At 62.8% G+C, this 99,787-nt stretch carries 95 protein-coding genes, 1 tRNA gene and 1 pseudogene (1 of these 97 running past the window's edge); 49 read left to right on the forward strand and 48 right to left on the reverse strand.

What is annotated here, in order from left to right; translation table 11 throughout:
* Positions 1 to 3, reverse strand: partial view of a DNA helicase RecQ gene (gene recQ, locus ACZ6YA_RS15300; RefSeq protein WP_465897953.1) — the 5' end (the start) only. Its footprint begins 2,142 nt before the window's first position; 3 of the gene's 2,145 nt are visible here — the first part of the coding sequence; its start codon is at positions 1 to 3; its stop codon lies beyond the left edge, outside the window.
* A gap of 246 nt (positions 4 to 249) precedes the next feature.
* On the opposite strand from recQ, the gene ACZ6YA_RS15305 reads away from it, so the two are divergent.
* Complete coding sequence (locus ACZ6YA_RS15305) at positions 250 to 837, forward strand: YecA/YgfB family protein (RefSeq protein ID WP_465897954.1); 588 nt, start codon at positions 250 to 252, stop codon at positions 835 to 837.
* 7 nt (positions 838 to 844) lie between these two features.
* Entirely contained in the window at positions 845 to 1,210 is a 366-nt protein-coding gene (locus ACZ6YA_RS15310) for a YbaN family protein (protein WP_465897955.1), read from the forward strand.
* 41 nt (positions 1,211 to 1,251) lie between these two features.
* On the opposite strand, the gene ACZ6YA_RS15315 is transcribed toward ACZ6YA_RS15310, so the two are convergent.
* Positions 1,252 to 8,202: a retention module-containing protein gene (locus ACZ6YA_RS15315; protein ID WP_465897956.1), complete on the reverse strand. Its 6,951-nt coding sequence runs from the start codon at positions 8,200 to 8,202 to the stop codon at positions 1,252 to 1,254.
* Positions 8,203 to 8,669: 467 nt separating this feature from the next.
* Between ACZ6YA_RS15315 and ACZ6YA_RS15320 the strand changes: the two genes are divergently transcribed.
* The 3 genes from ACZ6YA_RS15320 (at position 8,670) to ACZ6YA_RS15330 (ending at position 13,774) form a co-directional block, all read left to right on the forward strand.
* Positions 8,670 to 10,043 carry a TolC family outer membrane protein gene (locus ACZ6YA_RS15320; protein WP_465897957.1) on the forward strand — a complete coding sequence of 458 codons (1,374 nt, stop codon included), beginning with the start codon at positions 8,670 to 8,672 and terminating at the stop codon, positions 10,041 to 10,043.
* Positions 10,044 to 10,119: 76 nt separating this feature from the next.
* A complete protein-coding gene (locus ACZ6YA_RS15325; protein WP_465898045.1) occupies positions 10,120 to 12,255 on the forward strand; it encodes a type I secretion system permease/ATPase in 2,136 nt (711 codons plus the stop codon).
* 163 nt (positions 12,256 to 12,418) lie between these two features.
* On the forward strand, positions 12,419 to 13,774 hold the full coding sequence (locus tag ACZ6YA_RS15330) for an HlyD family type I secretion periplasmic adaptor subunit (protein ID WP_465897958.1): 1,356 nt from the start codon (positions 12,419 to 12,421) through the stop codon (positions 13,772 to 13,774).
* Positions 13,775 to 13,946: 172 nt separating this feature from the next.
* Here ACZ6YA_RS15330 and ACZ6YA_RS15335 read toward each other — a convergent pair whose 3' ends face one another.
* From ACZ6YA_RS15335 to ACZ6YA_RS15345, 3 genes are all read right to left on the reverse strand, one after another.
* On the reverse strand, positions 13,947 to 14,546 hold the full coding sequence (locus ACZ6YA_RS15335) for a tRNA-uridine aminocarboxypropyltransferase (protein WP_465897959.1): 600 nt from the start codon (positions 14,544 to 14,546) through the stop codon (positions 13,947 to 13,949).
* Between the two features lie 153 nt (positions 14,547 to 14,699).
* On the reverse strand, positions 14,700 to 16,265 hold the full coding sequence (locus ACZ6YA_RS15340; protein ID WP_465897960.1) for a methyl-accepting chemotaxis protein: 1,566 nt from the start codon (positions 16,263 to 16,265) through the stop codon (positions 14,700 to 14,702).
* Positions 16,266 to 16,404: 139 nt separating this feature from the next.
* Entirely contained in the window at positions 16,405 to 17,298 is an 894-nt protein-coding gene (locus ACZ6YA_RS15345) for a LysR family transcriptional regulator (protein ID WP_465897961.1), read from the reverse strand.
* A 222-nt stretch (positions 17,299 to 17,520) separates the two neighbouring features.
* On the opposite strand from ACZ6YA_RS15345, the gene speB reads away from it, so the two are divergent.
* A complete protein-coding gene (gene speB, locus ACZ6YA_RS15350; protein WP_403135908.1) occupies positions 17,521 to 18,471 on the forward strand; it encodes an agmatinase in 951 nt (316 codons plus the stop codon).
* Between the two features lie 132 nt (positions 18,472 to 18,603).
* Positions 18,604 to 19,983 carry a sodium:solute symporter family protein gene (locus ACZ6YA_RS15355; RefSeq protein WP_465897962.1) on the forward strand — a complete coding sequence of 460 codons (1,380 nt, stop codon included), beginning with the start codon at positions 18,604 to 18,606 and terminating at the stop codon, positions 19,981 to 19,983.
* Between the two features lie 67 nt (positions 19,984 to 20,050).
* Here ACZ6YA_RS15355 and ACZ6YA_RS15360 read toward each other — a convergent pair whose 3' ends face one another.
* Positions 20,051 to 20,179, reverse strand: a complete 129-nt coding sequence (locus ACZ6YA_RS15360; protein ID WP_400795319.1) for a PA1414 family protein — start codon at positions 20,177 to 20,179, stop codon at positions 20,051 to 20,053.
* A 124-nt stretch (positions 20,180 to 20,303) separates the two neighbouring features.
* On the reverse strand, positions 20,304 to 21,197 hold the full coding sequence (gene ptrR / locus ACZ6YA_RS15365; protein WP_465897963.1) for a putrescine utilization regulator PtrR: 894 nt from the start codon (positions 21,195 to 21,197) through the stop codon (positions 20,304 to 20,306).
* A gap of 106 nt (positions 21,198 to 21,303) precedes the next feature.
* Here ptrR and ACZ6YA_RS15370 point away from each other — a divergent pair, with 106 nt between their 5' ends.
* Positions 21,304 to 22,488, forward strand: coding sequence for an MFS transporter (locus ACZ6YA_RS15370; RefSeq protein WP_465897964.1), 1,185 nt, complete (start codon positions 21,304 to 21,306; stop codon positions 22,486 to 22,488).
* Here the strand turns inward: ACZ6YA_RS15370 and ACZ6YA_RS15375 are convergent.
* The 7 genes and pseudogenes from ACZ6YA_RS15375 to ACZ6YA_RS15405 all read right to left on the reverse strand — a co-directional run bounded on the left by ACZ6YA_RS15375 (position 22,439) and on the right by ACZ6YA_RS15405 (position 27,395).
* Positions 22,439 to 23,365 carry a DMT family transporter gene (locus ACZ6YA_RS15375; RefSeq protein ID WP_465897965.1) on the reverse strand — a complete coding sequence of 309 codons (927 nt, stop codon included), beginning with the start codon at positions 23,363 to 23,365 and terminating at the stop codon, positions 22,439 to 22,441. The genes ACZ6YA_RS15370 and ACZ6YA_RS15375 overlap by 50 nt on opposite strands.
* A gap of 105 nt (positions 23,366 to 23,470) precedes the next feature.
* Positions 23,471 to 23,866: a transcriptional regulator gene (locus ACZ6YA_RS15380; protein WP_465898046.1), complete on the reverse strand. Its 396-nt coding sequence runs from the start codon at positions 23,864 to 23,866 to the stop codon at positions 23,471 to 23,473.
* 76 nt (positions 23,867 to 23,942) lie between these two features.
* Entirely contained in the window at positions 23,943 to 24,197 is a 255-nt protein-coding gene (locus tag ACZ6YA_RS15385; protein ID WP_465897966.1) for a BrnA antitoxin family protein, read from the reverse strand.
* Positions 24,175 to 24,297 (reverse strand): annotated as a pseudogene (locus tag ACZ6YA_RS15390) (BrnT family toxin); the annotation flags it as partial. The pseudogene ACZ6YA_RS15390 and the gene ACZ6YA_RS15385, both read right to left, overlap by 23 nt.
* A gap of 148 nt (positions 24,298 to 24,445) precedes the next feature.
* Positions 24,446 to 25,249: a helix-turn-helix transcriptional regulator gene (locus ACZ6YA_RS15395; RefSeq protein ID WP_465897967.1), complete on the reverse strand. Its 804-nt coding sequence runs from the start codon at positions 25,247 to 25,249 to the stop codon at positions 24,446 to 24,448.
* Positions 25,250 to 25,325: 76 nt separating this feature from the next.
* A complete protein-coding gene (gene eutH / locus ACZ6YA_RS15400) occupies positions 25,326 to 26,558 on the reverse strand; it encodes an ethanolamine utilization protein EutH (RefSeq protein WP_465897968.1) in 1,233 nt (410 codons plus the stop codon).
* 72 nt (positions 26,559 to 26,630) lie between these two features.
* Positions 26,631 to 27,395: an SDR family NAD(P)-dependent oxidoreductase gene (locus ACZ6YA_RS15405; RefSeq protein ID WP_465897969.1), complete on the reverse strand. Its 765-nt coding sequence runs from the start codon at positions 27,393 to 27,395 to the stop codon at positions 26,631 to 26,633.
* Positions 27,396 to 27,551: 156 nt separating this feature from the next.
* Between ACZ6YA_RS15405 and ACZ6YA_RS15410 the strand changes: the two genes are divergently transcribed.
* Positions 27,552 to 27,824, forward strand: a complete 273-nt coding sequence (locus ACZ6YA_RS15410; RefSeq protein WP_465897970.1) for a hypothetical protein — start codon at positions 27,552 to 27,554, stop codon at positions 27,822 to 27,824.
* 54 nt (positions 27,825 to 27,878) lie between these two features.
* Here the strand turns inward: ACZ6YA_RS15410 and ACZ6YA_RS15415 are convergent, their stop codons facing one another.
* On the reverse strand, positions 27,879 to 29,201 hold the full coding sequence (locus tag ACZ6YA_RS15415; protein WP_465897971.1) for a DEAD/DEAH box helicase: 1,323 nt from the start codon (positions 29,199 to 29,201) through the stop codon (positions 27,879 to 27,881).
* Positions 29,202 to 29,346: 145 nt separating this feature from the next.
* On the opposite strand from ACZ6YA_RS15415, the gene ACZ6YA_RS15420 reads away from it, so the two are divergent.
* Complete coding sequence (locus ACZ6YA_RS15420) at positions 29,347 to 30,633, forward strand: mechanosensitive ion channel family protein (protein WP_465897973.1); 1,287 nt, start codon at positions 29,347 to 29,349, stop codon at positions 30,631 to 30,633.
* 106 nt (positions 30,634 to 30,739) lie between these two features.
* Here ACZ6YA_RS15420 and ACZ6YA_RS15425 read toward each other — a convergent pair whose 3' ends face one another.
* From ACZ6YA_RS15425 to ACZ6YA_RS15435, 3 genes are all read right to left on the reverse strand, one after another.
* Positions 30,740 to 31,675, reverse strand: coding sequence for an AEC family transporter (locus ACZ6YA_RS15425; protein WP_465897974.1), 936 nt, complete (start codon positions 31,673 to 31,675; stop codon positions 30,740 to 30,742).
* 1 nt (position 31,676) lies between these two features.
* On the reverse strand, positions 31,677 to 32,552 hold the full coding sequence (locus ACZ6YA_RS15430) for a carboxylate/amino acid/amine transporter (RefSeq protein WP_465897975.1): 876 nt from the start codon (positions 32,550 to 32,552) through the stop codon (positions 31,677 to 31,679).
* Positions 32,553 to 32,690: 138 nt separating this feature from the next.
* Positions 32,691 to 32,780 (reverse strand) — tRNA-Ser (locus ACZ6YA_RS15435).
* A 290-nt stretch (positions 32,781 to 33,070) separates the two neighbouring features.
* Between ACZ6YA_RS15435 and ACZ6YA_RS15440 the strand changes: the two genes are divergently transcribed.
* Positions 33,071 to 33,760, forward strand: a complete 690-nt coding sequence (locus ACZ6YA_RS15440) for a crotonase/enoyl-CoA hydratase family protein (protein WP_465897976.1) — start codon at positions 33,071 to 33,073, stop codon at positions 33,758 to 33,760.
* Positions 33,761 to 33,862: 102 nt separating this feature from the next.
* A complete protein-coding gene (locus ACZ6YA_RS15445; RefSeq protein ID WP_465897977.1) occupies positions 33,863 to 34,834 on the forward strand; it encodes a magnesium and cobalt transport protein CorA in 972 nt (323 codons plus the stop codon).
* A 31-nt stretch (positions 34,835 to 34,865) separates the two neighbouring features.
* On the opposite strand, the gene ACZ6YA_RS15450 is transcribed toward ACZ6YA_RS15445, so the two are convergent.
* Positions 34,866 to 35,585, reverse strand: a complete 720-nt coding sequence (locus ACZ6YA_RS15450) for an amidotransferase (RefSeq protein ID WP_403135932.1) — start codon at positions 35,583 to 35,585, stop codon at positions 34,866 to 34,868.
* 527 nt (positions 35,586 to 36,112) lie between these two features.
* On the opposite strand from ACZ6YA_RS15450, the gene ACZ6YA_RS15455 reads away from it, so the two are divergent.
* Positions 36,113 to 36,913: a cytochrome c gene (locus ACZ6YA_RS15455; protein ID WP_465897978.1), complete on the forward strand. Its 801-nt coding sequence runs from the start codon at positions 36,113 to 36,115 to the stop codon at positions 36,911 to 36,913.
* Positions 36,914 to 36,947: 34 nt separating this feature from the next.
* Here ACZ6YA_RS15455 and ACZ6YA_RS15460 read toward each other — a convergent pair whose 3' ends face one another.
* The 4 genes from ACZ6YA_RS15460 to ACZ6YA_RS15475 all read right to left on the reverse strand — a co-directional run bounded on the left by ACZ6YA_RS15460 (position 36,948) and on the right by ACZ6YA_RS15475 (position 40,197).
* Entirely contained in the window at positions 36,948 to 37,277 is a 330-nt protein-coding gene (locus ACZ6YA_RS15460) for a ribonuclease E inhibitor RraB (protein WP_465897979.1), read from the reverse strand.
* A gap of 175 nt (positions 37,278 to 37,452) precedes the next feature.
* Positions 37,453 to 37,689, reverse strand: a complete 237-nt coding sequence (locus ACZ6YA_RS15465; protein WP_465897980.1) for a hypothetical protein — start codon at positions 37,687 to 37,689, stop codon at positions 37,453 to 37,455.
* Between the two features lie 106 nt (positions 37,690 to 37,795).
* Positions 37,796 to 39,853: an LTA synthase family protein gene (locus ACZ6YA_RS15470; protein ID WP_465897982.1), complete on the reverse strand. Its 2,058-nt coding sequence runs from the start codon at positions 39,851 to 39,853 to the stop codon at positions 37,796 to 37,798.
* Positions 39,854 to 40,002: 149 nt separating this feature from the next.
* Positions 40,003 to 40,197, reverse strand: coding sequence for a PLDc N-terminal domain-containing protein (locus ACZ6YA_RS15475; RefSeq protein WP_465897983.1), 195 nt, complete (start codon positions 40,195 to 40,197; stop codon positions 40,003 to 40,005).
* A 127-nt stretch (positions 40,198 to 40,324) separates the two neighbouring features.
* Between ACZ6YA_RS15475 and ACZ6YA_RS15480 the strand changes: the two genes are divergently transcribed.
* A complete protein-coding gene (locus tag ACZ6YA_RS15480; RefSeq protein ID WP_465897984.1) occupies positions 40,325 to 41,263 on the forward strand; it encodes a ZIP family metal transporter in 939 nt (312 codons plus the stop codon).
* A 55-nt stretch (positions 41,264 to 41,318) separates the two neighbouring features.
* Here the strand turns inward: ACZ6YA_RS15480 and ACZ6YA_RS15485 are convergent, their stop codons facing one another.
* A complete protein-coding gene (locus tag ACZ6YA_RS15485; protein WP_465897986.1) occupies positions 41,319 to 41,849 on the reverse strand; it encodes a hypothetical protein in 531 nt (176 codons plus the stop codon).
* A 60-nt stretch (positions 41,850 to 41,909) separates the two neighbouring features.
* Positions 41,910 to 42,434 (reverse strand): ankyrin repeat domain-containing protein, encoded by a 525-nt coding sequence (locus ACZ6YA_RS15490; protein WP_465897987.1) that lies wholly within the window; start codon positions 42,432 to 42,434, stop codon positions 41,910 to 41,912.
* A 267-nt stretch (positions 42,435 to 42,701) separates the two neighbouring features.
* On the opposite strand from ACZ6YA_RS15490, the gene ACZ6YA_RS15495 reads away from it, so the two are divergent.
* Positions 42,702 to 42,974: a DUF3509 domain-containing protein gene (locus ACZ6YA_RS15495; protein WP_027596016.1), complete on the forward strand. Its 273-nt coding sequence runs from the start codon at positions 42,702 to 42,704 to the stop codon at positions 42,972 to 42,974.
* 89 nt (positions 42,975 to 43,063) lie between these two features.
* Here ACZ6YA_RS15495 and ACZ6YA_RS15500 read toward each other — a convergent pair whose 3' ends face one another.
* The 3 genes from ACZ6YA_RS15500 to aroC all read right to left on the reverse strand — a co-directional run bounded on the left by ACZ6YA_RS15500 (position 43,064) and on the right by aroC (position 45,996).
* Entirely contained in the window at positions 43,064 to 43,600 is a 537-nt protein-coding gene (locus ACZ6YA_RS15500) for an oxidase (protein ID WP_465897988.1), read from the reverse strand.
* Positions 43,600 to 44,754, reverse strand: coding sequence for an MFS transporter (locus tag ACZ6YA_RS15505; RefSeq protein WP_465897990.1), 1,155 nt, complete (start codon positions 44,752 to 44,754; stop codon positions 43,600 to 43,602). The genes ACZ6YA_RS15500 and ACZ6YA_RS15505 overlap by 1 nt, the downstream gene beginning before the upstream one ends.
* Before the next feature lie 150 nt (positions 44,755 to 44,904).
* The gene (aroC, locus tag ACZ6YA_RS15510; protein WP_465897991.1) at positions 44,905 to 45,996 is read right to left on the reverse strand and encodes a chorismate synthase; all 1,092 of its coding nucleotides are present in this window, start codon (positions 45,994 to 45,996) and stop codon (positions 44,905 to 44,907) included.
* Between the two features lie 145 nt (positions 45,997 to 46,141).
* Here aroC and ACZ6YA_RS15515 point away from each other — a divergent pair, with 145 nt between their 5' ends.
* Together ACZ6YA_RS15515 and ACZ6YA_RS15520 are read left to right on the forward strand one after the other, a co-directional pair.
* Positions 46,142 to 47,101 carry an alpha/beta hydrolase gene (locus ACZ6YA_RS15515; RefSeq protein WP_465897992.1) on the forward strand — a complete coding sequence of 320 codons (960 nt, stop codon included), beginning with the start codon at positions 46,142 to 46,144 and terminating at the stop codon, positions 47,099 to 47,101.
* 80 nt (positions 47,102 to 47,181) lie between these two features.
* Positions 47,182 to 47,970 carry a hypothetical protein gene (locus tag ACZ6YA_RS15520; RefSeq protein WP_465897993.1) on the forward strand — a complete coding sequence of 263 codons (789 nt, stop codon included), beginning with the start codon at positions 47,182 to 47,184 and terminating at the stop codon, positions 47,968 to 47,970.
* Positions 47,971 to 48,080: 110 nt separating this feature from the next.
* Here ACZ6YA_RS15520 and prmB read toward each other — a convergent pair whose 3' ends face one another.
* Positions 48,081 to 48,989, reverse strand: coding sequence for a 50S ribosomal protein L3 N(5)-glutamine methyltransferase (gene prmB / locus ACZ6YA_RS15525; RefSeq protein WP_465897994.1), 909 nt, complete (start codon positions 48,987 to 48,989; stop codon positions 48,081 to 48,083).
* A gap of 179 nt (positions 48,990 to 49,168) precedes the next feature.
* Here prmB and ACZ6YA_RS15530 point away from each other — a divergent pair, with 179 nt between their 5' ends.
* The 5 genes from ACZ6YA_RS15530 (at position 49,169) to ACZ6YA_RS15550 (ending at position 51,841) form a co-directional block, all read left to right on the forward strand.
* Positions 49,169 to 49,759 (forward strand): cysteine hydrolase family protein, encoded by a 591-nt coding sequence (locus ACZ6YA_RS15530; RefSeq protein ID WP_465897995.1) that lies wholly within the window; start codon positions 49,169 to 49,171, stop codon positions 49,757 to 49,759.
* 89 nt (positions 49,760 to 49,848) lie between these two features.
* Positions 49,849 to 50,169 carry a hypothetical protein gene (locus ACZ6YA_RS15535; protein WP_465897996.1) on the forward strand — a complete coding sequence of 107 codons (321 nt, stop codon included), beginning with the start codon at positions 49,849 to 49,851 and terminating at the stop codon, positions 50,167 to 50,169.
* 71 nt (positions 50,170 to 50,240) lie between these two features.
* Positions 50,241 to 50,801, forward strand: coding sequence for a Smr/MutS family protein (locus ACZ6YA_RS15540; protein WP_465897997.1), 561 nt, complete (start codon positions 50,241 to 50,243; stop codon positions 50,799 to 50,801).
* A gap of 70 nt (positions 50,802 to 50,871) precedes the next feature.
* Positions 50,872 to 51,417: a GTP cyclohydrolase I FolE gene (folE, locus tag ACZ6YA_RS15545; RefSeq protein WP_008093613.1), complete on the forward strand. Its 546-nt coding sequence runs from the start codon at positions 50,872 to 50,874 to the stop codon at positions 51,415 to 51,417.
* A 58-nt stretch (positions 51,418 to 51,475) separates the two neighbouring features.
* Positions 51,476 to 51,841, forward strand: a complete 366-nt coding sequence (locus ACZ6YA_RS15550) for a glutathione S-transferase N-terminal domain-containing protein (protein WP_465897998.1) — start codon at positions 51,476 to 51,478, stop codon at positions 51,839 to 51,841.
* A 114-nt stretch (positions 51,842 to 51,955) separates the two neighbouring features.
* On the opposite strand, the gene ACZ6YA_RS15555 is transcribed toward ACZ6YA_RS15550, so the two are convergent.
* Positions 51,956 to 52,558: a glutathione S-transferase family protein gene (locus tag ACZ6YA_RS15555; protein ID WP_465897999.1), complete on the reverse strand. Its 603-nt coding sequence runs from the start codon at positions 52,556 to 52,558 to the stop codon at positions 51,956 to 51,958.
* Positions 52,559 to 52,701: 143 nt separating this feature from the next.
* On the opposite strand from ACZ6YA_RS15555, the gene ACZ6YA_RS15560 reads away from it, so the two are divergent.
* Positions 52,702 to 53,892, forward strand: coding sequence for a benzoate/H(+) symporter BenE family transporter (locus ACZ6YA_RS15560; protein ID WP_465898000.1), 1,191 nt, complete (start codon positions 52,702 to 52,704; stop codon positions 53,890 to 53,892).
* Positions 53,893 to 53,900: 8 nt separating this feature from the next.
* Here ACZ6YA_RS15560 and ACZ6YA_RS15565 read toward each other — a convergent pair whose 3' ends face one another.
* Positions 53,901 to 55,028, reverse strand: a complete 1,128-nt coding sequence (locus tag ACZ6YA_RS15565) for a GNAT family N-acetyltransferase (protein ID WP_465898001.1) — start codon at positions 55,026 to 55,028, stop codon at positions 53,901 to 53,903.
* A gap of 261 nt (positions 55,029 to 55,289) precedes the next feature.
* Between ACZ6YA_RS15565 and ACZ6YA_RS15570 the strand changes: the two genes are divergently transcribed.
* Positions 55,290 to 56,534 (forward strand): putative porin, encoded by a 1,245-nt coding sequence (locus ACZ6YA_RS15570; RefSeq protein WP_400795578.1) that lies wholly within the window; start codon positions 55,290 to 55,292, stop codon positions 56,532 to 56,534.
* A 198-nt stretch (positions 56,535 to 56,732) separates the two neighbouring features.
* Here ACZ6YA_RS15570 and ACZ6YA_RS15575 read toward each other — a convergent pair whose 3' ends face one another.
* Both ACZ6YA_RS15575 and hrpA read right to left on the reverse strand, forming a co-directional pair.
* Positions 56,733 to 57,854, reverse strand: coding sequence for a beta-ketoacyl-ACP synthase III (locus tag ACZ6YA_RS15575; RefSeq protein WP_465898002.1), 1,122 nt, complete (start codon positions 57,852 to 57,854; stop codon positions 56,733 to 56,735).
* Between the two features lie 216 nt (positions 57,855 to 58,070).
* Positions 58,071 to 61,976, reverse strand: coding sequence for an ATP-dependent RNA helicase HrpA (gene hrpA, locus ACZ6YA_RS15580; RefSeq protein ID WP_465898003.1), 3,906 nt, complete (start codon positions 61,974 to 61,976; stop codon positions 58,071 to 58,073).
* A gap of 260 nt (positions 61,977 to 62,236) precedes the next feature.
* Here hrpA and ACZ6YA_RS15585 point away from each other — a divergent pair, with 260 nt between their 5' ends.
* From ACZ6YA_RS15585 to ACZ6YA_RS15595, 3 genes are all read left to right on the forward strand, one after another.
* Positions 62,237 to 62,416, forward strand: a complete 180-nt coding sequence (locus ACZ6YA_RS15585) for a hypothetical protein (RefSeq protein ID WP_465898049.1) — start codon at positions 62,237 to 62,239, stop codon at positions 62,414 to 62,416.
* A gap of 83 nt (positions 62,417 to 62,499) precedes the next feature.
* The gene (locus ACZ6YA_RS15590) at positions 62,500 to 63,864 is read left to right on the forward strand and encodes a glutamine synthetase family protein (protein WP_465898004.1); all 1,365 of its coding nucleotides are present in this window, start codon (positions 62,500 to 62,502) and stop codon (positions 63,862 to 63,864) included.
* Positions 63,865 to 63,893: 29 nt separating this feature from the next.
* Complete coding sequence (locus ACZ6YA_RS15595; RefSeq protein ID WP_465898005.1) at positions 63,894 to 65,201, forward strand: NAD(P)/FAD-dependent oxidoreductase; 1,308 nt, start codon at positions 63,894 to 63,896, stop codon at positions 65,199 to 65,201.
* Positions 65,202 to 65,358: 157 nt separating this feature from the next.
* Here the strand turns inward: ACZ6YA_RS15595 and fadD1 are convergent, their stop codons facing one another.
* Together fadD1 and fadD2 are read right to left on the reverse strand one after the other, a co-directional pair.
* Entirely contained in the window at positions 65,359 to 67,056 is a 1,698-nt protein-coding gene (gene fadD1 / locus ACZ6YA_RS15600) for a long-chain-fatty-acid--CoA ligase FadD1 (protein ID WP_465898006.1), read from the reverse strand.
* A gap of 343 nt (positions 67,057 to 67,399) precedes the next feature.
* The gene (gene fadD2, locus ACZ6YA_RS15605; RefSeq protein WP_465898007.1) at positions 67,400 to 69,088 is read right to left on the reverse strand and encodes a long-chain-fatty-acid--CoA ligase FadD2; all 1,689 of its coding nucleotides are present in this window, start codon (positions 69,086 to 69,088) and stop codon (positions 67,400 to 67,402) included.
* A 211-nt stretch (positions 69,089 to 69,299) separates the two neighbouring features.
* Here fadD2 and ACZ6YA_RS15610 point away from each other — a divergent pair, with 211 nt between their 5' ends.
* Both ACZ6YA_RS15610 and ACZ6YA_RS15615 read left to right on the forward strand, forming a co-directional pair.
* Positions 69,300 to 70,244 carry an alpha/beta hydrolase gene (locus ACZ6YA_RS15610; protein WP_465898008.1) on the forward strand — a complete coding sequence of 315 codons (945 nt, stop codon included), beginning with the start codon at positions 69,300 to 69,302 and terminating at the stop codon, positions 70,242 to 70,244.
* Between the two features lie 33 nt (positions 70,245 to 70,277).
* Positions 70,278 to 70,748 carry a MaoC family dehydratase gene (locus ACZ6YA_RS15615; protein WP_465898009.1) on the forward strand — a complete coding sequence of 157 codons (471 nt, stop codon included), beginning with the start codon at positions 70,278 to 70,280 and terminating at the stop codon, positions 70,746 to 70,748.
* A 97-nt stretch (positions 70,749 to 70,845) separates the two neighbouring features.
* Here the strand turns inward: ACZ6YA_RS15615 and ACZ6YA_RS15620 are convergent, their stop codons facing one another.
* The 8 genes from ACZ6YA_RS15620 to ACZ6YA_RS15655 all read right to left on the reverse strand — a co-directional run bounded on the left by ACZ6YA_RS15620 (position 70,846) and on the right by ACZ6YA_RS15655 (position 76,188).
* Positions 70,846 to 72,084 carry an RNA polymerase sigma factor gene (locus ACZ6YA_RS15620; protein WP_465898010.1) on the reverse strand — a complete coding sequence of 413 codons (1,239 nt, stop codon included), beginning with the start codon at positions 72,082 to 72,084 and terminating at the stop codon, positions 70,846 to 70,848.
* Complete coding sequence (locus ACZ6YA_RS15625) at positions 72,084 to 72,569, reverse strand: SRPBCC family protein (protein ID WP_465898011.1); 486 nt, start codon at positions 72,567 to 72,569, stop codon at positions 72,084 to 72,086. The genes ACZ6YA_RS15620 and ACZ6YA_RS15625 overlap by 1 nt, the downstream gene beginning before the upstream one ends.
* Positions 72,570 to 72,590: 21 nt before the next feature.
* The gene (locus ACZ6YA_RS15630; RefSeq protein ID WP_465898012.1) at positions 72,591 to 72,935 is read right to left on the reverse strand and encodes a YciI family protein; all 345 of its coding nucleotides are present in this window, start codon (positions 72,933 to 72,935) and stop codon (positions 72,591 to 72,593) included.
* A gap of 44 nt (positions 72,936 to 72,979) precedes the next feature.
* Positions 72,980 to 73,405 carry a YybH family protein gene (locus ACZ6YA_RS15635; protein WP_465898013.1) on the reverse strand — a complete coding sequence of 142 codons (426 nt, stop codon included), beginning with the start codon at positions 73,403 to 73,405 and terminating at the stop codon, positions 72,980 to 72,982.
* 101 nt (positions 73,406 to 73,506) lie between these two features.
* Positions 73,507 to 73,983 carry a GyrI-like domain-containing protein gene (locus ACZ6YA_RS15640; RefSeq protein ID WP_465898014.1) on the reverse strand — a complete coding sequence of 159 codons (477 nt, stop codon included), beginning with the start codon at positions 73,981 to 73,983 and terminating at the stop codon, positions 73,507 to 73,509.
* Between the two features lie 10 nt (positions 73,984 to 73,993).
* The gene (locus ACZ6YA_RS15645; RefSeq protein WP_465898015.1) at positions 73,994 to 74,641 is read right to left on the reverse strand and encodes a LysE family translocator; all 648 of its coding nucleotides are present in this window, start codon (positions 74,639 to 74,641) and stop codon (positions 73,994 to 73,996) included.
* 180 nt (positions 74,642 to 74,821) lie between these two features.
* Positions 74,822 to 75,781, reverse strand: coding sequence for a threonine dehydratase (locus ACZ6YA_RS15650; protein ID WP_465898017.1), 960 nt, complete (start codon positions 75,779 to 75,781; stop codon positions 74,822 to 74,824).
* A 149-nt stretch (positions 75,782 to 75,930) separates the two neighbouring features.
* Complete coding sequence (locus tag ACZ6YA_RS15655) at positions 75,931 to 76,188, reverse strand: DUF2790 domain-containing protein (RefSeq protein WP_465898018.1); 258 nt, start codon at positions 76,186 to 76,188, stop codon at positions 75,931 to 75,933.
* Positions 76,189 to 76,463: 275 nt separating this feature from the next.
* On the opposite strand from ACZ6YA_RS15655, the gene ACZ6YA_RS15660 reads away from it, so the two are divergent.
* Positions 76,464 to 76,913 carry a GNAT family N-acetyltransferase gene (locus ACZ6YA_RS15660; protein WP_465898019.1) on the forward strand — a complete coding sequence of 150 codons (450 nt, stop codon included), beginning with the start codon at positions 76,464 to 76,466 and terminating at the stop codon, positions 76,911 to 76,913.
* On the opposite strand, the gene def is transcribed toward ACZ6YA_RS15660, so the two are convergent.
* The 3 genes from def to ACZ6YA_RS15675 form a co-directional block, all read right to left on the reverse strand.
* Positions 76,868 to 77,404, reverse strand: a complete 537-nt coding sequence (gene def, locus ACZ6YA_RS15665) for a peptide deformylase (protein ID WP_465898020.1) — start codon at positions 77,402 to 77,404, stop codon at positions 76,868 to 76,870. The genes ACZ6YA_RS15660 and def overlap by 46 nt on opposite strands.
* Complete coding sequence (locus ACZ6YA_RS15670; protein WP_465898022.1) at positions 77,401 to 78,354, reverse strand: YihY/virulence factor BrkB family protein; 954 nt, start codon at positions 78,352 to 78,354, stop codon at positions 77,401 to 77,403. The genes def and ACZ6YA_RS15670 overlap by 4 nt, the downstream gene beginning before the upstream one ends.
* Before the next feature lie 137 nt (positions 78,355 to 78,491).
* On the reverse strand, positions 78,492 to 78,671 hold the full coding sequence (locus tag ACZ6YA_RS15675; RefSeq protein ID WP_016498416.1) for a CsbD family protein: 180 nt from the start codon (positions 78,669 to 78,671) through the stop codon (positions 78,492 to 78,494).
* A 243-nt stretch (positions 78,672 to 78,914) separates the two neighbouring features.
* Here ACZ6YA_RS15675 and ACZ6YA_RS15680 point away from each other — a divergent pair, with 243 nt between their 5' ends.
* Together ACZ6YA_RS15680 and ACZ6YA_RS15685 are read left to right on the forward strand one after the other, a co-directional pair.
* Positions 78,915 to 80,372 (forward strand): right-handed parallel beta-helix repeat-containing protein, encoded by a 1,458-nt coding sequence (locus ACZ6YA_RS15680; protein ID WP_465898023.1) that lies wholly within the window; start codon positions 78,915 to 78,917, stop codon positions 80,370 to 80,372.
* Positions 80,373 to 80,563: 191 nt separating this feature from the next.
* Positions 80,564 to 80,944: a hypothetical protein gene (locus ACZ6YA_RS15685; protein WP_465898024.1), complete on the forward strand. Its 381-nt coding sequence runs from the start codon at positions 80,564 to 80,566 to the stop codon at positions 80,942 to 80,944.
* A 2-nt stretch (positions 80,945 to 80,946) separates the two neighbouring features.
* On the opposite strand, the gene ACZ6YA_RS15690 is transcribed toward ACZ6YA_RS15685, so the two are convergent.
* A complete protein-coding gene (locus ACZ6YA_RS15690) occupies positions 80,947 to 81,783 on the reverse strand; it encodes a CvfB family protein (protein WP_465898025.1) in 837 nt (278 codons plus the stop codon).
* Positions 81,784 to 81,915: 132 nt separating this feature from the next.
* Here ACZ6YA_RS15690 and ACZ6YA_RS15695 point away from each other — a divergent pair, with 132 nt between their 5' ends.
* Positions 81,916 to 82,776: a DUF6279 family lipoprotein gene (locus ACZ6YA_RS15695; protein ID WP_465898026.1), complete on the forward strand. Its 861-nt coding sequence runs from the start codon at positions 81,916 to 81,918 to the stop codon at positions 82,774 to 82,776.
* A 103-nt stretch (positions 82,777 to 82,879) separates the two neighbouring features.
* On the opposite strand, the gene aceK is transcribed toward ACZ6YA_RS15695, so the two are convergent.
* On the reverse strand, positions 82,880 to 84,589 hold the full coding sequence (aceK, locus tag ACZ6YA_RS15700; RefSeq protein WP_465898027.1) for a bifunctional isocitrate dehydrogenase kinase/phosphatase: 1,710 nt from the start codon (positions 84,587 to 84,589) through the stop codon (positions 82,880 to 82,882).
* A 241-nt stretch (positions 84,590 to 84,830) separates the two neighbouring features.
* On the opposite strand from aceK, the gene ACZ6YA_RS15705 reads away from it, so the two are divergent.
* From ACZ6YA_RS15705 to ACZ6YA_RS15780, 16 genes are all read left to right on the forward strand, one after another.
* Positions 84,831 to 85,718: a DMT family transporter gene (locus tag ACZ6YA_RS15705; RefSeq protein WP_465898028.1), complete on the forward strand. Its 888-nt coding sequence runs from the start codon at positions 84,831 to 84,833 to the stop codon at positions 85,716 to 85,718.
* 317 nt (positions 85,719 to 86,035) lie between these two features.
* Positions 86,036 to 86,866, forward strand: coding sequence for an ABC transporter ATP-binding protein (locus ACZ6YA_RS15710; RefSeq protein ID WP_465898047.1), 831 nt, complete (start codon positions 86,036 to 86,038; stop codon positions 86,864 to 86,866).
* 31 nt (positions 86,867 to 86,897) lie between these two features.
* On the forward strand, positions 86,898 to 87,893 hold the full coding sequence (locus ACZ6YA_RS15715) for an ABC transporter substrate-binding protein (RefSeq protein WP_465898029.1): 996 nt from the start codon (positions 86,898 to 86,900) through the stop codon (positions 87,891 to 87,893).
* 15 nt (positions 87,894 to 87,908) lie between these two features.
* Positions 87,909 to 88,685, forward strand: a complete 777-nt coding sequence (locus ACZ6YA_RS15720; protein WP_465898030.1) for an ABC transporter permease — start codon at positions 87,909 to 87,911, stop codon at positions 88,683 to 88,685.
* Complete coding sequence (locus tag ACZ6YA_RS15725) at positions 88,685 to 89,449, forward strand: SDR family oxidoreductase (RefSeq protein WP_465898031.1); 765 nt, start codon at positions 88,685 to 88,687, stop codon at positions 89,447 to 89,449. The genes ACZ6YA_RS15720 and ACZ6YA_RS15725 overlap by 1 nt, the downstream gene beginning before the upstream one ends.
* A 15-nt stretch (positions 89,450 to 89,464) precedes the next feature.
* On the forward strand, positions 89,465 to 90,004 hold the full coding sequence (locus ACZ6YA_RS15730) for a cupin domain-containing protein (protein ID WP_465898032.1): 540 nt from the start codon (positions 89,465 to 89,467) through the stop codon (positions 90,002 to 90,004).
* Between the two features lie 4 nt (positions 90,005 to 90,008).
* Positions 90,009 to 90,851 carry an alpha/beta fold hydrolase gene (locus tag ACZ6YA_RS15735; protein ID WP_465898033.1) on the forward strand — a complete coding sequence of 281 codons (843 nt, stop codon included), beginning with the start codon at positions 90,009 to 90,011 and terminating at the stop codon, positions 90,849 to 90,851.
* A gap of 5 nt (positions 90,852 to 90,856) precedes the next feature.
* Positions 90,857 to 91,669 carry an IclR family transcriptional regulator gene (locus tag ACZ6YA_RS15740; protein ID WP_465898048.1) on the forward strand — a complete coding sequence of 271 codons (813 nt, stop codon included), beginning with the start codon at positions 90,857 to 90,859 and terminating at the stop codon, positions 91,667 to 91,669.
* A gap of 1 nt (position 91,670) precedes the next feature.
* Positions 91,671 to 92,468, forward strand: coding sequence for an SDR family oxidoreductase (locus tag ACZ6YA_RS15745; RefSeq protein ID WP_465898034.1), 798 nt, complete (start codon positions 91,671 to 91,673; stop codon positions 92,466 to 92,468).
* A complete protein-coding gene (locus tag ACZ6YA_RS15750; protein WP_465898036.1) occupies positions 92,461 to 94,143 on the forward strand; it encodes a thiamine pyrophosphate-binding protein in 1,683 nt (560 codons plus the stop codon). Before ACZ6YA_RS15745 ends, ACZ6YA_RS15750 begins: the two co-directional genes overlap by 8 nt.
* 10 nt (positions 94,144 to 94,153) lie before the next feature.
* On the forward strand, positions 94,154 to 94,957 hold the full coding sequence (locus tag ACZ6YA_RS15755) for an aspartate dehydrogenase (RefSeq protein WP_400795656.1): 804 nt from the start codon (positions 94,154 to 94,156) through the stop codon (positions 94,955 to 94,957).
* Positions 94,958 to 94,967: 10 nt separating this feature from the next.
* Positions 94,968 to 96,446: an aldehyde dehydrogenase gene (locus tag ACZ6YA_RS15760; RefSeq protein WP_465898037.1), complete on the forward strand. Its 1,479-nt coding sequence runs from the start codon at positions 94,968 to 94,970 to the stop codon at positions 96,444 to 96,446.
* Positions 96,443 to 97,411, forward strand: a complete 969-nt coding sequence (locus tag ACZ6YA_RS15765; RefSeq protein ID WP_465898038.1) for a VOC family protein — start codon at positions 96,443 to 96,445, stop codon at positions 97,409 to 97,411. The genes ACZ6YA_RS15760 and ACZ6YA_RS15765 overlap by 4 nt, the downstream gene beginning before the upstream one ends.
* Positions 97,412 to 97,421: 10 nt before the next feature.
* Positions 97,422 to 97,649, forward strand: a complete 228-nt coding sequence (locus tag ACZ6YA_RS15770; RefSeq protein ID WP_465898039.1) for a recombinase-like helix-turn-helix domain-containing protein — start codon at positions 97,422 to 97,424, stop codon at positions 97,647 to 97,649.
* A 20-nt stretch (positions 97,650 to 97,669) separates the two neighbouring features.
* Positions 97,670 to 98,704, forward strand: a complete 1,035-nt coding sequence (locus ACZ6YA_RS15775; protein WP_465898040.1) for a Rieske 2Fe-2S domain-containing protein — start codon at positions 97,670 to 97,672, stop codon at positions 98,702 to 98,704.
* A 14-nt stretch (positions 98,705 to 98,718) separates the two neighbouring features.
* Positions 98,719 to 99,678, forward strand: coding sequence for a PDR/VanB family oxidoreductase (locus tag ACZ6YA_RS15780; RefSeq protein ID WP_465898041.1), 960 nt, complete (start codon positions 98,719 to 98,721; stop codon positions 99,676 to 99,678).
* The last annotated feature ends 109 nt before the right edge of the window (positions 99,679 to 99,787 follow it).

Here is a 99,787-nt window from a genome sequence, read left to right on the forward strand (position 1 = left end):
CATGTGCAACTCCACAAATCGCCGTACCATCCTGGACACAGGCTGGACGAAAAACCCGCCCCGCACACGCCAAATGCGTAAGCGGCTTTTACCAGAGGGCCGGCAAACCTTGCCCCTGGGTGAAAAACCGCGAAGTATACCCCAGTGCCGACCCGCGCAGGATGCCCCGCTGACAGACGTTCCCTTTACCCCGGCATCGCTGCAAGGTGCTAGAATTCAGCATCGTATATTCCCCAAGGTAGCCCTGTAATGTCCTTCGCCGAGCAACTGACCCGCCTGCAAGCCTTCCTCGACGCCGACGAACTGCACGAAGAAGCGCTGGACTACGTCGCCGCCCACGGCTACCTGACCGCGCTGTCGATCTGCTCGGAGGACGTGCCCGATCGTGAATGGATCGACGCGCTGTTCGCCGAAGAGCCCCATTACGCCAGCGATGCCCAACGCGAGGAAATCGAAGCGACCCTGCTAGGACTCAAGGCCCATATTGCCCGCCTGCTGGCCAGCGACGAAGAATTCGAGCTGCCGTGCGAGCTGGACCTGACCGACGAGCCGGACGATTCCGACCTGCGCGGCTGGTGCATCGGTTTCATGGAAGGCGTGTTCCTGCGCGAAGAAGCCTGGTTCGAGAACGCCGAGGAAGAAGTCAGCGAGATGCTCCTGCCGATCATGGTCGGTTCGGGCCTGTTCGACGAACAACCGGAGTTCGCCGACATCGCCAGCAACGCCAACCTGCAGGACGACATGATCGTGCAGATCCCGGAAGCGTTGAGCGCACTGTTCCTGCTGCTGCACGCCCCTGAAGAGAAGCCGGCGCTGCTCAAGCCTCGCCACCACTGAGTTGGCGGTGCGCTACCTGCTGCTGGCCATCGGCTGGCTCAGCGTCGCGCTGGGGGTGCTGGGGATCTTCCTGCCGGTGTTGCCCACCACCCCGTTCCTGCTGCTGGCGGCGGCCTGCTTCGGCCGCAGCTCGCCACGCTTTCATCACTGGCTGATCAACCATCCCCAGCTAGGGCCGTGGATCCGTGACTACCTGAGCGGCGCGGGCATTCCGCTCAAGGGCAAGGTCTATGCGATCGGGCTGATGTGGGCGAGCATCGGCCTGTCCTGCTACCTGGTGCCGCTGTTCTGGGCGCGGGCGTTCATGCTCACCAGTGCGGTACTGGTGAGTGTGTATATTCTCCGGCAGAAGACGTTGCGCAAGCCGGGCTGAGCCCATTGCCTGCGAGCAGGCGATGGGCCATGCCGCTCAACTCACACCGTATCCACCTTCAATGAGTGATCATCCAGCATCCCATTGATGATGGTCGCCGTATCATGCCCCGCCGATATCACCCCGCCCGCCCCTGCCGTCACCCCGTAGTGCTGGGCCAGGTCGACCCCGGCCAGGTCGATGGTCTGAATCGGCGCGGCCCCCGCCACGCTGCTGACCTCGATGGTCGACACCACATGCTCCCCCGAGCCGCTGACCTTGAAGTGCAGGTAATCATCCAGTGACGACCCCGAGGCATGCTCGCCCTGCAGCAGTTGCGACAGGTCAAGCTTGTCGCTGCCTGGGATGAAGTCGGTGACGGTGTCGTGGCCACTGTCCCCCTTCTGCCAGACAAAGGTGTCGTTGCCATTGCCGCCCGTCATCGTGTCGTTGCCAGGCCCGCCAATCAGAATGTCATTGCCGTCCCCGCCTTTGAGCACATCGTTGCCTGCACCGCCGTTGAGCAGGTTGTCGGCGCTGTTGCCGATCAAGGTGTCGCCGTACTCGGAGCCGACCAGGTTATGGATACCGTTCAAGGTTTCCACGCCGGCACCACCGGTGTCCTGTGGTCCTTCATGACCCAGATCGATGGTCACCGCACCCTTGGCCAGGGCATAGTTGGCCGTGTGGCCGTTGTGCTCATCGCCAGCGGGGGCATGCGCTTGCACCGAAGCGATTTCGACCGGGCTGGAGAGGTCGGCAGCGCCGTGGCCACTGCCGCCGCCCAAGTGCGACGCTGGGTCCTGCGCGTTGGCATAGTCGAGCACCAGGCTCAGCTTGTAGCTTTCGCCTCCCTTGCTCGCACCCTGTGGGTCGCTGACGTGGATGCTGTACACACCGTCGTGGCTGGCCGTGAAGCTGTCGCCGGCAGCGATGGCGTGATAGCTGCCGCCGGCATCCTTCCATTCCAGCGCCAGGTTGCCGTCGTGTGCGTCGTGATTCAGTTGCAGGGTTTCGCCTTTGCGCAGGCTGACGTTGATCACCTCTTCGGCATTGCCCTGAGCCCCGGCAGTGCCGGTGGCGCCGAGGTAGCCGAGCACTACCAGCGCGGCGGTCATGCTGCTGGCATCGAGGGTGAACGCGCCGCGATCGACGACCCGCTGCTCCTGGCCCCGGCCATACCCGTCGGCACACCCAGACATGGAGTTGTCGTGCACGTTGATGGTGATGACTGCAGTGCTTTCGTCGCCGTCGCCATCGCGGATGGTGTAGACGAAGGTATCAGTGGCGTCGCGCGGCGCCGCGACGTTCGGGTCGGAGTGGTAGACCGCATTGCCCTGGGCATCCAGGGTGAGGTAACCGAACTGGCCCGCGACATGGCTGCCGAGTTGGCCAATGGCTGAGTTGGACGTATCGTGCCCGGCGCGCACACCAACGACGTAGCCGCAGTCGGCAGGCACATCGGCACCGATCGTGTCGTTGTACAGGACGTTGCCGCGCACCTCATCGCCCTTGCTGACGCTCACGAAGTCGCAATGCGCCTGCGGCACGTCATCGACAACGGTGATGCGGACGGTGCTGATGGACCAGTTGCCGACCGTGTCTTCGACTCTGTAAGTGAAAGACTCGCTGACGGTGTTGGCACCGTCGTTGGCGTGCGGCTGCGAATTTGCTGGCGAAGTCAGCGTGTAAGTGTAGGAGCCGTTCGCATTCAAGTGAATCTGGCCGTACTGGCCGACGGCGTTGCCGATCAGGGTGTAGGTCAATGCCCCTACCCCACCGCCGACCTGCCCGACCAGGCTGCCGGATGCAGTTTCTGCGGGCGAACCAGGTTCGCTGCCGTTGACGCTGCCAGCCGCCAAATCATGGCCGCCCTTGTTCAGGTCCAGGGCTTTTTCGAACGCCGTGACCCCGCCATCGCCACACGGGTGCAGCGACTGGTCGTGAACATTGATGGTCACGACAGCAGTACTTTCGTCGCCATCGCCATCGCGAAGGGTGTAGACGAAGGTGTCGATCGCATCCCGCGGTGCCACGGCATTAGGGTTGGAGTGGTACTCCGCGTTGCCCTGGGCGTCGATGGTCAGGTAGCCGTACTGGCCATAGACATGGCTATCGAGTTGACCCATGGCGGAGCTCGAGGTGTCGTGACCGGCACGTACACCGACCACGTAGGCGCCGTCACCCAGCGTGTCGGCGCCAACCACATCGTTGTACATCACGTTGCCACGGACCACGTCGCCCTTGGCCACGCTGACGAAGTCGCAGTGGGCTTGGGGAACGTCATCGACAATGGTGATCCTCACGGTGCTGGTGGTCCAGTTGCCCACCGTGTCTTCCACCCGGTAGGTGAAGGATTCAGCGACGGTATTGGCGCCGTCGTTGGCATGGGTCGGCGAGTTCGCCGGCGAGGTCAGGGTGTAGCTGTAGGAGCCGTCAGCGTTGAGGTGCATTTGGCCGAACTGGCCGACGGCATTGCCGACCAGCGTGTAGGTCAATGCCCCTACGCCCCCGGCGACTTGCCCGACCAGGCTGCCCGACGCTGTCTCGCGGGCCGAGGTAGGGTCGCTGCCCGTGACAGTGCCCGCCGCCAGGTCATTGCCGTCTTTGTACAGGTCAAGTGCGTTCTCGTAGACCCAGACGCCACCGTCGCCACACGGCTGCAGCGCTGGGTTGTGTACGTTGATGGTGACCGTCGTGGTGCTCTCGTCACCGTCGGCGTCGCGAACGGTGTAGACGAAGCTGTCCAGGGCATCGCGCGGCGCCACGGCATTGGGGTTGGAGTGGTACACGGCATTGCCCTGGGCATCGAGGGTCAGGTAGCCGTACTGGCCATGCACCTGGGTGTCGAGCTGGCCGATGGCTGAAGCGGACGTGTCGCTACCCGCGCGCACGCCGACCACGTACTGCCCGTCACTGCGGGTATCGGCACCGACCACGTCGTTGTACATCACGTTGCCGCACACCACCTCGCCCTTGTACACACTGACGAAGTCGCTGTTGGCCGTAGGCACGTCGTCGACGATGGTGATGACGATGCTGCTGGTGGTCGAATGGCCAAGCGAATCCTGCACCTGGTAGGTGAAGGTTTCGGTCACGCTGTTCGCACCATCGTTGGCGTGGGTTGGCGAGTTGGCCGGGGACGTCAGGGTGTAGGTGTAGGAGCCATCGGCGTTCAGATGGATCTGGCCGTATTGGCCCACAGCATTGCCGATCAGCGTGTAGGTCAGTACACCCACGCCGCCGCTGGTCGAGCCGGCCAAGGTACCGGAAGCCGTCTCCTGGGTTGAGCCCGGATCGCTTCCAGTCACGCTGCCAGCGGCCAGGTCGTTGCCGTCCTTGTGCAGATCCAGGGCCTTCTCGTAGACCGTAACGTCGCGGTCTTCGCAGGTCATCAGCGCAGTGTGCACGTTGATGGTGAGGGTCGTGGTGCTCTCGTCGCCGTCGGCATCGCGAATGGTATAGACGAAGGTGTCGACGGCATCGCGTGGCGAGGCGACGTTGGGGTTGGAGTGATACTCGGCGTTGCCGTAGGCATCGATAGTCAGGTAACCGTACTGGCCGTTGACCTGGGTGTTGAGCTGGCCGATCGCCGAGGTGGACGTGTCGCTGCCGGCACGCACGCCGACCACATAGTGGCCGTCTGCGCGGGTGTCGGCGCCGACCACGTCGTTGTACATCACGTTGCCGCTCACTACCTCGCCTTTGGCCACGCTGACGAAATCGCTGTTGGCGGTCGGCACATCGTCGACGATGGTGATGACGATGGTGTTGGTGGCCGTATTGCCCAGCGAATCCTGCACCTGGTAGGTGAAGGTCTCGGTCACGGTATTCGCCCCATCGTTGGCGTGGGTCGGCGAATTGGCAGGGGAAGTCAGGGTGTAGGTGTAGGAGCCATCCGCATTCAGCTGGATTTGGCCGAACTGACCTACAGCACTGCCGACCAGGGTGAAGGTCACAGCACCTACGCCGCTAACCACCACCATCCCTGAGGCCGTTTCGTGGGATGAGCCAGGGTTGCTGCCGGTCACCGTGCCCGCTGCCAGGTCGTTACCGTCCTTGTGCAGGTCCAGCGCGTTTTCATAGACCGTGACATCGCGATCTGCGCATACGATCAAGCCGTTATGCACGTTGATGGTGAGGGTCGTCGTGCTTTCGTCGCCGTCGGCGTCGCGGATGGTGTAGACAAAGGTGTCGATGGCATCGCGTGGCGAGGCGACATTGGGGTTGGAGTGATACTCCGTATTACCGTAGGCATCGATGGTCAAGTAGCCGTACTGGCCGTTGACCTGAGTGTTGAGCTGGCCGATGGCGGAGCTGGAAGTGTCACTACCGGCGCGTATACCGACCACATACTGGCCATCGCCACGGGTATCGGCGCCGACCACGTCGTTGTACATCACATTGCCGCGCACCACATCGCCCTTGAACACGCTGACGAAGTCGCTATTGGCTGTGGGTACGTCGTCGACGATGCTGATGACGAGGGTGCTGGTAATCGAATTACCCAGCGAATCCTGCACCTGATAGGTGAACGATTCGGTCACGGTATTTGGGCCATCGTTGGCATGGGTCGGCGAGTTGGCCGGGGACGTCAGGGTGTAGGTGTAGGAGCCGTCCGCATTCAGCTGGATCTGGCCGTATTGGCCTACGGGGTTGCCGACCAAGGTGTACGTAAGCGTGCCGACACCGCCGCTGGCCGAGCCGACCAAGGTGCCGGTCGCGGTTTCCTGGTTCGAGCCTGGGTCGCTGCCGGTGACGCTGCCAGCCGCCAGGTCGTTGCCATCCTTGTGCAGGTCCAGCGCTTTCTCGTACACCGTGACGTCACGGTCTTCGCAGGCCATCAAGGAGTTGTGCACGTTGATGGTGATGGTCGTGGTGCTCTCGTCGCCATCGGCATCGCGGATGGTGTAGACGAAGGTGTCGACGGCATCCCGCGGGGAGGCGATGTTGGGGTTGGAGTGGTACTCGGCATTACCCTGGCCATCGATGGTCAGGTAGCCGTACTGGCCGTTGACCTGGGTGTTGAGCTGGCCGATGGCCGACGTGGACGTGTCGCTGCCGGCACGCACACCGACCACATACTGGCCATCGCCACGGGTATCGGCACCGACCACGTCGTTGTACATCACGTTGCCGCGCACCACGTCGCCCTTGGCCACGCTGGTGTAATCGTCATGCGCCTGCGGCAGATCATCGACGATGTTGACGTCCAGGCTGCCCGTGGCGGTGCTGCCGTCGGCATCCTTGGCGACCACCTGAAAGTGTTCGCTGATGCTGTTGCTGCCGTCGCCGTTGGGGTGGGTTTCGTTGTCCAGCAGGGTGTAGCTGTAGCTCACCACGCCGGTTGCAGGGTTGTAGCCGATGATGGTCAGGGTGTTGCCTTCGGGTGTGACGATCGACTGCGGGAAGCCCGCCGACACACCGCCACTGACCACGCTGATGCCGCCCACCGTCAGGCTCTGCAGGCCGTCTGGCGCGGTGACCTTGAAGGTGCCTTGCTGGGTCAGGGCGCCAGCATCCGGGGCGCTGCCATCGTGTAGGTTGCTCTCGTAGACCGTCACCTCACCGCCCTGCGCGTCGAGGCCGTCAAGTTTCACCGGGTCGTCGAGGTTATTGATGTTCAGGGTCAGCGTCGCGCTGCTGCTGTCGCCGTCGGCGTCCTTGATCGTGTAGGTGAAGCTCTCCACCCCATGGCCGCCACCGCCCAGGTTCTTGAAGTCCGGGTCGCTGGTGTTGAGCGTGTAGGTGTAAGAACCGTCTGCAGCCAGCACCAGCGTACCGTAGGTGCCGGTGAAGGTACCGGCGATTACCGGACCGCCCGGGACCCGGTCGGCGCCCTGCACATCGTTGCTCAGCACATTGCCGGTCAGCTCAGTGTGCTGCTCGGTGGCAGTGAGCGGATTGCTATCGTCGACGGCCTTGGGTACGTCGTCACGAATGATCACATCCAGCGACCCTTGGGCGACATCGCCGTCGCTGTCGCTGACCAGGACCGGCAGGTGCTCGCTCACTGCGTTGGTACCTGCGCCGTCGGCGTGCTGTTCGGCGCCGGTCAGCGTGTAGCTGTAACTGACCACGCCGGTGGTCGGGTTGTAGCCGGTGATGGTCAGGGTGTTACCGAGGCCGGTGGTGAGCGACTGGCCGACGCCGGTCACCACGCCAGCGGTGACCACGTTGATGCCGCCGACACTGAGGTTGTGCACGCCGTCCGGGGCCACGACGGTGAAGCTGCCGGTTTGGGTCAGGGCAGCTGGATTGCTGGACGAACCCAAGGGTAGGTTGGCTTCGTCGAGGACCAGCTCGCCAGGGTTCACATCCAAACCACGCAGTTCGACCGGGCGATCCGGGTTGTCAGGCGTCAGCGGTGGATTGGGCTGCTCGGGGGGGGTGGGTTGACCCGGCGGGTTAGGTTCGCCCGGCGGGTTAGGCTGGCCAGGTGGCAAGGCACCATTTCCGCCGTTATCTACGTTGCCTGAATCGAAGACATCGCGTCCACGACCGTTGTCCAGGCCCCCGACATAGCGATTTGCAAGCTCCGGAATGCCATTGAAGCCTGCGGTCGGGAAACCTATCTGCGGGTCGACCCGGTCAGCCACTTCGGTCAGCAGGACAAAACTGTGGCCGCCGCCCAATGCGCCAGGCGCACTGCTGCCATTAGGTCCGGCAGCAGGCGCTTCGGCGGTGGTAGTGGGGTCGTCACCTGCGGCAATCGCCTGCTGGATGCGCTCGACATCACTCAGTTGGGCATCGCTCGGCGCGCCGTCCTGCGTCTGCACATGGGCCGCCTGGTTGGCCAGCAAGTCCGGGGTCATGGTCAAGCTGCTGTCGCGCCCCAGTGTCAGCTCGGCGCCATTCTGCAATCGCACGGCCACGGCGCCAACGGCACCGGTTTCAAGCTGCTCGCCCGCGAACAGGCGGTCGCCCTCGATCAAGGGGCGCCGGCTGCCGTCGCTGCCAACGGCGAATACCTGACCCACCACTTTGCTGACCACACCGACCAATTTAGCCATGAGCGCACGCCTCCCCTTACCGATTGGCTACACAGCCAAGGACATGGCGGGTGGGGTCAACGGCTTCGCGCCCGAGTGTTTCAACGGTGAGAATCATGCTCTCAGGCCACTACTTTGGCGATAGTCATAATGTAAGTTTGCCATCGTTAGATGCCAAAATTTTGTCGCCAAATTCCGCTTTCACCTAACCGTCTTGCGTCCTTAGCTGGAAAAAATCTGGAACTCGCTCCGACGCCGGAAACCCGCATGCTTCGGCGGCATCCGAAATCGCTTGAATGAAACAATGTCTTGGTTTTTGATAGATCGCATAAGTTTTTTTTCGCATAGCCCTTATGAAAAAATCTTCTTAGCTCGCGCGATAAATGTTCTTAGCTCTGTTGTTACAAACGTGAAACTATTTAAATTATAAAAATCGTCATTTTATTGGCGACTAGCAAGGCCATTTTAGGACCAGGGAGAAGTACCCCATGCGCGTTTTCAACCCCATCACCAGTGCAATTCTGTTGGCCATGGCGTGCGCCAACGTTCAGGCGATGTCACTCAACGAGGCTGTCCAGAGCGCCGTGGACTATCACCCGGAAATCAGCTCCAACCGCAACAGCAAGTTGTCGGCTGACGAGGATGTGAAATTCGCCCGTGGTGGGTACTACCCAACCGTCGACCTGGTGGCCGGTTACGGCAGGCAGCGTTCGGACAACCTCAACACCCGCGGCGTGAATGCCGATGGCACCCGCAACCACAACAAGGAGACGCTCAACTACACCCAGTCGGAACTGCGGCTTCGGCAAATGATCTTCGATGGCTTCAACACCTCCAACGAAGTCGGCCGCACCCAGGCCGTGGCCACGTCGCGTGCCTACTACACCCAGGCGGTTGCCCAGGATGTAGCCCTGCGTGCGATCGAGGTCTATCTCGAAGTACTCAAACGTCGGGAACTGGTGACCCTGGCCAAGAACAACCTGCAGGCTCACCTGCGGGTCAACGACCAGATCGGCCTGCGCAGTGAGCGAGGCGTCGGCAGCACCGCTGACCTCGACCAGTCCCGCGCTCGTCGCGCCCTGGCGGAGAACAACCTGGACACCGCTGAAGTCGACCTGGCCGATGCCGAGGCCAATTTCTACAGCGTGGTCGGCCGCCTGCCTGACGAACTGGAAGGCCCGCAATCGGTGAAGGTGGAAATCCCCGGCACCCTCGACGAAGCCCGCGAAGGCATGCGCCAAAACAACCCATACCTGAAATCCGCCCAGGCCGATGTCAACGCCGCCGAACAGCAATACGAAGTGGCCAAGTCGCCGTTCTATCCACGCTTGGACGCAGTGCTGGCCACCGGTGCCAACAACAACCTGGGCGGTGAGAAAGGTCACAGCAACAACGACTGGCAGGCCGGCGTCGAGCTCAACTACAACCTGTTCCGCGGCGGCAGCGACAAGGCGCGCCTGCAGTCCGATGCGCATAAGATCAACCAGGCCCTGGACATCCGCAACAACGCCCTGCGCGAGCTGACCGAAAACCTCAGCCTGTCCTGGAACGCCATGAACAACGCGCGCAAGCAGACCCCGACCGCCCGCGAATATGCCGAGACCACCCAACGCGTGCGCGCCGCCTATCAGGACCAGTTCGGCCTCGGCCAACGCACCCTGCTCGACGTGCTCGACAGCGAAAACGAGCTGTACAACGCCAACCGTCGCTACACCGAAGTCCGTTACACCGAGGAATACTCGATGTACCGCGTGCTGGCGACCATGGGTGAGCTGCTGAGCAAACAGCGCATTTCCCTGCCGCCGGAAGCCATCGCCAACAACGAAGTGCGTACCGAAGCGCGGTTACCCGACATGCGTTGACGCCAGCGCTCAGCGGGCACGGATCGCCAGGCATCACCCCCATCCACCGAGGCGGGAGTAGTCCATCGTGACCAGTATGCAAAGCGCGCAACCGCGCCCCGATGTCGATGACCCGCTGCTCGATGGCCTGCTGATCCTCTGCCGCCTGCACGGCCGGCCGGCTAGCCGCGCCAGCCTGAGCAGCGGCCTGCCTCTGCTGCAGCAGCGCCTCGGGCCGGACTTGCTGCCAAGGGCGGCAGCGCGCGCCGGTTTGCAAGGGCGCGTGCTGCAGCGTGAGCTGGAGGCCATTTCGCCCCTCAACCTGCCGGTGCTGCTGTTGCTCAACGACGGCCGCAGCGCCGTGCTGCAGCGCTGGGGTGACGACGGCCGGGCGCTGATCCTGCCGTGCGAAGCCGAAGGCGGCGAACAATGGGTTGAACGCGAGGCGCTGCAGCAGGCCTACAGCGGCCACGCCCTGTTCGCCCGCCCACGGCACACGCTCGAAGAAGTACGTTCGCCGCTGTTGCCGCGGGTCGAAGCCTGGTTCCGCGACACTCTGCGCCATTCCCGTTGGCTGTACGGCGATGCGCTGCTGGCCAGCCTGCTGATCAACCTGCTGGGCCTGATGGTGCCGCTGTTCGTCATGCAGACCTACGACCGCGTGGTGCCGAATCAGGCGCTGTCGACCTTGTGGGTACTGGTCGCCGGCCTGTTCATCGGCACCGCCTTCGAACTGGTGTTGCGCATGGTCCGCGCTCACCTGCTGGACCAGGCCGGCAAGAAAACCGACCTGATCCTTTCCGCCACGCTATTCGAACGCATCACGGGTATGGCCATGAAGGCCAAACCCGCCAGCATCGGCGGTTTCGCCCAGAGCATCCACGACTTCCAGGGCCTGCGTGAATTTCTCACCGCCGTGACTCTGACCAGCATCATCGACCTGCCCTTCGTCGCGCTCATGCTGCTGGTGATCGGCCTGCTCGGCGGCTGGCTGGTCGTCATCCCACTGATTGCCTTCCCATTGGCGGTGGGCTTTGCCCTGTTCATCCAGGCGCGCCTGCGCGACACCGTGCAAAAAAGCCTCAGCCTCGGCGCCGTGCGCCAGGCCCTGCTGATCGAAACCCTCGGCGGCCTGGAAACCCTCAAGGCTTGCGGCGCCGAAAGCGAGCGCCAGTACCAGTGGGAACACACCAACGGCGCCATGGCCCGCCTTGACGCCCACGCCCGTAACCTGTCGTCGCTTGCCAGCAACGGCACGCTGTTCATTCAGCAATTCTGCGGCATGGCCACCATCGTCGCCGGGGTGTACAGCATCATCGCCGGTAATCTCAGCGTCGGCGCTCTGGTCGCCAGCTACATGCTCGGCAGCCGGGTGCTGGCGCCGCTCGGCCAGATCGCCGGGCTGATCACCCGCTACCAGCAGGCGCAATTGACCATGCGCAGCACCGATGCGCTGATGGCCCTGCCCCAGGAGCGCCAGGCCGAACAGCAAGCGCTGGAGCACACCCCCCTCAAAGGTGGACTGAGCCTCAGCCATGTCAGCTTCCGCTACCCGGCGCAGACCAGCCCGGCCCTGCAGGATGTGAGCGTGACCATCAAGCCCGGCGAGCGCATCGGCATCATTGGCCGCAGTGGCTCGGGCAAGAGCACCCTGGGCCGCTTGGTGATGGGCTTCCATCATCCGGACGAGGGCCAGGTGTTGCTGGACAACCTAGACCTGCGCCAGCTGGACATCGCCGACCTGCGCAGCCAGCTCGGCTACGTCGCCCACGACCTGCCGCTGCTGGCCGGCAGCCTGCGCGACAACCTGACCCTCGGCGCACGCCACATCAGTGATGCACGCATGCTCGAAGTGGCTGAGCTGACCGGCGTCAGCGAGCTGGCCCGGCAGCATCCGCACGGTTTCGACCGGCCGGTGGGCGAACGTGGCCTATTGCTGTCCGGCGGTCAGCGCCAGGCTGTGCTGCTCGCCCGCGCCCTGCTGCTGGAGCCGCCGATCCTGATCCTCGACGAACCCACCAGTCACATGGACAACAGTAGCGAAGAGCAGCTGCGTCAGCGTCTGCTGAGCTGGGTGCCGGGCAAGACCTTATTACTGGTTACCCACCGCACTTCGATGCTCAGCCTGGTGGACCGGCTACTGGTACTGGACAACGGCAAGATCGTCGCCGACGGGCCGAAGGATGCGGTCATCGACGCCCTGCGCAAAGGCCGCATCGGCGCTGCGTTGTAGAAACGACTTGAACCTGCAAGGGCAAGCTGTGGGAGCGGGCTTGCCCCGCGAACACGGGCGAAGCCCGTGCCAGCCAGCGCGGCGTCTGCTTCGCGGGACGAGCCCGCTCCCACAGGAATGAGTAAAACCAGCAAGCCATGTTGAGTTCTGCGGGAGTTAGGTCATGACCACAAGCCACAGCGTACGCAGTGCACATGCAGGCTCCAGCCCGCGCACCGAGCGCGACTACATGCCAGAGCTGGCCAGCGCCACCTTGCAGGATTCCCCGCGCCTGTCACGACTGACCGTGTGGTTGGCGGCCGCATTGCTGTTGGTTGCCGTGGTCTGGGCCAGCCTGGCGGTGCTCGATGAAGTCACTGTCGGCGAAGGCAAGGCGATCCCCTCCAGCAAGATACAGGTCATACAGAACCTCGAAGGCGGCATCGTCACCGAAATTTTCGTGCGCGAAGGCCAGATGGTGGAAAAAGGCGCCACCCTGCTGCGCCTGGACGACACGCGATTCAAATCCAATAAAGGCGAGAGCGAGGCTGACCGATATGCCCTGACAGCCCAGGTCGAACGGCTCTCAGCCGAGGCCGAAGGAAGGCCGTTCGTGCTCTCAGAAGAAGTACGTGCCAAGGCGCCGCAAGTGGCCGAGGACGAGCTATCGCTGTACGACTCACGTCAGCGCCGCCTGGCCAGCGAAAAACAGACCCTCAACGAACAGCTGCGGCAGAAGACCCAGGAGCTGGCCGAGTTCCGTTCCAAGGTCGAACAGTACCGCTCGGCGGTAAGCCTGTTGCAGCAGGAAACCGACATGTCGACGCCGCTGGTAAGCAAAGGAGCCATCTCGCCCGTAGAAATCCTGCGCCTCAAGCAGCGCACGGTCGAAGCCCGCGGCCAGCTCAACGCGACCAGCCTGGCGATCCCCCGCGCCGAGGCGGCCGTGGCCGAGATCCGCAGCAAGATCCAGGAATCCGACGCGAGCTTCCGCTCCGACGCGGCCAAAGAGCTCAACGACAAACGCACCGAGCTATCGAAGATCACCGCCACCAGTATCGCCATCGACGATCGGGTCAACCGCACCACCGTGGTGTCGCCGGTGCGCGGCATCGTCAAGCTGCTCAAGGTCAACACCATCGGCGGCGTGGTGCAGCCGGGCAGCGACCTGGTGGAGATTGTGCCGGTCGAGGACAACTTGCTGATCGAGGCCAAAGTACGGCCGCAGGATGTGGCGTTTCTGCACCCGGGACAGCCGGCGATGGTCAAGTTCAGTGCCTATGACTACACCATCTATGGTGGGTTGAAGGCCAAGCTTGAGTTGATCAGTGCCGATACCGTGACGGATGAGAAAGGCAATGCGTTTTACCTGATCCAGGTGCGGACCGAGAAGAATCACCTCGGGGGAGATAACAAGCCGCTGCTGATCATCCCGGGGATGGTGGCGACGGTGGATATCATCACCGGACAGAAGAGTGTGCTGGATTATTTGCTCAAGCCGGTGCTCAAGGCACGGACAGAGGCGTTGCGGGAGCGGTGAGTTGTCATGAGCGGCCTCTTCGCGGGGCAAGCCCGCTCCCACAGATATTTCACCAAACTTCAGATTAGTGCCGTCCTGTGGGAGCGGGCTTGCCCCGCGAAGAGGCCGGTACTGCCAATCAATCTGGCACAGATTGACCCTTCATCTGCGCCACCACGGGCAACCGTGAATTTCAGCCTTCACCGTGATTGCGCTCGAATGTCTCAGCACCCATCGCTCTGATCTGCCCCTCGATCAACGCCTCGAATGGCCGCAGCAACCCATTGAAACACGCCGGCTTTTCCAGAACATTCAATGCCTGCACCACCGCCTCGATGGTCGACACCGCCCCCGGCTCCGGCGCCTTGCGCAGGCGGTAGCGTGAAGTCGCAACCTGTGCCAGCGTCACCCGGGGCAGCGCCTCCAAAAGCGGGTTGAGGTACAGCAGCTTGCGCGCCTTGCGCCAGGTGCCGTCGGGGACGATCAGCAGCAGGGGTGTGTCGTGCGCTTCGCCATAGGCCATCAGCACCTGGGCTTCATCACCTGGGAACAGCAGGACGGGCCGGTAGCCTGGCGTCTGCAACAGTTCGCCAAGGTCTTCAAACACTTCGCCGATGCGTAACTCCGCATTGTCCAGGCCAAGTGCGGCCAGGCGGGCGGTATTCAGGGCGTGCGAGGTTTCACTGGGGTGCTGCAGCAGGACCACGCGGGTGCGGCTGTCGAGCGAGGGGATCAGTGGGCAAAGGCAGTGATCGAGCGGGCGCTGGCAACGCTCGCAGCGGGGTCTGGGCATGGGAGTCTCCGGTGGCGGAGGGATTTTGCCACAGGCTGGCATTTTGGGCCCGCTTTGCGGGCCATTCGCGGGTCAAGCCCGCTCCCACAGATAACGAGTCATCCCAACCTGTGGGAGCGGGCTTGACCCGCGAATGGCCCTGCAAACCCAGCCCTAACGGTTGAACCGCTCCGCCAGGCTATGCAGATACTCCGCCATACGCTCCAGGTCCTGGCTGATTTCCGCCCCTTGCTTGGCCTGCCCCGCCGTTTGATCGCACAGCTGAGCGATGCGCACGATCTGCTGGTTGATGTCTTCGGCCACGTGACTCTGCTGCTCGGACGCCGTCGCCATCTGCTGGCTCATGCCGGTAATACGGCTGACCGCCTGGGCAATCCCGGCCAACGCCGACTGCACCGCCTCGACACTGTGCACGCTGTCGCGCGAGATCTGCTCGCCACGGTTGGCAGTGCTCACCGCACGTTCAGCGCCTGCGCGCAGGGAGGCAATGATGTGGTGGATCTCGTCGGTCGAGGAACGCGTGCGCTGGGCCAGCGAGCGCACCTCATCAGCGACCACAGCAAAGCCCCTGCCCTGCTCGCCCGCGCGCGCGGCTTCGATCGCAGCGTTGAGCGCCAGCAGGTTGGTCTGCTCGGCAATCGAGGTGATGGTGTCGACCACGCTGCCGATCGACTGGGTCTGCTCGGCCAGGGCATTGACCGCCTGGCCGATGTCGCTGACCGCTTCGCTCATGCTGCCCATCGCCTTCAGGCTCTGCTGCGCCAGCTCGCTACCCTGCTGGGCCAGCTGGTCGGCATCGCCTGCGGCATGCGCGGTGCTTTGCACGTTATGCGTGACTTCCTGGATCGTCGCCGCCATCTGCGCGATGGCTGTGGCCGACTGGTCGGTCTCGCTGCGCTGGCGATCGAGCATCTGTGCCTGGGCATCGGACAGGTCGGCCGACTGCGCGGCCCGTGACTTGACCCCAACACCGGCATCCACCAGGCGGGTCAGTGCGGTTTGCAGGCGTGCTTCCTCACTGAGGATCGCCAGGTCGAGCTGGCCGTGAAGGCCTGGGTTGTCACTGTAGGTCAGCGCTACCAGCGGGCTGGTAAAGGCCTTGGGGTGCTCGGCCAGGGTACGGCGGATAGCCTGGTTCTGCCGCAGTTCGATCAAATACCAGGCCACCAGCAAGCTGGCCATCAACACGCCCAACGCAGCATACGGTGGCAACCACAGGTAACCGGCCGCCGCCATCAGCCCGGCGCCTAGCAGCGGCCATCCATTGCCCAGACCATGCCCCAGGCGCGCCGCCCAAGGCACTGCCGAGCGGCCGGCGCGCAAGCGCGCATACAACGCCTCGGCGCGGCGGATCTGTTCGCGTGTCGGCACCGAGCGCACCGACTCGTAACCGCTGACGCGGCCGTTCTCGTAGATCGCCGTGACGTAGGCGCTCACCCAATAGAAATCGCCGTTCTTGGCGCGGTTCTTCACCACGCCCATCCACGGTTTGCCTTGCTTGATGGTGTCCCACATATGGCCGAACACCGCTGGCGGCATGTCGGGGTGTCGGACCAGGTTGTGAGTCTGGCCGACCAGTTCGTCGTAGGTGAACCCGCTGATCGCCACGAAGGCGTCATTGCAGTAGGTGATGCGGCTATTGAGGTCCGTGGTGGAGATCAGGCGCTGGTCGCTGGAAAACGTTCTTTCGTGCTCAGTGACGGGCAAATTCATGCGCATCTTGGGCGATCCTTGCTTGTATAGATGAAAGGGAAAATCATCAAAGCAAGTAGAGGTTTAGCAGAGCGCAAAAGGCACAGTAGTCAGGTTTTGTAGGAAATACGCTTATCCCGACGGAATGACTGAAACAGCGTGTGTATCAGCCAACATTGAGCTGGCTTTTGAGCAGATCTCGGAAAGTCTGAATCAGGGGTTCACGGCTGCGCCCGCGACGGATTATCAACGAAAATGGCGCTTGATAGCCGAAAGTAGCCGGTGACAACACCCGTAAATCACCCTTGTCGACCCAAGCCTGGGCATAGTGCTCCGGCAAATAACCGATGTAGGCGCCTGACAAGATCAAGATCAACTGCGCCTCCATGCTTTCGACCGTCGCGGCACTGTGTTTGAAACCGTGCCGTGCCAGTTCCGCCTGGCTCCAGTAACCGCGTCCGACCATGCGCTGCTGGGTCACCACCGGTTCATGGATGCGCCGTTCGGCAAACAGGGGGTGGCGGCTGCTGCAGTAAAGCCAATGCTGCTCGCGATACAGCGGCTGATAGACCAGGCCGCTCATGCGCGAGGAAAACGCCCCAATGGCCAAGTCCAAGCGGTTGTCCTGCACCCCCAGTTGCAGTTCATAAGGGCTGGATACCGACAAGTGCAGGTGCACCGCCGGGTGTTCCTGGCTGTAGGCGCCGATCGCCTCGGCCAGGGGCAGCGCACGGTCGCCGACGGTGGAGTCGATCACCCCGAGGTTGAGCGTGCCGCGCAGCTCGCCTTTGAGGGCCGCGGCGTACTGCTCGAAACCGTCCAGCTCGGCCAGCAGGCGCAAGGTCTCCTGATGAAACAGCTCGCCTTTGCTGGTCAGACTGAAACCACCACGGCCACGGTGGCACAGGACAATACCGAGGGTACCTTCGAGCTGGCTCATGTAGGTGCTGATCGCCGAGGTCGACAGGTTGAGCTCGCGCTGGGCGTTGGCGAAACCTTGATGGCGCACCACGCTGACGAAGATGCGCAGCAGTTTCAGGTCGGGCAAGGTCGAGGCCATGGTGCAACGGTTCCGCAGGGTTGTTTTCGCGCAGTCTAACCGGAGCGCCCGTCTTTAGTTCAGAAATTCCTGAAGTAAGTTTTTGCCGGTAGCGATTTTTCCCACGCACTACCTTCGAGCAGACTTGGCCGAAATGTCCCTGCCCGCCGGCACAACCTTCCAAGGCGCGCGGCGGCACAGGTTCGAACAAACAAAACAATCGACCGACTGATGAGGCCCACCGTGGACAAAGTTCTCCACCAACCACTGGGCGGCAACGAAATGCCGCGTTTCGGCGGCATCGCCACCATGCTTCGCCTTCCCCACCTGCAAAGCGCCGAGGGCCTGGACGCCGCGTTCATCGGCGTGCCGCTGGACATCGGCACCTCGCTGCGCTCCGGCACCCGTTTCGGCCCACGGCAGATTCGCGCCGAATCGGTGATGATTCGCCCGTACAACATGGCCACCGGTGCCGCCCCGTTCGACTCGCTGTCGGTGGCCGACATCGGTGACGTGGCGATCAACACCTTCAACCTGCTCGACGCTGTGCGCATCATCGAAGAAGCCTACGACGAGATCGTCGAGCACAACGTCATCCCGATGACCCTGGGCGGCGACCACACCATCACCCTGCCGATCTTGCGCGCCCTGCACAAGAAATACGGCAAGATCGGCCTGGTGCACATCGACGCTCACGCCGACGTCAACGACCATATGTTCGGCGAGAAGATCGCCCACGGCACCACCTTCCGCCGCGCCGTGGAAGAAGGCCTGCTCGATTGCGATCGCGTGGTGCAGATCGGCCTGCGCGCCCAAGGCTACACCGCCGATGACTTCAACTGGAGCCGTCGACAGGGCTTTCGCGTCGTGCAGGCCGAAGAGTGCTGGCACAAGTCGCTGGAGCCGCTGATGGCCGAAGTACGCGAAAAAGTCGGTGGCGGCCCGGTGTACCTGTCGTTCGACATCGACGGCATCGACCCGGCCTGGGCCCCAGGCACAGGCACCCCGGAAATCGGCGGCTTGACCACCATCCAGGCGATGGAGATCATTCGCGGCTGCCACGGCCTGGACCTGATCGGCTGTGACCTGGTTGAAGTCTCCCCACCTTACGACACCACCGGCAACACTTCGCTGCTCGGTGCCAACCTGCTGTTCGAAATGCTCTGCGTGCTGCCGGGCGTCGTGCGTCGCTGATACCGCTGTACCCGGGCAGGAGCCATGAGGGAGGGCCACTGAGGCCCGCCAACACAAGACAAGACCGCCGGGCGCCGTGAACACGCCTGAGCGGTCGATCTCGCCATAATAAAGATAACCGGGAGACCCCCAATGGCCTTGGACATCATTGTTGTAATGATCTATACCGCCGGCATGCTCGGGCTTGGCTGGTATGGCATGCGGCGCGCGAAAACCCACGAAGACTACCTGGTGGCCGGGCGTAACCTGGGCCCAACGCTGTACATGGGCACCATGGCCACCACGGTGCTGGGCGGGGCTTCCACCGTCGGCACCGTACGCCTGGGCTATGTCCACGGCATCTCCGGCTTCTGGCTGTGCGCGGCCCTGGGCCTGGGCATCATCGCCCTCAACCTGTTCCTCGCCAAACCGCTGCTGCGCTTGAAGATCTTCACCGTCACCCAGGTGCTGGAGCGTCGTTACAACCCCATGGCCCGCCAGGCCAGCGCCGCGATCATGCTGGCCTACGCGCTGATGATCGGCGTGACCTCGACCCTGGCCATGGCGACCGTGTTGCAGGTATTGCTCGACTTGCCGTTCTGGATGTCGTTGCTGCTCGGTGGTGGCGTGGTGGTGGTCTACTCGACGATTGGCGGCATGTGGTCGCTGACCCTCACCGACATCGTCCAGTTCGTGATCAAGACCGTGGGCCTGATGTTCATCCTGCTGCCGGTGTGCCTATACAACGCTGGAGGCTGGGACACCCTGGTAGCCAAATTGCCGTCGGCCAGCTTCGCCTGGACCACCATCGGCTGGGACACCATCATCACCTACTTCCTGATCTACTTCTTCGGCATCCTGATCGGCCAGGATATCTGGCAGCGGGTATTCACCGCCCGTGACGAAAAGGTCTGCCAACGCGCCGGCACCACGGCGGGTGTGTACTGCGTGCTGTACGGCCTGGCCTGCGCCCTGATCGGCATGGCTGCGCATGTGCTGATGCCAGACCTGGCCAACCCGAACAACGCCTTCGCCGAAATGATCAAGAGCCAGCTGCCTGACGGCATCCGTGGCCTGCTGATGGCCGCTGCCCTGGCGGCGATGATGTCGACTGCCAGTGCCGGCCTGCTGGCTGCCTCGACCACCATCACCGAAGACCTGCTGCCCAAGCTGCGTGGTGGCAAGCAATCGAGCCTGAGCGTGAGCCGCCTGTTCACCTTGCTCACCGGCCTGGTGGTACTGGGCATCGCCCTGGCGGTGAACGATGTGATCAGTGCCCTGACCCTGGCCTACAACCTGCTGGTCGGTGGCATGCTGATCCCGCTGATCGGGGCGATCTTCTGGAAGCGTGCGACCACCGCAGGCGCCATCGCCAGCATGTCGCTGGGCTTTGCCACCGCGCTGCTGTTCATGTTCAAGGACGGGTTGGATGCCAACACGCCGATCTACTACAGCCTGGCGGTAGGGCTGGTGAGCTTTGTGCTGGTCAGCTTGCTGTCGCGCAACCCTGTGGGTGTTGCGAAACTGGCCTGATCAACGCAAAAACCTGAAGAAGCAAAAAGGCCGCGGCATCATCACAGATGCGGCGGCCTTGTTGTTTTTAGCGGCGGCGCGGCTGGCGCCGGCGCTGCTCTTCATCAGTCGGGATCGGCACCGGCTGCAAGGGTGGTGGTATCAGCCCCAAGGCAACAGCCAAGTCGTGGAGCCAGTTGAACATTTGGTTTCTCATAGTGCCCCCTTGACGGGTCAGCCTCACGGTCAATCAATCCTGCGATGTTTCATACAGATCATAGTCCGATGTCCCATCTTACGCATGCCCTTGTTCTTACAGATAGGGGCGAGTTTGACTCGGATCAAGCGGAAAGTCCGTATTCCGACGGCTGGTTAATCGTTTCGCTTTGTTGCAAGTCGATCCACGCCTGCAAATTCGCACCGCGCATTCCCTGCCGCCACATCAGCCAGGTCACGGCCTGATCGAACGGCGCCTGCAGGCGATGGGCGAGTACGCGGTCGCGCCCGGGTAGGCTGTCGAGCGTCGACTGGGCCATCAGCGCCACACCCGCACCGGCGATGACACAGGCCAGCATGCTCTGGTACGACTCGATTTCCATCACCCGGCCCATCGGCGTGTGGGCATGGGCGTACCAGGCCTCCAGGCGCATGCGGTAGGAGCAGCCTTGGCGGAAGGTGAACACTGCCCTACCCGCGACATCCCTGGCAGTGAGCACCGGTGGGTGTTCGGGGCTGGTGATCAGTACCAGTTGCTCTTCGCAAAAAGGCACGCCGTCCAGCTCGGCCAAGCTCGGCGGGCCATCGAGAAACGCTGCATCCAGACGGTGACTGAGCAAGCCTTCGAGCAGATCACCGCTAAGCGCCGCCCGCACCTGCAGGTTCACCGCCGGATACGTCTGATGGTAGCGGGCCAGCAGCGCCGGGAGGTGGATGGCCGCCGTGCTGTACATGGTGCCCAGCACGAAATCACCGGCCGGCTGCCCGCCCTGAACCGCCGATATGGCCTCGTCACGCAGCGCCGCCAGGCGGTTGGCGTAATCGAGCAGCACCTTGCCGGCAGGCGACAACTGCAAACGCTGGCGTTCTCGCAGGAACAGCTCGACACCCATCTGCTCCTCGAGCTGGCGCAGGCGCGTAGACAAATTCGAAGGCACGCGGTGCAGGCGTTCGGCGGCACGAGTAACAGAACCTTCCTCGGCGACAGCCTGGAAGATGCGCAGCTGACTGAACTCCATTACATTCTCCAAAACAGAACAACTTGATCATCATTATTCAATTTTATTGAAAGTAAAAGCGCCCTAACCTGCCATCCATCGCTTACACCTGTGCAGGAGCTTTCTCATGTCGCCCTTCGTACAACTGCTGGCCAGCGCCGTGGCCCTGATGATGGCCATGGGCATCGGCCGCTTCGCCCTCACTCCACAACTGCCGCAACTGATCGCCGAAGGCCAATTCGACCTGACGGCCGCCGGCCTGGTCGCGGCAGCCAACTACTTCGGTTACTTCATTGGCGCGGCCGATGCGATGTTCGCCCGCAAGCCGGCCCAGGTCAGGATGCGTCTGCAGGGTGGCCTGTGGCTCTGTGTGGTGCTGACCCTGGCGTCAACGGCCGCTGACAGCTTCTGGAGCCACCTACTGCTGCGCTTCGGCACCGGCGTTGCCAGCGCCTGGGTACTGGTGATGATCACCAGCCTCAGCCAGCAGCTCGCCAGCGCCCACAATCAGCAGCGCCTGGGCGCACTGGTCTTCGCCGGCCCGGGTCTGGGTATCGCTCTCACAGGACTGCTGGCACTGGTTGCCCACTTGCTGGGACTGGGCTCGGCGGCGCTATGGCTGATCTATGCGGTTGCCGCGCTGGTCATGCTGCTGGCAGTACGCCCTAGGCTGCCACGTGCCTTGGAGCCCGCCGTAGCGCGGAGCATGGCGCAGCAAGGAGCATCGCGCAGCGTTGGCATCGGCCGGCTGGGCCTGGTGTATGCCTTGTATGGCGTGGGCTACATACTGCCGGCGACCTTCCTGTCGCAAATGGCCAATCAACAGTTCCAGGGTAACTGGATGGCCGACCTGTTCTGGCCGGCCTTTGGTGTGGCGGCCGCGTTGGGCGTGGTGCTGGTGAGCCTGCGGCGCACCGGCCGGACTTCAACCTGGCTGATTGCGACCTTGTGGCTGCAGGGCTTGGGCGTGTTGGCCTGCCTGATGGGCGGTGGCCTTGGCCTGGCGTTGGGGGTGGTGTTGTGCGGTACCCCATTCCTGGCCTGCATGCAGCTGGTGATGCAACGTTCGCGGGAACTGGCGCCGCATGCGACACAGCGCAATGCCGGGCTGCTGACCGCCTGCTTTGCCCTGGGGCAGCTCAGCGGGCCATTGCTGGCGGCGTTGAGCAACCATTACAGCGCCAGCCTGCAACCGGCTTTGCTGTTGGCGGCTGCAGGGCTGGGGCTGGCGGGCGTGCTGGTGCTTGCCGGCACAAGCAGCCTCAACCGACAAACTTGCGCAGCTGCTGCTTCACCCAGGGCTCGGCACTGACCAGCACTACCCCGAGCAGAACCAGTACGGCACCGAGCACAAAATTCACGCTCAACGGCTCATCCAGCAACAACACGCCAAAGGTCACCCCGAACAACGGCGTAATGAACGAGAACACCGCCAGGTTCGATGCCAGGTACTTGCGCAGCAACCAGAACCAGGTCAGGTAGCTGATGAAAGAAACCACGATGCCCTGAAACAGCACGCTGCCGACCGCCAAGGGCGTCCACGACACCTTGCCGATCTGCCCGCTGAGCAAGGCAATCAGCAACAAGCCGGCAAAGCCCACCGCCAGCTGATAGAACAGGGTCAAGGTCGCTGGCGCCTCGGACAGGCGCGAGCCACGTACCACCACGGTGGTCGCGCCCCAGGCCAAACCGGCCAGTACGCCGAAGGCATCGCCCAACAGCATTCGCCCGTCCATCTCATCGAACGACATGCCCCCGGCAAATGCCGTGGCAATCCCACCAAACGCCAGCAGGATCCCCAGCCATTGCAGCAACCGCAGTCGCTCGCTGGGCAACATGAAGTGCAGCCCGAGTGCGGTGAAGACCGGCGCGGTATAGAGGAACACCGACATGTGCGCCGCGGACGTCAGCTTCAACCCCTCAGCGATGAACAAGAACTCCAGGCCAAACAGCCCGCCGGCCAGAAGCCCGCCGCGCCAGGTGTTGCCCACCTGCCCCCAACCGCCGCGCCAGCAGATCAGCAACCCCACCAGCACGGCAGCCAGGCAGTTGCGCAGCGCCGCCTGCATCACCGGGGCGATATCGACGGCGGCCGTCTTGATCAGCACCTGCTGGCAACCCCAGATCAGGCATAGCCCCAGCATCACCTGAAAGGCAAAGGCGTCGGGGTTCTTGCGGGCCGCGATCATGGGCGACCCTCCAGGGTGATCAATGGCATGGGCAAGGCTCGGCAGACTTCAAGGAAGACCGATTATCGGGTTTCCCGGGCCGACCTTGCCAGCCTCAAAACGACCTCAAGCGATCTGCGCTTTTGCAGACACGTGCTCGAAGGTGGTTTCGTCCAGCGCATCCTCCTGGTCATCCAGCACTTGGCGCGGATGCTCGAAGCCCGGGATGCTGCTGTCGATCAGGCTCATTAGCCTTGATCCACGCTCGGTCAGCACGAAATTCTCACCGTTACCGCCCTCTTCGGGCGGGCGAGACTCGATGAAGCCACGCTCGAACAGCAGTTTTTCGTACTCGCAGGCACGGGTTTTCAGATGGTCCACATCCCCCACCGGCTGACCGCCGGCGGCCAGCGCAGCCGCGTGCTGCTCGGCATAGGGGCGTGGGGTGAAGCTTTGACCGGCGCCGTTTTGCACCTCGTGCAGCAAACGCTCGATCAGGTCCCAGTCGTAGGTGATGCTCATGGAGTTGGCCTCTTGCTGTGGACGCATGGGGTACACAGGTTGGGACCTGAAGAGCATATGTTGCGTTCCAAAGAACTCAGCGGTGGCGTTGCTGGGCGTGCATGTACTGACGGAGCAGCTGGTTAATCCGGGTTTGATAACCCGCCCCCTGGTCCTTGAACCAGGCCAGCACATCAGAGTCCAGGCGAATGGTCACCGCCTGCTTCGCTGGCACACGTAACTCGGCCTGCTGGAAGAAAGCCTCGTCCAACTCGGGAATATCCGAGGTATCGATATCTTTGTCATCCAGTTGAGCCAGGCGGCTCCAATCAGTTTTCGATGCTTTGGTCATAGTGTTTGGCCTCCCGTCTGGTGGCTTTACGTGCAGAAATGATGCGAATCACCTCGCCTTGCCTTTCCGTGTATACCACCACGCCAAGCAGCGCCCTCAGCCTCACGCCCTGTATTTACAGATGTACATACGATACCTCCTCTTTGATGGCGAGACTAGGGCGATGCCAGGCACGGATCAACGGGGTTTGGAGGCAAAAGGGCAGTTTCAGAACGGGATTACAGAGCTGAGGGAAATATCACGCCCTCTCATTGCGGCCTCGTGAGATAGCCAATAAACAACCGAAACAACTCCGCATTCCCGGCAATCCCCAGCCGCTGCCAGATATTATGCCGGTGGACTTTCACAGTCCCCTCGGAGATCCCCAGCTCCCGCGAGATCGACTGGCTGCTGTGCCCTTGCAGAATCAGCTTGGCCACGTGCCGCTGGGTTTCGGTCAGCTGGCCTTGGAGGATATCGACGAACGCATCCTCCAGCTGGCTATCCGAATCCTGTGGGTCGGCCAGGTCACTCGCATGCGCCAGCTGCAGGTGCTGACTGAAAATGGCATCGATCAACGGCGTCAACGCCGCGAGGCGCTGCACTTCCTCGGCTACGAAAGCGCCCTTGTCCAGGCCGCGCATCAAGGAAAACACCAACGCCGTACGTTGCCGCACAGGAACGATGAAGCCGATTTCTTCGATCAGGCTGCCGTGGTGCGACGAGACACAGGGGTGGATGTCGGGCGAGATGGAAAAGCCTGAGGCGTAGAAGCTGTCAGGCGCCAGCTCGCTCATGCGCCACAACCCTGCAGGGTGATTGTTGGTGCAGGCGACATAGAACGGGTCGAGCAGGTAACCGCCGCGCAGGTAGGCCTTGAGCGTGCGCTCGGTCACCCGTTGCTGGTAGCCATCGTGTACCAGCAGCGCCGGCTGGTTGAAGCGGAACAGGTAGGCGCAGCTCATGTCGAAATCGACCACACCTTTGAGTGCGCTGTCGATGGCCGGGCCCAGTGCGTCGCTGCCGATGCTGCGAATCACCGTGGCCAGGCGGTTGGCGTGTTCGCTGTTCATGGCTGCGGCCTGCTTGATTGAGGTCAAGGGCGCGGGGAAGCCGCGCCCGGAAAGCATTGAACGATGCCTGACCTCATCAATGCAACGGTGTGCTGACCTGCAGCAGCCCGGCCTGTTCCTCCTGGCGGCCCAACTCCTCAGCCTTGGGCACCGCCAGCCAGTAGGCGAGCAGCATGCCCAGCAAGCCGCCGGCGAGTTTGCCAATGATCAGCGGCCCGATCAGCGTCGGCTGGAAGTTCGCCGAGTAGGCCAGGTGGTCACCAAAGGTGAACGCTGCGCACACGGCGAAGGCGATCACCAGCACCTTGTCCTTCGGCGGCATGTCGGCCACCAGGCGGAACATCGCAAGGATGTTCGCCGAGGCGGCGAGCACGCCGGCAGCGCCCACTGGGGACAGACCAAATCTGGAAGCCACCGCTTCGATCGGCCGCGACAGGAACCGCTTGATCAGGTAGACCATCGGGAATGCCCCGCACAGCATGATGCCGACGTAACCAGCAATTTCCAGCGCACGGAATTGATCGTCCTTGTCGGCGATGATCGGCGCAAAACCCCAGCCGCCGAACAGCGCGGTGAACACTCCCGTGAAATACTCGACGACCGATGCCACCAGCACCAGCGTCACCGCCGCGTACATCAGCTGCCCCAACTTAAGGAACAGGCTCACCATCAGGTTGGGGAAATAACGCAGTGCAGCCGCCAGCGCCACGCAGAACAGGATCAGCGGCGACAGGTTGCGCAGCAGCGTCGGCAGGGTAAAGTGCAGCGCCTGGGTCGCCGCACCCGCCGTGGCGATATCTGGACGCACCCCCAGGCCCATCGCCTGCATGCCCATGGCGATCAGCACGATGCTGATCGGGATGCTCAGCAAACCCGCCATGATGCCCAACGCCATGTATTTGTGGTCAGCCTTGTTGAGCATGGCCAGGCCTACCGGAATGACGAAAATCACGGTCGAACCGCACTGAAAACCGGTAATCAGCCCAAGAATCCAGCCTTCAGGGCTGTGCGACAGCGCCTGAGCCAGTTGGTAACCGCCAAGGTCCGAGGCGATGAAAATTGGCCCGGCAATACCGGCATCCGCGCCCATCGCCTGAAACAAAGGGCCGATGAACTGGCTGATGAAGCTGGAAATGAACGGGATGGCGGCCATGATCCCGGCCACCGGAATGAAGATCGGGCCGATGCTGTGCAGACCGGCGGTGAACTCCTTGGCCAGTTCCGATTCGGCGTTGATGATTGACGCAATGGCGCCGACCACGGCGCACGCCATGATCACGTAGATGACGTAAGTGCCTATGTTTTCCATCTGCTGCCTCTGTGTTGTTGGAGTTGGCTTGGGGGCAGAATTGAAAGGTGCTGCTGTTCTTGTTGTAGGGCTTTACATAGCGGTGTAGGCGTTGTCGACGAACAGGTGCGAGCCGCTGACGAAACTTGATTCGTCACTGGCGAGGAACAGCGCGGCAGAGGCCACTTCGGCGGGGTCGCAGAGCCGGCCCTGCATGGTCTTGATCGCCTCATCGGAGGCATCCACGCCGTAACCGCGCAGCAGGTCGAGTTCACGTCGACCGTGGGCAGTACCGATGAAGCCAGGGCAAATGGCGTTGCTGCGGATGTTCTGGTCTCGGTATTCCACGGCCAGGGCACGGGCGAACATGTGGCAGGCGCCCTTGGTGGTGCAGTACAGCACCTCCATTGGTGTGCCCACCACAGCCGAAATCGACGAGGTGCAGATCACGCTGCCGCCACCGGCGGCGAGCATGCCCGGCAGCACGGCCTTGGTCACCAGGAACATGCTTTTCACGTTGACGCTCATCAAACGGTCCCAGTCGGCTTCGCTGGTTTCCAGGAAGGGGCCGGCGGCGATGATGCCAGCGTGGTTCATGAGCACCGTGATCGGCCCGAAGTGCGCCTGTGCCTGGCTGACGGCACGTTGCACCTGATCAGCCACGGACACATCGGCAGCGACGAACAGGGCCTGGCCGCCGGCCGCATTGATGCGCGCCGCTACCACTTCCCCCTGGCTGCTGGGCAGGTCGAGAATAGCGACCTTGGCACCCTCGGCCGCGAACAGTTCCGACGCGGCCAGGCCACACCCCCCTGCGCCGCCGGTAATCAGTGCCACCTTGCCTTTCAATCGATCCATGGGTCTACGCCTCGGTTGTTGTGGTTGTGGGACCACGGTAGAGGCGAGGTAGGCCGCGGTAAATATACCCAGGGGTATACCCGCCAGTCTTGGCCATTGAACTAACCGTCGCGCACAGACCTCCACCGGGCATCATCAACGCCGGAGGTATAAAGGATGAAACCGCTGCTGCGCATCGCCTGTGCGACCGCCCTGTTCTGCGCCCTGCCCGCCTGGGCTTGCACGCCGGAAGAGGCGACCCAGAAACGCGAAGAACTGGCCGGGCTGGTGAGCCAGCTGACCGAACAGAACCCGCAGAAGGCCAAGGAGATCAATGACGAGCTCCAGGGGATGGAGCTGGGGACGGCTGCTGCGGACTTGCCAGATAAGTGTCAGCTGATCGACAAGCGGATCAAGGAGCTGAAAGAGGCGGAGAAAAAAGCAGATTGATGTCATTGGCGTCCCTATCGCCGGCAAGCCGGCGACAGCGACGCAACAGGCTACTTACTCAGCTGCAGGCTTGCGCTTCTTCAGCGGCGCCAAACCATCGCCGCTGGCCAACGGCGCATTCGGCCGTGGCTTGGCGGTCGGCTTGCGCTTGGCGGCGGTCTTCTTGTCACCGGTCTTCTTGTCGCCCTTTTTCTTCTTGGTGCCGACTGCCTTGCCCGACGCCTTGACCTTCTTCGGCCCGCTGTAGGTGCCTTTGACTTCCTTGATCACCCGACGCTCGAACTGCTGCTTGAGGTAGCGCTCGATGCTGGACATCAAATTCCAGTCATTGTGGGTAATCAGCGAGATCGCCAAGCCTTCGCCGCCGGCACGGCCGGTGCGGCCAATGCGGTGCACGTATTCGTCACCGCTGCGTGGCATGTCGAAGTTGATCACCAGGTCCAGGCCGTCGATGTCCAGGCCACGGGCCGCGACATCGGTGGCTACCAGCACCTTGGAGCCACCCTGCTTGAAGCGCTCGATGGCCAGCTTGCGGTCTTTCTGGTCCTTTTCACCGTGCAGCACATAGGCCTTGACGTCCTTGGCCACCAGGTGACCATAAATGCGGTCGGCCAGCACACGGGTGTTGGTGAAGATGATCGCTTTGTCGTAGGTTTCGTTGGCCAGCAGCCACTGCACGATCGCTTCTTTATGCTGGTCGTGGTCGGCGGTGATGACCTGCTGGCGCGTACCTTCGGCCAGTTGCGAGACGCTGTTGAGCATCAGGTGTTCAGGGTCTTTCAGTACCTTGCCGATCATGTCGCGCAGCGCGGCGCCGCCCGTGGTGGCGGAGAACAGCAGTGTCTGCTCGCGGTTCTCGCATTCCTTGCACAGGCGCTCCATGTCTTCGGCGAAGCCCATGTCGAGCATGCGGTCAGCTTCGTCGAGGATCATTACCTGGACGTGGGACAGGTCGAGGTTGCCGGCATTGAGCTGCTCGAGCAGACGGCCCGGGGTGCCGATCAGCACGTCCGGCACCTTGCGCAGCATTGCGGCCTGTTCCTTGAAGTCTTCACCGCCGGTGACCAGGCCCGACTTGATGTAGGTGAACTGCGAGAACAGCTGCACTTGCTTGAGGGTCTGCTGGGCCAGCTCACGGGTCGGCAGGAGGATCAGCGAGCGGATCTCGGCACGCGGGCCTTTCAGGTCGACCAGGCGGTTGAGCAGCGGCAGGACGAACGCGGCGGTCTTGCCGCTGCCGGTCTGCGCGGTCACGCGCAGGTCACGCCCTTGCAGGGCCAGGGGAATGGCCGCGGCCTGCACCGGGGTTGGCTCGACGAATTTAAGCTCGGCCACGGCTTTAAGCAGGCGTTCATGCAGGGCGAATTGGGAGAACACGGAGGTAACCTCAGGCAAGTGCGGGGAAATTCAGTTGCATAGGGTAACGTTTTCTGCCGCCGGAGCCGAATTTCTTTTGGCAACTTTGTCGCCATCCGCGCTCTAATGGCACTTCGTTTCGCAAGCAAAGACCGTTCTGAAGCTCATGGATATGCAAAAAATCTGGCGCGACAGCCTCGACCTGTGGGGCACCCTCGACCAACACCCCATGCTCCACGCCGCCATCGGCCTGGCCGTGCTGCTGCTGATTTCCCTGGTGATCGGCCGCCTGGCGCGCTTTCTGGTGCTGCACGCCACCCGTCTGCTGGCACGCCAGCAGGCGCTCAAGTGGCTCGACGACCTACGTCATAACAAGGTGTTTCACCGTCTGGCACAGACCACGCCGTCGCTGGTCATTCAGTTCGGCCTGAAACTGGTGCCGGAACTGTCCGACACCGCCCAACATTTCCTCGGCAATGTCGCCCTGGCCTTTACCCTGCTGTTCATGACCCTGGCACTGTCGTGTCTGCTCGATGGCCTGCTGGACATCTACGCGCGCACCGAGCACGCCCGCACCCGCTCGATCAAGGGCTACGTGCAACTGGCCAAGATGATGCTGTGGATCTTCGCCTCGATCGTCATCGTCGCCACCCTGATCGACCGCTCGCCGCTGTTGCTGCTGTCAGGCTTGGGTGCAATGTCGGCGGTGCTGCTGTTGGTGTACAAGGACACCCTGTTGTCGTTCGTCGCCAGCGTGCAGCTCACCAGCAACGACATGCTGCATGTCGGTGACTGGATTGAAATGCCCCAGGTCGGCGCTGACGGCGATGTGGTGGACATCACCTTGCATACGGTGAAAGTGCAGAACTTCGACAAGACCATCGTTTCGATCCCTACCTGGCGCTTGATGAGCGAGTCGTTCCGCAACTACCGCGGCATGCAGCAATCGGGTGGGCGGCGGATCAAGCGCAGCCTGTTCATCGACGCGGCCGGTGTGCGCTTCCTGACACGTGAGGAGGAGCAGCGCCTGAGTGGCGTGCGCCTGCTGGAAGACTACCTGGCCGGCAAGCGCCAGGAGCTGCAGACCTGGAACGAGGCACTGGGCCCGGTGGCGGAGCTTTCAGCCAACCGCCGCAAGCTGACCAACATTGGCACCTTCCGTGCTTTTGCTCTGGCTTACCTGCAGAACCATCCCAACATACATGAGCACATGACCTGCATGGTCCGGCAGATGCAGACCGGCGCCGAAGGGGTGCCGCTGGAGATCTACTGCTTTACCACGACCACGGTGTGGGCCGAGTACGAGCGGATTCAGGGGGATATCTTCGATTACCTGCTGGCGGTATTGCCGGAGTTTGGGCTGAGCCTTTATCAGCAACCGAGTGGCAATGACATGCGGATTGGGTTGGCGGGGCGAGTGCCGCATCGGCTGGAAGAGTTGAGCGAGGCTTGAGAGTACTGGGGCCGCTTTGCGGCCCATTCGCGGGGCAAGCCCGCTCTCACATTGAGCACTGTGGCTGACCTGTGGGGGCGGGCTTGCCCCGCGAAGAGGCCCTCAGCTACCCCGCATACCCCAACAGGTACAACAACCCGGTCAAGGTCACCAAAGAAGCCACAGTCGACAACAGGATCGTCCGCGATATCAACCCCGCCTCCCGATCGTAATACTCCGCCAGCATGAACGGCCCGGTCCCGGTCGGCAGCGCGGCCAGCAGCACCGCCGAAGCCGCCCACATGGTCGGCAGGCTGAATACCTTGAACGCCAGCACCCAGGTCAACGCTGGTTGCCCGATCAACTTCAACGCCACCAGCGGCCAAGGGCTGGCTTGGCTACCCGGGCGCTTCTCGGCCAAAAATGCCCCCAGGGAAATCAGTGCACACGGTGTGGTGGCCAAGGCCAGCATGTCGATAAAATGCATGACCGGTTCGGCCAGGCCCAACCCGGACATGGCCCAACCAGCCCCTATCACGGGCGAAACCACTAGCGGGTTCTTCGCCAGCGCCTTGCTCACTACCCACATCGCACGGCCGATCTGCCGCTCTTCCTGCAGGCCGATCTCGATCAGCGTCAGCGAGATCGCGAACACCAGGCAGACCACGATCAATGACGAAATCAGCGCAGGCTGCAGTCCCGGCTGGCCGAACAACAGCAAGCACAGCGGAATGCCGATATAGCCGGTGTTGGCATACCCCGCGCTGAGCCCATCGATACTCGCCGCGACCAGCCCATGCCCGCTGTACAGCCGCCACCCCAGGGTGATCACGAACATCGCCAGCGCCCCGGCACCAAACGCCACGATGAACCCTGGGTGCCAGATTTCACTCCAGGTCGCGGTGGCAGTCACCTTGAACAGCAGAGCAGGCAGGCAAAGCCAGACCACCATCTTGTTGATTTCGGCGGCGGCCTTGTCGCCGAGCTTGTTGGTGCGGCGGCACAGGTAACCGACCAGGATCAGGGCAAAGATCGGTGCGAGGATGACCAGAAGATTATGCATATCAAGCCTTGCCGCTCAGCGATGCTTCAGCGCGGATTCCCAGCCGGCTCAACCACACCGAGGCGAGGATGATCGCCCCCCCGATGAACAACCGCCCCAGTGGCTCGTGCTGGTTCCAGATCAGCAGGTTAAGCAGTAGCCCCACCGGCACATGCAGATTGTTCATCACCGCCAGCGTGCCACCGGAAACCAGACAGGCGCCCTTGTTCCACCAGTACAACCCCAATGCCGTCGGGCACAGACCGAGGAACAGCAGCACCAGCCATTGCACGTCGGTGCTCGGCAGGTGCTGGGCGTTGCCGAACAGCAGGAAGGCCGGCAGCACCACCATCAACGCGCCCAGGTAGAAGTAGCCAAAGCGCTTGTAGTGCGGCAGGTCGCTGGGGTGGCGAGCGACCAGATGACGGTACAGCACTTGGCCCGCGGCATAGGTGAAGTTGGCCAGCTGCAGCAACAGGAAGCCGATGAAGAAGTCGCCGCTGATGCTATCGAAGCGAATCACCGCTGCGCCGGCGACCGCCACCAGGGCGGCAAGCAGCGCCCAAGGGTTGAAGCGGCGGTTCAGGGCGTCTTCTATCAAGGTTACGTGCAGCGGCGTGAGGATGGTGAACAGCAGCACTTCCGGCACCGTCAGCACGCGGAAGCTCAGGTACAGGCAGACATAGGTAATGCCGTACTGCAGCGCGCCGATCAGCAGCATCGAGCGCATGAACCGCGGCTCGACCTGGCGCCAGCGCGTCAGCGGCAAGAACACCAACCCGGCCAGCACTACCCGCGCTAGCACGGCAAAGTAGCTGTCGACATGCCCGGCCAGGTACTCGCCGATCAAGCTGAAGGAAAACGCCTGGATCAGCGCGACGATTATCAGGTAGCCCATGGTTGCCTCTCGTAAATCAAGGCGGCGACCTTAGCGGGTTGCGGCGGATGAGTTCAACCCTGAGGAATGTGGGGAGTACATGGCGGGCACAAACAAAAAGCCCCCGAACTTTTCAGCTCGGGGGCTCTTCGCAGAATGTGGCGGTGAAGAAGGGATTTGAACCCTTGATACGATTTCTCGTATACACACTTTCCAGGCGTGCTCCTTCGACCACTCGGACACTTCACCGTTTTCTCTTCAAGCTGTTCAGCCTGTCGAGGCGGCGTAATTTAGTAGAAGAGCTTTTCTTTGGCAAGCATTTTTTTCAGTTTTTTCATGCATTTAAGCCAACCCTCTGAAAAACCGAGGTTACCAGGGCAATGCTGCCAATCTCGCCTGCGCTTTTTCCGGCAGGCTACGCCCTGCCCCGGCAGCGCAAGGCACGGCGGCCTGACGCTGACTGGCCAGTCAGCCTTGCTGCTTTACCTGGCCCGCGGTGCTGGGTAACGTCATCGCCACGCACCCTAAAGGACTCTGCCATGAGCGAGCTGATTACCTACCACGCCGAAGACGGCATCGCCACCCTGACCTTGAACAACGGCAAGGTCAACGCTATCTCACCGGATGTCATCACCGCCTTCAATGCTGCCCTCGACCGCGCCAAGGAAGAGCGTGCCGTGGTGATCATCACTGGCCAACCGGGCATCCTCTCCGGCGGCTACGACTTGAAAGTGATGACAGCCGGGCCAAAAGAAGCCGTAAGCCTGGTCACCGCCGGTTCCACCCTGGCCCGACGCCTGCTATCGCATCCCTTCCCTGTTATCGTCGCCTGCCCTGGCAACGCCGTGGCCAAGGGCGCCTTCCTGTTGCTCTCGGCCGATTACCGTATCGGCGTGGAAGGGCCGTACAAGATCTGCCTGAATGAAGTGCAGATCGGCATGACCATGCACCATGCCGGCATCGAGCTGGCACGCGACCGCCTGAGCCGCGCCGCCTTCCAGCGCTCGGTGAACAATGCCGAAGTCTTCGACCCGCAGGGCGCGGTGCAAGCTGGCTTCCTCGACAAGGTGGTGCCTGCAGAACAGCTGCACGAAACCGCCCTGGCCGCTGCGCGCGAGCTGAAGAAGCTGAATATGCTGGCGCACAAGAACACCAAGCTGAAAGTCCGCAAGGGGCTGCTGGATGCTTTGGATAAAGCCATTGAGCTGGATCAGGAGCATATGGGCTGAATCTTGCGCCCCCATGGACGGTAAGTTGGCACCCGCCAGGTTGCCGTCCTGCTCCAGACAGCCCAAGCTGTAACCCGTGTTTAACCGAACAAGTGGATAACCATGGGTCGAGTCGTGGCATCGGCGGTGTACAGCGCCGGCAGAAAGGTCACCAACATCAGCATTGACGAGGGCAGCGAATGGGCGCGCAAGCCCGGGCATTTTGTCTGGATCGGCCTGGAGGAACCCAACGCTGAGGAACTGGCCAACCTGCAATGCCAGTTCAACCTGCACGAACTGGCCATCGAAGACGCATTGGAGAAACACAGCCGGCCCAAGCTTGAAACCTTCGGCGACGCGCTGTTCATCGTCACCTATTCGCCGGTGCGCCATGAAGGCAAGCTGGAGTTCATCGAAACCCACATCTTCGCCGGCAACGGCTACATCATCACCTGCCGCAACGGTCACTCCAAATCCTACGCCCTGGTGCGTCAACGCTGCGAAGCCCGCCCGCTGCTGCTGGAGCATGGTGAAGATTTCGTGCTTTATGCCCTGCTCGACTTCGTTACCGAAAACTATCAGCCGGTCAGCGAAGCCATCCACGGCGAGATCGAGGAGCTGGAGCAAAGCGTGCTCAGCGGCTCGTTGCTCGAAGAAGACATCCGCCGCCTGCACAGCCTGCGCCGCGACATCCTGCGCCTGCGCCGCTATGTGGCGCCGATGGTGGAAGTGAGCGAGGAACTGCAGCGCCTGAGCTTTCCATTCATCGACAAGAACATGCGCCCCTATTTTCGCGACGTGCAGATTCACGTGACGCGACAGATGGAAGACCTGGCCGGGATCCGTGACATCGCCAGCCAGACCATCGAGATCGGCATGCTGCTGGAGTCGTCGAGGCAAAGCATCGTGCAACGCAAGTTCGCGGCGTGGGCGGCGATCCTGGCCTTCCCCACGGCGATTGCCGGGATCTACGGGATGAACTTCCAGAACATGCCGGAGCTGGGTTGGCAGTATGGTTATTTTGGGGTATTAGGGGTGATTGGCCTGGGTTGTACCGGGCTGTTCGCAAGCTTCAAGAAATCGGGCTGGCTTTAAATTGCTGGGGCCGCTTTGCGGCCCTTTGGGATCAAGCCTTGGTCGGCTGCTGAATGAAGCGCATCATCCACTCGCCGACCAGGTCGCCCTGGTGTTCGCTGGCCAGGCTGGCGATCGCCTTGTGATACACCTCATCGCCTAGATACTCCTGGCGCGCGTCTAGCAGCGCCCGCGAGTAGTCGTGGACAAACTCCGGGTGACCCTGAAAGCACAGCACCTGATCGCGAATGTGATAGGCCGCATTCGGGCAGAAATCGCTCGACGCGATTACCGTGGCGCCTTCCGGCAGCGCGGTCACCTGATCCTGGTGGCTGATCAGCAAGGTCAGCTCGGAAACCTCCGGGTCCATCCACGGCGCATGGGCCGCCAGCGAATAACGATGAATGCCCACACCCCAGCCCTTGTCGGCGCGCTCGGCCTTGCCGCCCAGGGTCAACGCCAGCAGCTGGTGGCCAAAACACACGCCAAGCAACTTCTCGCCGCGCTCGTAGAGTTTCAGCAGATAGGCCTTGAGGGTCTGGATCCATGCATCGGTGCCAAACGAATCGGCCTTGCTGCCGGTGACCAGGTAGGCGTCGAAACGTTCGTCCTCGGCGGGATAGTCGCCGTTCATCACGTTGTACACACGAAACTCGGCTGCAATCGGCTGCCGCGAGAAGAGTTGCTCGAACATCCTTCCGTAGCCCTGGTACTGCGCGGTCAACTCCGGTCGCAGGACATCGGTTTCAAGGATGCAGATGCGTAACGACATAGGGATAGTCCTGAACGACATGGGTGGGAATCTGCTGTAGAGACTGCCGCGAAAGGCACGTACAAGCAAGTAGGCTGTACTGACGAACGGTCACATTCTGTCGGGTTGTCACGGCGAGGCCTGCAACTGTCTAGCCAGAGCGTGCCAGCGAGCTGGCCTATGGCCTCATATCAGATCGCGATCAATCAATAGAGCCAATAGAACAAAGGGTTCTGAAGCAAGGATGACGTACACCCTACTGTTGGTTGTATATCGATTCAAAGAGGTAAGTTGTACGGGCGTGGACTCACGCCACGGTGATCGACCCGAAACGCGACAGGGAAGCCAACGGGTATTCAGGAATAACAACAAGAAGGCGGTCCGCCATGTTCAGACAATCGAAACTTCGCCAAGCTGGGCTCATTTTGTTCGCCACGACTTTGCTGCTGATCCTGCCGAACCTCACACGTTTGTTCGGATGATGGTGGCTGTGGCCTTTACGGGCAATGCACAGGTAATCTGCCGGCCATGACGGTCGGAGATTGCCCATGCGCCATTGCGTTGCCCTGCTAGCCCTGCTCTTGAGCCTCCCGCTATCGGCGGCGCAATTACACCTTGAACTGGGTGGCACGCCGCGCCAGTGGGACAGCGCCGAGCTTTTAAACCTGCCGCAGGCCCGCGAAATCAACATCGACCAGGACGTTTCCTATAAACGACCCATGCGCTATCGCGCCGTGCCGCTCGCCTCGCTGCTGCAGGGCATCGCCGCGGACGATCACCTGCAAGCCGTGGCGCTGGACGGTTTCGCCGCCGAAATGCCTGCCGCGCCGCTGCTGCAGGAGGGTCCGGCACGCGCGTGGTTGGCAGTGGAAGATCCGGACAACCCGTGGCCGCCACTGGGCAAGGGCAAGCCGAGCGCGGGGCCGTTCTATCTGGTGTGGACCGATCCGCAGGCGAGCAGCATCCGCCCCGAGCAATGGCCGTTCCAGATCGCCACGATCCGTCGCCTGGCAGCGGTCGAGCAACGCTTTCCGGCCCTGCTGCCCGACCCGAAGCTGCCGGCCAATGACCCCGTACGCCAGGGCTTTGCGCTGTTCCAACAGAACTGCCTGGCCTGCCATCGGCTCAATGGCGCAGGGGATGCGCAGTTCGGGCCTGACCTGAATGTGCCGCATAACCCAACCGAGTATTTCCAGCCGAACTTCCTGCGCCAATATATCCGCGACCCGCAAAGCCTGCGCAAATGGCCGCAGGCGCGGATGCCCGGGTTCAGCGAAAGCGTATTGAGTGAGCGGGAACTGGATGCATTGCTGGCTTATCTAGAGCACATGGCCAAGCGCAAGCCTTGAAAGTCTTGGGGGCGCTCTGCGCCCCCAAGGCAGTTCAGGCCATCGGCCGCTCTTGCTTGACCCCCCACCCCTCAACCTCGCCGCCATAGGGTGAGACGACCTGCTCGAAAGCCTCTTCGAAGTCACCGATGCCGCCATAAGTGGCGTACATGACCTTGCTCAATTCCAGGTGCCACGCCCCATCGTCCCGTTCATGCACCTGAGCATTGAGCGACTCGCCGCGAAATTGCCCGGCCGCCCTTCGCGCGCCGGCTTCATCTGGAAATACCGCATAGAACTCGATGGGGTGGATCTGGCTGAAGTCAAAACCGCCAGCTTTCATCTGGCGCAGGACATTGCTGCTGATATCGTCGTGGCTGCTCATGAATCGTCCTCCTGAATAACGCTATGGATAGACTTTCCGTGCACTACGCACCCGCCGGCATGGCCGGGCAGATCGAGCTGATGCAAGACGTGAATCGAACAGGTGCAGCCCCGCAGAACAGGCCAACACCTCCCACCAGCGTAGTGCCTGCGAGGACACCACGCCAACCTGCGGGTCAGGACGCTTCTTGGATACGGGTGATGATCACGCCGTTCTGCTCTTTGAGCCAGCGTGCAGTGGGGGATGAAGCGCGGTCCTGGAAGTCGTTGAGGTCTAGCTCATCCATGACCGGGAAGAGATGCGAGCGTATGGCACGGGCGGCCTCCTCCTCGCTGGGACATTGCTCACCGTGCAGCAGCAGCGTGGTCGGCTCGCCTTTCTGGTTGGCAAAGATGACTTCCCACTCTTTCATCGAATAGCCCTCTCAAGCAGAGAACATCTGGGGTGATGCCTGTTATAGCTTGACCGTGGGCCGGGGGATTTGTTCAGTCCGATCCGGCCCAGGGCGGGTTATCGCGTTAGTCCTTTGGCGTGCCGTGGACGACGCCGGCGGTGTTATCCAGCAGGCTCTTGGTCGCCGTCTGGATGTAGGCCTCGAGTTTCTTGAGCATCTCTGGCTGGTCCGGGCTTTCGATCAGCTCGGCCTTGAACTCGCTGCCCAGCTGGTAGCGGTAAAGGCGCGGGCTCATGTCCTTGGATTCGATGAGGATGCGGTCGCCCTGCACCAGGCCGACGATCTGCTCGCTGCCCGACGGTTTGATCATGCCTACGCCCTGGTCGCCCTCAGGCAGGTTGAGCAGGTCACGGCCCCAGCACTGGTGACGCGCCTGGCCACCGAGACGGCCCATGATGGTTGGCACGATGTCGACCTGGGTACCGACCGTGTGGTCGACCGCGCCGAACTTCTCCTGGATGCCGGGTGCGATCAGCAGCAACGGCACATTGAAGCGGCCCAGGTCGAGTTCGGTGACCTGCTGGTGGTTGCCGAAGCCGTGGTCGCCGACGATGACGAACAGGGTGTCCTTGAAGTATGGCTCCTTGCGGGCCTTCTCGAAGAACTGGCCCAGCGCCCAGTCGGAGTAACGCATGGCGGTCAGGTGTTCGTCCAGGCGGCCTTGGCCGGTGACTTTCTCGACCGGCAGGTCCTTGGGCAGGGCATACGGTGTGTGGTTGGACAGTGTCTGCAGCAGTGCGTAGATCGGCTTCTTGCCATCATGCTTGGCCAGCTCTTCGTTGCCGCGATCGAACATGTCCTGGTCGGACACACCCCAGGTCGGGTCGGAGAACACCGGGTTGACGAAATCGTTACGGCCGATGAAGGTGGTCATGCCCTGGTTGCCGAAGAAGCCGGACTGGTTGTCCCAGGCGAAATCGCCGTTGTAGACGTACACATCGTCGTAGTCGCGGGCGCTGAGCAGCGCTGGCAAGCCGGACAGCTTGTGGCCGCCTTCGGGGGTCTGCATCAGGTATTCGAAGCCCGGCAGATTGGGGAAGCAGGCCATGGTGGCGAACATGCCCTGGTGGGTGTGCGTGCCGTTGGAGAAGAAGCGGTCGAACAGCAGGCCCTCTTTTGCCAGCTTGTCGAAGTACGGGGTGATGTTGTTCGGGCTGCCCAGGGCACCGACCGAATGGCCGGCGAAGCTCTCCATGAGGATCACCACGACGTTCTTGACCAGCAGCGTGCGTTCGGCCGGGGGCACGAAATCACGGCGCACGGCAGCTTCGTCGGCGTCGACCAGGGTGTCATGCGGGGTCAGCAACTGTTCACGCACGGTCTGGGTGGCCAGGTTTTGCTCCAGTACCGGCTTCCAGATGTTGGCGCGGTCCTCGCCGAAACGGCTCTTGGCCGCGTCGATCAGGGTCAGGGTACCGTTCAGGCCCAGCTGGTTGACGAAATTGGAATCGGTGGTGAAGGCATCACCCCAACGCATCGGTGGCCCCTGGCGCAGCGTGCCACGGGCGGCGACCACGGCCACCAACAGGATCACCATGAACACCGCCAGGCGGTGGTACCACGGCGCCACGCGTTGCTGGCCATTGCCGCGGGTCAGCCGGTCGATGCCTTTGAACAGCAGGCTCAGCAACCAGGTGCCGAACAGCCAAGCCAACAGGTAGCGGACCACCGGGAAGCCGTACCAGAGCATGCTCATGACGGTCTTCGGGTCTTCCTTGATGTACTGGAAGACCAGGCCGTTGAGGCGCTGGTGGAATTCGCGGTAGAAGTCCAGCTCCATCAGGCCGAGGAACATCACGATGCTCGAAGTGATGGTCAGCCAGAAGCGAAACAGGCCGCGCTGGGCCATGGCCCAAGGGCTGAGAATTGCCAGCAGCAGCGGAATGCTCAGGTACACCACCACCCGCAGGTCGAAGCGCAAACCGTTGAGGAAGCCTTCGGCGACCGTCGAGTAAGGGGTGTCGCCGATCATGTCGCTGTTGTAGACCAGCAGCGCCAGGCGTACCAGGCTGAGCATCAACATGATCACCAGGCCGCTGAGCAGCGTGTAGGCCAGGTGCGATTTCAAGGTCGGCGTAAAAGCTCGCGCGCCCTGTTGCTTCAAGGCATCCGTGTTAGCCATGAATGGAGAGGTCCTAGGATTGCGTGATTGCGGGGATGGCGCCGGTGCTAGACCAACGCAGCATTGTGCGGGTGCGGATTCTGTTTAAACCAATGTGAAAATTTTGTCACGAGGCTGTTGCCGATTTTGTCAGTGCCGGCAAAATGCCCCTATCCGATCCGCACATTGCCCCTGGGCCCGGCAATTGCCCATATCACCAGTCCGATCACCGGCAGCAGGGCGATCAGCAGAATCCACAGCACCTTGATCCCGACCTCCCGGCCGCTCTTGATCACATTGAGGATCGCCCAGATATCCAGGGCCAGGATGATCAGGCCGACCAGCCCATTAAATGTGGAACCCATCGCCAAAACTCCCGTTGAGCGTGCATGCTGCACAGCATAGTCAGCTATCACGTCGATAGAAGGGAATCCTTGGCGTGCCCGGCAGGTCACTGGATAGACTGCTGCTATCCATCGATTCGAGGTTCGCATGCCCCCAACCCACACCCAAAGCGCCGCTCCACCCTCGTTGCTGAGCGCCTGGCGGCAACAGGTGGTGAACACCCCATGGCTCAGCGCGGGCCTGGGGGTGAGCCTGCTGGCGGTCATCGTGCTGCTGGCGGCGAGCTTCTGGAATGCCATCAACGGCGACCATGCCGACAACCTGCATCTGGCGCTGCTCGGCGGCCTGTCCGGGTTTGGCGCGACAGCGCTGGGCGCGGTGCTGGCCGTGATACTGCGCGATGTCAGCGCGCGCAGCCAGGATGTGATGCTGGGCTTTGCCGCCGGAATGATGCTCGCGGCCAGTTCATTCTCGCTGATCTTGCCAGGGCTGGATGCGGCCCGCGAGATCACCGGCAACGGCCCGGCCGCTGCCTTTACCGTGGTGTTGGGCATGGGCCTGGGCGTGCTGCTGATGCTGGGCCTCGACCGCTTTACCCCACACGAACATGAAAGCACCGGGCCCTGCGGCCCCGAATCGGAGCGCATCAGCCGGGTGTGGCTGTTTGTGCTGGCGATCACCTTGCACAACCTGCCTGAGGGCATGGCCATTGGCGTGAGCTTCGCCAATGGCGACATGAACATCGGCTTGCCGCTGACCAGCGCGATTGCCATCCAGGACATCCCCGAAGGCCTGGCCGTAGCCCTGGCCTTGCGTGCCACCGGGTTGTCGAACTTCAAGGCGGCGCTGGTGGCGATCGGCTCAGGCCTGATGGAGCCACTGGGGGCGGTGATCGGCCTGGGAATTTCCACCGGTTTTGCCCTGGCCTATCCGATCAGCATGGGCTTGGCGGCGGGAGCGATGATTTTCGTGGTGTCGCACGAGGTGATTCCCGAGACCCATCGCAATGGCCACCAGACGGCGGCGACACTGGGGTTGATGGGCGGGTTTGCGGTGATGATGTTTCTGGATACTGCGCTGGGTTGAAATTATCGTTTGCCTGGGCCGCCCGCGAAGAGGCCGGCCAAGACAAACGATCACATCAGATGTGAACCGCGACCTTCAGCGCTTCCAAAGCCGGCTCCACCTTGATCCCCAGCTCAGCCCCCAACTCCAACACCCGCGCCAGGTCATTCTGGCCAACCATCACCACCTGCAGCTCATCATCGAGCAACTGGCTGAAGTTGAGCAGCACATAGCCACCGGCCTCTTTATTCAAGGCGCCCATCTGCACCTGGATACGGTTCAGCGCCGTCAGCGGCTCGGTCCGCGCCAGCTGCTTGGGCTTGAGAGTGAACGGCACGCTCTTGTCGAACGAGTCGCTGATCTGCTGGAACAGTTCCTGATAGTTGTCAGCCTGGAATACCACGGTATCCGGCAGGCTGCCGAGCACCACCCACTCGCCCAACGGGATCGGGAAGCTGTCGTCGTAGTTGATGTCCGGGTTGGCGGCGAGGAAGGCAGCGGGGTCGGCGTAGGCCTGGGCGGCCTCGTCGGCGATGCGCTCGATGTCTTCATCACGCATGCAGCCGGCAGCGATGAGGCTGATGAATTCGAGCAACTGGTTTTTCATGTGAGGGGGCCTGCGGCGGGTGAAAAGTCGCCAAGGATAGCCGCAAACGCCCCAACACGGTTAGCCGGCCAGCGCCTGCAGGCGTGCTGCGGTATCCGCCGCGCCCATGGTCTGGGCAGCCATCAACGCAGTGGCGCCGCGGGCATCCTGGCGTGCCGGGTCAGCGCCCTGGGCCAGCAGGTAATCGAGTATCTCGCAACGGTTGAACATGGCCGCCAGCATCAGCGCGGTACGCCCGTCCTGGGCGGCGGCATCCACTGGCACGCCGTTTTCCAACAGCAGGCGAATCATCGCAAGATCACCCTTGAACGCCGCCCCAGCAATTGGCAGTTGACCGTTGTCATTGGCGATCAACGGGTCGGCGCCATGGGCCAACAGCACGTGCACGGCTTCGAAGTGGCCGTGGTAGCTTGCCAACATCAACAGCGTGTCACCCTTGTGATTACGCAAGTTAGGAGGAAGGCCACTGACCAGCAACCGTTCGAGCATCTGGGCATCGCCTTGACGAGCTCGCTCGAAGACCTGCTCCGCAAAGGCGGCGGTTTCTTCATCGGTCATGGCGGCGGGTGCTGTTTGATCGGACATCAGGAACCTCCTGGCAGAAAATAGTGCCCAAGTGTTCGTCAGGCATGCTCAGCAGGTCAAAGGTTCAGAATCTATGGGGCCGATAGGTACAACCGGACTCGTGCATATTGCACTGTGCAAAATGCACGACCATGCAGCCTGCACGACATCGCTTTCTAAAAAACTACTCAACTCATTGAATTTAAAAGAATTTTTTACCAGTAAAGGATTGGCACGGTCACTGCAACCTTCAACTCACGTCTGCCCACACAACAGTCAGGAGTTGATATGGACCTCATTCAGGAAAAGTTCGTCTCGGTGTTTTCGGCCTACCAGGTCGCTACCCAGCCTCGCCCCGATGGCGGTGTCCTGCTGACCCTGCGCGCCGCTGACGGCAAGGTTACCCGCCGCGTGCTGACCTACGGGCAATTGCACAGCGCCGAGCAGCTGTCCTGGGCGATCAGCGCCATTCGCCGAGATTTGGCTGAACAAGCCAGTGAGCTTCCAGTGATTTCGATGTTGCAGAGTCAGCAGCGCTTTGCCCTGCCGACTTATCGCTGAGTTTTGTCTGCACCGGCTACTGCAGGTACGGTACTGCATTGCCCATAGGGATGGCGGGGTACCGATACCTGCAGAAGCCGGAGCGGACACTAGAGTTCGTCAAGTCCCGCGTATAAGCGAGCACTGTCATCACCCGTAAACTTGGCTTCTACGCCATGCTCAGTGGCAAATGTACGCAATGCCAGGCAGAACGGATTGTCCCCAAGCTCCACCCAGCGCCGGCTGCCTGCCGGAATTGCCAGCTGGTCGCCCTTCTCGCACAACACCGTATAGACATAGCCGCCCAGGCGTAGGCCGATTTGGGCGCGGCCTGTGACGACGGCGAACACCTCTTCAGCATCGTGCGTATGCTCATCGCGCAGATCCATCTGTGCTGGGTCGGCACCTTCGCGATTGAGCAAGGTGAAGGTAGCGCTGCCATGTGCGGTCATCAGTTGATCGAGGTGCTCACGGCAAACCTCAAGCACCTCCTCTTGGCTGCTACCCGGACGCACCCGCAGTTCGAGCGGCTTGTGAACGAACGCTACGCCCTGCTCGGCCAAGGTCGTGGCGATATCGTCATGGTGGGTCAGCACCTTGTTCGGCAAGGCCGGGCTCGACGGGTGGAAAACACAGAGAATGCTCATCAGCGGCGGGTCCTGATCGATTTCGAACGAGTGGCAATGATAACGGCTGCTGCCAGTGCTGCGGCGCTGGCCATACCAAAGGTGAAGGCCGGCCCCAGCAGATTCCAGCTGTAGCCCGAATACAACGCTCCAAGCGCTCCGCCGGTACCCGACAACGCCGCATACAGGGCCTGGCCCTGCCCTTGCTGACGGGCACCGAAACTGGCCTGGACGAAGGCAATGGACGCGGCGTGGAAGCAGCCGAACGTGGCCGCATGCAACACTTGGGCAAGGATCAGCACACCGGATTGGTCAGCCAGAGTGCCCAGCAACAACCAGCGCAGCGCGGCCAGCAGGAAGCTGGCCAGCAACACCTGCTGCACGCTGAAGCGCGCGAAAATGCGGCTCATGGCCATGAACATCAGCACTTCGGCCACCACCCCCAACGCCCATAGCAGGCCGATGGCGCCACGGCTGTAGCCCAGGTGTTCCAGATGCAAGGTCAGGAAGGTGTAATACGGTCCGTGGCTGAGCTGCATCAAGGCAACGCAAATGTAGAAGGCGACTACGCCAGGGACCATCAGTTGACGCAGGAAGCCGCCCGCCTCGCGACGCTCGCCCTGCTCCACCGGCTGGGCATTGGGCACCCACAGGCTGGCGGCGACGATGCCGGCCATGATGGTCACCAGCGCCACCGGGTAGATATCCAGGCTCAGCCACTCGAACAGGCGCCCCAGGCCGACCACGGTGAGGATGAAACCAATCGAGCCCCAGAGCCGTACTTGGCTGTAGCGCGACGTCTGGCCATGCAGGTGGGCCAGGGTGATGACCTCGAATTGCGGCAGCACCGCATGCCAGAAGAAGGCGTGCAAGGCCATTACCAGCGCCAGCCAGGCGTAGCTCTTGCCGAAGAAGATCAGCGAAAAGGTAGCCAGGGTCGACAGTGCCCCCAAGCGAACGATCAACAGCCGCTGGCCGCTGCGGTCACCCAGCCAGCCCCACAGGTTGGGGGCGATGCAGCGCATCAGCATGGGGATGGCCACCAGCTCGCCGATACGCGCGGGTGGGAAACCGAGGTGATCGAAATAGAGGGCGAGGAATGGGGCGGTCGAGCCTAGCAGGGCGAAGTAGAAGAGGTAGAAGCTGGACAGGCGCCAGTAGGGGATCGGGGGCATGGGAGGGCCTTTTGGGGTGCCTGAGCCGGACTCTTCGCGGGCGGTCCGACGCCTCGGCGAGCCCGCTCCCACAATTTCACCACAGCTCTTGAGCTTTGTGATGATCCTGTGGGAGCGGGCTTGCCCCGCGAATGGCCCGGCACTGTCGGATCAGAGCTGGCCCAGCACCGGGGTAACGACCTTCACCTCGGCATTCTGCGCCCGGTGACGCAACAGGTGGTCCATCAGCACGATAGCCATCATCGCCTCGGCGATCGGCGTGGCGCGGATCCCCACGCACGGGTCGTGGCGGCCTTTGGTGATCACTTCGACCGGGTTGCCGTCAACGTCGATCGAGCGGCCCGGCACGGTGATGCTGGAGGTCGGCTTCAGCGCCAGGTGGGCGACGATCGGCTGGCCCGAGCTGATACCACCCAGAATGCCGCCGGCGTTGTTGCTGAGGAAGCCTTCCGGGGTCAGTTCGTCACGGTGCTCGCTGCCACGCTGGGCGATGCTGGCGAAGCCTGCGCCGATTTCCACACCCTTGACCGCGTTGATGCTCATCAGCGCGTGCGCAAGCTCTGCGTCCAGGCGGTCGAAGATCGGCTCACCCAGGCCCGGCATCACACCTTCGGCAACCACGGTGATCTTCGCCCCGACCGAGTCCTGGTCACGGCGCAGCTGGTCCATGTAGGCCTCAAGCTCCGGCACCTTGGCAGGATCCGGGCTGAAGAATGCGTTGTCTTCCACCGAGTCCCAGGTCTTGAACGGGATTTCAATCGGACCCAGCTGGCTCATGTAGCCGCGCACCCGGATGCCCTGGGTAGCCAGGTACTTCTTGGCGATGGCGCCGGCCGCCACACGCATGGCAGTTTCGCGGGCCGAGCTGCGGCCACCGCCACGGTAATCGCGGGTACCGTACTTGTGGTGGTAGGTGTAGTCGGCGTGGGCCGGGCGGAACAGGTCCTTGATCGCCGAGTAGTCCTTGGACTTCTGGTCGGTGTTGCGGATCAGCAGGCCGATCGAGCAGCCGGTGGTGCGCCCTTCGAACACACCGGAGAGAATCTCCACTTCATCCGGTTCCTGGCGCTGGGTGGTGTGCCGGCTGGTGCCAGGCTTGCGCCGATCGAGGTCATGCTGCAGGTCGTCGAGCGAGATTTCCAGGCCCGGTGGGCAGCCATCGACAATGGCGACCAACGCCGGGCCATGGCTTTCGCCAGCGGTGGTGACAGTGAACAGCTTGCCGTAGGTATTGCCGGACATGGACGCTCCGCGAGTCTGCCTGAGGTGAACGAGGCGGCCAGTATACGGAAAATTTCACCCGGGTTGCTCGCCTGTACAGGCGAGTTTGCCGAACCTTCCCGTAAACACTGGGTCAAACCGACATCTCCCCATGTAGTACCGCCAGATGTCGCGCCTTGTCGCCCTGCTCTTTCTGCTTTGCACCGGCCTGGCCCAGGCCGCTGCACCAACCGTGTTGCAACGCCCTATCGACCTGGACACCGGCCAGGGGGTGCTGCACGGCAGCCTGCTGCTCCCGCAACAGGCCACTCCACCTCCGGTGGTGTTGATCATTGCCGGCTCCGGCCCCACCGACCGCGATGGCAACAACCCGGCCTCGGGGCGCATCGACAACCTCAAGCGCCTGGCCCTGCTGCTGGCCAACGAGCACATCGCCAGCGTGCGGTATGACAAGCGCGGCGTGGCCGCCAGCCTGCCGGCCACACCCGATGAACGCAACTTGAGCGTCGAGCGCTACGTTGCCGACGTGGTGGCCTGGGGCCGCAAGCTCAAGGCTGATCCGCGCTTCGGCCCGCTGATTCTGGTCGGCCACAGCGAAGGCGCGCTGATCGCCAGCCTGGCTGCCGAACAAGCGGGCGCCAGCGCGGTGATCAGCCTGGCTGGCAGCGGTCGGCCCATCGCCGATGTCGTGCGTGAACAACTGGCGCAACGCCTGCCATCGGCGCAACTGGCCCGTGGCAGCGCCCTGCTCGACCGCCTGCAAGCCGGGCAGACCACCCTGGATGTGCCCGCCCCGCTGCGCCAGGTGTTCCGCCCCAGCGTGCAACCGTACCTGATCTCGCTGTTCCGCCAGGACCCGGCCCAGGCCTTCGCTCGCCTGCCGATGCCTGCACTGATCGTCCAGGGCCGCAACGACATCCAGGTCGACGTGGCCGACGCCGAGCGCCTCAAGGCGGCCAAACCGGATGCCCAACTGGTGCTGATCGACGGCATGAACCACATGTTGCGTATCAGCCCCAAGGCCATGAGCCAACAACGCGAAAGCTACCTCAACCCGGAATTACCCCTGGCCCGCGAACTCGGCCAACGCCTGGTGACGTTCATTCATCAGCTGCCCTCTGCCTAAGGAGATCGCTGCTTTTTACCTCAGGTACTGATCGATACGGCCGATAAGCTCGGTATTGGCCAGTATTTGAGAACGCCGTGATGACCGATGCCCCCGTCGCCGTAGAGCCGGCCGAAGAGCCGCAAACCCCGGACAGCCCCGCGCTGCCGTGGGCCGACCTCGCTGTCGAACACTTCGAGCTGCTGCGCCTGGCGCCGCTGCCCACCGACCGCAACAGCGGGGCGCGGCCGCTGCGTTTCGTCGAGTTCGGCCATGCCGAGCGCAACGACAAGACCCACAGCCTGCTGCGCATGGAAATCCGCCTACCCGGGCAGAAAGTGCGCAAGGAACAGAACCTGTTGGATGTGCGTGTCGACCATGCCGAGCGCCTGGTGACGCTCGGCAGCGACAGTGGCCTGCAACTGGAGCCCCTGAACCGCGGCCTTGGCCGCTTCATGATGGCCCAGGCCGTGCAGTGGTTGCAGCGCAAGTGGTCGCACTATCGCGTCGAGGGGATGGCGCTGCCGAACAAGGATGCGCTGAACGAAGACACGCGCCTGCGTCGTGATCGCTTGATCAGCGCAATGGGACTCGAAGTCGAGTACGCCGACCCGCAGCACCTCAAAGGACGCACGGTCGAGGCCACGGTCGGCCAGCTCAAGGGCGGCTGGAACAGCGAGAAGGTGCAGCGCGTGGGCATCCTCGACGCTGCTGGAATGCTGCAGCAGGCCGAGCAAAATCTGCTGGAGAAGGAAGCGCAATTGCGCGAGCGCGATGAGCGGGTGGCCAAGTACCGGCGTGAAGACAGCGGTTTGCGTTTCACCATCACCTGCCTGGTGGCGTTTGCCGTATTCCAGGCCGGCCTACTGATCTGGATTGCTACTCGCTGAGTCCGCGGCGCCTGCTTCGCGGGCAAGCCCGCTCCCACAGATGCCCCACTGCTCTCTAGAACAGCGAAGTACCTTGTGTGAGCGGGCTTGCCCCGCGAATGGGCGTTAAGTCAGACCCGCGCCTTGAACAGTTCCTGGTGCTGCCGGCACTGCTCCGCCGTCAGCATGAACACGCCGTGCCCGCCGCGCTCGAACTCCAGCCAGGCAAAATCGACTTCGGGGTACAGCGCCTCGACATGCACCTGGCTGTTCCCTACCTCGACGATCAGCAGGCCCTTGTCGGTCAGGTGCTCAGCCGCCTCGGCAAGCATACGCCGAACCAGGTCGAGGCCATCGTTACCACAGGCCAGGCCCATCTCCGGTTCGTGGTGATACTCGGCCGGCATGTCGCCGAAGTCCTCGGCATCAACATAGGGCGGGTTGGACAGGATCAGGTCGAAACGCTGCCCCGGCAGGCCGGCGAAACCATCGCCCTGCACGGTGTACACGCGCTCGTCGAGGCCGTGGCGCTCGATGTTCTGATTGGCCACTTCAAGTGCCTCGAAAGACAGGTCGGCCAACACCACCTCAGCTTCGGGGAACACCTCGGCAGCGACGATACCGATGCAGCCGGAACCGGTGCACAGGTCGAGAATGCGCGCCGGCTCATTGGCCAGCCAAGGCTCGAAGCGCTTTTCGATCAGCTCGCCGATCGGCGAACGGGGCACCAGCACACGTTCGTCGACGATGAACGACATGCCACAGAACCACGCCTCGCCCAGCAGGTAGGCGGTTGGCACACGGTCTTCGATGCGGCGCTTGAGCAGGTGCTGCAGACGTACGCGCTCGTCATCCTCGAGCTGGCAGTCCAGGTAGCTGTCGGCCACCTCCCACGGCAGGTGCACGGCGCCCAACACCAGAAGGCGGGCTTCGTCCCAGGCATTGTCGGCGCCGTGGCCGAAGAACAACTCGTGCTCATGGAAGCGGCTGACCGCCCAGCGGATGTGGTCGCGCAACGTGCGCAGACGAGATGTGATCACGGGGTACTCCTAATTCAGACCATCCAAAAGTCTAACAGCCCGGACCGCACAATTGTTGCCGCGGATCTCCCGGCGGGTAGCCACAGGCCAGTAACTACGCTGGATGCGATGTCAACCATTCCCATTGGCGCCAAGGCAAGGGAGAATAGGGACACAAAAGCCCTTCCAAGGAGCCATTGATGTCCGTTCCAACCACGATGTTCCGCCTCACTGGCCGCGACTACCCGCCGGCCAAGCTGAGCCACGCCAGCCTGATCATCATCGATGCGCAAAAAGAGTACCTCAGTGGTCCCCTCGCGCTGTCAGGCATGGACGAGGCCGTGGCCAACATCGCCAGGTTGCTCGACGCCGCCCGCAAGGCCGGCCGTCCGATCATCCACGTCCGCCACCTCGGCACCGTCGGCGGGCGCTTCGACCCGCAGGGCGCAGCCGGTGAATTCATCCCGGGGCTGGAGCCTCGTGACGATGAAATCATCGTCGAAAAACGCATGCCCAACGCCTTCAAGAACACCAAACTGCATGAAACCCTGCAAGCGCTGGGTCACTTGGACCTGATCGTCTGCGGTTTCATGAGCCATTCCAGCGTCAGCACCACCGTGCGCCGGGCCAAGGACTATGGTTATCGTTGCACCCTGGTGGAAGACGCCTCGGCAACACGCGACCTGGCCCTGAAGGACCGAGTGATCCCCGCCGCGCAGATCCACGAATGCGAAATGGCCGTGATGGCCGACAACTTCGCCTGCGTTGCCCCGACCGCCAGCCTGATCTGAGCCTGGCCTATTGACGACCGCCCGGCAGCCGGGCGGAACCCAAAGTTGGGCCGCAGGTCGAATTCCGGATATCCACAGAGGAAATCGGAATGAAGCTCAAAGGCAGTTTCGACGCCAAGCGCCTGCGCCAGCGTGAACCACGCAACTGGGGTGCCCGCCTGGCCGCCGGCCTGTCGGCCCTGCTGGCAACGCTCGGCGTGTTACTGGCCATGGCCGGCTTTGCCGGGTTGCTCGGTAACTATTCGGCGTTTGCCGAACTTAATGCCAACCGTCCACTTGCCAGTATTCTCGCCGTGGTCGGGTTGCTGATGCTGTACTTCGGCGTGCGCTTCTGGCGGCGCAGCCGCATTCGCCTGCGTCGCGGGCGGGAGCTGAACCTATCGCCGCACCTGATGAGAAAGCATGACTGAAGCACTGGCAAGGACCGATGCTGACGTCATGGGGTTGATCGCGTAAACTACGCCGCCCCCGTGGAGGCATCATGCAAGACGACGATTTTTCCCTGTTCAGTGCCGAGGTGCGTGGCGTCAAGCCCATCAAGCACGACCGTGCCGAAGTCGGCAAACCCAAGGCCGACCGCAAGCAACTGGCCGGCCTGCGCCAGGCAGCGACCATACGCAGTGATCAAGCGCTGGTGATCGACGGCCTGTCCGATCAGTTCGTCATCGACGTGGGTGCCGAAGATGATCTGATGTGGCGCCGCGATGGCGTGCAGGAAAGTCAGATCCGCAAGCTCAAGCTCGGCCAGATCGCCTTCGAGGGCAGCCTCGACCTGCACGGCATGAGCGTAGAGAAAGCCCGCGAGACCCTTTGGGCCTTCATCGCCGAAGCCACACAGTTGGAAGTGCGCTGCGTACGCGTGACCCACGGCAAGGCCGCGCGCCTGGACGGCAAGCGCCCAATGATCAAGAGCCATGTCAACACCTGGCTACGCCAGCACCCGCAGGTGCTCGGTTTCACCTCCTGCCAGGCCCGCCACGGCGGCACCGGGGCAGTGTACGTGATGCTCAAACGGACCATGATGGAAGGCCGCGACGAATAACGCCGCGCTTGCAGCGCAGCCTTAGCCGCCGTAACCTTCGTTTTTGCGATTTTTTCTCACAGGTAGATACATGTCCCTGGAACAGAACTACACCGAGATCCTCAGCCAGATCGGCGAGGACGTCTCCCGTGAGGGCCTGCTCGACACGCCCAAGCGGGCTGCAAAGGCCATGAAGTACCTTTGCCGCGGTTATGAGCAGACGCTGGAAGAAGTGACCAACGGCGCGCTGTTCACCTCCGACAACAGCGAAATGGTGCTGGTCCGGGACATCGAGCTTTACTCGATGTGCGAACACCACATGCTGCCGTTCATCGGCAAGGCCCACGTCGCTTACCTGCCCAAGGGCAAGGTGTTGGGCCTGTCGAAGGTTGCGCGGATCGTCGACATGTACGCTCGCCGCCTGCAGATCCAGGAAAACCTCAGCCGCCAGATCGCCGAGGCCGTACAGCAAGTCACCGGCGCCGCAGGCGTGGCCGTGGTTATCGAAGCCAAGCACATGTGCATGATGATGCGCGGCGTGGAGAAGCAGAACTCGACCATGCTCACTTCGGTGATGCTCGGTGAATTCCGCGAAAATGCCGCGACCCGTAGCGAGTTCCTCAGCCTGATCAAGTGATCGGCGTGTGATCCCGAGCCGGCCCAGAGGGTCGGCTTTTTCATTTCAGGAGTTGCCCATGATCGTCAAAGCCTTGCGGGTCGGCCTCGGCCAGCTCATCGTGTTCGGCGACTGGATCAGTCGCCCGGCCAAGCGCAAGCGCGCTGCCGCCGCCCAGGCGCGTGTCGAGCAGGAGGCCAAGGGCCTCGCGCTGTACCAGTTCCATGCTTGCCCATTCTGCGTGAAAACCCGCCGCACCCTGCACCGCCTGAATGTGCCGGTAGCGCTGCGTGATGCCAAGAACGATGCGGTGCATCGCCAGGCGCTGCTTGAGGGTGGTGGACGGGTGAAAGTGCCGTGCCTGCGTATTGAAGAAGCAGGTGAAGTGACCTGGATGTATGAATCCAAGGCCATTATTGCCTACCTGGACAAGCGCTTCGCATAAGTCTGATTCGGCCTCTTCGCGGGGCAAGCCCGCTCCCACAGGTACACTACAACTCTCAAGCCCGGTGGTGTCTCTGTGGGAGCGGGCTTGCCCCGCGAAGAGGCCGATGCAGGCTCACTCAACCATCGGCACATGCCGAGGATGCGCGGCCACCCTCGCTAACCATGCCCTTACCCCAGGGTACTCGGCCAGATCAAACCCACCCTGATGCGCCACATGGGTGTACGCATACAACGCCACATCGGCAATCGAATATTGCTCCCCCACCAGGTACGGCGTCATCTGCAACTGCCGCTCCATCACCTTCAGCGCCTTGTAGCCGCCCTTGTGCAGCTTGCGGTATTCCTCCACGCGCTCGTCCGGCAAGCCCAGGTAGAACTGGATGAACCGCGCCACGGCAATGTACGGCTCATGGCTGTACTGCTCGAAAAACTGCCACTGCAGCACCTGGGTTCGCAGGCGCGGCTCGCTGGGAAGGTACTCGCTGCCATCGGCGAGGAAATTGAGGATGGCGTTGGATTCCCACAGGCAGGTACCGTCTTCCAACTTGAGCACCGGCACCTTGCCATTGGGGTTCATGGCCAGAAACTCGGTTGTTTCGGTCTCGCCCTTGAGTATGTCTACCGGGTGCCATTCATACGGTCGATCCAGCAAGCTCAACATCAGCTTGACCTTGTAGCAGTTGCCCGACTGGTAATCGCCATAGACCTTGTACATCGCCCCTCCCTCCCATGCAGTTGCGCAATCGTGCCCAATAGTTGGCGACTGTACGGCTAAAAGCAATGCCTGCTGTATGGCAAGGATCAAGCTTGCCCGCGTTAGTCTGAAAAAATGCTTACACATGGACAAGGACTTACCCCATGACCGATGCCACCTCCGCACGCCTGCGGCCCCTGGCAGACACCTCTCCGTCGGCGGTGGTCGCCGGCTTCATCGCCATGCTCACCGGCTACACCAGCTCGCTGGTGTTGATGTTCCAGGCCGGCCAGGCTGCGGGCCTGACCACCGCGCAGATCTCATCGTGGATCTGGGCCCTGTCGATCGGCATGGCAGTCTGCAGCATTGGCCTGTCGCTGCGTTATCGCACGCCGGTCACCGTGGCTTGGTCGACCCCTGGTGCGGCGCTGTTGATCACCAGCCTGGGCGGGGTTAGCTATGGCGAAGCAATAGGCGCCTACGTCACCTGTGCGGTGCTGGTGCTTATCTGTGGCCTGACCGGCAGCTTCGAGCGCCTGGTCAGACGTATCCCGGCCTCCCTGGCCTCGGCCTTGCTAGCCGGCATTCTGTTCAAGATCGGCAGTGAAATCTTCGTCGCCGCCCAGCACCGCACGTTACTGGTGCTGGGCATGTTCTTCAGCTACCTGCTGGTCAAGCGCCTGTCGCCGCGCTATTGCGTGCTGGCTGCACTGCTGGTGGGCACAGCGCTGTCCGGTGCCCTTGGCCTGTTGGACTTCAGCGGCTTCACGTTGCAGGTAGCCACGCCGGTATGGACTACGCCAAGCTTCTCACTGGCCGCTACCATCAGTATCGGCATCCCGCTGTTCGTGGTGGCGATGACCTCGCAAAACATGCCGGGCGTTGCCGTATTGAGGGCCGACGGCTATCAGGTGCCTGCCTCACCGCTGATCTCTGCGACCGGCTTTGCCTCGCTGTTGCTGGCACCGTTTGGTTCCCATGGGGTGAACCTGGCGGCGATCAGCGCGGCGATCTGCACTGGGCCGCATGCCCATGAGGACCCGAGCAAGCGTTATACCGCTGCCGTGTGGTGCGGGATCTTCTACGGTATTGCCGGCGTGTTCGGTGCCACCTTGGCCGCCCTGTTCGCCGCGCTGCCCAAGGAGTTGGTGCTGTCGATTGCAGCACTGGCGCTGTTCGGTTCGATCATGAACGGCCTGACCGTGGCCATGGGCGAGGCACGCGAGCGTGAGGCGGCGTTAATCACGTTCATGGTCACGGCGTCAGGGTTCACGCTGTTTTCGATCGGCTCGGCATTCTGGGGGATTGTCGCGGGAGTGCTGACTTTGCTGATCCTCAACCCGCGCAAAGCCTGAACACGCTGTCACTCCCGGCGATACGGCAGCATCTCCCGCGCCTGCTCGGCATACCCTTGCACCCCGGCCCGCTCCTGACGTAGAAAATTCTCTACCGCTTGCCGCAGGCCGGGGTGCAGCAAGTAATGCCACGACCGCGTCAGCACCGGTTCGAAACCACGAATCAACTTGTGCTCGCCCTGCGCACCGGCATCGAAACGCTGCAACCCTTCGGCAATGGCAAAGTCCATGCCCTGGTAGAAACAGGTCTCGAAGTGCAGCCGGTCGAATTCGTCCAGGCAGCCCCAGTAACGGCCAAACAGGCTGTCGCCGCCCACCAGACTCAGGGCCATGGCGACATCACGGCCACCCTGACGGGCCATCACCACACGCAGCGCTTCGGGCATGCGCTCGGCCAGCAGGCTGAAGAACTCACGGGTGAGGTACGGCGAACGCCTGCGCACGGCGTAGGTATTGGCGTAACACAGGTAGACGAAATCCCACTGCGCCTCATCCAGCTCATCGCCGCGGTACCAACGGAAGTCGATGCCCTGCCCCGCCACTTGCTCACGCTCCTTGCGCATCTGCTTGCGCTTGCGCGAGCTCAGGCTGTCGAGAAAGTCCTGAAAGTCCCGATAGCCACGATTGTGCCAGTGGTACTGGCAACCCAGGCGCTCCATCCAGCCCGGCAGCCCTGCCAGCTGGCTGTCCAATTGAGCGTCGGTGAAGTTGATGTGCGCTCCGGAAAGCCCGGCTTTGCTCAAGTATTCGGGCAAGGCCTGGAGCACCAGCAGCCCATCGGCCGGGTTCGCCGTAAGCAGGCGCGGGCCGCTGACCGGGCTGAACGGCACGGCGCCCAGCAGCTTGGGGTAATAGGCGATGCCGGCACGCTCGCAGGCGTCGGCCCAGCCGTGGTCGAACACGTATTCGCCATAGGAATGCCACTTGCGATACGCCGGCAACAACGCCCGCACCTGCCCGTCGCGCTCCAGCACCAGGTGCTCAGCCGCCCAGCCGGTGGCGGGGGCGACGCTGCCGCTGTCCTCCATGGCGCTGAGAAACGCATGGCGCAGGAACGGCTGGCCGGCAGGCACCAGGGCGTCCCAGGTCGCCGCTGGCAGGTCACGCAGATGGGCAAGGCTGTAGAGGCTGGTCACGGCTTCGGCTCAGGTTTCGAAGGCATCAGTATCAGGCAACAACCACCCCCCACTCAAATGACGAATGCCTGACTGATCCTTTTATTCTCAATTACTTAACCGCAGTGCCACTAATTAGACATTATTCTGTCATTCGCCCCCGCAATACTTGCGCCTGTTTTCCGGAACCCTAGAACCTGTCTATTCAGGCCCTTTCCGAAGACATGCCAACATGGGGGCGGGCGCTGAGCCTCCCCAATATTTTTCAGTAGGGAGAACCTTATGCGTCTTGTTTCTACACTTACCGGAGTGAGCCTCACCGGCATGATGCTGGCTCTGAGTACTCCGGCCAGTGCTGCTGTCGACGCCAAGCTGCTCGAAATGCTCCGCGCCAACGGCTCGATCAACCAGGCGCAGTACAACGAACTGCAAGGCGACCTGGCAAAAGAAACCAAGGAAAAGGCCGACCAGAAAGCTCAGTCCGAACGTATGAGCTCCTTCGAACAGAAAGTGGCATGGGCCGCCAAGACCCAGATCAAGGGTGATGTGCGCCTGCGTTACGAAGACGTCAACGTCGACGATCCAAACAGCAGCAGCGGCAACCAGGACCGTCAGCGCGTACGTGCCCGCGTCGGTTTCTACAGCGAGATCAACCCGCAAGTCGACGCTGGCGTGCGTATCGCTACCGGCAGCAGCGCCGACCGCCGTTCGACCAACCAGAGCTTCGACAACTACTTCGACAAGAAGTCGCTGTGGGTCGACCTGGCTTACCTGGACTGGCACCCAACCGCCATCCCTAACCTGCACCTGATCGGCGGCAAGATGCAGCAGCCTTGGGTGAGCATGGGCGACATCATCTGGGACAGCGACATCAACCCGGAAGGCGTTGCCGCCACCTACAAGGCTGACCTTGGTGGTGCCGAGGTGTTCGCCAGCGCTGGCCAGTACACCCTCAAGGACAACGTGGATGGCGACGGCGTGCAGTACAAGCACGACGCCCAGGTCTACCACGCACAGCTGGGTACCAAGTTCGCGCCGGTCGACGCGCTCAAGGTCACCGTGGGTGCGAGCATCTACGGCTACGACAACGACAAGGAAGCCGCCATTCTTCAGTCGTTCGGCAACACCACCAACGAGTTCAACCTGGTGGAAGGCTTCGGTCAGCTGGACTTCACCGGCTTTGCCATCCCACTGTCGGCGTACGGCCAATATGTGAAGAACACCGAGAGCACCGACGGCGAAGACCAGGCCTGGCTGGCCGGCCTGAAGACCAAGGTTGGCGCCTGGAGCCTGGATTACAACTACCGCGATGTGCAGCGTAACGCCGTGGTCAGCCTGTTCACCGACTCCGACTTCGGCAACGGCTTCACCGGTTCGCGCGGCCACAAGTTCAAGGTCGGTTACGAAATCGACAAGAACTTCTCGCTGGGTGCTGCCTACCTGATGGCCAAGACCGACCTGTCGCAATTGCCGAACAGCAATGCTGATGTAGACACGCTGCAGGTTGATCTGGAAGCCAAGTTCTAAGCTGTAGCTCCCCTGCGTTATTGAGGCGGGAAGCACCGACCCCATCCGGTGCTTTCCGCTTTTTTTCGTCTGGTAGAAATGCGTCGACCCGTTCGCGGGCAAGCCCGCTCCCACCGGTACTCCATCAAGCTCGAGAGCTGTGGTTAACTTGTGGGAGCGGGCTTGCCCGCGAAGAGGCCGGAACTATCGCTGTAGAACTCAGCGTTTGCGCAGAATCACGCTACCAATCGAATACCCCGCGCCAAACGAGCTCAGCACCCCAAGCGATCCCTTGGCCAGATCATCCTGGTACAGGTGGAACGCAATCACCGACCCCGCCGAACTGGTATTGGCATAACGGTCGAGAATCACCGGCGCATCTTCTTCGGCCACTTCACGCCCCAGCAGCTTCTTGACGATCAAGTGGTTCATGCTCAGGTTGGCCTGATGCAGCCAGAAGCGTTTGACGTCGGACGGCTGCAGGTCGTTCTCGCCCAGGTGCTTGCCGATCAGTTCGGCGACCATCGGGCAGACTTCCTTGAACACCTTGCGGCCCTCTTGCACGAACAGCTTGTCGCGCGCCCCTTCACCCTCTTCAGCCGCGCGATTGAGGAAGCCGAAGTTGTTGCGGATGTTGTTGGAGAACGCGGTCTGCAGCTTGGTGCCGAGGATATCGAACTGGTGTGCCGAGGTGGCCAGGTCGGCACGTTCGACCAGCACGGCGGTGGCGGCGTCACCGAAGATGAAATGGCTGTCGCGGTCGCGGAAGTTAAGGTGCCCGGTGCAAATTTCCGGGCTGACCACCAGCAATGCGCGGGCCTGGCCCAGCTGCACGCTGTTGGCAGCGGTCTGAATGCCGAAGGTGGCCGACGAGCAGGCCACGTTCATGTCGAAAGCGAAGCCCTGGATGCCGAGCGCATGCTGTACTTCGATGGCAATGGCCGGGTATGGGCGCTGCAGGTTGGAGCAGGCGACGATCACCCCGTCGACATCGGCAGCAGTGCGGCCCGCGCGTTCCAGCGCTTGACGCGCCGCGGCAACCCCCATCTCGCAGAGGATCGATTGTTCGTCGTTGGAACGCTCCGGCAGGCGTGGCTTCATGCGCTGCGGGTCGAGGATGCCGGCCTTGTCCATGACGAAGCGGCTCTTGATACCCGAGGCCTTTTCGATGAACGCGGCATCGGACAGGGGCGCCGCCTCGACTTCACCGCGCTCGATGGCGGCGGCGTTGTCGCGGTTGAATTGCTGCGACCAGGTATTGAAGGATTCCACCAATTCTTCGTTGGAAATGCTCTGGGCCGGGGTGTACAGGCCGGTGCCGCTGATCACGACGTTATGCACGGTCGTTCCTCTGGTCAAAGGCCATCGCCACGGGGCGCTGGCTGGAAATATGACGAACAATGGCACTTTAGTGCCAGTTTATGGGCGAGGGCTGCGCCCTCGTTCGCGGATGAATCCGCTCCTACAGATTCCGCACTGTCCTGTAGGAGCGGATTCATCCGCGATGGGCCGCGAGGCGGCCCCAAATTCCGTCAATATTGCCACAACTTCTTGGGTTTAGGCTTCCACCTGCGACCACTGTTTGCTGAGACGTTTGTCAGAAATCGGCACTTTGGTGCCCAACTGCTGGGCAAACAACGACACTCGATACTCTTCCAGCAACCAGCGGTACAGTGTCAACTGCTCGTCACGCTTGCCCTCCTGGGCATGCTTGTCCGCACGGGCCTTGTACTGGGCCCACAGATTGCTCAGTTCACCACTCCACACCCGGTCCTTCTGCACCTGGCTGCCGAGCTTCTCAAGGCGTATCTCCACCGCCTTGAGATAGCGCGGTAATTCCTTGAACCAGGTTGCCGGCGTCTCGCGCACGAAGCCCGGATAAACCAGGTTGGCCAGCTGCTGCTTGATGTCGTTCAGCGCCACCGCCTGGCTCAGGTCGATCTTGCCCTTGAAGCGCTTCTGCAGACCATGCCACAGCTTCAGCACTTCCAGGGTCTGCCGGGCCAGGCGCTCGGCATGCTCGGCCCAGCTGCCACGCTTGCGCTCGGCAAGGCCGGCCAAGGCGGCACCGTCGCGCGGCAGCGTGGCTTCGCCTTCGAGGATGCAGCTGTCCAGGCTGGCCAGCAAGATGTCCTCGACCAGCGCCTCGACCCGGCCCAGCTCGCGGTACAGCAGGCCCAGCTCGGTCAGCCCCGGCAGCTTGCCACGGAGGAACTTGGCCGGCTCCGCCAACTGCTGCAGCAACAGCCGCTGCAAGGCGCGGCGGTGCTGGAACTCGGCTTCGGCCTGGGTCGAGAAGCGCCCTTCGCGCACGCTGCCGTTCTCTTCCACCAGCGCCGGGTACACCGTCATCGACAGGCCAGCGATCTTTTGCTGAGCGGTCTGTTTCACTTCGCTGAAGGCCTTGGCCTGTACCGGCTGCTCGCTCTTGTCGCTGCGCGGCACCGCCAGCGCTGCCTGGCTGGCGGCGGCAAAGCGTGCAGTCAACTCGGCCAGGTCGCGGCCCTCGCCAAGGAACTTGCCCTCGCCATCGACCACTTCGATGTTCATGCGCAGATGGCCTTCGACCAGGTTGACCGACTCGGCCCAGGCTTCGTCGGACACCCGCGCCCCGGTCATGCGCAGCAACTCCTGGCCCAGCGCCTGGGGCAATGCGCCCTGGCCGAAGGTCATGCGCGAAAGCGAAGCCTTGACGAAGTCCGGCACCGGCACGAAGTTCTTGCGCAGCGCCTTGGGCAGGTTGCGCACCAGGGCCACGCACTTGGCTTCGATCAGGCCCGGCACCAGCCACTCCAGGCGTTCGCCCGGCAGGCTCGGCAACAGCGGCGCAGGCACCCGCACGGTAACGCCGTCACGCGGGTGGCCCGGCTCGAAGTGGTAGCTCAGCGGCAGGCGCAGCTCGCCCACCTGCAGGCTATCCGGATATTGCGCCGCGGTGACTTCACTGGCCTCACGGGCCAGCACATCTTCCTCGCGCATGATCAACAGGCTGGCGTCCTTCTGGCTGCCCATGCGGTACCAGCTGTCGAAGGTCGCTGTCTGGTGGATCTCCGCCGGCAGGCGGGCTTCGTAGAAGCCGTACAGGGTTTCTTCATCGGCGAGGATGTCGCGCCGACGGGCCTTGGCTTCCAGCTCGTCGAGGTCTTCGAGCAGGCGCTTGTTGGCCGCCAGACACTTGGCCCGCGACTGGATTTCGCCACCGACCAGCCCCTCGCGGATAAACAACTCACGCGAGGTGACGGGGTCGATCGGGCCGTAATGCACCGGGCGACGGCCTACCAGGATCAGGCCGTACAGAGTGATCTGCTCGTACGCGACCACCTGCCCGCGTTTCTTTTCCCAATGCGGTTCGAAGTGGTTCTTCTTGATCAGGTGGGTGGCCAGCGGCTCGATCCAGTCTGGCTCGACTTTGGCGACCATGCGCGCATACAGCTTGGTGGTCTCGACCAGTTCGGCAGCCATTACCCACTGCGGGCGCTTGCGGCCAAGGCCCGAAGACGGGTGGACCCAGAAGCGTCGCTGGCGGGCACCCTGGTAGTCGCCCTCTTCGGTCTTGTGGCCGATCTGGCTGAGCAGGCCGCTGAGGATGGCCTTGTGCATCTTCTGGTAGTCGGACGGTTCCTTGTTTACCGCCAGCTGCAGATCGCGGCAGATCAGCGCCAGCTGGCGATGGGCATCTCGCCATTCGCGCAGGCGCAGGTAATTGAGGAAGTGCTTGCGGCACCAGTTGCGCAAAGGGCTGGCGGTCAGCGCCTGGCGCTGCTCCTCGAAGCCGCGCCACAGGTTGACCAGCGCGGCGAAGTCGGAATCGACGTCCTTCCACTGCGCATGCGCCTGATCGGCCGCCTGCTGGCGCTCGGGCGGGCGTTCGCGCGGATCTTGCACCGACAGCGCACTGGTGACGATCAGCACTTCCTGCAGGCTGCCCTGACGGGCGCCTTCGAGCAGCATGCGGCCCAGCCGCGGGTCGATCGGCAGGCGCGCCAGCTGACGGCCCAAAGGCGTCAGCTGGTTCTCGCGATTGACCGCCGAGAGCTCCTGCAGCAGGTTGAAGCCATCGCTGATAGCCTTGCCATCCGGCGGTTCAATGAACGGGAAGGCATCGATGGCACCCAGGCGCAGGTGCAGCATCTGCAGGATCACCGCCGCCAGGTTGGTGCGCAGGATCTCGGGGTCGGTAAACGCCGGCCGGCCGTTGAAGTCTTCTTCGCTATACAGCCGAATGCAGATACCCGGCTCGACCCGTCCGCATCGGCCTTTACGCTGGTTGGCGCTGGCCTGGGAAACGGCTTCGATCGGCAGGCGCTGGACCTTGGCGCGGTAGCTGTAGCGACTGATGCGCGCGGTGCCGGTGTCGATCACATAACGGATGCCAGGCACAGTCAGCGAGGTTTCCGCCACGTTGGTGGCCAGCACCACCCGGCGCCCGGTGTGCGACTGGAAGATGCGCTGCTGCTCGGCCGGTGACAGCCGCGCGTACAACGGCAAGATCTCGGTATGGCGCAGCTGCGCCTTGCGCAGGATCTCGGCGGCGTCGCGAATCTCCCGCTCCCCCGGCAGGAACACCAGCACGTCGCCGGGGCCCTTGCCCTCGCTGCGCTCGTGGTGGGCAATCTCGTCGAGGGTGGCGAGGATGGCCTGGTCGACGGTGAGGTCTTCCTCGACCTGGTTGCCTTCTTCATCCTGCTCGCTGGTCAGCGGGCGGTACCAGGTGTCAACCGGGTAGGTGCGGCCAGACACCTCGATGATCGGCGCGCCATCGAAGTGCTGGGAGAAACGCTCCAGATCGATGGTCGCCGAGGTGATGATCAGTTTCAGGTCTGGGCGACGGTGCAGCAGGGTCTTGAGGTAGCCGAGCAGAAAATCGATATTCAGGCTGCGCTCGTGGGCTTCGTCGACGATGATCGTGTCATAGCGCTCAAGGAAGCGATCATGCTGGGTTTCGGCCAGCAAGATGCCGTCAGTCATCAGTTTGACCAGGGTGTTGCTGTCGCTCTGATCCTCGAACCGTACCTGATAGCCGACCAGAGCGCCCAGCGGCGTGCCCAGCTCTTCGGCGACCCGCGCCGCGACACTGCGGGCGGCGATACGCCGAGGCTGGGTATGGGCGATCAGGCCGTGGCTGCCCCGCCCCAATTCCAGGCAGATCTTCGGCAGCTGGGTGGTCTTGCCAGAGCCGGTTTCACCGGCGATGACCAGGACCTGGTTTTCTGCCAGGGCCTTTTTGATCTCGTCACGCTTGGCGGCGATTGGCAGGCTGTCGTCGTAGCGAACTAGCGGCACGCTCTGTTGGCGTGCGATGACCTGGGCGCAGGACGCCTGGACCTTCTCCGCCCACTGCGCCAGCTTGGCCTCATCGGGGCGCTTGCGCAGCTCATGCAGTTGCCGGCGCAGGCGATGGCGGTCGGCGATCATGGCGTGGTCGAGGTTTTGCAGCAGTTTGTCGATGGCGTGGTCAGTCATGGGGCTTTTTAGTGATGCAGGTGAGCCTGCTTTTTCATGATCGGCATTCGAAGGATGCGCGATTGTCGCAGATTTTCTGGGTCTTTGCTGTCTGCACTGGCCTCTTGGCGGGGCAAGCCCGCTCCCACAGGTTCAGGCTCTGCGGGATATCTGTGGGAGCGGGCTTGCCCCGCGAAAGGGCCGGTGCAGACACTCTGAATGTTTAGTGAACCACAATGTAAAGGTTGCCATTCACTGCTTTAATCAACCTTGAGCCGCATGTGAGTATCAAAGGCATGACCCCCGCCCAGCCCATCGTCCCGTCGCTGCCCCGCCCTTCGCTGCCGAAGGCCAGGACCTGCGCCGGCGAAAATCCGCTGGTGCATGTGATCCTCGCCTTCTGGGCCTTGTGGCACTGCCGCCATGCGCGCCCACCGGACACTTCGCTCACGCCTCTCTGACCAGACCCGGCCGCCCTCCGGCCGATTGACTCAGCTGGACCGTCCCTGCGCGGCGGTCCTGTGCGCCCACGAGCGAATCCATCATGCACTTTGCACCTGTAGAGCACGCCAGCCGCTTCCTCGCTGAAAACCCCGATATCGAGCTGTTCGAACTGTTCATCCTCGACGCCAACGGCGTGCCACGCGGCAAGCTGCTGCACCGTGACGAACTGCTGGCCGTATACCAGAGCGGCCGCCCACTGCCGAGCACCATCCTTGGCCTGACCCTCAACGGCGATGACGTGGAGAACTCCGGCCTGGTGTGGGACGTCGGCGACATCGACTGCCGTGCCTACCCCCTGGAGGGCAGCCTGGTGCGCCTGCCCTGGCGGCGGGTGCCGACCGCCGCCGTGCAAGTCAGCATGCACCCCAGCGAAGGCCTGCCAGCCAGCGTCGCCGACCCACGCCATGTGCTGCTGCGCACCATCGCGGCGCTCAAGGCCGACGGCTATCACCCGGTGATGGCCTGCGAGCTGGAGTTCTACCTGCTGGATCAAAAGCGCGACGCCCAGGGCCGACCGCAACCGGCGCTGGACAACGACGGCGGCCGTCCGCGCAGCACTCAGGTGTACGGCCTGCGCGAGCTGGAGCAGATCGAACCGTTCCTCGCCGACCTCTATGCCGCCTGCAAAGCGCAGGGTATCCCAGCGCGCACGGCGATCTCCGAATACGCCCCCGGCCAGGTGGAGATCACCTTGGAACATGGCGATGCACTGGAAGCCATGGACCAGGCCGTGCGCTACAAGCGCCTGGTCAAAGGCGTGGCGCATGCCCATGGCATGCAGGCGTGCTTCATGGCCAAGCCCTTCGCGCAACTGGCCGGCACCGGCATGCACATGCACCTGAGCTTGGCCGACAGTACTGGCAACAACCTGTTCGCCAGTGAAGACACAGCCGGTACGCCGCTACTGCGTCAGGCGGTGGCGGGCATGCTGCAACACCTGCACGACTCGCTGCTGCTGTTCTGCCCCAACGCCAACTCGTTCCGCCGCTTCCAGGCCAACAGCTATGCACCGCTGGCGCCGACCTGGGGCGTCGACAACCGCACCGTCAGCCTGCGTGTACCGGGCGGGCCGGCCAATAGCCGGCATGTCGAGCATCGTATTTGCGGTGCCGACGCCAACCCGTACCTGGCCGCAGCAGCCATCCTCGCCGCCAGCCACCGTGGTATCCGCGAGCAGCTCGACCCGGGCGCACCGGTCGAAGGCAACGGCTACGCCCAGGCCACCGAACACCTGCCAACCGACTGGCTGACCGCCCTCGACGCCCTGGAGCGTTCGCAGTGGGCGCGCGAAGCGCTCGGCGGCGACTTCCTCGGGGTGTACCTGAAGGTCAAGCGCGCCGAGTACCGCCAGTTCATGGCCGAAGTCAGCGAACAGGACTGGCGCTGGTACTTGCACCAGGCCTGAGCCTCACCCATTCAGAACAAGGAACACCCATGAACGCAGCAGTGAACAACGGCCCGGCCCAGCGCGCGCCGTCCTATTACAGCGCCACCCTCAACGACCCCACGCAGTACCCGCAACTCAAGGGCACCGTACAGGTCGACGTGGCGATCATCGGCGGCGGCTTCACCGGCGTGGCCACCGCCGTGGAGCTGGCCGAGCGCGGGCTCAAGGTGGCGATCGTGGAAACCAACCGCATTGGCTGGGGCGCCAGTGGCCGCAATGGCGGCCAGGTCACTGGCAGCCTGTCGGGCGACGAAGCCATGCGCACGCAGATGCGCGACCGCCTGGGCAGCGAGGTCGACGACTTCATCTGGCACCTGCGCTGGCGCGGGCACCAGATCATCGAGCAGCGGGTCGAGCGTTACGCCATCGACTGCGACCTCAAGCGCGGCCACCTGCACGCGGCGATGAAACCGTCGCACCTTGACGAACTACGTGGCTTCGAAGCCGAAGCGCAGCGCCGTGGCATGGGCGACCAGGTGCAGATGCTCGACCGTACTGCCGTAGCCGAGCACCTGCAGAGCCCGCTGTACCTGGGCGCGCTGAAGAACCTGCGCAACCTGCACCTGCACCCGCTGAACCTGTGCCTGGGCGAGGCACGTGCCGCCCACGCGCTAGGGGCTTTGATCTTCGAGAACTCAGAGGTACTGGATATCGTCCACGGCCCGCGCCCGGCTGTGGTTACCGCCCACGGCCGGGTTGAAGCACGCCAGGTGATGCTGGCCGGCGACGTTTACCACACGTTGGAAAAGCGTCAGCTCAAGGGCAAGATCTTCCCCGCCATGGGCGGCATTGTCACCACCGCGCCGCTAGGGGAGTTGGCTGATCAGATCAACCCTCAAGACCTGGCGGTTTACGACTGCCGCTTCGTCCTCGACTATTACCGCCTCACCGCCGACAAGCGTTTGCTGTTCGGTGGCGGCGCCAACTATTCTGGCAAGGATTCGCGGGATATCGCCGGCGAATTGCGCCCCTGCATCGAGCGCACCTTCCCGGCGCTCAAGGGCGTACCGATCGAGTTCCAGTGGAGCTGTGCGATGGGAATCGTGGTCAATCGCATTCCGCAGTTGGGCAAGCTGTCGGACAACGTCTGGTACTGCCAGGGCTATTCGGGGCATGGCATCGCCACAAGCCATATCATGGGCGAGATCATGGCCGAGGCGCTGACCGGAACGTTGAAGCGGTTCGAAACCTTTGCGGGGTGCAAGCACATCAAGGTGCCGATGGGGGACTTGCTGGGGAATCCGCTGCTGGCGGCGGGGATGTGGTACTACCAGATGCTGGAAAAACTGCGCTGAATTCACTGGCCCTTTCGCGGGCGGTCCGGCGTCCCGGCAAGCCCGCTCCCACAGAGACCCCACAGTTTTCAAGTGCTGTGAGGTCTTTTGGGAGCGGGCTTGCCGGGACGCCGGACCGCCCGCGAAGAGGCCGGCACTGCCGGCTAAAAGCCAAAGATCAAGCGATCTTCTTCAACCCTTGTTTCTTCAGCTCTTCATCACGCAACTCACGGCGCAGGATCTTGCCCACGTTGGTCGTCGGCAACGCATCGCGGAACTCGATGTAACGCGGCACCTTGTAGCCGGTGACGTTGGCACGCATGTGCTCCATCACCTGCTCTTTGGTCAGGGTCATGCCCGGCTTGACCACGATGAACACCTTGATCAACTCACCCGACTTCTCGTCCGGCACGCCAATCGCCGCGCACTGCAGCACACCTGGCAGGCCCGCCAGCACATCTTCCAGCTCGTTGGGGTACACGTTGAAGCCCGAGACCAGGATCATGTCCTTCTTGCGGTCGACGATACGCATGTAACCGTCCGCCTGAATCAGGGCGATGTCACCAGTCTTCAGCCAGCCTTCGCTGTCGAGGATCTCATGGGTGGCGTCTTCGCGCTGCCAGTAGCCCTTCATCACCTGCGGGCCCTTGACGCACAATTCACCCACCTCGCCCAGCGGCAACTCGTTACCACTGTCGTCGATGACTTTGCACAGGGTCGACGGTACCGGAATGCCGATAGTGCCGACCTGGTTGGCTTCGGCCGGGTTGACCGCCGCCACCGGGCTGGTCTCGGTCATGCCGTAGCCTTCGCAGATGGCGCAACCGGTCACGGTCTTCCAGCGCTCGGCCACGCTCAGTTGCAGGGCCATGCCGCCGGACAGGGTTATTTTCAGCGCCGAGAAGTCCAGGGCACGGAACGCCTCGTTGTTGCACAGGGCAACGAACAGGGTGTTGAGGCCGACGAAGCCACTGAACTTCCATTTGCCCAGTTCCTTGACCATCGCCGGCAAGTCGCGAGGGTTGCTGATCAGCACGTTGTGGTTGCCGATAAGCATCATCGCCATGCAATGGAAGGTAAAGGCATAGATGTGGTACAGCGGCAGCGGGGTGATGAGGATCTCGCAGCCTTCCTGCAGGTTGGCGCCCATCAGTGCGCGGCACTGCAGCATGTTGGCCACCAGGTTGCGGTGGGTCAACATGGCGCCCTTGGCCACGCCGGTGGTGCCGCCGGTGTATTGCAACACGGCCACATCATTGGCTTGGGGGTTGGCTTCAGTGACCGGCTGACCCTTGCCATGGGCCAGGGTATCGTTGAAGCGCACGGCGTTCGGCAGGTTGTAGGCCGGCACCATCTTCTTCACGTACTTGATCACACTGTTGATCAACAGGCGCTTGAGCGGTGGCAGCAGGTCAGCCACTTCGGTGACGATGACATGCTTGACCTGGGTCTTGGGCACCACCTTCTCAGCCAGATGCGCCATGTTGGCCAGACACACCAAGGCCTTGGCGCCGGAGTCGTTGAACTGGTGCTCCATCTCCCGTGCGGTATACAGCGGGTTGGTGTTGACCACGATCAAACCGGCGCGCATGGCGCCGAACACGGCTACTGGGTACTGCAGGACATTCGGCAGCTGGACGGCAATGCGATCCCCTGGCTTGAGGTCGGTATGCTGCTGCAGCCAGGCCGCAAAAGCGCCCGACAGGGCATACAACTCGCCGTAAGTGATGGTCTTGCCCAGGTTGCTAAAGGCCGGTTTATCGGCAAAGCGTTGGCAGGATTGCTTGAGTACCGCCTGGATGTTGGGGAATTCGTCAGGATTGATTTCCGCCGTAATCCCGGCTGGGTATTTATCCTTCCAAAAATGGTCGATCATGGAAGCCCACTCCTTCAGCAACAGCGAAGTTCGATTCACGCGTCTATGCGTTTATTATTGATATGAGATGGCGGTTCGTTGCAAACCGTATCATCTGAAAGCGGGCCGAGCGTAACAGCTTTGCAAAGGGTCGCCTAGAGGCCAAACAAGGCCTCATGGTCATAAAAATGACTCAATGAACGATACAGGTCATTTTTAGAGTATTTATCCAAAATGTCGCTAACCGGGTCGAGAATAGCCTGTTAGAGCTGTTTTGAAGCATTCGCGGGCAAGCCCGCCCCCCCACAGGGCCCAGCGCAGTTCCTGTGGGAGCGGGCTTGCCCGCGAAGAAGCCTCAGATGGATCAAGCGATGTCGCGCAATTCGCGCCGCAAAATCTTGCCCACTGGGGTCATTGGCAACGACTCACGCACCACGATGTGCTTGGGCACCTTGTAGCCGGTGAAGTTGGCCTTGCAGTAAGCCTTCAGCTCATCCACGTTAAGCCCGCCTTCACGCGCCACCACAAACAACTTCACCGCCTCGCCGGAGCGCTCGTCCGGCACGCCGATGGCGGCGCAGTTGGCCACCTGCGGGTGGCCCATGATCACGTCCTCGATTTCGTTGGGATACACGTTGAAGCCCGAAACGATGATCATGTCCTTCTTGCGGTCGACGATACGGGTGAAGCCGTCCGGGTCGATCACCGCGATATCACCTGTCTTGAACCAGCCCTCGGCATCCAGCGCCTGGGCCGTGGCCTCGGGTTGCTGCCAATACCCTTTCATCACCTGCGGGCCCTTGATGCAAAGCTCGCCGCGCTCGCCCAGCGGCTGCTCATTGCCCTCATCGTCGATCACCTTGAAGGCGGTGTCTGCCACCGGTATGCCCACTGTTCCCAAACGGGCCAGCTGGCCGTAGGGGTTGGTGCTGGCGACCGGCGAGGTTTCGGTCAGCCCATAGCCTTCGACGATGCGACAGCCCGTGAGGCTTTCCCAGCGTTCGGCTGTAGCCTTGACCAACGCCGTGCCACCCGAGTTGGTGACCTTGAGCGCTGAGAAGTCCAGCTGGCGGAAACCAGGGTGATCCATCAGTGCCACGAACAGCGTGTTCAACCCCAGCAACGCCGAGAAACGCCACTTGCCCAGCTCCTTGATGAAGCCCGGGATGTCGCGGGGGTTGGTGATCAGCACGTTGTGGTTGCCGGTGACCATCATGCACATGCAGTTCGCGGTGAAGGCATAGATGTGGTACAGCGGCAGCGGCGCGATCATCACCTCCTGGCCTTCCTTGATCAGCTTTTGCCCGTCCGGGCCATGCTGCGAGAAGCACGCCAGCACCTGCAGCATGTTGGCGACTAGGTTGCCGTGGGTGAGCATGGCACCCTTGGCCAGGCCCGTGGTGCCGCCGGTGTACTGCAGCACGGCAATGTCTTCGAGGCTGAGCGGCACCGGCTTGTGGGTCAGCGCCCTGCCCTCGCGCAATACCTGTTTGAAGGCGACGGCCTGCGGCAGCTGGTAGGCCGGGACCATCTTCTTCACCTTGTCGACCACGGTGTTGATCAGCCAGCCCTTGGCCGTGGGCAGCAAGTCGCCCATCTTGGCCTCGATCAGGTATTCGATGCCGGTATCGGGCAGCACCTCCTGCACGCGCTTGCCGAACATGTTCAGATACACCAGGGCCCGGGCGCCGGCGTCCTTGAACTGGTGGCGCATCTCGCGTTCGGTGTACAGAGGGTTGGTGTTGACCACGATCAACCCGGCGCGCAAGGCGCCGAACACGGCGATGGGGTACTGCAGCACGTTGGGCATCTGCACGGCGATGCGATCGCCCGGCACCAGGTCGGTATGTTGCTGCAGCCAGGCGGCAAAGGCCGCCGAAAGGCGATCGAGTTCGGCGTAGCTCAGGGTCTTGCCAAGGTTGCTGAACGCCGGGCGGTCGGCGAAGCGCTTGCAGGAGCGCTCGAACACCTCGACGACCGAGCTGTACGCATGAATATCAATGGTGGAAGGCACGCCCGCCGGGCGCTTGTCATTCCAGAAGTCGGCTTGCATTTTATTATTGTTCCTCTGCCTGAACCCGCTCTTAGCCTGTAATCCCTTTGCCTGATGGCAAAAAGGCGTTCAACCGACGTTAGCAGGTAAGCCCGAGACGGCATATACGCCAAGTGCCGCCATTTACATTGTGAATCTTATTTGTGCCCTTCCTGCAATCCGGCCGCTTGTGCATACACTGTGGTCGTACCCCCAGCGCAAAGGACCCGCCATGCCCCATGACGCCTTCTGGCTGCCCGCCAGCGAGCATTGCAGCCTGTACGTGCACCAATGGCTGCCGGCCTCACCGGTCAAGGCCGTGGTGCTGCTGGCACATGGCATGGCCGAACATGCAGGGCGCTACCAACACCTGGGCCAGGCCCTGAACGCTGCCGGCTTCGCGCTGCTGGCCCCCGACCTGCGCGGCCACGGGCGTACTGCTGAACTGGGCAGCCTCGGCCTGTTCGCCCGACAACATGGCTGGAATGCCGTGGTCAACGACCTTGGCCTGCTGGCCCAACACATCGGCCAGCAGTTCCCCGGCACGCCGCTGTTCCTGTTTGGCCACAGCATGGGCAGCTACATCGCCCAGGCCTACCTGCTGCACCACAGTGGCAGCGTGCACGGTGCCATTCTCAGCGGCTCCAACTTCCAACCCGCAGCGCTGTACCGTACGGCGCGCCTGATCGCGCGCCTGGAAGCCTGGCGCCAAGGCCCGCAGGGCAAGAGCGCACTGATCGAATGGCTGTCGTTCGGCTCGTTCAACAAGGCCTTCAAGCCCAACCGCACGGCCTTCGACTGGCTCAGCCGCGACCCCGAGGAAGTCGACAAGTATGTCAAAGACCCACTGTGCGGCTTTCGTTGCAGCAACCAGTTGTGGCTCGACCTGCTGCAGGGCCTTGCGCAGATCAGCCAGAAACGCAACCTCGCACAGATCGACCCGAACTTGCCGTTGCTGGTAATTGGCGGAGAATGTGATCCGGTGAGTGCCGGCAAGCGTCTCACCCATCTGGCCGACGCCCTGCGCGCGACCGGCAATCGACATGTACAGCTGCGCGTCTATCCTGAGGCGCGGCACGAAGTGCTCAACGAACTCAATCGGGACGCGGTCAGCGCCGATATCCTCACCTGGCTGGAGCAGGCGCTGGCCCTTGGCCGCCCTGTCCGCAGTGAATGATAGCGGCCTCGTCCGTCCATCAAGGAAGCGCCAATGACCCAGGTCACCAACACGCCTTACGAAGCTCTAGAAGTCGGCCAGAAGGCCGAATACACAAAGTCTGTGGAAGAACGCGACATCCAGCTGTTCGCGGCGATGTCGGGTGACCACAACCCGGTGCACCTGGATGCCGAATTCGCGGCCAAGAGCATGTTCCGCGAACGCATTGCCCACGGCATGTTCAGCGGTGCACTGATCAGTGCCGCAGTCGCCTGCACCCTGCCTGGCCCCGGCACCATCTACCTGGGCCAGCAGATGAGCTTCCAGAAGCCGGTGAAAATCGGCGACACCTTGACCGTGCGCCTGGAAATTCTCGAGAAGCTGCCCAAGTTCAAGGTGCGCATCGCCACTAACGTTTACAACCAGAACGATGAGCTGGTGGTCGAGGGCGAGGCTGAGATTCTGGCGCCGCGCAAGCAGCAGACCGTCGAGCTGGTATCGCCGCCCAATTTTGTGGCCAGCTAAGATTGCGCTGAGTGCTTCGCGGGCAAGCCCGCTCCCACAGCGTCAGTGGTGATCTCTGTGGGAGCGGGCTTGCCCCGCGAAGAGGCCAGCTAGACCACTACATCAGCTCAAGCAAGCGCCGTTCGATATGCCTACGCTCCGGCTCCTGCCGAGTCAGCTCCAGCGCCTGCAGCCAGGACGCACGCGCCTCTTCTACATTCCCTAGCTGAAAATGCAACTCCGCCCGCGCCGCATGCGCCAGATGATAATCGCGCAAGTCGCCAGCCGCCAGAATCGCGTCCACCTCCAGCAACCCCGCCTGCGGCCCATCCCGCCTGGCCAGCGCCACCGCCCGGTTGAGTGCCACTACCGCTGAAGGCCAATGCTGCAGCAGCACATCGTACAGCCCTACGATCTCCGTCCAGTCCGTCTCCTCGGCACTCGCCGCCTCGGCATGCAGCGCCGCAATCGCTGCCTGCACGGTGTAGATGCCAATCGCCCGACTACCCAACGCCAAGCGCACCAGCTCGCAACCTTCATTGATCAGCGCGCGGTCCCACAGGCTTCGATCCTGCTGGTCCAGCAGCACCAAGTTGCCCTCGGCGTCACTGCGCGCGCGTTGGCGAGACGCCTGCAGCAGCATCAACGCCAGCAGACCGATCGCCTCCGGGTCCGGCAGCAATTGCACAAGCAATCGGCCAAGGCGAATGGCCTCGTCGCTCAACTCCTGCTGTAACAATGCCTCGCCCGAGGACGCCGAATACCCTTCGTTGAACACCAGGTAGATGACCCGCAACACGCTTTCCAGGCGCTCGGGTAATTCCTGCAGCCCCGGCACCTGGTACGGGATGCGTGCATCGCGGATCTTGGCCTTGGCGCGGACGATGCGCTGGGCGATGGTCGCCGGGCTCTGCAAGAAAGCGCGGGCGATCTGCTCGGTGGTCAGGTCGCAGACTTCGCGCAGGGTCAAAGGCACCTGGGCGTCTGCCGCCAACGCGGGGTGGCAGCAGGTGAAGATCAGCCGCAGACGGTCGTCGACCAACAGCTCCTCTTCGCTCGGGTCATGCCCTTGACCCTCGATGAGCATGATCAGGTCCGCCTGCGAACGGTCGAATCGTGCACGCCGACGCACCGCGTCGATGGCCTTGAAGCGGCCGGTCGACACCAGCCACGCCCGCGGATTGTGCGGAATGCCGTCACGCTGCCAGCGCTCGACCGCGATGAAGAAGGCATCGTGCAGGGCCTCCTCGGCCAGGTCGAAATCTCCGAGCAGGCGGATCAGCGTTGCCAGAATGCGCCGCGAATCACGGCGGTAGACCGCCTCGACCTCGGCGCGCACCTGCGCCAGCTCCGTCATCAGTCCGGCATCCGCTGGGTGACGACCTCCACCAGCCGGTCCAGGCTTTCTCCCCAGCCCTGGTGAAAGCCCATTTCTTCATGGGCCCGCCGGTCGGCGTCGCTCCAGTGCCAGGCACGGGCGGTGTAGCGGGTCTTGCCCTGCTCCTCGTCAAAGGTCACCACGGCGGTCATGAAGGCCTTCGCCGAAGGCACCCAGCCGGGCCCGAAGGCGTCGGTGAAGACCAGCCGGCGTGGGGCGGCGATTTCCAGGAACACCCCTTGGGTCGGGTACTCGGTGCCATCGGGCGCGCGCATCAGGGTCCGAAACAGGCCGCCCACCCACAGTTGCATCTCGCATTCCGGGGTGGTCATGCCGTGCGGCCCCCACCATTGCATCAACCACTTGGGCTCGGTCCAGGCGCGGAACACCTTGGCGGGCGGGGCGTCGATCAGGCGGCTGATGGCCAACTCGTGCTGCGCTTGCGCAGGTTGGGCAAGGCTCATTTTTGTTGTTCTCCGTTGCTTTCAGGGTTGCAGTTCGCGCACTGGCCTTACTTCAACGCTGCCGACCCGAGCGGCCGGGATACCTTTGGCAATATTCAATGCCTCGTTGAGGTCACGGGCATCGACCAGGTAAAAACCCGCCAGCTGTTCTTTGGTTTCGGCAAAGGGGCCATCGGTCAGGCTCATCTGGCCACCGCGCATGCGCACCGTAGTGGCGGTCTGTACCGGCTTCAGCGCCTCGGCCGCGAGCATGCGCCCCGCACCGTGCAGCGACTCGGCATAGGCCATGCATTCGGCGTCTTCCGGGCTGTCAGGCAAGCTGTGCAGCAGCCCCTCGTCACAATAGACCAGGCATAGGTATTTCATGATCGTCTCCACGGCATTGGCAAAGTGCGTTTCGCGATAGCGGATCAGGGCTTGAGATCGAACAGTGCTTTCTGGGTTTCCATGTCGAACGGCGCCGACCAGTGCTCGTGGATTACCTGCCACTGGCCAGCGATCTTGCGATAGCCGACGGTGGCGCGCATGAAGCCGCACTGGCTTTCGTCATCCCCTGGGCCGCAACGGTTCAGCCAATGGGCCAGGGCCAGGTCGCCGTCGGCGTGTACGGTGAGCTGGGCGAGCTCGAATACCATGGGCCCGGTACACAGGGTCATGCACATTTCCCAATGCGCCTGGTAGGCAGCCTTGCCCTTGAATTGCAGCGCTTGGATGGCATCAAAGGCGACGATATCGTCGGCGTAGGGCGCGGTGATATTCGGGATGTCGCGGTCGCGCACGGCCTGCATCCAGCGCTCGATCAGTTGGCGAATTTCGTTTTCGGCAGTGGCATTCATGGGGGGATCCTCCGATCGTTCGTGAAAGTATCGGCACAGAGTTGCCTGTGCCTTCACCTCTTGGTCGAACGGTAGTCGGGGAAATCGACAGGCCGAAGCAATTATTTGCGCTGCAGCGGAATCCAGATCTCCATCACCGCGTCGCAAGCCGCTGGGTCGAACCCCGCCGGATACCGCTCGAACAACGCTGCATCGGCCTGCTGTTGGCCTGACTGTGGCAACCACTGGAAGATACCGTCGAAAGTCGCCTTCAGGCATTGCAGGCTACCTCGATGCTCGAACACCGCGTAATGCTGCGGCGCCAGCGTGAGCGCGGTGAAGCCTTCTGGTAGCGCCTGCCTGGGTATTACCTCGACGCCAGCCATATAGTCAAAACCACCCTGCGGGTCGGGGTTGTAGCAAACGCCAAAACTGTCCTGCCCCTGTTGACCGGGCACACGGCCGATATACCGCGCGAAACGCTGCCACAAGAGTGGCAGGCCGCCCAGATCGCTCATGCTGAAGCGCTCGGTAAGACCGGCCAGGGTCAGGGAGCGACCGTCTTGGTAACGTGCAGGATGGATGGATTGCTGAGTCATTTCCTTTGCCTCAAGGGATGGCCGGGCTGGCAAAAATGAATTCACGGTAGCCCGAAACGATCACATACACCGCGAAATAACAGAAAATCGCCGCCGACAGCAGGTAGGACCAGGTCAACAGACGATCACCAAGCAAGCGCCCGCCATGGCTGGCAATACCACACAGGCTCAGGCACCAGATCAGCCCGGCGGCGAAAAAGCCGCTCAGGAACAAGCCCGCATCGAGCAAGCTGCCACCGCCCGAGCGGGAAATCAGCACGCCACCCACGGCGGCGAACCACAAAATGGCGGTTGGTGACGACATGGCCAGGAAGATACCGCGCAAAAATTCGCGCCAGGCCGACTCCACTACCACCTCATTGCGCGCTTGCATATGCCCGCCGCGCCAGGCCGCCACCAGCATCTTCAGCGCGAACCACACTAGCAAGGCCGAGCCACCGAGCCATAGCGCCCAGCGCACGCTTTCGAACTGCAGCAACACGGTCATGCCGGCCAGCGCCGCGATGGCATAGACCAGGTCACCGACACAGGTCCCCAGGCCGAGCCAGAAGCCCTGCAGAAAGCCACGCTGCATGGCCAGGGTGATCATGGCGATATTGGCAATACCGATATCGAGGCACAGGGACAGGCTGAGGAGAAAACCGTTGGAGAAAGGCATTTTGAACTCGTTGACCGGCCAAATAAGCGCGGTTGAGCCTGCCACGAGTCATCACGGAATTGAAAGTACAAATACCTGTAGGAGCGGCTTCAGCCGCGAATCAAACGCCGCGGTGGCTGGCACCGGCTGCGCCGGTGTTCGCGGCTGAAGCCGCTCCTACGGGAGTACTTTACTCACGCATCACTCGATGCCCGCCAGAACCTGAGCGTAACGCGCTCGATCCACGTTCGCTCCGCTCAGCACGACGGCCACTCGCTTACCCGCTTGTCGCCCTCGCTCCTGCATCAACGCCGCCAGCGCAGCAGCACCTGCACCCTCGGCGGTATTGTGCGTGGCCTCGTGATAAACCCGCATGGCCTCAGCGACTTCGCTGTCGGTCACCCGCACGATCCGCGCAGCGTGTTCCCGCACCAGTGCAAATGCCTCCGGATGCGGCACCCGGCAGGCCATGCCATCGGCGAAGGTCTCGGCGGTGGCAGTGCTGACGATGCGGCCCTGCTCAACGCTTTGCGCATAGGCATCGGCAGCGCTGGATACCACACCGACGATCTCGGTTTTCAGTCCCAACAGGTTGCGGGCCTGGATCAGCCCGCAGATGCCGGACCCCATGCCGATCGGCACATATACGCAGTCCAGGTCACCTACCGCCTCGAACAGCTCCAGGGCATAGGTGGCCACCCCGCGCACAAGCTCCGGGTGGAACGACGGCACCATCGCATAACCCAACTCGTCAGCCAGCCGAGCGGCCTCTTCGCGGGCGACGTCGAAATCGACACCGTACTCCACCAGTTCGGCACCGAGTGCGCGCATGGCGGCGTTCTTTTCCTTCGAATTGCCTTCAGGCACGACGATCACCAAGGGTATGCCCGCCTGGCGCGCCGCCAAGGCCATGCTCTGGCCATGATTGCCGCGCGTTGCAGTGACCAAGCCGCGAGGTGGCTCGCCGGTCGCCAGCAGCGAACGTACATAGACCAGCCCACCACGTACCTTGAATGCCCCGGTGGGCGCGTGGTTTTCGTGTTTCACCCAAACTTGGCAGCCCAGCCGTTCAGCCAGCAAGGGCCAGGCATGCTGCGGGGTAGGGGGTACATGCTGGTGGACAAAGTCGGCGGCTTCGCGCAGGGCTGCAAGGTCAAACATTGGCGATCATCCCTTTTCGATAGGTGGTGACCGATCCTAAGCCCGAGACGTTATAGGGGTAAAACGTTAAATCGCATGCAAAGCAAATTTCGTGACACAGCAACCTCTCCAATATCGCGCGTTTCGGAGAGGCCGCTGACGTTACGCTATCAACCCTGCTGGCAACCTTCGCCCATGGCGCGGTACTGAATGGTGTGCACCTGGCCCTGGTGGTCTTCATAGGTCATGGTCGCAGGCACTACTTCGCAGACATTGGGGATGGTCGAGAGGTTGATCACCCGTTTGATGTCCAGGTTCATGGAGTAATCGTACTGCTGGGCCACAGGCTCGCTGGAGACAGGTTTGACCTCGTCGGCGAAGGCGAACGAGGACACACCGACCAATGCAAGAATCAGTAATGGTTTCATGGATGTTTGGCCTTCAAAGCAATCACGCTGATCGATTGACTTCATATGCCGTCAATGGCGCGGAGAAGTTGTCATCGACTGCGAAGATGACACGAAGTACCGATCCCGCTTCTTCGTACTGCCAGGGGGGATAGGTGAAATTCTACTCCCGGTCTGCAATAGTTGAACCCCGAACCCGGACAATCACCCTTGCAGCTTTTGCAACAATCTGCGACAAAGCGAAGCGGCTTGCACGCCTGAAAAGCTTGAAACAGAGCCGTTGCTGATGGAAAGCCATGACCGCCCTACTCTGCACCCCACTGACCCTCTTTGAACGAAAACTGCTCGATCATTTCTACAAGCAGCACGGCTCGCGCATGCGTGCGGCCAGTGGCGGTGAACTATGGGTGGCGCGCAGCGGCGCTATTATTGCCGGCTTGAGCCTGAGTGCAGTCACCGAAGGGCGCTGGTTGACTGGCCTGCTGGTTGCTCCCCAGTGGCGCAACCAGGGCGTGGCTGCTCAGCTGGTCGAGGCCGCATTGGCCCAGAGCGACGGTCCCACCTGGCTGTTCTGCGACCCCGACCTGGAGGCCTTCTACCAGCGCCTTGGCTTCACCGCCACGTGCGTGCTGCCAGAATCCTTGGCATCACGCCTGGCACGCTACCAACGCAGCAAACGCCTGCTAGCAATGGCGCGCGGTCAATCGTCGCTAGGGTCCAAGCCCGGGAACAACACTTCGGTATAACCGAATTTGGCGAAATCCTGGATACGCGACGGATACAGCCGCCCAATCAAGTGATCGCATTCGTGCTGCACGACACGCGCGTGGAAGCCGTCGGCAAACCGATTCACCGGATTCCCCTGCGGGTCGGTCCCCTCATAACTGATGTGTTTAAAGCGCGGCACCACACCGCGTAGGCCCGGCACCGACAGGCAACCTTCCCAGCCATCCTCGACTTCGGTGGTCAGCGGCGTGATCACCGGATTGAGCAGGATGGTCTGCGGTACCGCCTCGGCATCCGGGTAACGTTCACTGCGCTCGAAACCAAAGATCACCAGCTGCAAGTCGACCCCGATCTGCGGGGCTGCCAATCCAACGCCACCGACATGGCGCATGGTTTCGAACATATCGTCGATCAACTGCTGCAGTTCGGCGCTGCCAATCAAATGCTCGGGCACTGGCGGGGCGATGCGTAGCAAGCGGTCATCGCCCATTTTCAGGATGTCACGGATCATCGCGGATTCGGCTCGGAGGCGTGCGGCTCGACCGGATGTTCATGGCCGAGCACAGTGAGGGTTTCCTTGGGTTTATCGCCCTCGAAATCCTTTTCACCTGGGTTCTTGCCCTCGCTCGACATGTGCTCGATCACCGCATTCATTTCCGCGCCCAGCAACAACACCGCGGCGGAAATGTAGAAGTACAGCAACAGCACGATGATCGCACCGATGCTGCCATACATGGCGTTGTAGTCGGCAAAGGTCTTGACGTAGTAGGCAAAGCCCAGGGAGGCGATGATCCATACTACAACCGCCAGCACAGAGCCTGGGGTAATGAAGCGAAATTTCTGCTTCACATCCGGCATCACGTAGTAAATAAGTGCCACCGCAACCATCAACAGGATGATGATTGCCGGCCAGCGCAGGATGGTCCACACCGTCACGATGAATTCCTGCATGCCGAACTGCGAGGCGATCCATTCCATCACCTGCGGCCCCAGCACCATCAGCGCCGCAGCGGCGAGCAGCATGCCGGCGATACCCACGGTGTAGAAGATCGACAGCGGGATGCGCTTCCATACAGGGCGGCCTTCAGGGACGTCGTAGGCGGCGTTCATGGCACTCATCATCAGGCGCACACCGGCCGATGCCGTCCATAGCGCGATGACGATACCCACCGACAGCAACCCACCCTTGGATTGCTGCAACTGGTCGATTACCGGGTTGACCTGCTCCAAGGCCTGGGGCGGCAACACCAGTTCCGACTGCAGGCGCAGCCAAGAGAAAAAGTCCGGAAGGTGCAGGAAACCGATCAGGGCAATCAGAAACAGCAGAAAAGGGAACAGCGAAAACAGCATCTGGTAGGCCATTGCGGACGCGTAGGTCGACATCTCATCGTCAAGGAATTCCTTGACGGTGCGCACCAGGACGCGGTGCAGGGGCAGGCCGCGCAGGTCGGGAAAAATCATAGCGTCTCCTTTCGCCGCTTGATCAGTACAACAGGGAGTCTAATAGACCACGCGACTGATGTGCTGCTCCCTGCCGGACTTAAAGAATTTGCCTACACAGGAATCGCAGGCCAGCCGCAGCCGGCCTGCGACACGCATCAAGGCTTCTTCACCGCATCCTTGACGTCACCCTTGACCTGCTGCGCTTCACCCTTGAGTTCCTGGGCCTTGCCCTCAGCACGCAGCTTGTCGTTGTCGGTGACTTTACCGACGCCCTGCTTGACGTTACCAATCGCTTCGTTGGCCAAGCCTTTCGCTTTGTCTTTAGTGCCGCTCATGGCAAATCTCCTGCAAATGGAGACACGTGAACCGTGTCGACAAAAGGTGGACTGGCCCTTTTCCCCAAGAGTTTCAATCGATTTGCCAAGCTCAAGCCGAACGGTAAATCTGCGGGCGAATACCGCACCGATTCGGTCACGCACCTCTGCGCAATGGCTGCTGGCTCCCATAGAATCGTTTGCAAACAGCAACCCGATGCAGGTTGCCACCTATAAAAACAACAGCTTACGGAAACCCGCACCATGCGTCTGATGCCTCTGCTCGCAGCCTTGCTGCCGCTGCTACCCCTACCCGCCCTGGCCAGCGAAACCCTCAGGGTCGACCGCTACAGCGACGACGGCCAGCCTGGCACCCTGCGTTGGGCGATCGAAACCAGCAATCAGAACCCCGGCCACTACCGCATCGAAATCGCCGCCGTTGGCCAGGCGCCGTACGTCATTCGCCCGACCCGCGCCCTGCCGGAAATCAAAGGCCCGGTGCGTATCACCGGCCTGCCCTGGGCGCGCGACGGCCAGTACATCGCCATCGACGGCTCTGGCTACATCAAAGATAAGGGCGTGCGCACCTGCCCCGGCGCGCTGCCCGGCCAGTTCGGCACCAACGTGCGCACCACCACCAACCCCGGTCTAGTACTGCGCGATACCCAAGGCGTCCACCTGAGTGGCCTGGAAGTGCGCAATTTCTGCATCGGCATCCTGGTCAACCGCGCCAACAATAATGTCATCGAAGATAACCGCATCGTCGCCAACAAAGGGGGTGCCGGCATCATGCTCACCGGCGATGACGGCGCCGGCAACCCGACTGCCACCACCACCAATAACAACAAAGTGCTGCGCAACCAGCTGATCGACAATGGCGATGGCTTGGAGCTGACCCGCGGCGCCGCATTCAACCTGGTGGCTGACAACCTGTTCCGCTCCACGGCGGCCAACCCTGAGCCGTCCCAGGGCATCGAGATTCTGCTGGGCAACGACAACAGCGTGGTGCGCAACCGCTTCGAAAACTACTCCGACGGCCTGCAGATCAACTGGGGCAAGCGCAATTACCTGGGCGCCAACCTGTTCAGCGGTAACTCGATCGGCGTCAGCGTCACGGGCGAAGGCAATATCCTCGACGGCAACCTGATTCATGGCAACCGTATCGGCGTGGCCCTGCGCCCGGAGCCGGAGGTCACCAGTACGCGCCTGACCGGCAACCGCATCTGGGGCAACAGCCAGGATATCCGCCGCTGTGAAGCCGGCGGCTCATGTGTGGCGGACCAGCGCACCGGTGCCATCGTGTTTGGCGTACCGGCCCAGGCTCACGCGCTCTATGTGGGTTCGCGCGGGGTGGGTGCGGATTTGCCGAAACAGGACCAGGCGATCATCTGTGATGCCAAGGGCGAGCCCAAGCCTTGCCAGCCGCTGCCTAATCACAACCAGCAGTCGCCGCGCTTGCTGGGGGTGAACGGCAATGTGCTGCGAGGTGAGGTACAGGGGCCGGCGTCGAGCCTGTTGCGGGTCGAGGTGTTTGGCAATGCCGAGGCTGAAGGGACTGAGGCTGAGCAGTACCTGGGGGAAGTGCTGGTGAACAGCGATGCCAAGGGGCAGGCGCGGTTTGCCCAGGTGCTGGAAAATGCGGGTGGGATGCGCAGCTTCACGGCCACGGTGACCACCGCAGATGGCGCCACTTCGGAGTTGAGTCAGCCCATTCGCCGCTGAGTCAACCGGCCTCTTCGCGGGCAAGCCCGCTCCCACATGAACAGCACTGCTCTTGAAGGCAATGTTGAACCTGTGGGAGCGGGCTTGCCCGCGAAGAGGCCGGGCCAGGCCAAGCAGCTGGCAAACCTTGCTCAGCTACCCGCCACCCCTCACAATGCAGGCCTTTATAGCGTCACACCGCAGGAACCTGCATGAAACTCGACAAACCCGCCGCCATCGCACGGCGCAACCAGGCCCTGGCCAAGCCGGTGCTCACCAGCGCCAACACCCTGTTCGCCATCCTCGACCGCAAACGCAACCTGTGGTGGTTCGAAGTGCCGGTGGCGTTGCTGCGCAAAGGCCAGCCCGACTGGGTCAACCTGCTGCTGCACACCCCTGAAAGCGACGAACTGCAGCACCTCAAGGTGCCGACCAACTTCATCAAGGCCCATCAGGAGCAGATGGAAGTGCGCAACCCCGGCAAACGCCGCTCGACCATCAGCCTGGCGCTGAGCGCCGACCGCGACTCGCTGCTGCGCGACACCCGCCCGGGTGGCGAGCAGCTGGATTTCCGCACCTTCGTGCAGGCCTGACCTCAGGCCCGCTCGATGCGGTCGTCATGGATGACGATGCGGCCCTGCTTGAACAACGCGCCAATGGCCTTCTTGAAGTTGCCCTTGCTGACGTTGAACATGCGGCTGATCACCTCTGGGTCGCTCTTGTCGCACACCGGCAACACGCCCCCTTCGGCTTCCAGGCGTTGCATGATCTGCTCATGCAGCCCATCGGCCAATGCCTGACCAACCGGCTGCAGGCTCAGCGCGATCTTGCCGTCATGGCGTACTTCCTTGATGAATCCCTTCTCGTGCATGCCTGAGCGCATGAACTTGAAGATTTCGTTCTTGTGGATCAGGCCCCAGTGGCGGTTGTTGATGATCGCCTTGAAACCCATCGGTGTTTCGCCTGCCACCAGCAACTCGACCGGCTGACCAACCTGGTAATCGGCCGGCGTGCGGTCGAGGTAGCGGTCCAGACGCGAGGTGGCGGTGATGCGCTTGGTGCGCTTGTCGAGGTAGACGTGCACCACGCAGTAATCGCCGATCTTCAGTGGCCGCGCCTCTTCCGAGTACGGCATCAGCAGGTCCTTGGACAGCCCCCAATCGAGGAAGATGCCCGCACCGTTGATGTCCTTGACCTTGAGACTGGCGAACTCGCCCACCTGCACCTTGGGTTTCTCGGTGGTGGCGATCAGCTGGTCTTCGCTGTCCAGGTAGATGAATACGTTGAGCCAGTCGTCGACCTCGGTTTCGGCGTTTTTCGGGATGTAACGCCCGGGCAGCAGGATCTCGCCGTCGGGGCCGCCGTCCAGATAAAGGCCGAACTCCACGTGTTTCACGATTTGCAAACTGTTGTAACGCCCAAGCAGAGCCATTTCCGATGTTCCTCAAGACAAGGCGACTATTCTACACCTGAAGCCAGCGCGCCGCCCGACCGCTGATTCGGCGGAACCGCCGCGATCCCCTTGCGTCTACCGAGTGGCCAGTCACCTTGCAAGGAACAGCACATGCCTACACGCCTGTTCAAAGCCCTGCTCATCGCCACCACCTTGGCCCTGGCACTGGTGGCCTGCAACCGCATGGACCTGGCCTACCGCAACCTCGACCGGCTGGTACCCTGGTCGCTCAGCGACTACCTGGACATGAACAGCGAGCAGAAAACCCTGCTCGACGAACGGCTCAAGCAGCAGCTGGCCTGGCACTGCAAGACACAACTCCCGGGCTACCTGGACTGGCTGGACCGTGTGCGCAGCATGGTTGCCGAAGACCAGGTCACCGACCAGGCCGTGCAACAGCGTACGGTCGAGGCGCGCCAGGCGATTGGCCGCGTCGCGGCAGCGATCACTCCGTCTGCGAGCGAGCTGCTGCGCGGCATGAGCGATGCTCAGGTCGCGGAAATGCGCGATGCGTTCCGTGACGATATCAACGAACGGCAAAAGAAGTATGTCGAGACCCCGCTGGCCAAGCAGATCGCACGGCGCGCCGAACGCATGGAGAAACGTCTTGAACCTTGGTTTGGCGAGTTGACGGTGAGCCAACGCCAACGTGTGCAACGCTGGTCACAGGCGCTGGGCGACCAGAACCGCCAAGCGATAGCCAACCGCGCGCACTGGCAGCAACAGCTGTTGCTGGCCATGAACCAACGTGGCGATGCCAGCTTCGAGCCGCGCCTGGCGCAACTGCTGCAGCGTAAGGAAAGCCTGTGGACTGCGGAGTACCGCTTGGCCTTTCAGAACAGTGAGCAGCAGGCTCGCAGCTTGATGATCGACCTGGTGCAGCAGAGCAGCCCAGCGCAGCGGCAATTTTTGCAGGCGCGGTTGGCCAAGGTGCGTACCGATTTCAGTGAACTCAAGTGCTTGAAAGGTTGAATCAGTACCGGCCTCTTCGCGGCTAAAGCCGCTCCCACCGGTTATGCGGAAATACCTGTGGGAGCGGCTTTAGCCGCGAAGAGGCCGGCACAGGCAACCCAGGTCACCGCCCCTTGCGCCGATAGGGAAATACATCAATGACCTTCCCTTCCCGAATGGACGCCTGCAGCCCCTTCCAGTAATCCGCATCATACAATTCCCCATGCAACCGGCTGAATAACCGCCGCTGGCCAATATCGGCAAACAGAAACGGCGGAAACTCCTCGGGAAACACATCATGTGGTCCGATCGAATACCACGGCTCGCCCGACATCTCATCCTCTGGATAACGCGGCGGCGGAATGTGGCGGAAGTTCACCTCGGTCAGGTAGCTGATCTCGTCATAGTCGTAGAACACCACCCGGCCATGACGGGTCACCCCGAAGTTCTTCAGCAGCATGTCGCCAGGAAAGATGTTCGCCGCCGCCAGTTGCTTGATCGCCAGGCCGTAATCCTCCAGCGCTTCGAGCACCTGCGCTTCGCTGGCCTGCTCCAGGTACAGGTTGAGCGGGGTCATGCGGCGTTCCGTCCAGCAGTGGCGAATCAGCACCGTGTCGCCTTCCAGGGCCACGGTGGACGCCGCTACTTCCAACAATTCCGCCAGGCATTCAGGCTCGAATTTGCCTAGAGGGAAGCGAAAATCGGCGAATTCCTGGGTATCCGCCATGCGCCCCACCCGGTCGACGCTCTTCACCAGGCGGTACTTGTCGATCACCGTAGCGCGGTCCACCGTTTTTGAAGGCGCGAAGCGGTCCTTGATGATCTTGAACACCGTGTTGAAGCCCGGCAGGGTAAACACGCTCATGACCATGCCGCGCACACCGGGGGCCATGACGAAGCGATCATCACTGTTGGCCAGGTGGTTGATCAGGGCACGATAGAACTCTGACTTGCCGTGCTTGTAGAAACCGATCGAGGTGTACAGCTCGGCAATGTGCTTGCCCGGCAGAATACGCTTCAGGAAATTGACGAACTCCGCCGGCACCGGCACATCGACCATGAAATACGAGCGGGTGAAGGAGAAGATGATCGACACCTCGGCTTCGTCGGTGATCAGCGCATCGGCCTCGATACCATGGCCTTCGCGGTGCAACAGCGGGATCACCAGCGGCCACTGCTCGTCACTGTTGTACAACCGGCCGACCAGGTAAGCGCCCTTGTTGCGGTACAGCACGGGGACGAACAGTTCCACGGCCAGGGCCGGGTCCTTGCATACCCAATCCGGCAGGCACTCCTTCAGTTGCTGCTCCAGGCGCGACACGTCGCCGTCGAGATCGCCATAGGCAAAGCCATAGTCATCGAAAATCGCCCGCAGCAGGCTCTTGAGGCTGCCCCCAGGGGAATAGGTGCGGGTTTGCGCCGCGCGTTGATGGCTGCGTATCGACGGCCGGGTGGTGTGGATGAACATGCAGCCGTCGCTGATCTGGTCGTGGCTGAACAGGCTGCAGAACAACGAGTTGTACCAGGTCTCCGAGAGTTCATCGTCCAGACGTGGGTCGATCAAGCGGATATAGGCACTTTTCACCAGCGGCCACTGCTCGACCTCCAATAGCACCTCGTCGTCGAACGCATCACGCAGCCAGCCGTTGACCTCGCCGACCTTCTGTTCATACAGGTTGATCCGCGCCGCCGCCGAGCGCTGGATAGCTTGCCAGCGCGCCTGCTCGAAGCGCTCGCGGGCGCCGAGGGTAATGCGGCGAAAATGCTCGCGGTAGTCGTCGAAGCCATCGAGGATCATCCGGGCGATCTCGCCGGCCGGCCAGTGCTGGGTCATGCGGGACACCTCGGGGGGGGGTGAGATAAACAGCTTAGTCGGACTCTTGATGATGGGGTGCCTGCGCCGGCCCTTTCGCGGGGCAAGCCCGCTCCCACAAATATCCGGGTTGTGTGGTGAATCTGTGGGAGCGGGCTTGACCCGCGAAGAGGCCAGCATGGATTCACACCGCAAGAAAGGACAAGAACCCCAGGTCCGCCATCACGTACACTCGCGCCCTGCCCTGTACCCGGAGACCGCCGTGAGCCCCATCGCCCTAGCCCGCCTGCTGACCCTTGCCGCCGTCTGGGGGGCGAGCTTTTTGTTCATGCGCATCATCGCCCCGGAACTCGGCACCGTGCCCACCGCTTTCTTCCGCGTGTCGATCGCCTGCCTGGGCCTGATCGCCATCCTCGCGGTAGCACGGGTGCGCTGGAACTTCGAGGGCAAGCTGGGCGCCTGCCTGGTGCTGGGCATGATCAACTCGGGCATCCCAGCCACCTTCTATTCAGTGGCGGCGCAAGTGTTGCCGGCTGGCTACTCGGCGATCTTCAACGCCACCACACCGCTGATGGGCGTGTTGATCGGCGCGCTGTTCTTCCGCGAGGCGATGACCCTGCCCAAACTGTGCGGCATATTCCTTGGCCTGTTCGGTGTCGGCATCCTCAGCGGCGCCGGCCCCGTAGCCCTGGACCTGAACCTGTTACAAGGCGCGCTGGCCTGCCTGGCGGCGACCACCTGTTACGGTTTTGCCGGCTTCCTGGCGCGGCGCTGGATCAGCGGCCTGGACAGCCGCCTGTCGGCGCTCGGCAGCATGCTCGGCGCCACGCTGCTGCTAACGCCTGTGTTCGCCTGGAGCGCGCTCACCCAGCCGCCCGCCAGCTGGGGTGGCTGGCAGGTGTGGCTGTCGCTGCTGGGCCTGGGCCTCGTGTGCACGGCCTTCGCCTACATCCTGTATTTCCGCCTGCTGGCCGAGATCGGGCCGGTCAAGGCCAGTACCGTGACCTTCCTGATCCCGGTGTTCGGTGTGCTGTGGGGCGCTTGGTTGCTGGATGAGTCGCTGTCAATGGGGCATCTATACGGCGGACTGCTGATTGCCGCTGCCCTTTGGCTTGTTCTGAAGCCCGCGCCTCGTTCGCAAACAGCTTAGGGGGCCGGTGTTCGCGGCTGAAGCCGCTCTCACGCTGGTGTTTCACCTGTAAAACCAAGTTTTGTTGCGTTACCCAAAATGCCCAACTACCTCGCACGAACACAACCTCTTGCGCGGTCGCTGGGCATTTTCGTGCCATATAGAAAACCTTGTTTCATATATAAAACAACAACTAAATCACCTTAATACTGCAACCCACTAATAAATAAGCCATTTCTTAATATTTAAGCGCGATTCCACACCTGGCATTGTTCGTGCACTAAACGGCGTATCACCTATAAAACAGACCAGAGAACATTCCCATGGCTGTGAAAGAGATGTACGCAATCGCCCCGCAATGGCATGAACAACCGCGCCACGCAGCAGTAACGGAAATCGAATTTCGCAACGTCGGCAAAGCGTTCCCGGCCAAAGGCCAAGCAGAGGCCCCGTTCGCCATCCGTGGGGTGAATTTCCAGATCCGTCGCGGCGAAGTGGTTTCCATCATCGGCCCGTCGGGCTGTGGCAAAAGCACCATCCTCAACATGGGTTCCGGCCTCTACCGCCCCACCGTGGGCGAGGTGCTGGTCAGCGGCGAAGTGGTCAACGGCCCGGTGCCCAAGGTCGCCTTCATGCTGCAGAAAGACCTGCTGATGCCGTGGCGCAGCATCCGCCGCAATGTCGAACTGGGCCTGGAGATCCAGGGCATGCCCGCCGCCCAGCGCAAGGTCATCGCCGAAGATCTGCTCAACCGTTGCCACCTGCAAGGCTTCGCCGACCACTACCCATTCCAGCTGTCCGGCGGCATGCGCCAGCGCGCCGCCCTCGCCCGCACTCTGGCGATCGATCCGCAGGTGCTGTTTCTCGACGAACCGTTCTCGGCCCTCGATGCGCAAACCAAGATGATCCTGCAACAGGACCTGGCGCAGATGCTGTTCGAGGAAAAGAAGACCGCCCTGTTCATCACCCACGACCTGGTCGAGGCCATCGCCCTGTCCGACCGCCTGCTGGTGATGAGCGCTCGCCCCGGCACGATCATCGAGGAAATCGAGATCGACCTGCCACACCGCAACAACCCCCTGGAGCGCCGCAAGCTGCCGGAAATCGGCCCGCTCGCCGGCCGCCTGATGGATCTGCTGAAGGTCGGCGAAGACCTCGACCTGCACTGACCGACGCCCCACTCATCACTCGGGAGTTAGCATGTTCACCACACACTTCAAGCGCGTGGCGCTCACCGCCGTGGCTACCTTGGCCCTGAGCCTGACGGCCCAGGCCGAACCGACCAAGGTCACCTACCTGCTGCCGGCCCCGCCCAGCCTGCCGGCGTTCGCGCCGTGGATCATCGCCAAGGAAAAAGGCTACTACCAGGCCCAGGACCTGGACCTGACCTTCATCGCCGCCAAGGGCGGTGTCGACGTGGCCAAGCAGATCGGCGCCGGCAATGCCCTGGTCGGCGGCGCCATCGGCGACACGCCGATCATCGTCCGCCCCAATGGCATCCCGGTGCGTGCAGTGGCCGTACTCGGCGGCGGCGGTGTCACAATGATCGCCACCAATGCCGGCGAGAACATCCAGTCGATCCAGCAGCTCAAGGGCAAGACCCTGACCGTGATGTCCTACTCCGACACCACCTACTACGCCCTGCTCGCCTCGCTGCGCAAGGCCGGCCTGAGCAAGGACGACGTGGACATCCAGGCCGCCGGGCCGTCAGGCGTATGGCAGCTGTTCTCGGCCAGCAAGGCCCAGGCCATGGCCGGTGTGCCGGACTGGGTCATCAATGCCGAGGACGCCGGGCTCAAGTACGCGCTGATCCCGCGCGAGCAAGTGTTCGAGAGCATGGCCCAGGCGATCCTCGCTTCCGACGACGCCATCGAACACCACCCCGAGATCGTCCGTGGCGTGGTCCAGGCCACCCTGCGCGGCCTGCAGGACATCATCGACGATCCCAAGGCCGCCGCCGCCAGCTTCGCCCGCGCCGTCCCGGCCTACGCCGGCAAGGAAGCGTCGCTGGAGAAAACCCTGCGCCTGTACGTGGAGTACGTCTACGCCGGTCAGCCGGTACTCGGCCGCATTGACCCGGCGCGCCTGGACAGCGTGCGCAAGTTCTACGTCAGCGAAGGCATCGTCCCTCGCGAACCCAAGCTCGACGAGCTGTACAGCAACCAGTTCATCGAAACCCGCACCGCGGCCAAATAACAAGGTAACCGCCCGATGAGAAACCTCAACCCATCCGTGGCCGGCAGCGTCGCCCTGCTGGTCCTGTTCCTGGCGCTCTGGCAATGGGGCCCGGGGCTGGTCGGCATGCCCGAGTTCGTCATGCCGCAACTGAGCCGCGTGGCCCAGGAAAGCCTGCTGATGTGGCACTCCGGCGGCCTGCTCGAACACACCCTGATCACCGCCTTCGAGATCATCGTCGGCTTCGTGCTCGGCGCCCTGCTGGGCGTGGCCATCGGTGTTTCGCTGGGCCTGTCGCCATCGGCCGAAGCGATGTTGTCGCCGTACATCCTGGCCCTGCAGATCGCCCCCAAGGTGGCCTTCGCCCCGCTGTTCGTGATGTGGCTGGGCTACACCATCTACCCGAAGATCCTCATCGCCATCCTGATCGTGTTCTTCCCGGTGATGATCAACGTGCTCTCGGCCATCCGCACCGTCGACCCGGACATGATCAACCTGGTGCGCACCATGAACGCCAGCCGCTGGCAGATCTTCCGCCTGGTGGAATTCCCTTCGGCCATGGCCGCGCTGTTCTCCGGCCTGCGCATCGCCTCGACCCTGGCCGTCATCGGGGTCACCGTCGGCGAGCTGGTCGGTGGCAACCAGGGCCTGGGGTTCCTGCTGGTGGACGCCGAAGGCCAGGGCAACACCGCCGGGGTGTTCGTGGCCATCGTCATGCTCACGATGATCGGCGTGCTGGCCTACGGCGCCGTGGTCTGGGCCGAGAAGCGCGTGCTGCATTACCTCCCCAAAGCCATGCTGAGTAGCCAATGATGAGCAGCTTCGACAACCTTCTTGCTGGCCGCCGCGTGCTGGTCACCGGTGGTGCTCGCGGCCTGGGCTATGCCTTTGCCCAGGCCATCGCCCAGGCCGGTGCCCGGGTGGTGATCGCCGATGTGCTGGCCGGCCGCGTGCAACAGGCCGCCTGCGAACTGAACGGCATGGGCCTGGACGTCAGCGGCGTCAGCCTGGACCTGGCCAGCCCCGACTCGATCGACGCCTGCATCGAACGCACGGTCAAGCGTCTGGGCGGCCTCGACGGCCTGGTCAACAACGCGTCGATCACCAACTCTGGTGGCAAGAGCTGCGAAGAGCTGGACATCGAGACCTGGGACCAGGTCATGCAGGTCAATGTGCGCGGCACCTGGCTGATGACCCGCGCCGCCCTGCCGGCGCTGCGTGAAAGTGGCCGTGGTGCGGTGATCAACCTGGCCTCCGACACCCCGCTGTGGGGCGCGCCGAACCTGCTGGCCTATGTCGCCAGCAAGGGCGCGGTGATCGCCATGACCCGCAGCCTGGCCCGCGAGCTGGGCAACGCCAATATCACCGTCAACGCCATCGCCCCTGGCCTGGTACTGGTCGAAGCCACCGCCTACGTGCCCGAGGCCCGCCACCGGATGTACACCGAACAACGGGCCATCCAGCGCCCACAACTGCCTGACGACGTCAGTGGCGCGGTGCTGTTCGCCCTGTCCGACCTGTCGCGCTTCATCACTGGACAAACCCTGCCGGTCAACGGCGGGTTCGTCATGCCCTGAGCAAAGGAGACCGCCATGACCGACCTTTCCCTGCAGCAAGCCACCCCGAAAACCTGGGACCAACCAGAAGGTTCCGACCTGGCCGGCTGGATGCAGACCCGCATCGCCCGCTACGAGACCCGCCGCTACGACTGGGACGCGCTGAAGTTCCAGGCCGACTTCGACCCCAAGTTCCGCCGCGCGCAGATGCGCTACGTGGGCACCGGTGGCACGGGTGTCGGCAGTGACATGAACACCATTGCGTCCGAGCACTTCACCTTCTCCACCATGGTCATCCCGGCCGGCCACGAAGGCCCGCCGCACCTGCACACCGACGTCGAGGAAGTGTTCTTCGTGCTGCGTGGCAAGCTCAAGGTCATCATCGAAAAAGACGGCGAACGCTTCGAGACCATCCTCACCGACCGTGACCTGATCTCGGTGCCGCCAGGGGTGTACCGCGAAGAGATCAACGTGGGCGATGAAGACGCGCTGATGTGCGTGATGCTCGGCGCCAAGAAGCCGGTGACCCCGACCTACCCGCCAGCGCACCCGCTGGCCTCGATCAAGCGCGGGTAAGCCGATGCTCATGCCCTCTCCCGCCCTGCTCGATCAGCGCTTCGCCGAACGCCTGCTGCACCTGGACGTTTGCCAAGTGGCCGTGCGCCAGGCCGGCAGTGGCGAGGCGGTGGTGCTGCTGCATGGCATCGGCTCGGGTGCGGCCAGCTGGCTTCAGGTGGCCATGGGCATGAGCGAGCGCGCCCGGGTGATCGCCTGGGATGCGCCGGGTTACGGCCGGTCCACGCCCCTGGCGATGGCCGCACCCAAGGCGCAGGACTATGCCGCGCGCCTGCTGCAGACGCTCGACGCCCTGGGCATCGAACGCTGCGTGCTGGTCGGCCATTCCCTCGGGGCACTGACCGCCAGCGCCTTCGCCCAGGCACACCCCGAGCGCGTCAGCCGCCTGATACTGATCAGCCCGGCACGCGGTTACGGGGCGCAGCCCGAACAAGGCCAAGCCGTGCGCAGCAAGCGCCTGCACAGCCTGGAACACATGGGCATCGAGCACATGGCCCGCGAGCGCAGCGCACACCTGCTGTCGGCCAGCGCCAGCCGCGAGGCTCTGGCCTGGGTGCAGTGGAACATGGCGCGGCTGCAGCCCCACGGCTACCGCCAGGCCATCGAACTGTTGTGCGGCGACGCCCTGCTGCGCTATGCGAGCCAAGCAGTGCCCTGCGAAGTGCACTGCGGCAGCGTCGACAGCATCACCCCCGCCAAGGATTGTGCGGCCCTGGCCGCAGCCCTGGGCGCGCCTTTCAAGCTGATACCCGGCGCCGGCCATGCCTGCGCCATCGAACAACCTGACACGGTGACGGGCCTGCTGGCCCGCGCCCTGGACGCCTCTTTCACAGGTAGCGTGCTATGAACGATATGGATCCGTTGAAGGAAAACCAGGACAAGTACATTGTCCCGGGCCTGGAACGCGGCCTGCTGCTGCTGTGTGAATTCAGCCGGCAGAACCGCACCCTGACTGCCCCCGAGCTGGCCCGGCGGCTGTCGCTGCCGCGCTCGACCATCTTCCGCCTGCTGACCACTCTGGAAACCATGGGCTTCGTCACCCGCAGCGGCAACGAGTACCGCCTGGGGATGTCGGTGCTGCGCCTGGGCTTCGAATACCTGGCGTCGCTGGAGCTGACCGAACTGGGCCAACCGTTGCTGGCACGGCTGTGCGACCACCTCAACTACCCGAGCAACCTGGTGGTGCGCGACGGCCGCTCGATCGTCTACGTGGCCAAGGTTTCGCCACCGTCGGTGTTCTCCAGCGCGGTCACCGTCGGCACCCGCCTGCCGGCCCACGCCACCGTGCTCGGGCGCATCCTGCTGGCCGACCTCAGCCTGGTCGAGCTGCGCGAGCTGTACCCCGAAGAGCATCTGGAACAGTACTCACCGTGCACGCCAAAAACCGTTCTGGAGCTGTTCGACCTGGTCCAGGCCGACCGCCTGCGCGGCTACGTCAATGGTGAAGGTTTCTTCGAGTCGAGCATCTCCACCGTGGCAGCGCCCGTGCGCGACGCCAGCGGTCAAGTGGTCGCCGCGCTGGGCCTGACCATCCCCACCGTGCAGATCGGCCACGTCAATTTCGACAACTTGCTCGGCCAGGTGCGCGGTAGCGCCGATGAACTGTCACGCCTGCTCAACTACCGGCCCGGCAGCGGCCACGTCACTGCTCTGATGAGGGACTGAGATGAACCCCTATCAATTACAGGACAGCACGGTGATCGTCACCGGCGGCTCGTCCGGCATTGGTTACGCCTGCGTCGAACTGCTGCTCGAAGCTGGCGCCCGCGTGGCCTTCTGCGGGCGCAACGAAGACCGCCTGCGCAGCGCCGAAGCGCGTCTGCGCGAACGCTTCCCCGAAGCGCAATTACTGGCGCACGTTTGTGATGTGCTGGATGCCTGCTCCGTGCAGGCCTTCGCCGCCGCCAGCCTGGCCGCGCTGGGCCCGGCCCAGGTGCTGGTGAACAATGCCGGCCAGGGCCGTGTGTCGACCTTCGCCAGCACCACCGACGAAGCCTGGCACGACGAACTGCAGCTCAAGTTCTTCTCGATCATCCACCCGGTACGCGCGTTCATGACCCAGTTGCAGGGCAAGGCCAACGCCTCGATCGTCTGCGTCAACTCGCTGCTGGCCAGCCAGCCCGAGCCGCACATGGTCGCCACGTCGGCCGCCCGTGCCGGGATCAAGAACCTGGTGCGCTCGATGGCGTTCGAATTCGCCGAACACGGCATCCGGGTCAACGGCATCCTCATCGGCCTGGTCGAGTCCGGGCAATGGCGACGCCGCTTCGAGGCCCGCGAAGAGCGCGAGCTGGACTGGTCGCAATGGACCGCACAGCTGGCGCAACGCAAACAAATTCCCTTGGGCCGCCTTGGCCTGCCGAAGGAAGCGGCGCAGGCGATCCTGTTCCTCGCCTCGCCCCTGTCGGCCTACACCACTGGCAGTCATATCGATGTATCCGGAGGCTTGTCCCGCCATGCGTAACGAAAACACTGTCACCGTCGGTGCCGTCATCACCGCGTTCCTCGAACAATGCGACGTCAAGGCGGCGTTCGGCGTGATCTCGATCCACAACATGCCGATCCTCGATGCCTTCGCCGTGCGCGGCAACATCCGCTTCGTCATGGCCCGCGGTGAAGCCGGGGCGACCAACATGGCCGATGCCTATGCCCGCAGCAGCGGCGGCCTGGGCGTGTGCCTGACCTCCACCGGCACCGCCGCCGGCAACGCGGCCGGGGCGATGGTCGAAGCGCTGACCGCCGGCACCCCGCTGCTGCACATCACCGGGCAGATCGAAACGCCGTACCTGGACCAGGAGCTGGCCTATATCCACGAAGCGCGCGACCAGCTGACCATGCTCAAGGCCGTGTCCAAGGCGGCCTTCCGCGTGCGCAGCGTGGAAACCGCGCTGAGCACTTTGAAACTGGCCGTGCAGACCGCCCTGACCGCGCCCACCGGCCCGGTCAGCGTGGAAATCCCGATCGATATCCAGTCGGCCTTCATCCCCATGCCGAGTGACCTGTCGCCGCTGCCGATCCCGGTCGCCGCCCCCGCCGCCGAGGCCCTCGACCTGGTCGCCGAACGCCTGGCCAGCGCCACCCGCCCGCTGTTGTGGCTGGGCGGTGGCGCCCGGCATGCCGGCGCGCAGGTCAAGCGCCTGCTGGACATGGGCGTCGGCGTGATCACCTCGACCCAGGGCCGAGGCGTGGTCAACGAAGACGACCCTCGCTGTCTGGGAGCGTTCTCGCAGAACAAGCGGGTCGAAAGCTTCATGCAGACCTGCGATGCGCTGGTGGTGGCCGGCTCGCGCCTGCGCAGCAACGAGACCTTCAAATACGCCCTGAAGCTGCCACGCACCACCCTGCGCATCGACGTCAACCCGGCCATCGAAGGGCGCAGCTACCCCAGCGACCTGTTCATCTGCGGCGATGCCGCGCTGGCCCTGGAAGGCCTGGCCGACCGCCTGCAAGGCCGCCTGAACATCGACCCGGACTTCCTCAGCGAACTCAAAGACGTGCGCGAGCAATCGCGCCAGCAGCTGGTCGCCGACCTCGGCCCGTACTCGGCACTGGTCGAGCAGTTGCAGGCACAGACCGGGCGCAACTTCACCTGGGTGCGCGACGTGACCCTGTCCAACAGCATCTGGGGCAACCGCCTGCTCAACCTCTACCACCCGCTCTCCGGCGTGCATGCCCTCGGTGGCGGCATCGGCCAGGGCCTGGCGATGGGCATTGGCGCGGCGGTGGCGGCAGCAGAAACGGCACCCGGGCGCAAGGTGTTCGCCCTGGCCGGCGACGGCGGTTTCATCCTCAACCTGGGCGAGCTGGCGACCCTGGTGCAGGAGAAAGCCAACGTGGTCATCCTGCTGATGAACGACCAGCGCTACGGCGTGATCCGCAATATCCAGGACGCCATTTACGGCGCCCGCCACGCCTACGTCGAACTGCACACGCCGGACTACAGCAAGCTCGCCGAATCGCTTGGCCTGCGCCACGGCCTGGTCAGCGACCTGAAACATTTCGGCGACGTGCTCGAAGGCGCCCTGGGCGAGCAAGGCCCGTTCCTGCTGGAAGTGGACATGCTCAGCGTCGGCGGCTTCGCCACCCAGTTCGCAGGCCCCCCAAACAGCGAAACCAAGGCGCAGAAGGCCACGGCCTGAGGACCCCGCCATGTTGCATATCACCATGATCGGCTGCGGCGCCATTGGCGTCAGTGTGCTGGAACTGCTGGAGCAAGACCCGCAGCTGTGCGTCGATGCGGTGATCGCCTCGGCCGGCTCCGAAGACCTGGTACGCCAGCGCCTGGCCAGCTTCCGCCAACCACCGCAGGTGCTGACCGCCCTGCCCGCCGCTGCACGCCCCGACCTGCTGGTCGAGTGCGCCGGCCACAAGGCCATCGAAGAGCATGTCCTGCCGGCGCTGGAGCGCGGCATCGCCTGCCTGATCGTCTCGGTCGGCGCGCTGTCCGAGCCTGGCCTGGTGGAACGCCTGGAAGCGGCAGCGGCACGCGGCAACACGCGGATCGAGCTGCTGCCAGGCGCCATCGGCGGCATCGATGCGCTGTCGGCGGCCAAGGTCGGCGGCCTGGATGCGGTCACCTACATCGGCCGCAAACCGGCGCAGGCCTGGAAGCACACCCCAGCCGAGCAGGTGTGCACGCTGGACAGCCTCAGCGAAGCGACGGTGATCTTCGACGGCAGCGCCCGTGAAGCGGCGCGGCTCTACCCGAAAAACGCCAACGTAGCAGCCACCCTGTCGCTGGCCGGGCTGGGCCTGGACCGCACCCGCGTGACCCTGATCGCCGACCCGCACAGCGACGAAAACGTGCACCAGGTCGAAGCCCGCGGCGCCTTCGGCCGCTTCGAGATGAGCCTGCGCGGCAAACCGCTGGCGGCCAACCCGAAGACCTCGGCGCTGACCGTCTACAGCGTGGTGCGTGCCCTCGGCAACCACGCCCATGCCATTTCCATCTAGGGGACTGCCAATGACACTGGAACAGACCTTACCCATCTGCATCGCCGGCACCTGGCGCCTGGGCGGTGGTGAACGCTACGCCACCTGCTACCCCGCCACGGGCGAGCCGGTCGCCTGGCTCAATGCCGCCAGCCTGGACGATGTCGAAGCCGCCGTACAAGGCGCGCACCAGGCCTTTCTGCACAGCGGCTGGGCCCAGCGCAAGCCGCACGAGCGCGCCGCCGTGCTGTACCGCATCGCCGGGCTGATACGCGAGCGCAGCGAGGAACTGGCGCAACTGCAGCGCCAGGACAACGGCAAGCCGATCAACGAGACCCGCGCCCTGGTCGCCAGCGCGGCGGGCACCTTCCAGTTCTTCGCCGCTGCCTGCGAAACGCTGGAAGAAACCATCACCCCGTCGCGCGGTGATTTCGTCAGCATGAGCGTGTACGAGCCGATGGGCGTGGTCGCAGCGATCACCCCATGGAACTCGCCGATTGCCAGCGAGGCGCAGAAGGTCGCCCCGGCCCTGGCCGGCGGCAATGCGGTGGTGATCAAGCCGGCGGAAATCACCCCGCTGCTGGCCTTGCAGCTGGCCAGGATCTGCGAAGACGCCGGACTGCCCAAGGGCTTGATCAGCGTGTTGCCGGGCAAGGGTTCGCTGCTCGGAGACGCCTTGACCCGTCACCCGCTGGTCAAGCGCGTATCGTTCACCGGCGGCACCCGCACCGGCAAGCACATCGCCCATATCGCTGCGGACAAGATGATGCCGGTGTCGCTGGAGCTGGGCGGCAAGTCGCCGACCATCGTTCTCGACGATGCCGACCTCGACCATGCCGTGGCCGGTGTGCTGTACGGCATCTTCAGCTCATCCGGCGAGGCTTGCATCGCTGGCTCGCGGCTGTTCGTCGCCCGCGCTTTGTACGAGCCATTCATGGCCCGCCTGACCGCCGCCGCCGCGCAACTGCGCCTGGGCGACCCTGCCGATGAGCGCACGCAGATGGGCCCGCTGATCAGCGCCGCCCACCGCGAGTCGGTGGAACGCTACGTGGCCCTGGGCCTGGCAGAAGGCGGCCGCCTGCGCCTGGGCGGCGAACGCCCGAGCGGCGCGGGCTACTTCTACCCGCCCACCATCCTCGAGGGCCTGGGCAATCACCAGCAGGTGTGCCAGGAAGAAATCTTCGGCCCGGTACTGGTGGCCATGCCGTTCGACAGCGAAGACGAACTGCTGGCCCAGGCCAACGACAGCCTCTATGCGCTGGCCGCCGGCATCTGGAGCCGCGACTACAAACGCGCCTGGGCCCTGGGCCGCAAGCTGCAGGCCGGCACGGTGTGGATCAACACCTACAAGCAGTTTTCCATCTCGACGCCCTTCGGCGGCTGGCGTGACAGCGGCCTGGGCCGCGAAAAAGGCCGCTTGGGCATCCTGCAGTACATGGAACAGAAGAGCCTCTACTGGGGCATGAACACACAGCCGCTGGCCTGGGCCGTCGTGGAGGCAGGGCAATGAGCGTACTGGGCATCGACGAAGTCACCTACGGCGTGGAAGACCTCGCCACCTGCGCGCGCTTCTTCGCCGACTGGGGCTTGAAGAAAGTCAGCGAGCAACCTGACGAGGTGATCTTCGAAACCCTCAACGGCTGCCGCGTGGTACTGGCCGCCCTCGACAAACCTGGCCTGCCGCCGGCCATCGAACCCGGCTCGACCGTGCGCGAAGTGGTCTGGGGCGTCGAAAGCCAGGCCGACCTGGCGCTGTACAGCCAGCGCATCGCCAATGACCCAGGCTTCGTCGAAGGCAACGGCCGCATCGGCTGCACCGACCCCAACGGCCTGGCGATCCGCTTGCAGGTCACCCGCAAACGCGCGCTGGATATCGAGTGCAGCGGCCACAACACCTGGCAGACCAAGGGCCGGATCAACAAGCCGGCGCCGGTCTACGAGCGTGCCACGCCAATCGAAGTGGGCCACGTGGTGTTCTTCGTCAAGGACGTGAACGCCTGCGAAGCCTTCTACCACGAGCGCTTCGGCTTCCAGGCCTCGGACCGCTACCCCAACCGTGGTGCCTTCCTGCGTACCGCCGAGGAAGGCGGCCACCACGACCTGTTCATGCTGCAGCTGCCCTCCCCGCGCGCCGGACTCAATCACGTGGCCTTCACCGTGCGTGACCTGCACGAGGTATTCGGCGGTGGCATGCATATTTCGCGCTGCGGCTGGGCCACCGAGATCGGCCCGGGCCGTCACCCGGTGTCGTCGGCATTCTTCTGGTATTTCAAGAATCCAGCTGGCGCGCTGGTCGAGTACTACGCCGACGAAGACCAGCTGACCGGCGACTGGCAACCGCGCGATTTCGAACCCGGCCCGACGGTCTTCGCCGAATGGGCGATCGCCGGCGGCATCGATGGCAACACCCGGCGCCAACAGCATGCCGAAGCGCCGCAAGGCAAATTCCTCACCGACAAGCCCAAGAACAATTGAGGTGTATCCCATGAGTACAACCGAGGTTTACCTGCAGCCGCATCAAGCCCGTAAACGTCCCAACACGCCGTTCGAAGACCTGCTCGGCGACTCCATCGAGCGCGCCTACGGCAATGGCGTGAGCGCGCTAGGCGAATTGCTCGCGCACCTGAACCTGGCTGGCCCGCCCTGCCCGCTGACCAGCGGCGAGTGGACCGAAGACGCATTCAAAACCCTGATGGCACGGCTGGGCGAATGACCCGCTGGAGGTAAAACAAGATGAATATGCAGATTACCGTCGACCCTGTTGAGCAGCACCTGGCCAATGGCCTGAAAGACCTCTGGTTCCCGGTTTTGCCGTCGGAACTGTTGAGCGAGAAACCCGTCTCGATCCGCCGCCTGGGCTACAAGATCGCCCTGTGGCGCGACAACGACGGCAGCGTTCACGCCCTCGAAGACCACTGCCCGCACCGCGGTGCGCCGCTGTCCCAGGGGCCGGTACTGGGCGACCGCCTGCAGTGCCCCTACCACGGCGTCGAAGTGCGCTGCGACGGCACCGTCACCAAAGTGCCCGGCAGCCCGGGCTGCAAGCTCGAAGGCAGCCGCCCGACGCGGATGTTCCATACCCGCGAAGCTGCAGGGGCGATCTTCCTGTTCAATGCCACCGACCCACACCTGGACACGCCGCCAGAGTTGGTGCTCCCCGAGCAATTGACGTCGCCCGAATGGAGCAGCTTCCTCTGCTACACCGAGTGGAAAGGCGACTACCGCTACGTGCTCGACAACGTCATGGACCCGATGCACGGCAATTACCTGCACAAGATGTCGCACTCCATGAGCGAAGGTGAAGCCACCGCCCGGTTCGTCACCCGCGACACCGACCAGGGCTTCGTCTTCGAGAAGGAAGGCCAACGCGGGGTCAACTTCGACTGGACCGAATTCCTCGACAACGGTTGCCACTGGATGCGCCTGGAAATTCCGTACCCGAAAACCGGCGGCCCAGGCGGCAACTTCACCATTATCGGCAGCTACACCCCGAGCAGCCGTGCACTGTCTGCCGTGTTCCACTGGCGCGCACGGCCGCTGACCGGCTGGCAGCGCGACACCTGGCGCTTCCTCTACAAGAACCGCCTGGAGGCGCGCCACTGGGCGGTGCTGGAGCAGGACCGGGTGCTGCTGGAGTTCATGGAGTTCGACGCCAACCAGCGTGAAAACCTCTACCAGCATGACCTCGGCGTGGTACGCCTGCGCCGTTACTTCAAGGCCAAGGCCAAGGAACAACTGGCCCTGATCGAAACCCAGCAACTGGCCTGAGCCTGAGGTGACCGATGTCCAACTCTTCCACCGTCAGCGCGTTGGTGCACACCCTGCGCCATGAAGCCGAAGGCATCATCAGCGTCGAGCTGCGCCCGTGGGGCGATACCGTGTTCGCGCCGTTCGAGGCAGGCTCGCACATCGACCTGCACCTGCCCAACGGCCTGGTGCGCAGCTACTCGCTGCTGAACGCGCCCAGCGACCAGGGCCGCTATGTGGTCGGTATCCTGCGTGACCGCGCCAGCCGTGGGGGCTCGCGCTACGTGCACGAGCAACTGCGGGTGGGCACGCAAGTGCAGATCTCGCAACCGCGCAACAATTTCGCCCTCGACACCCGCGCCAGCCACAGCGTGCTGGTGGCCGGCGGGATCGGCATCACGCCGATCTACTGCATGTTCCGCCAACTGCTGGCGCTGGGGCGTTCGGCCGAGCTGATCTACTGCGCCCGCTCGCGCGCCGAGGCGGCGCTGCTGGAGGAGATCGGCGGGCTGGGGGCGAAGGTGGTCTACCACTTCAACGATGAAAAGGGCTGCTTGCCGGACTTGGCCGGCTATCTGGCCGGGCGGCCTGCCGATACGCACTTCTATTGCTGTGGGCCGACGCCGATGCTTGATGCCTTCGAGCAGACCTGCGAACGCTTAGGCTACCCACATGCGCATATCGAGCGGTTTACCGCTGCCGAAGTGGCGCCGTCGGAGGATGCGCTGGGCAGCTATAGCGTCGAGCTGAGCAAGTCGGGCAAGACGCTCAGCGTCGAGCCTGGGTTGAATCTGCTCGATGTGCTGCTCGAAGCCGGGTGCGACATCGAATACAGCTGCCGCGAAGGGGTCTGTGGCTCGTGCGAGACGCGGGTGCTGGAAGGCGATGTCGACCACCGCGACGGCGTGCTGAGCAAGGCTGAGCGGGCGGCCAACACATCGATGATGGTCTGTGTATCGGGCTGCAAGAGCCGGCGCCTGGTGCTCGACCTTTGAATCGGCGCCGCCCCCTTCGCGGGTGTACGACCGGAGACATCGTTTACATAGTAAACCGGGGACATGGTTTACACATTTGAGGCTTGGACGCGGTTTTCGCCTCGTCCAA

It is taken from the genome of Pseudomonas sp. NPDC090752, assembly GCF_055584805.1.

Bases quoted from the DNA above. Each gene is read 5' to 3' on its own strand.
- ACZ6YA_RS15305 (WP_465897954.1), top strand. From the start codon at position 250: ATGTCCTTCGCCGAGCAACTGACCCGCCTGCAAGCCTTCCTCGACGCC.
- ACZ6YA_RS15315 (WP_465897956.1), bottom strand. From the start codon at position 8,202: ATGGCTAAATTGGTCGGTGTGGTCAGCAAAGTGGTGGGTCAGGTATTC.
- ACZ6YA_RS15320 (WP_465897957.1), top strand. From the start codon at position 8,670: ATGCGCGTTTTCAACCCCATCACCAGTGCAATTCTGTTGGCCATGGCG.
- ACZ6YA_RS15325 (WP_465898045.1), top strand. From the start codon at position 10,120: ATGCAAAGCGCGCAACCGCGCCCCGATGTCGATGACCCGCTGCTCGAT.
- ACZ6YA_RS15330 (WP_465897958.1), top strand. From the start codon at position 12,419: ATGACCACAAGCCACAGCGTACGCAGTGCACATGCAGGCTCCAGCCCG.
- ACZ6YA_RS15335 (WP_465897959.1), bottom strand. From the start codon at position 14,546: ATGCCCAGACCCCGCTGCGAGCGTTGCCAGCGCCCGCTCGATCACTGC.
- ACZ6YA_RS15340 (WP_465897960.1), bottom strand. From the start codon at position 16,265: ATGCGCATGAATTTGCCCGTCACTGAGCACGAAAGAACGTTTTCCAGC.
- ACZ6YA_RS15345 (WP_465897961.1), bottom strand. From the start codon at position 17,298: ATGGCCTCGACCTTGCCCGACCTGAAACTGCTGCGCATCTTCGTCAGC.
- ACZ6YA_RS15355 (WP_465897962.1), top strand. From the start codon at position 18,604: ATGGCCTTGGACATCATTGTTGTAATGATCTATACCGCCGGCATGCTC.
- ACZ6YA_RS15360 (WP_400795319.1), bottom strand. From the start codon at position 20,179: ATGAGAAACCAAATGTTCAACTGGCTCCACGACTTGGCTGTTGCCTTG.
- ptrR (WP_465897963.1), bottom strand. From the start codon at position 21,197: ATGGAGTTCAGTCAGCTGCGCATCTTCCAGGCTGTCGCCGAGGAAGGT.
- ACZ6YA_RS15370 (WP_465897964.1), top strand. From the start codon at position 21,304: ATGTCGCCCTTCGTACAACTGCTGGCCAGCGCCGTGGCCCTGATGATG.
- ACZ6YA_RS15375 (WP_465897965.1), bottom strand. From the start codon at position 23,365: ATGATCGCGGCCCGCAAGAACCCCGACGCCTTTGCCTTTCAGGTGATG.
- ACZ6YA_RS15380 (WP_465898046.1), bottom strand. From the start codon at position 23,866: ATGAGCATCACCTACGACTGGGACCTGATCGAGCGTTTGCTGCACGAG.
- ACZ6YA_RS15385 (WP_465897966.1), bottom strand. From the start codon at position 24,197: ATGACCAAAGCATCGAAAACTGATTGGAGCCGCCTGGCTCAACTGGAT.
- ACZ6YA_RS15395 (WP_465897967.1), bottom strand. From the start codon at position 25,249: ATGAACAGCGAACACGCCAACCGCCTGGCCACGGTGATTCGCAGCATC.
- eutH (WP_465897968.1), bottom strand. From the start codon at position 26,558: ATGGAAAACATAGGCACTTACGTCATCTACGTGATCATGGCGTGCGCC.
- ACZ6YA_RS15405 (WP_465897969.1), bottom strand. From the start codon at position 27,395: ATGGATCGATTGAAAGGCAAGGTGGCACTGATTACCGGCGGCGCAGGG.
- ACZ6YA_RS15410 (WP_465897970.1), top strand. From the start codon at position 27,552: ATGAAACCGCTGCTGCGCATCGCCTGTGCGACCGCCCTGTTCTGCGCC.
- ACZ6YA_RS15420 (WP_465897973.1), top strand. From the start codon at position 29,347: ATGGATATGCAAAAAATCTGGCGCGACAGCCTCGACCTGTGGGGCACC.
- ACZ6YA_RS15425 (WP_465897974.1), bottom strand. From the start codon at position 31,675: ATGCATAATCTTCTGGTCATCCTCGCACCGATCTTTGCCCTGATCCTG.
- ACZ6YA_RS15430 (WP_465897975.1), bottom strand. From the start codon at position 32,552: ATGGGCTACCTGATAATCGTCGCGCTGATCCAGGCGTTTTCCTTCAGC.
- ACZ6YA_RS15440 (WP_465897976.1), top strand. From the start codon at position 33,071: ATGAGCGAGCTGATTACCTACCACGCCGAAGACGGCATCGCCACCCTG.
- ACZ6YA_RS15445 (WP_465897977.1), top strand. From the start codon at position 33,863: ATGGGTCGAGTCGTGGCATCGGCGGTGTACAGCGCCGGCAGAAAGGTC.
- ACZ6YA_RS15450 (WP_403135932.1), bottom strand. From the start codon at position 35,585: ATGTCGTTACGCATCTGCATCCTTGAAACCGATGTCCTGCGACCGGAG.
- ACZ6YA_RS15455 (WP_465897978.1), top strand. From the start codon at position 36,113: ATGCGCCATTGCGTTGCCCTGCTAGCCCTGCTCTTGAGCCTCCCGCTA.
- ACZ6YA_RS15460 (WP_465897979.1), bottom strand. From the start codon at position 37,277: ATGAGCAGCCACGACGATATCAGCAGCAATGTCCTGCGCCAGATGAAA.
- ACZ6YA_RS15465 (WP_465897980.1), bottom strand. From the start codon at position 37,689: ATGAAAGAGTGGGAAGTCATCTTTGCCAACCAGAAAGGCGAGCCGACC.
- ACZ6YA_RS15470 (WP_465897982.1), bottom strand. From the start codon at position 39,853: ATGGCTAACACGGATGCCTTGAAGCAACAGGGCGCGCGAGCTTTTACG.
- ACZ6YA_RS15475 (WP_465897983.1), bottom strand. From the start codon at position 40,197: ATGGGTTCCACATTTAATGGGCTGGTCGGCCTGATCATCCTGGCCCTG.
- ACZ6YA_RS15480 (WP_465897984.1), top strand. From the start codon at position 40,325: ATGCCCCCAACCCACACCCAAAGCGCCGCTCCACCCTCGTTGCTGAGC.
- ACZ6YA_RS15485 (WP_465897986.1), bottom strand. From the start codon at position 41,849: ATGAAAAACCAGTTGCTCGAATTCATCAGCCTCATCGCTGCCGGCTGC.
- ACZ6YA_RS15490 (WP_465897987.1), bottom strand. From the start codon at position 42,434: ATGTCCGATCAAACAGCACCCGCCGCCATGACCGATGAAGAAACCGCC.
- ACZ6YA_RS15495 (WP_027596016.1), top strand. From the start codon at position 42,702: ATGGACCTCATTCAGGAAAAGTTCGTCTCGGTGTTTTCGGCCTACCAG.
- ACZ6YA_RS15500 (WP_465897988.1), bottom strand. From the start codon at position 43,600: ATGAGCATTCTCTGTGTTTTCCACCCGTCGAGCCCGGCCTTGCCGAAC.
- ACZ6YA_RS15505 (WP_465897990.1), bottom strand. From the start codon at position 44,754: ATGCCCCCGATCCCCTACTGGCGCCTGTCCAGCTTCTACCTCTTCTAC.
- aroC (WP_465897991.1), bottom strand. From the start codon at position 45,996: ATGTCCGGCAATACCTACGGCAAGCTGTTCACTGTCACCACCGCTGGC.
- ACZ6YA_RS15515 (WP_465897992.1), top strand. From the start codon at position 46,142: ATGTCGCGCCTTGTCGCCCTGCTCTTTCTGCTTTGCACCGGCCTGGCC.
- ACZ6YA_RS15520 (WP_465897993.1), top strand. From the start codon at position 47,182: ATGACCGATGCCCCCGTCGCCGTAGAGCCGGCCGAAGAGCCGCAAACC.
- ACZ6YA_RS15530 (WP_465897995.1), top strand. From the start codon at position 49,169: ATGTCCGTTCCAACCACGATGTTCCGCCTCACTGGCCGCGACTACCCG.
- ACZ6YA_RS15535 (WP_465897996.1), top strand. From the start codon at position 49,849: ATGAAGCTCAAAGGCAGTTTCGACGCCAAGCGCCTGCGCCAGCGTGAA.
- ACZ6YA_RS15540 (WP_465897997.1), top strand. From the start codon at position 50,241: ATGCAAGACGACGATTTTTCCCTGTTCAGTGCCGAGGTGCGTGGCGTC.
- folE (WP_008093613.1), top strand. From the start codon at position 50,872: ATGTCCCTGGAACAGAACTACACCGAGATCCTCAGCCAGATCGGCGAG.
- ACZ6YA_RS15550 (WP_465897998.1), top strand. From the start codon at position 51,476: ATGATCGTCAAAGCCTTGCGGGTCGGCCTCGGCCAGCTCATCGTGTTC.
- ACZ6YA_RS15555 (WP_465897999.1), bottom strand. From the start codon at position 52,558: ATGTACAAGGTCTATGGCGATTACCAGTCGGGCAACTGCTACAAGGTC.
- ACZ6YA_RS15560 (WP_465898000.1), top strand. From the start codon at position 52,702: ATGACCGATGCCACCTCCGCACGCCTGCGGCCCCTGGCAGACACCTCT.
- ACZ6YA_RS15570 (WP_400795578.1), top strand. From the start codon at position 55,290: ATGCGTCTTGTTTCTACACTTACCGGAGTGAGCCTCACCGGCATGATG.
- hrpA (WP_465898003.1), bottom strand. From the start codon at position 61,976: ATGACTGACCACGCCATCGACAAACTGCTGCAAAACCTCGACCACGCC.
- ACZ6YA_RS15590 (WP_465898004.1), top strand. From the start codon at position 62,500: ATGCACTTTGCACCTGTAGAGCACGCCAGCCGCTTCCTCGCTGAAAAC.
- ACZ6YA_RS15595 (WP_465898005.1), top strand. From the start codon at position 63,894: ATGAACGCAGCAGTGAACAACGGCCCGGCCCAGCGCGCGCCGTCCTAT.
- fadD1 (WP_465898006.1), bottom strand. From the start codon at position 67,056: ATGATCGACCATTTTTGGAAGGATAAATACCCAGCCGGGATTACGGCG.
- fadD2 (WP_465898007.1), bottom strand. From the start codon at position 69,088: ATGCAAGCCGACTTCTGGAATGACAAGCGCCCGGCGGGCGTGCCTTCC.
- ACZ6YA_RS15610 (WP_465898008.1), top strand. From the start codon at position 69,300: ATGCCCCATGACGCCTTCTGGCTGCCCGCCAGCGAGCATTGCAGCCTG.
- ACZ6YA_RS15615 (WP_465898009.1), top strand. From the start codon at position 70,278: ATGACCCAGGTCACCAACACGCCTTACGAAGCTCTAGAAGTCGGCCAG.
- ACZ6YA_RS15620 (WP_465898010.1), bottom strand. From the start codon at position 72,084: ATGACGGAGCTGGCGCAGGTGCGCGCCGAGGTCGAGGCGGTCTACCGC.
- ACZ6YA_RS15625 (WP_465898011.1), bottom strand. From the start codon at position 72,569: ATGAGCCTTGCCCAACCTGCGCAAGCGCAGCACGAGTTGGCCATCAGC.
- ACZ6YA_RS15630 (WP_465898012.1), bottom strand. From the start codon at position 72,935: ATGAAATACCTATGCCTGGTCTATTGTGACGAGGGGCTGCTGCACAGC.
- ACZ6YA_RS15635 (WP_465898013.1), bottom strand. From the start codon at position 73,405: ATGAATGCCACTGCCGAAAACGAAATTCGCCAACTGATCGAGCGCTGG.
- ACZ6YA_RS15640 (WP_465898014.1), bottom strand. From the start codon at position 73,983: ATGACTCAGCAATCCATCCATCCTGCACGTTACCAAGACGGTCGCTCC.
- ACZ6YA_RS15645 (WP_465898015.1), bottom strand. From the start codon at position 74,641: ATGCCTTTCTCCAACGGTTTTCTCCTCAGCCTGTCCCTGTGCCTCGAT.
- ACZ6YA_RS15650 (WP_465898017.1), bottom strand. From the start codon at position 75,781: ATGTTTGACCTTGCAGCCCTGCGCGAAGCCGCCGACTTTGTCCACCAG.
- ACZ6YA_RS15655 (WP_465898018.1), bottom strand. From the start codon at position 76,188: ATGAAACCATTACTGATTCTTGCATTGGTCGGTGTGTCCTCGTTCGCC.
- ACZ6YA_RS15660 (WP_465898019.1), top strand. From the start codon at position 76,464: ATGACCGCCCTACTCTGCACCCCACTGACCCTCTTTGAACGAAAACTG.
- def (WP_465898020.1), bottom strand. From the start codon at position 77,404: ATGATCCGTGACATCCTGAAAATGGGCGATGACCGCTTGCTACGCATC.
- ACZ6YA_RS15670 (WP_465898022.1), bottom strand. From the start codon at position 78,354: ATGATTTTTCCCGACCTGCGCGGCCTGCCCCTGCACCGCGTCCTGGTG.
- ACZ6YA_RS15675 (WP_016498416.1), bottom strand. From the start codon at position 78,671: ATGAGCGGCACTAAAGACAAAGCGAAAGGCTTGGCCAACGAAGCGATT.
- ACZ6YA_RS15680 (WP_465898023.1), top strand. From the start codon at position 78,915: ATGCGTCTGATGCCTCTGCTCGCAGCCTTGCTGCCGCTGCTACCCCTA.
- ACZ6YA_RS15685 (WP_465898024.1), top strand. From the start codon at position 80,564: ATGAAACTCGACAAACCCGCCGCCATCGCACGGCGCAACCAGGCCCTG.
- ACZ6YA_RS15690 (WP_465898025.1), bottom strand. From the start codon at position 81,783: ATGGCTCTGCTTGGGCGTTACAACAGTTTGCAAATCGTGAAACACGTG.
- ACZ6YA_RS15695 (WP_465898026.1), top strand. From the start codon at position 81,916: ATGCCTACACGCCTGTTCAAAGCCCTGCTCATCGCCACCACCTTGGCC.
- aceK (WP_465898027.1), bottom strand. From the start codon at position 84,589: ATGACCCAGCACTGGCCGGCCGGCGAGATCGCCCGGATGATCCTCGAT.
- ACZ6YA_RS15710 (WP_465898047.1), top strand. From the start codon at position 86,036: ATGTACGCAATCGCCCCGCAATGGCATGAACAACCGCGCCACGCAGCA.
- ACZ6YA_RS15715 (WP_465898029.1), top strand. From the start codon at position 86,898: ATGTTCACCACACACTTCAAGCGCGTGGCGCTCACCGCCGTGGCTACC.
- ACZ6YA_RS15720 (WP_465898030.1), top strand. From the start codon at position 87,909: ATGAGAAACCTCAACCCATCCGTGGCCGGCAGCGTCGCCCTGCTGGTC.
- ACZ6YA_RS15725 (WP_465898031.1), top strand. From the start codon at position 88,685: ATGAGCAGCTTCGACAACCTTCTTGCTGGCCGCCGCGTGCTGGTCACC.
- ACZ6YA_RS15730 (WP_465898032.1), top strand. From the start codon at position 89,465: ATGACCGACCTTTCCCTGCAGCAAGCCACCCCGAAAACCTGGGACCAA.
- ACZ6YA_RS15735 (WP_465898033.1), top strand. From the start codon at position 90,009: ATGCTCATGCCCTCTCCCGCCCTGCTCGATCAGCGCTTCGCCGAACGC.
- ACZ6YA_RS15740 (WP_465898048.1), top strand. From the start codon at position 90,857: ATGGATCCGTTGAAGGAAAACCAGGACAAGTACATTGTCCCGGGCCTG.
- ACZ6YA_RS15745 (WP_465898034.1), top strand. From the start codon at position 91,671: ATGAACCCCTATCAATTACAGGACAGCACGGTGATCGTCACCGGCGGC.
- ACZ6YA_RS15750 (WP_465898036.1), top strand. From the start codon at position 92,461: ATGCGTAACGAAAACACTGTCACCGTCGGTGCCGTCATCACCGCGTTC.
- ACZ6YA_RS15755 (WP_400795656.1), top strand. From the start codon at position 94,154: ATGTTGCATATCACCATGATCGGCTGCGGCGCCATTGGCGTCAGTGTG.
- ACZ6YA_RS15760 (WP_465898037.1), top strand. From the start codon at position 94,968: ATGACACTGGAACAGACCTTACCCATCTGCATCGCCGGCACCTGGCGC.
- ACZ6YA_RS15765 (WP_465898038.1), top strand. From the start codon at position 96,443: ATGAGCGTACTGGGCATCGACGAAGTCACCTACGGCGTGGAAGACCTC.
- ACZ6YA_RS15770 (WP_465898039.1), top strand. From the start codon at position 97,422: ATGAGTACAACCGAGGTTTACCTGCAGCCGCATCAAGCCCGTAAACGT.
- ACZ6YA_RS15775 (WP_465898040.1), top strand. From the start codon at position 97,670: ATGAATATGCAGATTACCGTCGACCCTGTTGAGCAGCACCTGGCCAAT.
- ACZ6YA_RS15780 (WP_465898041.1), top strand. From the start codon at position 98,719: ATGTCCAACTCTTCCACCGTCAGCGCGTTGGTGCACACCCTGCGCCAT.